Annotated in this window: 86 protein-coding genes, 2 pseudogenes and 1 riboswitch (2 of these 89 running past the window's edge); of the genes and pseudogenes, 47 read left to right on the top strand and 41 right to left on the bottom strand. The window is 61.4% G+C overall.

Annotated features, from left to right (window positions below; all coding sequences use genetic code 11):
- From DOCECA_RS20185 to DOCECA_RS20120, 14 genes are all read right to left on the bottom strand, one after another.
- A protein-coding gene (locus tag DOCECA_RS20185) for an NAD(P)/FAD-dependent oxidoreductase (protein ID WP_434561048.1) crosses the window boundary here: on the bottom strand, positions 1-105 show its beginning. It extends 1,143 nt beyond the left edge of the window; only the first 105 of its 1,248 coding nucleotides appear in the window; its start codon is at positions 103-105; its stop codon lies off the left edge, out of view.
- Complete coding sequence (locus tag DOCECA_RS20180) at positions 92-1,249, bottom strand: sodium:proton antiporter (RefSeq protein ID WP_434608182.1); 1,158 nt, start codon at positions 1,247-1,249, stop codon at positions 92-94. Before DOCECA_RS20180 ends, DOCECA_RS20185 begins: the two co-directional genes overlap by 14 nt.
- A complete protein-coding gene (locus DOCECA_RS20175) occupies positions 1,246-3,585 on the bottom strand; it encodes an MMPL family transporter (protein ID WP_445570982.1) in 2,340 nt (779 codons plus the stop codon). The genes DOCECA_RS20180 and DOCECA_RS20175 overlap by 4 nt, the downstream gene beginning before the upstream one ends.
- Positions 3,569-4,162, bottom strand: a complete 594-nt coding sequence (locus tag DOCECA_RS20170; protein WP_434608177.1) for an outer membrane lipoprotein carrier protein LolA — start codon at positions 4,160-4,162, stop codon at positions 3,569-3,571. The genes DOCECA_RS20175 and DOCECA_RS20170 overlap by 17 nt, the downstream gene beginning before the upstream one ends.
- Complete coding sequence (locus DOCECA_RS20165; RefSeq protein ID WP_030140957.1) at positions 4,159-4,584, bottom strand: acyl-CoA thioesterase; 426 nt, start codon at positions 4,582-4,584, stop codon at positions 4,159-4,161. Before DOCECA_RS20165 ends, DOCECA_RS20170 begins: the two co-directional genes overlap by 4 nt.
- On the bottom strand, positions 4,577-6,121 hold the full coding sequence (locus DOCECA_RS20160; protein ID WP_420767079.1) for an HAL/PAL/TAL family ammonia-lyase: 1,545 nt from the start codon (positions 6,119-6,121) through the stop codon (positions 4,577-4,579). The genes DOCECA_RS20165 and DOCECA_RS20160 overlap by 8 nt, the downstream gene beginning before the upstream one ends.
- Positions 6,102-7,040, bottom strand: coding sequence for an LpxL/LpxP family acyltransferase (locus tag DOCECA_RS20155; RefSeq protein ID WP_434649193.1), 939 nt, complete (start codon positions 7,038-7,040; stop codon positions 6,102-6,104). The genes DOCECA_RS20160 and DOCECA_RS20155 overlap by 20 nt, the downstream gene beginning before the upstream one ends.
- Positions 7,037-7,771: a glycosyltransferase family 2 protein gene (locus DOCECA_RS20150; protein WP_434561038.1), complete on the bottom strand. Its 735-nt coding sequence runs from the start codon at positions 7,769-7,771 to the stop codon at positions 7,037-7,039. Before DOCECA_RS20150 ends, DOCECA_RS20155 begins: the two co-directional genes overlap by 4 nt.
- Before the next feature lie 170 nt (positions 7,772-7,941).
- On the bottom strand, positions 7,942-9,624 hold the full coding sequence (locus DOCECA_RS20145; protein WP_445570981.1) for an AMP-binding protein: 1,683 nt from the start codon (positions 9,622-9,624) through the stop codon (positions 7,942-7,944).
- Complete coding sequence (locus DOCECA_RS20140) at positions 9,621-10,166, bottom strand: hypothetical protein (RefSeq protein WP_445570980.1); 546 nt, start codon at positions 10,164-10,166, stop codon at positions 9,621-9,623. Before DOCECA_RS20140 ends, DOCECA_RS20145 begins: the two co-directional genes overlap by 4 nt.
- The gene (locus DOCECA_RS20135) at positions 10,163-10,417 is read right to left on the bottom strand and encodes an acyl carrier protein (RefSeq protein ID WP_264427453.1); all 255 of its coding nucleotides are present in this window, start codon (positions 10,415-10,417) and stop codon (positions 10,163-10,165) included. The genes DOCECA_RS20140 and DOCECA_RS20135 overlap by 4 nt, the downstream gene beginning before the upstream one ends.
- Before the next feature lie 8 nt (positions 10,418-10,425).
- On the bottom strand, positions 10,426-10,683 hold the full coding sequence (locus DOCECA_RS20130; protein ID WP_420767084.1) for a phosphopantetheine-binding protein: 258 nt from the start codon (positions 10,681-10,683) through the stop codon (positions 10,426-10,428).
- A complete protein-coding gene (locus tag DOCECA_RS20125) occupies positions 10,664-11,473 on the bottom strand; it encodes a lysophospholipid acyltransferase family protein (protein ID WP_420767085.1) in 810 nt (269 codons plus the stop codon). Before DOCECA_RS20125 ends, DOCECA_RS20130 begins: the two co-directional genes overlap by 20 nt.
- Positions 11,449-12,168 carry a beta-ketoacyl synthase chain length factor gene (locus DOCECA_RS20120; protein ID WP_420767086.1) on the bottom strand — a complete coding sequence of 240 codons (720 nt, stop codon included), beginning with the start codon at positions 12,166-12,168 and terminating at the stop codon, positions 11,449-11,451. The genes DOCECA_RS20125 and DOCECA_RS20120 overlap by 25 nt, the downstream gene beginning before the upstream one ends.
- Positions 12,169-12,523: 355 nt before the next feature.
- Between DOCECA_RS20120 and DOCECA_RS20115 the strand changes: the two genes are divergently transcribed.
- Positions 12,524-13,294, top strand: coding sequence for a ParA family protein (locus tag DOCECA_RS20115; RefSeq protein ID WP_434561032.1), 771 nt, complete (start codon positions 12,524-12,526; stop codon positions 13,292-13,294).
- 1 nt (position 13,295) lies between these two features.
- Here the strand turns inward: DOCECA_RS20115 and trxC are convergent, their stop codons facing one another.
- A complete protein-coding gene (trxC, locus tag DOCECA_RS20110) occupies positions 13,296-13,718 on the bottom strand; it encodes a thioredoxin TrxC (RefSeq protein ID WP_420767088.1) in 423 nt (140 codons plus the stop codon).
- Between the two features lie 168 nt (positions 13,719-13,886).
- Entirely contained in the window at positions 13,887-14,513 is a 627-nt protein-coding gene (ycaC, locus tag DOCECA_RS20105; RefSeq protein WP_420767089.1) for an isochorismate family cysteine hydrolase YcaC, read from the bottom strand.
- A 204-nt stretch (positions 14,514-14,717) separates the two neighbouring features.
- Between ycaC and DOCECA_RS20100 the strand changes: the two genes are divergently transcribed.
- Positions 14,718-15,623, top strand: a complete 906-nt coding sequence (locus tag DOCECA_RS20100) for a LysR family transcriptional regulator (RefSeq protein WP_434564158.1) — start codon at positions 14,718-14,720, stop codon at positions 15,621-15,623.
- Positions 15,624-15,715: 92 nt separating this feature from the next.
- Positions 15,716-15,982, top strand: a complete 267-nt coding sequence (locus tag DOCECA_RS20095; RefSeq protein WP_434649189.1) for a hypothetical protein — start codon at positions 15,716-15,718, stop codon at positions 15,980-15,982.
- A gap of 194 nt (positions 15,983-16,176) precedes the next feature.
- Here DOCECA_RS20095 and selO read toward each other — a convergent pair whose 3' ends face one another.
- The 3 genes from selO to DOCECA_RS20080 are packed head-to-tail and all read right to left on the bottom strand — an operon-like array spanning position 16,177 to position 22,817.
- Positions 16,177-17,640 (bottom strand): protein adenylyltransferase SelO, encoded by a 1,464-nt coding sequence (gene selO, locus DOCECA_RS20090; RefSeq protein ID WP_445570979.1) that lies wholly within the window; start codon positions 17,638-17,640, stop codon positions 16,177-16,179.
- A 37-nt stretch (positions 17,641-17,677) separates the two neighbouring features.
- Entirely contained in the window at positions 17,678-21,040 is a 3,363-nt protein-coding gene (gene mscK, locus DOCECA_RS20085; RefSeq protein ID WP_420767092.1) for a mechanosensitive channel MscK, read from the bottom strand.
- Between the two features lie 34 nt (positions 21,041-21,074).
- Positions 21,075-22,817: a potassium/proton antiporter gene (locus DOCECA_RS20080; protein WP_420767093.1), complete on the bottom strand. Its 1,743-nt coding sequence runs from the start codon at positions 22,815-22,817 to the stop codon at positions 21,075-21,077.
- Positions 22,818-23,173: 356 nt separating this feature from the next.
- On the opposite strand from DOCECA_RS20080, the gene DOCECA_RS20075 reads away from it, so the two are divergent.
- From DOCECA_RS20075 to DOCECA_RS20055, 5 genes are all read left to right on the top strand, one after another.
- Positions 23,174-24,838, top strand: a complete 1,665-nt coding sequence (locus tag DOCECA_RS20075; protein ID WP_445570978.1) for a ShlB/FhaC/HecB family hemolysin secretion/activation protein — start codon at positions 23,174-23,176, stop codon at positions 24,836-24,838.
- A 22-nt stretch (positions 24,839-24,860) separates the two neighbouring features.
- Positions 24,861-33,992 (top strand): hemagglutinin repeat-containing protein, encoded by a 9,132-nt coding sequence (locus tag DOCECA_RS20070; protein WP_445570977.1) that lies wholly within the window; start codon positions 24,861-24,863, stop codon positions 33,990-33,992.
- Positions 33,989-34,363 (top strand): hypothetical protein, encoded by a 375-nt coding sequence (locus DOCECA_RS20065; protein ID WP_445570976.1) that lies wholly within the window; start codon positions 33,989-33,991, stop codon positions 34,361-34,363. The genes DOCECA_RS20070 and DOCECA_RS20065 overlap by 4 nt, the downstream gene beginning before the upstream one ends.
- Positions 34,364-34,549: 186 nt before the next feature.
- A complete protein-coding gene (locus DOCECA_RS20060) occupies positions 34,550-34,822 on the top strand; it encodes a hypothetical protein (RefSeq protein WP_445570975.1) in 273 nt (90 codons plus the stop codon).
- The gene (locus DOCECA_RS20055; protein ID WP_445570974.1) at positions 34,822-35,190 is read left to right on the top strand and encodes a hypothetical protein; all 369 of its coding nucleotides are present in this window, start codon (positions 34,822-34,824) and stop codon (positions 35,188-35,190) included. The genes DOCECA_RS20060 and DOCECA_RS20055 overlap by 1 nt, the downstream gene beginning before the upstream one ends.
- A gap of 71 nt (positions 35,191-35,261) precedes the next feature.
- Here DOCECA_RS20055 and DOCECA_RS20050 read toward each other — a convergent pair whose 3' ends face one another.
- Together DOCECA_RS20050 and DOCECA_RS20045 are read right to left on the bottom strand one after the other, a co-directional pair.
- Positions 35,262-35,825, bottom strand: coding sequence for an RNA 2'-phosphotransferase (locus DOCECA_RS20050; RefSeq protein ID WP_445570973.1), 564 nt, complete (start codon positions 35,823-35,825; stop codon positions 35,262-35,264).
- Positions 35,826-35,924: 99 nt separating this feature from the next.
- Positions 35,925-36,269, bottom strand: coding sequence for a helix-turn-helix domain-containing protein (locus DOCECA_RS20045; protein ID WP_445570972.1), 345 nt, complete (start codon positions 36,267-36,269; stop codon positions 35,925-35,927).
- 556 nt (positions 36,270-36,825) lie between these two features.
- On the opposite strand from DOCECA_RS20045, the gene DOCECA_RS20040 reads away from it, so the two are divergent.
- Complete coding sequence (locus DOCECA_RS20040; protein WP_445570971.1) at positions 36,826-37,464, top strand: hypothetical protein; 639 nt, start codon at positions 36,826-36,828, stop codon at positions 37,462-37,464.
- A 155-nt stretch (positions 37,465-37,619) separates the two neighbouring features.
- Here the strand turns inward: DOCECA_RS20040 and DOCECA_RS20035 are convergent, their stop codons facing one another.
- The gene (locus DOCECA_RS20035) at positions 37,620-38,057 is read right to left on the bottom strand and encodes a hypothetical protein (RefSeq protein WP_434649171.1); all 438 of its coding nucleotides are present in this window, start codon (positions 38,055-38,057) and stop codon (positions 37,620-37,622) included.
- Positions 38,058-38,493: 436 nt separating this feature from the next.
- On the opposite strand from DOCECA_RS20035, the gene DOCECA_RS20030 reads away from it, so the two are divergent.
- Positions 38,494-38,829 (top strand): DUF6124 family protein, encoded by a 336-nt coding sequence (locus DOCECA_RS20030; RefSeq protein ID WP_434649169.1) that lies wholly within the window; start codon positions 38,494-38,496, stop codon positions 38,827-38,829.
- 177 nt (positions 38,830-39,006) lie between these two features.
- On the opposite strand, the pseudogene DOCECA_RS20025 reads toward DOCECA_RS20030, so the two are convergent.
- Positions 39,007-39,606: pseudogene (locus DOCECA_RS20025) on the bottom strand (methyl-accepting chemotaxis protein); the annotation flags it as partial.
- Between the two features lie 303 nt (positions 39,607-39,909).
- Positions 39,910-40,566, bottom strand: a pseudogene (locus DOCECA_RS20020) (MCP four helix bundle domain-containing protein); the annotation flags it as partial.
- 324 nt (positions 40,567-40,890) lie between these two features.
- Between DOCECA_RS20020 and DOCECA_RS20015 the strand changes: the two are divergent.
- Together DOCECA_RS20015 and DOCECA_RS20010 are read left to right on the top strand one after the other, a co-directional pair.
- Positions 40,891-41,121: a hypothetical protein gene (locus tag DOCECA_RS20015; RefSeq protein ID WP_420767094.1), complete on the top strand. Its 231-nt coding sequence runs from the start codon at positions 40,891-40,893 to the stop codon at positions 41,119-41,121.
- The gene (locus DOCECA_RS20010) at positions 41,118-41,420 is read left to right on the top strand and encodes a cell division protein ZapA (protein WP_420767095.1); all 303 of its coding nucleotides are present in this window, start codon (positions 41,118-41,120) and stop codon (positions 41,418-41,420) included. Before DOCECA_RS20015 ends, DOCECA_RS20010 begins: the two co-directional genes overlap by 4 nt.
- A gap of 162 nt (positions 41,421-41,582) precedes the next feature.
- Here DOCECA_RS20010 and DOCECA_RS20005 read toward each other — a convergent pair whose 3' ends face one another.
- Positions 41,583-43,385, bottom strand: coding sequence for an acyl-CoA dehydrogenase (locus tag DOCECA_RS20005; RefSeq protein WP_445570970.1), 1,803 nt, complete (start codon positions 43,383-43,385; stop codon positions 41,583-41,585).
- Positions 43,386-43,632: 247 nt separating this feature from the next.
- A complete protein-coding gene (gene putA, locus DOCECA_RS20000; protein ID WP_445570969.1) occupies positions 43,633-47,586 on the bottom strand; it encodes a trifunctional transcriptional regulator/proline dehydrogenase/L-glutamate gamma-semialdehyde dehydrogenase in 3,954 nt (1,317 codons plus the stop codon).
- Between the two features lie 475 nt (positions 47,587-48,061).
- Here putA and putP point away from each other — a divergent pair, with 475 nt between their 5' ends.
- The gene (putP, locus tag DOCECA_RS19995; RefSeq protein ID WP_420766132.1) at positions 48,062-49,546 is read left to right on the top strand and encodes a sodium/proline symporter PutP; all 1,485 of its coding nucleotides are present in this window, start codon (positions 48,062-48,064) and stop codon (positions 49,544-49,546) included.
- A gap of 73 nt (positions 49,547-49,619) precedes the next feature.
- On the opposite strand, the gene DOCECA_RS19990 is transcribed toward putP, so the two are convergent.
- Entirely contained in the window at positions 49,620-50,120 is a 501-nt protein-coding gene (locus DOCECA_RS19990) for a DUF2165 family protein (RefSeq protein WP_434608154.1), read from the bottom strand.
- Positions 50,121-50,382: 262 nt separating this feature from the next.
- On the opposite strand from DOCECA_RS19990, the gene DOCECA_RS19985 reads away from it, so the two are divergent.
- Positions 50,383-52,419 (top strand): type VI secretion system Vgr family protein, encoded by a 2,037-nt coding sequence (locus DOCECA_RS19985; protein ID WP_445570968.1) that lies wholly within the window; start codon positions 50,383-50,385, stop codon positions 52,417-52,419.
- Between the two features lie 126 nt (positions 52,420-52,545).
- Positions 52,546-53,385 carry a 23S rRNA (adenine(2030)-N(6))-methyltransferase RlmJ gene (locus tag DOCECA_RS19980; RefSeq protein ID WP_420766135.1) on the top strand — a complete coding sequence of 280 codons (840 nt, stop codon included), beginning with the start codon at positions 52,546-52,548 and terminating at the stop codon, positions 53,383-53,385.
- 298 nt (positions 53,386-53,683) lie between these two features.
- Here the strand turns inward: DOCECA_RS19980 and msrA are convergent, their stop codons facing one another.
- The 5 genes from msrA to aceE form a co-directional block, all read right to left on the bottom strand.
- A complete protein-coding gene (msrA, locus tag DOCECA_RS19975) occupies positions 53,684-54,331 on the bottom strand; it encodes a peptide-methionine (S)-S-oxide reductase MsrA (RefSeq protein WP_420766136.1) in 648 nt (215 codons plus the stop codon).
- An 84-nt stretch (positions 54,332-54,415) separates the two neighbouring features.
- On the bottom strand, positions 54,416-57,109 hold the full coding sequence (locus DOCECA_RS19970) for an EAL domain-containing protein (RefSeq protein WP_420766137.1): 2,694 nt from the start codon (positions 57,107-57,109) through the stop codon (positions 54,416-54,418).
- Between the two features lie 193 nt (positions 57,110-57,302).
- Positions 57,303-58,694 (bottom strand): alkaline phosphatase D family protein, encoded by a 1,392-nt coding sequence (locus DOCECA_RS19965; protein WP_445570967.1) that lies wholly within the window; start codon positions 58,692-58,694, stop codon positions 57,303-57,305.
- A 294-nt stretch (positions 58,695-58,988) separates the two neighbouring features.
- Complete coding sequence (aceF, locus tag DOCECA_RS19960) at positions 58,989-60,635, bottom strand: dihydrolipoyllysine-residue acetyltransferase (protein ID WP_434649152.1); 1,647 nt, start codon at positions 60,633-60,635, stop codon at positions 58,989-58,991.
- An 11-nt stretch (positions 60,636-60,646) separates the two neighbouring features.
- A complete protein-coding gene (gene aceE / locus DOCECA_RS19955) occupies positions 60,647-63,292 on the bottom strand; it encodes a pyruvate dehydrogenase (acetyl-transferring), homodimeric type (RefSeq protein ID WP_420766140.1) in 2,646 nt (881 codons plus the stop codon).
- A 382-nt stretch (positions 63,293-63,674) separates the two neighbouring features.
- Between aceE and glnE the strand changes: the two genes are divergently transcribed.
- From glnE to DOCECA_RS19880, 15 genes are all read left to right on the top strand, one after another.
- The gene (gene glnE / locus DOCECA_RS19950; RefSeq protein WP_434649148.1) at positions 63,675-66,614 is read left to right on the top strand and encodes a bifunctional [glutamate--ammonia ligase]-adenylyl-L-tyrosine phosphorylase/[glutamate--ammonia-ligase] adenylyltransferase; all 2,940 of its coding nucleotides are present in this window, start codon (positions 63,675-63,677) and stop codon (positions 66,612-66,614) included.
- Positions 66,615-68,044: 1,430 nt separating this feature from the next.
- Entirely contained in the window at positions 68,045-69,079 is a 1,035-nt protein-coding gene (gene waaF / locus DOCECA_RS19945; RefSeq protein WP_434561014.1) for a lipopolysaccharide heptosyltransferase II, read from the top strand.
- Between the two features lies 1 nt (position 69,080).
- Complete coding sequence (waaC, locus tag DOCECA_RS19940) at positions 69,081-70,139, top strand: lipopolysaccharide heptosyltransferase I (RefSeq protein WP_420766143.1); 1,059 nt, start codon at positions 69,081-69,083, stop codon at positions 70,137-70,139.
- Complete coding sequence (locus tag DOCECA_RS19935; RefSeq protein WP_434561010.1) at positions 70,139-71,260, top strand: glycosyltransferase family 4 protein; 1,122 nt, start codon at positions 70,139-70,141, stop codon at positions 71,258-71,260. Before waaC ends, DOCECA_RS19935 begins: the two co-directional genes overlap by 1 nt.
- Positions 71,260-72,066, top strand: a complete 807-nt coding sequence (rfaP, locus tag DOCECA_RS19930) for a lipopolysaccharide core heptose(I) kinase RfaP (protein ID WP_420766145.1) — start codon at positions 71,260-71,262, stop codon at positions 72,064-72,066. Before DOCECA_RS19935 ends, rfaP begins: the two co-directional genes overlap by 1 nt.
- Complete coding sequence (locus tag DOCECA_RS19925) at positions 72,066-72,800, top strand: lipopolysaccharide kinase InaA family protein (RefSeq protein ID WP_434561006.1); 735 nt, start codon at positions 72,066-72,068, stop codon at positions 72,798-72,800. The genes rfaP and DOCECA_RS19925 overlap by 1 nt, the downstream gene beginning before the upstream one ends.
- Positions 72,797-73,549 carry a lipopolysaccharide kinase InaA family protein gene (locus DOCECA_RS19920; RefSeq protein WP_420766147.1) on the top strand — a complete coding sequence of 251 codons (753 nt, stop codon included), beginning with the start codon at positions 72,797-72,799 and terminating at the stop codon, positions 73,547-73,549. The genes DOCECA_RS19925 and DOCECA_RS19920 overlap by 4 nt, the downstream gene beginning before the upstream one ends.
- Positions 73,549-75,009: a lipopolysaccharide kinase InaA family protein gene (locus tag DOCECA_RS19915; RefSeq protein WP_434608137.1), complete on the top strand. Its 1,461-nt coding sequence runs from the start codon at positions 73,549-73,551 to the stop codon at positions 75,007-75,009. Before DOCECA_RS19920 ends, DOCECA_RS19915 begins: the two co-directional genes overlap by 1 nt.
- A 291-nt stretch (positions 75,010-75,300) precedes the next feature.
- Positions 75,301-77,058 carry a carbamoyltransferase family protein gene (locus DOCECA_RS19910; RefSeq protein ID WP_420766149.1) on the top strand — a complete coding sequence of 586 codons (1,758 nt, stop codon included), beginning with the start codon at positions 75,301-75,303 and terminating at the stop codon, positions 77,056-77,058.
- Positions 77,042-78,172, top strand: a complete 1,131-nt coding sequence (locus DOCECA_RS19905) for a glycosyltransferase (RefSeq protein WP_434649143.1) — start codon at positions 77,042-77,044, stop codon at positions 78,170-78,172. Before DOCECA_RS19910 ends, DOCECA_RS19905 begins: the two co-directional genes overlap by 17 nt.
- Positions 78,172-79,068, top strand: a complete 897-nt coding sequence (locus DOCECA_RS19900; RefSeq protein WP_420766151.1) for an antimicrobial resistance protein Mig-14 — start codon at positions 78,172-78,174, stop codon at positions 79,066-79,068. Before DOCECA_RS19905 ends, DOCECA_RS19900 begins: the two co-directional genes overlap by 1 nt.
- Positions 79,069-79,076: 8 nt before the next feature.
- Positions 79,077-80,480, top strand: coding sequence for a PIG-L family deacetylase (locus tag DOCECA_RS19895; RefSeq protein WP_445570966.1), 1,404 nt, complete (start codon positions 79,077-79,079; stop codon positions 80,478-80,480).
- A gap of 63 nt (positions 80,481-80,543) precedes the next feature.
- On the top strand, positions 80,544-81,500 hold the full coding sequence (locus DOCECA_RS19890) for a glycosyltransferase family protein (RefSeq protein ID WP_445570965.1): 957 nt from the start codon (positions 80,544-80,546) through the stop codon (positions 81,498-81,500).
- A 56-nt stretch (positions 81,501-81,556) separates the two neighbouring features.
- Positions 81,557-82,321, top strand: coding sequence for a glycosyltransferase family 2 protein (locus tag DOCECA_RS19885; protein WP_420766154.1), 765 nt, complete (start codon positions 81,557-81,559; stop codon positions 82,319-82,321).
- Between the two features lie 48 nt (positions 82,322-82,369).
- A complete protein-coding gene (locus tag DOCECA_RS19880) occupies positions 82,370-83,473 on the top strand; it encodes a glycosyltransferase (protein ID WP_445570964.1) in 1,104 nt (367 codons plus the stop codon).
- Here the strand turns inward: DOCECA_RS19880 and DOCECA_RS19875 are convergent.
- Positions 83,459-84,064: a toluene tolerance protein gene (locus DOCECA_RS19875; protein WP_434611677.1), complete on the bottom strand. Its 606-nt coding sequence runs from the start codon at positions 84,062-84,064 to the stop codon at positions 83,459-83,461. The two genes, DOCECA_RS19880 and DOCECA_RS19875, sit on opposite strands and share 15 nt — an antisense overlap.
- A gap of 107 nt (positions 84,065-84,171) precedes the next feature.
- Here DOCECA_RS19875 and DOCECA_RS19870 point away from each other — a divergent pair, with 107 nt between their 5' ends.
- The 4 genes from DOCECA_RS19870 (at position 84,172) to hldE (ending at position 89,349) form a co-directional block, all read left to right on the top strand.
- Positions 84,172-85,344 carry an O-antigen ligase family protein gene (locus DOCECA_RS19870; RefSeq protein ID WP_434649136.1) on the top strand — a complete coding sequence of 391 codons (1,173 nt, stop codon included), beginning with the start codon at positions 84,172-84,174 and terminating at the stop codon, positions 85,342-85,344.
- Between the two features lie 15 nt (positions 85,345-85,359).
- Positions 85,360-87,165: a lipid A export permease/ATP-binding protein MsbA gene (gene msbA / locus DOCECA_RS19865; protein WP_445570963.1), complete on the top strand. Its 1,806-nt coding sequence runs from the start codon at positions 85,360-85,362 to the stop codon at positions 87,163-87,165.
- A gap of 51 nt (positions 87,166-87,216) precedes the next feature.
- Positions 87,217-87,843, top strand: a complete 627-nt coding sequence (gene cysC, locus DOCECA_RS19860; RefSeq protein WP_434608124.1) for an adenylyl-sulfate kinase — start codon at positions 87,217-87,219, stop codon at positions 87,841-87,843.
- Positions 87,844-87,927: 84 nt separating this feature from the next.
- The gene (gene hldE / locus DOCECA_RS19855) at positions 87,928-89,349 is read left to right on the top strand and encodes a bifunctional D-glycero-beta-D-manno-heptose-7-phosphate kinase/D-glycero-beta-D-manno-heptose 1-phosphate adenylyltransferase HldE (protein ID WP_420766159.1); all 1,422 of its coding nucleotides are present in this window, start codon (positions 87,928-87,930) and stop codon (positions 89,347-89,349) included.
- 88 nt (positions 89,350-89,437) lie between these two features.
- Here the strand turns inward: hldE and DOCECA_RS19850 are convergent, their stop codons facing one another.
- From DOCECA_RS19850 to DOCECA_RS19835, 4 genes are all read right to left on the bottom strand, one after another.
- A complete protein-coding gene (locus tag DOCECA_RS19850) occupies positions 89,438-90,403 on the bottom strand; it encodes a metal ABC transporter ATPase (RefSeq protein ID WP_420766160.1) in 966 nt (321 codons plus the stop codon).
- A gap of 34 nt (positions 90,404-90,437) precedes the next feature.
- Positions 90,438-91,250 (bottom strand): aldo/keto reductase, encoded by an 813-nt coding sequence (locus DOCECA_RS19845; RefSeq protein ID WP_434675782.1) that lies wholly within the window; start codon positions 91,248-91,250, stop codon positions 90,438-90,440.
- Positions 91,247-92,422: an NAD(P)/FAD-dependent oxidoreductase gene (locus DOCECA_RS19840; protein WP_445570962.1), complete on the bottom strand. Its 1,176-nt coding sequence runs from the start codon at positions 92,420-92,422 to the stop codon at positions 91,247-91,249. The genes DOCECA_RS19845 and DOCECA_RS19840 overlap by 4 nt, the downstream gene beginning before the upstream one ends.
- 109 nt (positions 92,423-92,531) lie before the next feature.
- Entirely contained in the window at positions 92,532-92,864 is a 333-nt protein-coding gene (locus DOCECA_RS19835) for a DMT family transporter (RefSeq protein ID WP_109752132.1), read from the bottom strand.
- 103 nt (positions 92,865-92,967) lie between these two features.
- Here DOCECA_RS19835 and DOCECA_RS19830 point away from each other — a divergent pair, with 103 nt between their 5' ends.
- On the top strand, positions 92,968-93,858 hold the full coding sequence (locus tag DOCECA_RS19830) for a LysR family transcriptional regulator (protein ID WP_420766163.1): 891 nt from the start codon (positions 92,968-92,970) through the stop codon (positions 93,856-93,858).
- A 22-nt stretch (positions 93,859-93,880) separates the two neighbouring features.
- Complete coding sequence (waaA, locus tag DOCECA_RS19825; RefSeq protein WP_445570961.1) at positions 93,881-95,155, top strand: lipid IV(A) 3-deoxy-D-manno-octulosonic acid transferase; 1,275 nt, start codon at positions 93,881-93,883, stop codon at positions 95,153-95,155.
- A 54-nt stretch (positions 95,156-95,209) separates the two neighbouring features.
- Here waaA and DOCECA_RS19820 read toward each other — a convergent pair whose 3' ends face one another.
- A complete protein-coding gene (locus tag DOCECA_RS19820; protein ID WP_434564157.1) occupies positions 95,210-96,649 on the bottom strand; it encodes a TolC family outer membrane protein in 1,440 nt (479 codons plus the stop codon).
- A 157-nt stretch (positions 96,650-96,806) separates the two neighbouring features.
- Positions 96,807-96,912: riboswitch (TPP riboswitch) on the top strand.
- Between the two features lie 175 nt (positions 96,913-97,087).
- On the opposite strand from DOCECA_RS19820, the gene thiC reads away from it, so the two are divergent.
- Together thiC and cytX are read left to right on the top strand one after the other, a co-directional pair.
- Positions 97,088-98,977 (top strand): phosphomethylpyrimidine synthase ThiC, encoded by a 1,890-nt coding sequence (gene thiC, locus DOCECA_RS19815; protein WP_420766165.1) that lies wholly within the window; start codon positions 97,088-97,090, stop codon positions 98,975-98,977.
- 172 nt (positions 98,978-99,149) lie between these two features.
- Positions 99,150-100,442 carry a putative hydroxymethylpyrimidine transporter CytX gene (gene cytX / locus DOCECA_RS19810; protein ID WP_434560986.1) on the top strand — a complete coding sequence of 431 codons (1,293 nt, stop codon included), beginning with the start codon at positions 99,150-99,152 and terminating at the stop codon, positions 100,440-100,442.
- On the opposite strand, the gene DOCECA_RS19805 is transcribed toward cytX, so the two are convergent.
- Positions 100,411-101,157, bottom strand: a complete 747-nt coding sequence (locus DOCECA_RS19805; RefSeq protein ID WP_420766167.1) for a DUF3298 domain-containing protein — start codon at positions 101,155-101,157, stop codon at positions 100,411-100,413. The two genes, cytX and DOCECA_RS19805, sit on opposite strands and share 32 nt — an antisense overlap.
- A 214-nt stretch (positions 101,158-101,371) precedes the next feature.
- Here DOCECA_RS19805 and DOCECA_RS19800 point away from each other — a divergent pair, with 214 nt between their 5' ends.
- From DOCECA_RS19800 to DOCECA_RS19765, 8 genes are all read left to right on the top strand, one after another.
- Positions 101,372-101,989 carry an NUDIX domain-containing protein gene (locus DOCECA_RS19800; RefSeq protein ID WP_420766168.1) on the top strand — a complete coding sequence of 206 codons (618 nt, stop codon included), beginning with the start codon at positions 101,372-101,374 and terminating at the stop codon, positions 101,987-101,989.
- Positions 101,980-102,432, top strand: a complete 453-nt coding sequence (locus tag DOCECA_RS19795) for a DUF1249 domain-containing protein (RefSeq protein WP_003186471.1) — start codon at positions 101,980-101,982, stop codon at positions 102,430-102,432. The genes DOCECA_RS19800 and DOCECA_RS19795 overlap by 10 nt, the downstream gene beginning before the upstream one ends.
- A 99-nt stretch (positions 102,433-102,531) precedes the next feature.
- A complete protein-coding gene (gene cpdA / locus DOCECA_RS19790; RefSeq protein ID WP_420766169.1) occupies positions 102,532-103,347 on the top strand; it encodes a 3',5'-cyclic-AMP phosphodiesterase in 816 nt (271 codons plus the stop codon).
- Positions 103,348-104,688: 1,341 nt separating this feature from the next.
- Positions 104,689-105,297 carry a YqiA/YcfP family alpha/beta fold hydrolase gene (locus DOCECA_RS19785; RefSeq protein WP_420766170.1) on the top strand — a complete coding sequence of 203 codons (609 nt, stop codon included), beginning with the start codon at positions 104,689-104,691 and terminating at the stop codon, positions 105,295-105,297.
- Positions 105,298-105,339: 42 nt separating this feature from the next.
- Positions 105,340-107,244 (top strand): DNA topoisomerase IV subunit B, encoded by a 1,905-nt coding sequence (parE, locus tag DOCECA_RS19780; protein ID WP_434608106.1) that lies wholly within the window; start codon positions 105,340-105,342, stop codon positions 107,242-107,244.
- Positions 107,244-108,230, top strand: a complete 987-nt coding sequence (locus tag DOCECA_RS19775; protein WP_445570960.1) for an esterase-like activity of phytase family protein — start codon at positions 107,244-107,246, stop codon at positions 108,228-108,230. Before parE ends, DOCECA_RS19775 begins: the two co-directional genes overlap by 1 nt.
- A 99-nt stretch (positions 108,231-108,329) precedes the next feature.
- Positions 108,330-110,594, top strand: coding sequence for a DNA topoisomerase IV subunit A (parC, locus tag DOCECA_RS19770; RefSeq protein WP_420766173.1), 2,265 nt, complete (start codon positions 108,330-108,332; stop codon positions 110,592-110,594).
- A 179-nt stretch (positions 110,595-110,773) separates the two neighbouring features.
- Positions 110,774-111,478, top strand: coding sequence for a PqiC family protein (locus DOCECA_RS19765; protein WP_420766174.1), 705 nt, complete (start codon positions 110,774-110,776; stop codon positions 111,476-111,478).
- A gap of 236 nt (positions 111,479-111,714) precedes the next feature.
- Here DOCECA_RS19765 and DOCECA_RS19760 read toward each other — a convergent pair whose 3' ends face one another.
- On the bottom strand, positions 111,715-113,229 hold the full coding sequence (locus DOCECA_RS19760; protein ID WP_434560980.1) for an AhpA/YtjB family protein: 1,515 nt from the start codon (positions 113,227-113,229) through the stop codon (positions 111,715-111,717).
- Between the two features lie 133 nt (positions 113,230-113,362).
- On the opposite strand from DOCECA_RS19760, the gene serB reads away from it, so the two are divergent.
- A complete protein-coding gene (serB, locus tag DOCECA_RS19755; RefSeq protein WP_420766176.1) occupies positions 113,363-114,577 on the top strand; it encodes a phosphoserine phosphatase SerB in 1,215 nt (404 codons plus the stop codon).
- A gap of 170 nt (positions 114,578-114,747) precedes the next feature.
- Here the strand turns inward: serB and DOCECA_RS19750 are convergent, their stop codons facing one another.
- Positions 114,748-115,343 carry the end of a molecular chaperone gene (locus DOCECA_RS19750; RefSeq protein ID WP_434560978.1) on the bottom strand. 1,165 nt of this gene lie beyond the right edge of the window, so 596 of the gene's 1,761 nt are visible here — the last part of the coding sequence; its start codon lies off the right edge, out of view — the gene reads right to left on this strand; the stop codon is at positions 114,748-114,750.

Below are 115,343 nucleotides of genomic sequence, written 5' to 3'. Positions count from 1 at the left end.
CAGCACATCATGCCCCTTGCGCTTGAGCAGCGCGGCGGCGATGGCGCCGGAAGGGCCTGCGCCAATGATGACGACCTGTCGACGTTCCATTTCAACTGTTGACACTGGGGCTCCTGGCCGGGACGGCGTGCGAAGGAATACGGTGAAAACCGGCCAGGGCCGGCAGCAAAGTCGCGATCAAACCCATCAGCATCAGCGCGAAGTACAGCGCGTGGCTGATGAGTTGTTGTTGCAGCAGCAGATTGAGGAAGACGATTTCACTCAAGCCGCGAATATTCAGCAAGATACTTTCCCGCACGCGGCTGGCGCCGGCGAAGGACGCCCCGGCCCAGCCGAGCCCAAGCCAGTTGCCCAGCAGTTTGCTGGCAATGGGCAACAGCAGCAACGCCCCCAGCTGGGCCCAGCCGAGGCTGTCCATCGCGCTGTGCACGTTGATCTGCACGATACCGAACGTCAGGATCAACGGGATGGCCAGGTAGGTCTGCAACCTGTTCATCCACTCGGCGCCGAGGGGCAATACCAGCGGCACCTTGAGCGCGGCCATGCACAGCAGGTAGCCGATGCCGACGATGAGCGCATTGAGTCGGTAATGTTCGGCCACCACCAGCAGGGCGAAGAACAGGCCGCTGTGCAGCAACGGTTGGCGCAGGCCCGCCAATCGCAGCAGCATCGGCAGGCAGGCACCGGCCAGCGGCAGCAACAGGTTGCCCAGGTGCAGGCTGCCCTGGGCCAGGGCGAACAGGCTCCAGCAGATCAGGTCGATCAGGATGGCCGTCTGTACCAATCGGCGAGTGGCGGCGGGCGGGTAGGCGATATGGCGCAGGTACAGGTACAGCACCGGTATCGCCGTGATCGCGAACAGCAGCCCCACCGCCAGCGAGCTGATCCAGGGCTGGGGTGGCAGCAGCCAGAACGCGGTCGCCAAGCCACAGGCAAACGGTACGCCAAAGCTTGGCAGGGCAATCTTCACGCTCTGGCGGTCCAGGCGCAGGTCGATCACATCGCTGAGGATATGCCCCAGCAACAGGGCGAAGGCGAGGCTGTAGAGATTCTTCAACCACACGGGCTCGACCAGTTGCGCACCGCTGAGGTGCCAGCCCGGCTCGATCCAGCCATACATCAACAAGGGCAGGCCGAACGTCGCCAGCAGCAATTGGCTGACGATGGGGATCAGCCCGAAGCGTCGCCCGGCCAGCGTCGCCACGGCGAACAGCGCCAGGGCCATGACCCAGAACAGCGCCGTCATCATTGGACCGGCTCCGCAGCGCTGGACCCATGGGGTTGACGCCCGGCCCACGGTGCAAGCAGGAAGCTGAACGCCAATCCGAGGCTTACCGCCAGGCCGAAATTACTCACCGCCGGTGTGCTGGAAAGCGCCAGCAGGCCGAACGACAGCCAGGTGGTGATCGCCGCCAGCAGCGTACCCAGCAGGCTCACGGCGGCTCCGCCAATCTGCTCACGCATCAGGATCGCGTAGTCGACGCCGATGGCGGTCACCAGCAACAGGCCGAACAGGCTGAACAGCGTCAGCGGCTGTCCCAGCCAGCCGAGGCTCGCCAGGCTGCACAGCGCTGCCAGGAGCGGCAGGGCGACAACGCGCAACGCGCCGCCAGCCCCGAACGGCCAGATCAGCACCAGGACGATCAGCACGCAGGAGGCCAGTTTCAATTCGGCGGCGCTGACCTGCGTGGCGGCAAAGACGCGATTGAGGTCACCCAGGCGATCGACCAGTTGCACGCCGGGCAAGTCAACCGCCTGCACCCGCAGCAACGCGGCATCGTTCAAGCCTTGCAGGCTGACCACCGCCGCCACGCCCTGCGCTGTCGGGCCGAGCCAGAGGGTGCGATAGGGTTCTGCGAGCGGGCCGGTCAGCGCGGCGTCGATGTCGGTTACTGGCAGGGCCTGCAATTGCTGCAACTGCGCTTGCAACGCGGCAACCGGCACGCCGACGTCCAGCAATGGCTGCCAGAACGCCGGCAACCGGGCCAGGGCCTCACGGATTTTTTGTTGCTCGGCGGGCGGGCTGACCAGTTGATTGAGGGACAGGTAGCCCTGGAGTTTTTCCAGGCCGATCAACTGGTCCAGCCGCTCGTTGAGGGCGGTCTGGCGCTCCAGCAGTTGCGCTTGGTCGTCGGCACGGATCAGGAAAAACTGGCTGGTGGGCTGGAAACCGGTGATGCGAGCCACATCGCGGGCTTCGTCGGTCAGGTGCTGGGGCGTGCCGATCCACTGGCGGATGTCGTTCTTGCTGCTCAGTTGCCATAGGCCACCGCCACAGAAGGCCAACAGCAACGCCAACAGGACGGGCGTGCGCACCCGGGCCAGCAGCGCTTCTCGGCACTGGAGCATGGCTTCGCACACCCGCAGCGGCCACTGTGCGGGGCGCAAGTCCGCCCGCTTGAGCAACGCCGGCAACAGGCAGACCGCCGTCAGGTAGGCGCCGACCAGGCCTGCGGCGGAGAAGATGGCGATCTGGGTCAGGGCCGGGAAAGGTGTCCAGGCCAGTGCGAGGTAGCCGATGCAGGTAGTCGCCAGGCTCAGGCTCAGGCCCGGCAGGGTCAAGCGCAGCGCCGGCCAGCTGCGCCACGGCTTGAGGCTCCAGCTCTTGGACAAATAATGCAGTGGGTAATCCACGGCGACGCCGATCAAGCTCGAACCCAAGACCAGGGTCATGACGTGCATGCGACCGAACACCGCCACGCAGGCCACCGCGCCGAACAACATGCCCACCAGCACCGGCACGAACGCCAGCCACACGGCAAAGCGGCGGAAGGCCAGCAACAGCAGCAACAGGATGCCCACCGTTGCGCCGCCGCCGACCCAAGTGATTTCCCGCGAGGCCTGTCGCTGTCCGCTGGCGGCGTAAAGCAGGCCGCTGGCCGCCAAGAGATTGCCCTGGGCCTGGCTCGCGTGCTCGCGGCTGCGTTGCAGCAGATCGGCCACCTGCAGGGGCAGGTTCATGTCGAAGGCATTGCCCTGGGTGCGCGCCCGCAACATGACCCAATGCTGGTCGTCGGCTTCGGCAACCAGCGCACCGCTGCCGACGTCCAGCTCGATGGCGCCGCGCTGGGGCTGGCTGTTCTGGATGCGCCCGGTCAGGCCTAGCCAGTCGTCCTGGCTCGGCACCAGGCTGAAGCCACTGAACGGGTCGAACAGGGCTTGCACCCGTTGCTGGATAAAGGCCTCGGGCTGGTCGATCAACTGTTGCCGATCAGTTGCCGACAGCATGGCCAGCCGGCCGTCGAGCAATTGCCTGCGCAGCGCAGGCAGGTCGGCTTCAAGCGTCCACTGGACCTTGTCGAACAGGCCGCTGGCCTGCCATTGCTCGCCCAGGCTGCGGGCCAGGGCGATGGCTTGCTGGCGGTCGGCGTGGCCGACGAGCACCAACACTTCGCGGTTCAGTGGTTCCTGCATGCGTTGTTCAGCGATCAGCTCCAGCGCATCCGGCGATGTGCCCGGCACCAGTTCCATCAGGTTCGCCGACAACGGCGCACCGTTGCGCCATTGCCAACCGGCGAGCGCCAGCACTGCCAGCAGCAGGATCAAGAACAGCCACGGCAGCCTCCGTTCACTCGGAAAAGTCATGTTGCTCCGCTTCGCTCAAGGGTTGCGTGCTGGTGCTCTCGCGCATAAGCAGGACGGTACTGTCGCCTTGGGCTTCCAGCAGTTCAATGCGCTGGACCAATTGGCCGCCGTCGATGTTGATCTGGTGGAAGACCTGCTTGAGCAGCGCCGAGCGTGGGGTCAGGGTGAGTCTCCATTGTTGCGGCTCCCCCGACAGGTTCAGTTCAAAGTCACGCTGCAAGCCACTGCTGTCGCCCTGCAACACCGCCAGGAACAACCGGTTCTGCTGGGCGCCGGCGCTTTTGTTCGGCAGTATCTGCCAGGTGCTGCCGTCCCGCCGGGCTATGCCTTTGGCGGTGATGCGATAGTCCTGTTGCAGCGGCGTTTGCAGCAGCCACAGCAGGCCCTGGTTTTTCGCCAGCACGAAGCGGCCCTTGCTGACGAGGGGCTGGGGCAGGGCGCGCAGGTGTTTTTCCTGGATGAACTGGCCGTGGATCACGTCCGGGCGCGCCAGTTGATCGCTCAATTGCTGCAGGTCGAACGCCTGGGCCAGCGGCGACAGGCTGCACAGCAGCAGCCAGGTGAGCAGGCGCTTCATGACAGTTTCCTCTCGACCGCTTCGACAAACACCCGAGGCGAGGCCAGCAGCATCTCGCGAGTGGCCATGTCCACGGCCACTTGCACGGAACTGGCGCGGGTGAAGCGTTCGCCGGTTGCGGCGTCACTGATCAGGTAGTTGATCTTCAGCCGGTTTTCCCACTCCACCAGACTGGCGCGCACGGTCAGGGTCTGGCCGAACACGGCACCGCGTACGTAGCGCAACTGCAGGTCGATCACCGGCCACGCATGCCCCGATTCGAGCATGTCGTTGTAGTTGTGGCCGATCAGGTCGAGCAGGGCACAGCGGGCCACTTCCAGGTATTTGACGTAGTGGCCGTGCCAGACCACGTTCATCGAGTCGACGTCAAAAAACGGCACCACGATCTGGGTGTCGACGTGCAGAACGCCTTGGCTACGCATGCAGCCTCCAGTGTTGTTCGGCAATGCGTTGCAGGCACAGGCGCAGTTCGCCTTCCAGGGCGCGGTCTTCAATGACCGGCGGGAAATCCTCGGTCAGTTGCTCGTGCATCGTGGCCAGGGCCGGTGGCAGCGGTCGTGCGTCTTCGGCGCGGCTGCGCAGCCAGACGCCCTGGTTGGCGGCCAACAAGGTGGCGGCGGCGACCTGTTCGGTCAGCTCCAGCACGCGGATCGCGTCTCGGGCAGCGATGGTGCCCATGCTCACCTTGTCTTGGTTGTGGCACTCGGTAGAGCGCGAGAACACGCTGGCCGGCATCGTGTTTTTCAGGGCTTCGGCGGTCCAGGCGCTGGTGCCGATCTGCACGGCCTTGAAGCCGTGGTTGAGCATCGCCCGCTCGGCGCTGGCGCCGGACAGGTTGCTAGGCAGGCCATGGTTGTATCGCTCGTCCACCAGCAGGGCGAGCTGGCGATCCAGCAGATCGGCGACGTTGGCCACCAGATTCTTCAGGCTGTCCATGGCGAAGGCGATGTGCCCACCGTAGAAGTGCCCGCCGTGGAGCACGCGCTCGGCTTCGGCGTCGATGATCGGATTGTCGTTGGCGCTGTTGAGTTCGGTTTCGATGAACCCGCGCAGCCAGCCCAGGCTGTCGGCCAATACCCCGAGCACATGCGGGGCGCAGCGCAGGGAGTAGCGATCTTGCAGACGATGCAACGGCGCGGTCGGGGCGTCGATGGCCAGGTCCTTGCGCAGCCACGCGGCGACCTGCATCTGCCCCGGGTGCGGCTTGGCGGCGAACAGGCGTTCGTCGAAGTGTTCCGGATTGCCTTGCAGGGCGACCACGTTCAGCGCGGTGATGCGGGTCGCCAGTTGCAGCAGGTAGTCGGCGCGGGCAAAGGCCAGGCAGGCCAGGCCGGTCATCACGGCGGTGCCGTTCATCAGCGCCAAGGCTTCCTTTGGCCGCAGCACCAGCGGCGTCCAGCCCAGCTCGCGGTGCACGTCGGCGGCCAGGCGGCGTTCGCCACGGAACATGACTTCCCGTTCACCGGACAACGTAGCGGCGACGTAGGACAGCGGAGTCAAATCGCCACTGGCGCCCACCGAACCTTCTTCCGGAATCAGCGGCAGGATGTCGTGCTTGAGGAAGGCCTGGAGCCGTTCCAGCAGTTCCACCCGCACCCCCGACACACCGTGGCACAGCGACTGCAAACGGGCCGCGAGCACGGCGCGAGTGGCTTGGGCATCGAGCAGTTTGCCCAGGCCGCAGCCGTGGAAGGTGTAGAGGTGACGGGGCAGGGCCTCGACGTGGTGCAACGGCACGGCCACCACGCAAGAGTCGCCGTAGCCGGTGGTCACGCCATAGATGACGCCTTCCTTGTCCAGCAGGGAATCGAGGAACTGCGCACCCTTGGCAATGCGCTGGCGGAACGTCGGATCATCCTGCAATTGCGTCGGCGCCTGACGGTTGGCCAGGGCCAGCACATCTTCAATGCGCAGGGGGCGTTCGCCGAAGGTTACCGGCTCAAGAGTGGGCATCGTCATCGGTCTTCCAGAAAGGGTAAAAGTTGAACCACTGTTGTGGCCCCTGGAGGCAATATTGCGCCAGGCGTTCGGCGTACAAGCCGGCCCAATGGGCAATCACGTGGTCGCGTTCGTTGCGCTTCCACACCACGGCATCGGCGAACGGTTCGAGGGTGACGCGATAGTGTCCTTCGTGCTTGAGACACATCAGCAGGTTGACCGGGCATTTCAGCAGGCCGGCCAACAGCCAGGGGCCTTGCGGGAATGCCGCCGGATAACCCATGAAGTCCACCGTCACGCTGCGCCCGCCATGCAGCGGTACGCGATCGCCAGCGATCGCCAGCCACTCGCCGCGCTCCAGGCGTTCGCTCAGTTGCAGCATGATCACCGGGTTTAGCTCGCTGACTTGGATCAGCCGCAAGTGCGTGGCGCCGGCTTCGCCCAGCAAGCGATTGAATTGCTCGGCGTGCTTGGTATGCACCAGCACGTTCATGGTGACCTTTTCACCCAGTTCGGCCAGGGCTCGGCACATTTCCAGGTTGCCCAGGTGTGCGCCGACCAACATCTGCCCTCGCGTGTCGCGCAAATGGTTGCGCAGCAGCGCCGGGTCGACGATTTCGATCTGCTCGATGCTTAGCTTGCCGTTCCAGACGTCGAGCTTGTCCAGCAGGGAGTCGGCGAAGGCCATGAATTGCCCAAAGACTCGACGGTGGGTCGGGCGCAACTCGGGGCGGCCGCTCCAGTCGGCGAGGCGCTGCTGATACTGCCAGGCCGCCTGCCGGGCGCTGCGACCAAAAACGAAGAAGTACAGGACGATGCCGTACAGCACCGGTGTCAGCAGCCGACGGCCCAACACCTTGGCGGCAAACGCGGTGAGTTTCATCAGCCAGAAGCTACCGCGCTCCTGGCGATCCGCCCAGTGCTGCTGGTTTGTGCTCATGGGCGCCACCGTTGCCAGAGAATCACCGGCAAGCGCACCAGCATGCCGAAGAACAGCCGGGTGTGCATGCGAGAAATCAGCACATTGTCGTGGAACAGGCGAAAGTGCGAGACCCCGTCCAGAGGGTAATGGACCCGCGTGCGCAGCCAGCGCATCGGCTGGTTGCGCCAGGACAGGCGCACAAGGATGTCCGAGTCGAAATCCATGCGCTTGCCGATATTTGCCGAGTCGATCAGTGCCAGGGTCGGTGCCAGGGGATAGACCCGGAAACCGCACATCGAATCGCGGATCTGCAGGGACAGGCTGTTGATCCAGACCATCACGTGGGTCAGGTAGCGTGCGTAAAGGCGGCCTTTCGGCACGCTGGCGTCGTACAGGGGGTAACCGCAGATCAGCGCGTCGGGATGAGCGCTGGATTGTTCGATGAAGGTGCGTACGTCGCCCAGGTCGTGCTGCCCGTCGGCGTCCACCTGCAAGGCGTGACTGAAACCCAGGCGCGCGGCCTCCCGCAGCCCGGTCATCACCGCGCCGCCCTTGCCCTGATTGACGGCCAGCCGCACCAGGTGAACCCGTTCGTTTTCAGCCAATTGTTCGAGCACCGCCGCGCAAGCCGCGCTACTGGCATCGTCCACCAGCACGCAGGGCAAGCCGTTGCCGAGCAATGCCTGGACCACCGTTGCGATGGCGGTTTCGTGGTTGTAGACCGGGATGACGGCGCAGGGGTTATGCATATTCTGCTCCTTCCACGGTTTCACTGTGCACAACCTTCCTGTGGCGAGGGGATTTATCCCCGCTGGGTTGCGCAGCGACCCCAAATTCTGTGCAACGACACAGACTGATGGTGAGCGCTTCGCACTCGAGCGGGGATAAATCCCCTCGCCACAGAAGCACAGCGGTGCGGTTAGTCATCGGCCACCCCCAACACAATCCGCCCACTGGAGCACGCCGCTGTGTCATTGCGAAAGGCAAAGTACAACTTACCGCGCTCACGATCGAAGCGCAGGTGCAGCTGGATTTCATCACCGGGTCGCACCAGTTGCTGGAATTTCAGCACCTCCATGCCGACGAACCGGGGCGGCAAGTCCAGCAGTCGACGGCCCAGGTTCAAGGCCCAATCGACTTGCACCACCCCCGGAAGGACCGGCGCGGTGGGAAAATGGCCGCTGAAGTATGCAAGGTCGGGGGGCACCGCCAGGCGCAGGCTCCATTCGCCGTCGGTTTCAATTTGCTCAAGCACCTCAGGGGCTTTTGGACGCGGCGCCATCAACACGGCTTCGACTTCGGCCTGGGGCAGCTTGCCCTGTGCGTTTAACGGCAGTTGCCGCAGCCAGCGCCAGCGCCGGGGCAGCGCCAAGGTTTCACAGTGCCCGCTCAAGTGCTGGCGCAGGGCTTGGGTCACGGCCCGCCGGCCCAGATTGCGCAGGGCCAGCAAGCCGGCTTCGCTGAGCGCCAGCAGGGCACCGAGGGAGGCTCGGTTCTCCTGCACGACGCCCAGCCGTGCATCGCTGACCCATTCGTGGGCCGTCAACGCCTGTTCCAGCATGGGCAGCGAGATGCGCTTTTCTTCGAGCTTGACGATGCGGTCCAAGCGGCCGAGCAATTGGAAGCGCCCATCCGCCGCGATCCGCGCCGCGTCAGCGGTGTGTTCCACATGACCGGCCGGCAAATAAGGCGAGGCAATCAGCAAGGCGCCGTCACTGTCCTGGCTCAGCTCGACACCGGCGAACGGTTGCCACAAGTCGCCGCCCTGGCGCCAGGCAATGCCGCCGGTTTCCGAGCTGCCGAAAACTTCCGTCGGCCATTGTCCCAGGCGTTGTTCGAGACTCTGGGCCGCGTCGGCAGGCAAGGCGCCCCCAGAGGAAAACACCCGGCGCACGCTGCCCAAGGCTGGCCAGTCGAGGTTATCGCCCATGCGCTTGAGCAGCGCCGGGCTCGCGACCCAGGCAAACGCCGGATGCTCGCGACTGGCGCGCTGCATATCCTCCGGGAAGGCCAGTTGCCGACGAACGAAGGTGCGCCCGGCGCACAGCGGCCACAGCACCCGGAACAGCAAGCCGTAGATATGCTGGGCGGCGACGCTGCCGATCATGCAGGCGTCCGGGCCAAGGTCGGCACCCCACAACTGCTCCAGCGCCTGGACTTCATTGCTCAGCTGGCGCAGGGTTTTTTCGATGCGTTTGGGCTCGCCACTGGAACCGGAGGTGCACAGGGCCAGCCAGCATTGATCAAGATCCAGCTCAGCGGCGTCCAGCGGAGCCTGTCGCAGGTCATTGGGTTGGGTGTCGCCGGGCAGGTCGGTCAGCCACAAGTCGACATCGGCCGACCAGCGCTGGCGGGTCTGCGGTTGCAGGTCAGCGGGCAGCAGCACGCGCGCGCCGGCGCGCCAGGCGCCGAGCAGGGCAACCGCCAGGTCCGCTGCATCATCCAGATGCACGGCCAGGCGCCGGATGCCCCGGGCTTGCAATCCGGCGGCCAGGCTGAGCGCGTCTGTGCGCAGTTGCGCGTGGTCCAGTCCCGGCCCGACCGCTACCGCGCGGCCTGGCTGGGCCTCGAGCAGTATCTGCTCAAGCGTTATCCAATTCATGGGCGGCCTCTTACCCGTTGTCGTATGAGCCATTCAATGGCAAACAGCAGCCCCATCAATCCGTAGGAAATCAGGCCGGTGTACAACATCCACCAGCTCAGCGGCGCCCAAAGGGTCAGGGCGGCGGCGAGCAAACCGTTACACAGGAAAAACACACTCCAGGCCACCGTGACCTGGCGGGTATAAACCACCGCCTTGGCCGGCAACCGTGGTTCGCGCAGGCGGGCCAGACGCTCGATGATCGGCGGGCCGTACTTCAGGCTCAGCATGAACAGCGCGAGCATGAACGCGCTGATCAACACCGGATACCAGCGCAGCAAGAGCGGGCTGTCGAATACCGCGAGCAACACGCAAAAAAAGATCGCCGTGACCGCCATCCAGCGTTTGCCGGGCCCGGCCTTGCCGAGGAACGCCCGGGCCAGCCACAGGCAGCCCAATAGAAGCCCGAACTGCCAGGGGGCGAAGTGCTCCATGCCGAAATACACCGCAAAAGGGTATAGCAGGCCCGCCAGCAGCAGGCCGAGGCCAATCAGCCGGCTCATGCGGCCGGCTGGACCAGTCGATAGACCGCCTCGACTACATCGTTGACGGTGCGCACCGATTTGAATTCTTCAGCGGCGATTTTCTTGCCGGTCTGGCGCTTGATGTGGTCGATCAGGTCGACTGCATCGATGCTGTCGATTTCCAGATCCTGATACAGGTTCGACTCCAGCGTTACACGCTCAGGGTCCAGCTCGAAGAGCTCGACCAGGGCATTGCGCAGGGTGTTGAAAATATCGTCACGAGTTTGCATGGTCGGTCTCAGGCGCTTTTTGCAGTGACGAAGGCCGCAAGGCTTGCCACGTTGCTGAAATGGTTACGGGTGTCCTTGGCATCGGCGTCGATCTTGATGCCATATTTTTTCTGAATCGCCAGGCCAAGCTCCAAGGCATCCACCGAGTCCAGGCCAAGGCCGTCGCCGAACAGGATCTGATCGTCGCCGATGTCGTCGATACCGATGTCCTCCAGGCCGAGGGCCTCGATGATCAGTTGTTTGATGTCACGGTGCAGATCGCTCATCTTCGGCGAGCTCCTTGATGAAATAGTGATGCAAATAATCGTTAAGCCGGCGTGAAGCCTGTGGCGCGGGGCCCAGCGCGGCGAAAGCCTGTGGGTCTATATCGGCACCGACGCGAAAACTGAAGTGCACGCGGCGCAGGGGGATGCGGTACCAGGGCTCGGCCTTGGTCAAGGTCGTGGGGCTGACCTTGATCGTCACCGGTGTGAGGATTTTCGCACCCCGCAGGGCAATGGCGGCGGCGCCTCGATGAAAGGCCGGCGCTTGGCCCGGCTGGGTGCGCGTGCCTTCGGGGAAAACAATCAGGCATTGGCCATCCTGCAGGGCGTTGCTGGCGGCATCGAGCATGTCCATGCTGCCGTCGTTGCTGATGTATTGGGTCGAGCGCAGTGGGCCACGGGTGAAAGGGTTGTCCCACAGGCTTTGCTTGACCACGCAGTTGGCGTCGCGCACCAGCCCGATCAGGAACACCACGTCGATCAGCGACGGGTGGTTGGCGATGATCATCTGCCCCGGGCGGCCGAGTTTCTCCGCGCCATCGATCTGATAGGTGAGCACACCGGTGCGGGCCATGAATCGAATGAAGAACCAGAACAGGCGCCCGACTGTTCTACGGGCTCGCTGCCGATGGGTCTGCGAGTCGCCGGGCAGCGCGTTGAGCAACGGAAACACCAGCAACCGCAGGCACAGCCCACCCAGCCCGAAGAGAGCGAAGCTTGCGGCGGTTGCGAACAAGCGCCAGTAGTAGGCGTCGCGATGTTTACCGGTCACCGGTTGCGTTGCCAGGTCCATAGACGATTCTTCCAGGCATGTTGGCAGGTGAGTTGGTTGCCCAGCAGCGTACGCAACAGATCCAGAGCATGGGGCCAGTCGCTGACCGGCAGCGGGGCCGGCGGATTGGCTAATTGCAGTTGCCAGTCGTCGCCACGGGTCAGCAACAGCCCCACTGCGTAGGGAAACGGTACGTCGTCGACCCAAGGCGCGTAGACGCTGGGCGGTTGCTCTTCGGTGATGACCAGCAACACCGCTGGCGTGCCCTCGTCGAGCAAGGCGGCGGCCTCCAGCATGCCGTGTTCAAGGCCATCGCCCGTCGCGGCCAGGGCCGTCATCTCGCTGGTTTCGCCGCGCATGATCGACCACAAGCCAATCACCGCGTTGTGCACCGACAGGCTGAACTGGGTAGGAGACAGCGGTTGATCCCCGGCCAGGTCCTTGAGAATCTCAAAAGTGCGCGGGGTTTCGCCATGGCGGGAAATAAAGACCAACGGTAGGTCCGGTCGCCCCTCGGCCAGCGGCCAGGCGACACTGAAGGCCATGCGGGCCAGGCGGCTGAGGCGTCGGCGTTGCATGGCGGGCAGGAACGACACGTCAGGGGCCGCATCGCTGACGGGCGGCACGACCGGTTGTCGGCTCCATGCCTGCCAATCGTCCACGCTTTCGAGCCCAGGGGCCCACGCGCGCCATTGGGCGATATTGAAATTGATCACAGACTCATCCCACCCCTGCGGGCTTTTATTGTCACGGTTCAGTGGTTTGACCCGCGTCCAACCCTGCATGGCCTTGCGACCCAAGTGGCGCGCATTATCCCGGTGCGGTTGGCTTGTAGCAAATACTGGTTACATTTCGTCCAGGCAAAATCATCAAGGAACCAGACCCAACACGGGACCGCCATTGTGACGGTTAAAAAGTGATTGTCTGTCAGGCGCTTCCTTCATATACAGGCGAATTGACGCTCGGTTGTCTGAAAAAGCCACCGACGCCGTAATCCGATCATGGGGAAGGTAGCGAAGCGGTGTGTTGCGCTACTACACTCGGGAATCTTTGATACACGGAGGTTTTGTCATGCGGCGTGTGGTGTTCAATCAGAAAGGTGGCGTAGGCAAGTCCAGCATCGCCTGTAATCTGGCGGCGGTCAGCGCCAGCGAGGGGTATCGCACGCTATTGGTCGACCTGGATGCCCAGGCCAACTCCACTCAATACCTGACCGGCTTGACCGGCGATGACATTCCCGTGGGCATCGCGGATTTCTTCAAGCAGACCCTGTCGTCGGGGCCTTTCTCGAAAAAGAACAGGGTCGATATCTACGAAACGCCCTTCGACAACCTGCACGTCATCACGGCCACCGCAGAACTGACCGATCTGCAGCCCAAGCTCGAGGCAAAACACAAGATCAACAAGCTACGCAAGCTGCTCGAAGAGCTGGACGAGGATTACGACCGGATCTATCTGGATACTCCGCCGGCCCTCAACTTCTACGCGGTTTCAGCGTTGATCGCGGCAGATCGGGTATTGATTCCTTTCGACTGTGACAGTTTCTCCCGCCAGGCACTGTATGGCCTGCTGTCGGAAATCGCCGAGCTCAAGGACGATCACAATGAAGAACTGGAAATCGAAGGCATTGTCGTCAACCAGTTCCAGGCCCGCGCCAGCCTGCCCCAGCAGATACTCGACGAATTGATCGCCGAAGGCTTGCCGGTGCTGCCCGTTTACCTGAGCAGCTCCGTGCGCATGCGTGAGTCTCACCAGGCGAGCCTGCCACTGATCCACCTGGACCCACGGCATAAACTGACCCAGCAGTTCGTGGAGTTGCATGGGTTGCTGGAAAACGCCTGATTCAAATCCCCTGGCCGCGCAGCCAGCTCATCAACTGCGGCAAGGGGAACGCGCCGCTTTGGCGTGCTACTTCTCGGCCGTCCTTGAACAGGATCAGGCTGGGTATCGAGCGAATCCCCAACTGCGCCGACAATTGTTGATTGGCTTCGCTATCGAGCTTGGCCAACCGGCACTTGCCGGCCAGCTGCGCGGCGGCCTGTTCGAACACTGGCGCGAAGGATTTGCACGGGCCGCACCAATCCGCCCAGACATCTATCAATAACGGCAGGTCGCCCTTGATCTGGCTGGCGTAGTCGCCTTGCTTGAGTTCGAAGGGTTTGCTCGATAACACCTGGGCCTTGCAGCGCCCGCACTTGGGCTGGTCGCCCAGGCGTTCGGCGGGTATGCGGTTGAGCCCGTTGCAATGGGGGCACGGGATGAGCATCGGGTCGTCTCCTGGAATTTGGTTACTCAGGTTGGACACTATATAGAAACCAACACAAAAACCTGTGGGAGTGAGCCTGCTCGCGATGACGGTGTGCAGTCAGGAATCCTGGACTGGCAGACCGCTATCCCGAGCAGGCTCGCTCCCGCAGGGTATCGGTGTTGCTGATTATTTGGCCTGGGTCAGCGTGTTGTAGCTGGTCATCAGGTTGCGGTAATCCGGGATGTGGTTGGAGAACAAGGTTGCCAGGCCTTCCACGTCGTTGCGCCAGTCGCGGTGCAGTTCACAGGCCAGGCCGAACCAGGTCATCAATTGCGCACCCGAGGAGGACATGCGGTCCCAGGCCGATTGGCGGGTCAGTTCGTTGAACGTGCCGGAGGCATCGGTGACCACGAACACATCGAAACCTTCGGCCAGGGCGGACAGTGCTGGGAAAGCTACGCAAACTTCAGTCACTACGCCGGCGATGATCAGTTGCTTCTTGCCGGTGGCCTTGATTGCCTTGACGAAGTCTTCGTTGTCCCAGGCGTTGATCTGGCCTGGGCGGGCAATGTACGGCGCGTCCGGGAACAGGGCCTTGAGCTCGGGTACCAGCGGGCCGTTGGGGCCGGTTTCGAAGCTGGTGGTGAGGATGGTCGGCAGCTCGAAGTACTTGGCCAGGTCCGCCAGGGCCAGCACGTTGTTCTTGAAACGGTCCGGGTCGATGTCGCGTACCAGCGACAGCAGGCCAGCCTGGTGGTCCACCAGCAGAACGGCGGCGTTATCTTTGTCGAGACGGTTGTAGGAAGTGGTCATGGCGTAGCCCTCATTAAGTTTTGGTTGCCGAAGGTTCGGCGTGGTTAAGGTTTTTAATGTCGGTACAGCGTTTATTCGGGATTCATCTGGCCGAAGCGCCGGCTTCAAATCCGTGTTGCGTTTCGATGTGTGTAGGTTAAAACTGGCACCTTTGACGCGCTAGACTGCAAAAATCAGCCTTAGCGTTCTATTTGGAGAACGATCATCGAAGACCTCAACACGCTGTACTACTTCACCCAGGTGGTTGAGCACCGTGGATTCGCCGCAGCGGGCCGGGCGCTGGACATACCCAAGTCAAAGCTCAGCCGGCGTATCGCCCAGTTGGAAGAGCGGCTAGGGGTGCGCTTGCTCCATCGCACCAGCCGGCATTGCACCTTGACCGAGATCGGCCAGGCCTATTACCAGCGCTGCCTGGCGATGCGTGTCGAGGCCGAGAGCGCCGCCGAGGTGATCGAGCGCAACCGCTCCGAGCCCCAGGGCCTGGTGCGCATCAGTTGCCCGACGGCGCTGCTCAACAGCTGGGTCGGGCCGATGCTGACCCGCTACATGCTCAAATATCCGCGGGTGGAGTTGTTCATCGAGAGCACCAACCGCCGAGTCGACCTGATCCACGAGGGGTTCGATATAGCGCTGCGGGTGCGCTTTCCGCCGCTGGAAAACACCGACATGGTCATGAAGGTACTGAGCAACAGCACCCAATGCCTGGTGGGCAGCCCTGCATTTGTAGAGCGATTGTCTTCGCCGGCTTCACCGGCGGACCTTAACGGCCTGCCCAGCGTGCATTGGGGCGGTGCGCAACGGGAGTATCAGTGGGAGTTGTTCGGGCCGGATGGCACCCGAGCGTTGATCCGACATGAGCCGCGCATGGTCACCGATGACCTGCTGGCCCTGCGGCACGCGGTGCTGGCTGGCATTGGTGTCGCTCACCTGCCGACCGTGGTGGTGCGCGAAGACATCGCCGCCGGGCGTCTGGTGGAGTTGGTCCCCGGCTGGACGCCGAAATGCGGGATTGTTCATGCAATCTTTGCGTCGCGGCGTGGGTTGCTACCGTCGGTGCGCACGTTGATCGATTTCCTGGCCGAGGAATTCAGCCACAGTGATATGGCTTAGTGCATTGGCCTCGGGTTGCCATTCATCAGGTGCGCCGCACTGACGGCGCGCCGCGCCCTCAAAACCATACCTGATCACAACCAGGAGGTCCCATGAGCATCCCTCAAGACCCAACCACCCCCAAGACACTGGACAACCCCAACGATGATGGCTTCGTCCTGGGCACCGCTGGCCGCGACGAAGACCCCAACGCCGCCCCGGCCTATGCCGTTGACAGTCGTCACGATCGGGACGAATTGACCCCGGAAGACGCGCATGGAATGCCCGGCTATCCGGAGGAAAAACCGGCAGCGCCGGCTGGGGAAGAGCCAGAATCAGGCATCGAGACGCCCGAACAGGGGAACGATAAGGCGGGATGAGCAGGCTGCGTTGACCTTCGCCCAGTCAATCTTTCACCCGTGGCGAGGGAGCTTGCTCCCGCTCGGCGGCGCAGCCGTCGTAAAACCGGTTGACGCGGTCAGTCTGAAAAAGCGCGTCAGTCCATTCTGGGGCCGCTTCGCAGCCCAGCGGGAGCAAGCTCCCTCGCCACAGGGTTATGTGTTTGGCGGGAGGGTTACGACGAGCAACTGATCTCCAGATGCTTGCCCCATTCCGGCGGCCGCTCGGCGTAGCTGCCCATCCACGATTGTTCTTCAAAAGGATTGCTCAGCACGCTGTGCAGGCGGCGGACTTCTTCGTAATCGCCTGACTCGGCGGCGTCGATGGCTTTCTGGGCCAGGTAGTTGCGCAGCACGTAGAGCGGATTGACGGCGTGCATGCGAACGCGGCGCTGGTCCTGGTCGACCGGGCCCTCGCGGTTGACGCGGGCGACGTACAGCTCGGCCCAGGCATCGAAACCCTTGAGATCGACGAAGTCGTCGCGCAAGGCGGCGACGGCTTGTTCCGGAGCCTGGTCGCCCAGCCGGCGGAAGAACAGGCTGTAGTCGACGCCGCTGTTCTGCATCAGTTGCAGCAGGCGCTCCACCAGTTTCTGGTCCTCTTCTTCGGCGACGGTCAGGCCGAGGCGGCGGCGCATCAGGTCCAGGTAGTGGGCCTGGTACAGGGGAAGGTACAAGCCAAGGGTCTCGCGCAGGGCATCGACGCTGATAAAAGGCGTCAGGGCTTGGGCGAGGGCGCTGAGGTTCCACTGGCCGATGGGCACCTGGTTGCTGAACGAGTAACGGCCCTGGTCATCGGAATGGTTGCAGATGAAGTTGGCGTCGAAGTCATCAAGGAAGGCGAACGGCCCGAAATCGAAGGTGATGCCCAGGATCGACATGTTGTCGGTGTTCATCACGCCATGGCAGAAACCATAGGCCTGCCATTTCGCAATCAGTTCGGCGTTGCGCTCGACGATCTCGCGGTACATCGCCAGGTAGGGCTCGGGCTGCTCCCGGCATTGCGGAAAATGCAGGTTCAGCACGTGCTCGGCCAAGGCGGCATGCAGCTCCGGCTTCTTGGTGTAGTAGAAATATTCGAAGTGTCCGAAGCGCACATGGCTGGGGGCCAGGCGCAGCACCATGGCGGCGCGCTCCTGCTTTTCGCGCCACACCGGGGTGTCGGAGCCGATCACGCACAACGCGCGGGTGGTGGGGATGCCCAAGGCGTGCAGGGCCTCGGAGGCGAGGAATTCGCGAATCGAAGAGCGCAGCACCGCGCGCCCGTCGCCCATCCGGGAGAACGGCGTCTGGCCGGCGCCCTTGAGGTGCAGGTCCCAGTGCTCGCCGGCCTCGTTGTACACCTCGCCCAGCAGCAACCCGCGGCCGTCGCCCAGTTGCGGGTTGTAGTGACCGAATTGATGCCCTGAGTACACCATCGCCCGGGGCTCGGTTTCGGCCCACAGCTTGTGGCCGCCAAAGATCTCGGCGAACAGCGATGTCTCGGCTTCTGCCGGCTCCAGGTCCAGCAGCGCCATGGCCGCCGGGCTGGCAACCACCAGCCGCGGGTTGTCGATGGGCTCGGGCAGCACATGGGCCGAGAAACCGTCGCCCAGGCGGGCGAAGCGGTTATCGAAGGTCAGCGTTTCCAGCGTTTTCATGGCCGTCTCCGACGGGCCGCCCGCAGGCAACCCGCTGTCAGTCGAGGGTGCCTTGCGGAGGCTCGGGCATCGGCTTGATGCTGGCGACCGTTGAAGGCACGGGCGTGATGGTCTTTTTGTCAGGCTCGGCAGGCACGAGCTTGTATTCCTGGCCTTGCAGGTTCTTCAAGTAGATTTCCATCTGCCGGAAGGAGATGTTGATGTGCTCCTTCTTGAATTCCCTGTTGATGAATCGGTTGATCTCGTCCAGCACCGGGTTTCGATCACCGAGGTCGCGCACGTGCATGCGCAGCTCATGGTCCAGGGTGCTTTCACCGAAGTTCAGGAAGTACACGATCGGCTCCGGTTCCTTCAGCACGCGGGGGTTATCGCGAGCGGCCTTGAGCAGCAACTCGCGCACTCGGTCCAGGTCCGAGCCGTAGTCCACGCCCAATTTCAGGGTCACCCGGGTGACGGTGTCGGTCAACGACCAGTTGATCAACTGCCCGGTGATGAACGTCTTGTTCGGGACGATGATGTCCTTGCGGTCGAAATCGGTGATGGTGGTCGCGCGAATGCGGATCTTGCTCACGGTGCCCGACAGGTTACCGATGGTGATGGTGTCGCCGATGCGCACCGGGCGCTCGAACAGGATCATGATGCCGGAGATGAAGTTGGCGAAGATCTCTTGCATGCCGAAGCCCAAGCCTACCGACAGCGCCGCCACCAGCCATTGCAGCTTGTCCCAGCTCACACCCAGGGTGGACAGCGTCGTGACGAAGCCGACGCCGGCGATCACGTAGGACAGCAAGGTCGTGGTGGCATACGCGCTGCCCTGGGCCAGGTTCAGCTTCGACAGCACGAACACTTCCAACAGGCCCGGCAGGTTGCGGGCCAACGCGAAGGTGATACCGATGATGATCAGTGCCCCGAGCATGTCGCCGATGCTGATGGGCACCATGCTCATGTTGGCGCCGGTGCCGCTGGTGTATTCGTAGAGGGTGATGTTGTCCAGGTAGGAGAACACACTGATCAGGTCCGACCAGACCCAGTACAGCGCGGCCATGAAACCGCCCAGCAGGGCCAGGCGGATCAGGCGCAGGGACTGTTCGTTGACCTTTTCGATGTCCAGGGTCGGTTCCTCGACCACCGCTTCGCCGTCGCCGACCTCCTTGGCCGCCTGGCGCTTGGCCAGGGCACGCTGGTAGGCCAGGCGCCGCGCCGCGACCGAGAGGCCACGCACGAAGGTGGCCTCGATCACCAGCCAGAACATCAGTAGGTACAGCGTGTTGATCAAGCGGTCGCTGAGTTTCAGCGCGGTGTAGTAGTAGCCGAAGCAGACGGCGACGAAAAGCGCGATCGGCAATGCGGTGAACAGCACGCCGACGGCCTTGCGGAACAGCGATGTGTTCTTGTGCGTCGGACTGCTGAGCAACAGCCGGCTGAGTAGCCAGGCCATCGAGGCGTAGCAGGTCAGCACCACCGGCATGCCGAGTACGTCATCGGCCAGGGCTGACGGCTGCAACTCCGCCACGGCCACCACGGCCACCAAGGCCAATACCACCAGCCCGAGCCGACGGATCCAGCCCTGGAGAAATTCGACCTGGGGTTTTTCCCAGCGGAAATGCAGCTCGGCAACGCCGCCTGGCGAGAGGATTCGATAGGCGGTGTAAAACACCAGCCAGGCCTGCCCGATCTGTAGCAAGGCCGCGCCGAGGTTGGTGTTCTGGCCGCGGGCGTCGATCTGCAAGGCGTAGCCGCACAAGGCAAGCGCCAGCGCCACCGGCATGGCCAAAAGGATGTTGATCAGGATCGCCTGGGGTGTGTGCCACTGGCTGTCGCGCTTGAAGTGGCCGACATCCTGGTGAACCTTGTTCAGGCGCGCATAGAGATTCTTGCGGCGCCACAGCAGCGCGCCGATCAACAGCGCCAGGGGCAGGAACAGCAGCGGCCGCTGGGTCAGGCCGTCAGCCAGTTCGCTGAGGCTCGAGGCCCAGGGCAGCGAATCGACTTGTTTTTCCAGGCGGGCCGGCACGCCACGCATCCACTCGAAATCCAGCGGTTTGTTGCTGGGAATCCAGAACATCTGTTCTTCAAGGGTGGCCCGCAGATTCTGTGCGGTGCTGAGCAGTTGTTTCTGGTTGAGCTGCAGCGTGATGGACTCGTTGAGCACCGCGCTCAATTCACGGTTCAGGCGGTCCAGCAGGTCGACCCGGGTCAGGGCCAGTTCAAGCAGGGTCTTGCGCAGCTGTGGGGTGACCTGCTCGGAGGGCTGGGACGCCAGCAGGTTGTCGACGTAGGCTGCGGGATTGTTCAGCAATTCACGTTGCTGGCTGACTTCGAACTGATACAGGCGGATGTCGGCGATCTGGTCGGCCAGGTTCTGGTCCAGCTTCAGGCGCGGCAAGGTCTGGCGCTGCTTGTAAAGAATCTTGGAGAGCAGCAGGCTGCCCTTGAGCACGCTGATCTGCTCGTCCAGGGCGGCATCGGTCTGGGTGACGCTGTCCAGCAGTTGCTTGGTCTGCAGGTTCTGCTGGGTGACCTCGTTGAGGCGGTCGGTGCTCTTGAGCAGATAATCGGAAAGCTTGAGGTTGGCCGTGCTTTCGGTCGCCAGCAGGCTGCTGCCGCCGGCTTTCTGCGCTTCGATGGATTGCTGCGTCACCGTTTCCTGGGACTGGGCCAGGCGTTTCTGGTTGATCAGGTTCTGCAGGTCCTGGATTTCCCGCTCCATGCGGTCGATCTTTTCCGAAAGCAGATCGTGCTGGCTATTGCCCAGGTCTTGCAGTTGGCTGTTGCCGGCCAGCTCCTGGCGGCGCAGTGGAATCAGCGCGTTGAGGGCCGCCAGTTCCGCATTGAGCTGGTCGCGCTGCTCGGCGCTCAGCGCCTTGCCCGCATCCCGTCCGGCCTTGAGGATGGCGTTGATCTGCTGGATTCGGGTCTGGCTGGCGGAGATTTCCGCCTGGGCGCGCTCGGGGCGGGTCTGGGCGGTGATGACCAGGCTGTTGGCGTCGGCCAGGGCCTTTTGTAGATCGCTCTGCTGGGTAGAGCGTTCCGTCAGCATTTGCTCTAGCTGGGGAATCGGCAGGTTGGCGTAGCGTTGCGCCACCGGCACCACATTGGTGCCCTTGAGCCGCGCCAGTTCGCGCTGGTTCTCGATGTTCTGTTTGGGCGCGTTGGCCAGTTGCTGCTTGAGGGCGAGCAGTTTCTGTTCGTAGTCGGCCTTGTTGGTCAACTGGGTCAGGGTGTTTTGCAACACGGCCTGCAAGGCTTTCTGGTCGGCTTCCGGGAGCTTGCGGTCGGCGATCTTGTCCAGGCTGGCCTGGACCGAGGTGCTGGTCGGCGGCTCAGCGGCCTGGACCGTGCAGATGGAAAGACCCAGGCCGAGCAGGGCGATGGCGAATAAGGAGCGCAGGGTAGGCATAGAGACCGGTCAAGCAAATGAGAGTGGGAGCAGTTTAGAGGAACAAGCCGGGACCCGGGCGACTTCCTTCGGGGAATCTGACGCCCACTTTGCCAATCTTGTTCCCGTCCATGGCCGCGACGGTCCACAGGGTGTTGTTCCAATCCACCTGGTCGCCAACCACGGGTGCACCGCCGACTTTCTGGGCAATGAAACGGCCCAGGGTCATGTCCGGATCGATGCCGTCCAGCTTCAACCCATACAGCGTGGCAACCGCGGCCAGCTGGGCGTCTCCTTCGAGTACGAAGTCGCCGAAGAAGCGCAAATCCAGGCCCCGTTGCGGTGCCTGGCTGAACAGTTTTCCAAGGGCTGGCAAATCATGTTCATGGCCGATCACGCAGAGCAAATCGTCCACTTCCAGCACCGTACTACCCGACGGATGGAGCAATTGCTGCCCCCGAAACAGGGCCGCGATGCGCGTTCCGTCGGGCATTTTCAAGTCCCGTAGAGGCGAACCGATGCACCACTTTTCCGCACCGAGGCGGTAGATAAACAGTTCCCACTCGCTCGTCACATGTACTTCCAGCGCCGCCCGGGAAATGGGCAGCGGTTCTGGCGGGACGGTCACGTGCAGCAGCTTGGCGACCCAGGGCAGGCTGGTGCCTTGTACCAGCAGTGACACCAGCACGATAAAGAACGCGAGGTTGAAATAGAGCTGCGCGTGAGGCAGGCCGGCCATCAGCGGGAACACCGCTAGGATGATCGGTACGGCGCCCCGCAGGCCGACCCAGGAAATGAAAGCCTTTTCGCGACCATGAAACGCCTTGAACGGCAACAGCCCGACCATGACCGACAGCGGGCGCGCGATCAGGATCATCCACAACGCCAGGCCCATGGCGGGTAAGGCGATGGGCAACAGGTCATGGGGCGTGACCAATAGCCCCAGCACGAGGAACATGCCGATCTGGGCGAGCCAGGCCATGCCGTCGAGCATGTGCAGGATGCCGTGGCGGCTGCGCACCGGGCGATTACCCAGCACGAGGCCGCACAAGTACACCGCCAGGAAGCCGCTGCCGTGCAGGGCGTTGGTCAGGGCGAACACCGCGAGGCCGCCGCTGATGACCAGGATCGGGTAGAGGCCGTTGGCCAGGTTGATGCGGTTGACCAGCTGCAGCATCAACCATCCGCCGCCCAGGCCGATCACCGCGCCGATGCCGAACTCGCGCACCAGATGCCCGAGCAGGCTCCAGTGCAGCCCGGTCTCACCGCTGGCAAGCATGCCGATCAGGGTCACGGTGAGGAACACCGCCATGGGGTCGTTGCTGCCGGACTCGATTTCCAGGGTGGCGCTGACCCGCTCGTTCAGGCCTTTGCCACCGAGCAACGAGAACACCGCAGCGGCGTCGGTAGAGCCAACAATCGCGCCGATCAGCAAGCCTTGGATCAGGTTCAGGTTGAACAACCACGCGGCGGCCATGCCGGTCAGCCCGGTGGTGATCAACACGCCCACAGTGGCCAGCGACAACGCCGGCCACAGTGCCACGCGAAAGCTCGAGACCCGCGTGCGCAACCCACCGTCCAGCAGGATCACCGCCAACGCGAGGTTGCCCACCAGATACGCCGTGGCGTAGTTATCGAAAAGAATACCGGCGCCGTCGACGCCGGCAAGCATGCCCACGGCGAGGATGATCACCAGGATCGGGATGCCCAGGCGCGACGAAAGAGAACTCACCAGAATGCTCGCACCCACCAGCAACGCGCCGATCAAGAACAGGCTGTTGATGGTCGTCGCGGTCAAAGGCAGTACTCCGGGAATCAAGGGACAGGCACAAACTGACCATGCAGTCTGCGTGCCAGCGATTCTAACCTGTTGAAATGTGATGCTGTCAAAAAAGGTTGGGGCATCTTCCTTTTAGCCTTTTACGTGCCAGCCCGTTTCGCAGGAGATTGTGTTTTAGACGCGTTATTTCGTTACTGGATATGGGAAATGTCTAATGACAAACGAACAGCCCCAACGGGCCAAGTCAATGTTGACTCCAGCGGGGCGGCTACTTAGTATCCGCCCGCTATTTTTGGACGCTACTTCTTGCTCGAGGGATCGAACATGTCTCCACCCGCCCATTGGGCGAGGTTGTGCCTGGCTTTGCTGTTGCTGTGCCTTTTTCTCCGCTTTCCCCTGTTTATGCCGCGCCAACCCCCGGCGACACGGACCTGATCCGCGAGCGTCAGAATCGCTTGCTCGAAGAGCAGCGTCGACGCCTCGAAGAACTCAAGGACCTGCCAGGCAAGGAAGCAAAGCCGGTCCAGCCGACAAAACCTGCCGACACCCGTTGTTTTCCCATCAAGACCATCGAGCTCAAGGGCGCCGACGCCTTGTCCGAGCGCGAGCGCCAACGCTTGCTTGCCCCCTACATCAATCAATGCCTGGGTGTGCCGCAGCTTAACGAGTTGCTCAAGACCATTACCGATGCGTACCTGGAAAAGGGCCTGGTCACGAGCCGTGCCTATTTGCCCCAACAGGACTTGTCCAGCGGTCACCTGCAAGTGCTGGTGGTCGAGGGGCGACTTGAGGGCCTGAAGGGCGCCGAGGACAGCGGGCTCTCCGAGCGGGAGCTGGCGATGAGCTTTCCCGGCAAGCCGGGCGATCTGCTCAATCTGCGGGACATCGAGCAAATGGTCGACCAACTGAACCGTTTGCCATCCAACCGTGTGGAGATGGAGTTGGCGCCAGGGCAGAACATCGGCGGCAGTGAAGTGCTGGTCAAGAACACCGCGCAGAAACCCTGGCGCGCCGGCCTGTCACGGCATAACGACGGGCAGAAGAGCACGGGCGAGCAGCAGTGGGGAGCCTCCCTGGACTGGGACAGTCCCTTGGGCCTGGCCGATCAGCTGGCCTTGCGCGGTGGCCACGATGCCATCAGCGATCGTCAGAAGACTTCGCGCAACGCCATGCTCTATTACAACCTGCCCTTTGGCTGGTGGAACCTGAGCTACACCTACAGCGAAAGCGAGTACCGCGCGCTGGGCCAGGCCAAGGGCTTCAACTTCAAGCAAAGCGGCGACAGCCAGAACCATCAGGTGCGCCTGGAGCGGGTGGTGCACCGTGACGCGGTGAGCAAGACCTCCCTGAACACGGGCCTCTCATACCTGCGCACCAACAACTTCATCGAAGACAGCAAGCTCGATGTGAGCAGCAATCGCATCAGCGAGGCGCAGTTCGGCATCAACCATGGACGACGGATCGGCAATGCCTTCGTCAACCTCGACCTGGGCATGCAAAACGGCATCGGTGCCCTCGATGCGCAAGGCGACCACGACCCTGGGCCTGGCGCGCCGGATGCACGCTATCGCAAATACACCGCCACCCTCAGCTACCTGCAAGCCTTCCAGATGTGGGGCGAATCCTTCAGCGTCAGCAGCCTGATGACTGGCCAGCGCAGCGAAGACGCGTTGTTCAGCCCGCAGCGCATGAGCCTCGGCGGGTTGTCTTCGATTCGCGGCTACAAGGACCAGACGCTGGCCGGCGACAGCGGCGGCTACTGGCGCAATGACCTGCGCTGGAGCCGTCCGGTGACGCTGCAATGGCTGCGTCCGGTATTCGCCGAATACGGCACCAGCCTCGGTTACGACCAGGGCGTCATTCGCGGGGATCGCTACAACGGCGATCAGCACGGACGTATGTCGAGCAATTCCCTGGAGTTGTTCGCCCGCGGTGAGAACCTCAGCGCCAGCATCACTTTCGCCCATTCCCTGGAACGTCCAGATGCCCTGACCGAGCGCGAAGCGCCGATCTACTTCCGCCTCGACGTATCCATTTAATTCGCTGCAACGAGACCCGATCATGGACGACCGCCAATACGCCTTCCTGGCCCGCCAGCCTTCTGCTGCCCTGAAAACCCGTGATGCGTTCTGGGGCATGCCCAAGCGCGGCCTGGCGTTCCTGTTGGCCAACGTTATGTTCTGGCAACCGCTGTGGGCCCAGGCCGACGGCATCGTCGTCAGCGCGCCGGGCACCAGTCTCGGCAAGGCGGGCAACGGCGTGCCCATCGTCAACATCGCCAAGCCCAACGGCAGCGGCCTGTCCCACAACAAATTCATCGACTACAACGTCGGCAGCAATGGCGTGATCCTCAACAACGCCACCAACCCCGCCCAACCCACGCAACTGGGCGGGATCATCCTCGGCAACCCGAACCTCAAGGGCACGGCGGCCAAAGTCATTCTCAACGAGGTCAACGGCGGCAACCCCAGCCAGTTGCGCGGCTACACCGAAGTGGCGGGACAGTCGGCCCACGTCATCGTCGCGAACCCGTATGGCATCACCTGTAACGGCTGCGGCTTCATCAATACGCCAAAAGCGACCCTGACCACGGGCAAGCCGATCATCGAAAACGGCCAGTTGAGCCGCTATCAAGTGGATCAGGGCAGCGTCGCCATTGAAGGCGCGGGCCTGAACGCGAACAACGTCGACCGTTTCGAAATCATCACCCGCAGCGCCAAGATCAACGCCGAGATCCAGGCGAAGAGTCTGACCATCGTTGCCGGGCGCAACGACGTCAACGCCGACACGTTGAGCGCCACCGCCCGCGCCGATGACGGCAGCGCCAAGCCGGAATTGGCCATCGACTCCTCGGCGCTGGGCGGCATGTACGCCGGCGCGATCAAACTGGTGGGCACCGAGGCCGGTGTCGGGGTGAAGCTGGACGGCAAGATGGTTGCCAGTGGCGGGGATATCCAGCTTGATGCGAATGGGCATTTGAGCCTGGCCGAGACGGCGGCTGCCGGAGCGGTCGATATCCAGGCCAAAAGCCTCGAAGCCCGGGAGCAGGTGTACGCCGGTACCCGGCTCGAAGTTAGAACCCAGGGTGACCTGACCAGCCGGAAAAACCTGGTGGCGCGCGACAGCATTCACCTGGACAGCGGCGGGACGCTGACCAACAACGGCATTGTCGAGGCCGGGGTCAACGCCGATAACAGCCGCAATACCGTGGGCGATGTCACGCTCAAGGCTAAACAACTGAGCAATGGCGGCAGCACCGTCATTGCCAGTCGTGACCTGGCTGTCACCACCAGCGCCGCGCTGAACAACCAGGGCGGTACGCTCAGTGGGCAGGGCAAGACCACGGTCGTCGCCGACGTTGTGGATAACCGCAACAAAGGCCGAATCCTCGGCAACACCGAGCTGCACCTGACGGCCAATCGGGCGCTGAACAGCCAGGGTGGACTGATCAATAGCCAAGGCATTCTGACCGCAAACCTGGGCCGGCTGGAAAACAGCGCCGGCGAGTTGTCCAGCCTGAACAGCGCGACCCTGGTCCTCGGCAGCCTGGACAACCTGACCGGCCTGGTCATGGCCGGCAACAACCTCGACATCACCAACACGGGGGCGATCAACAACCAGGGCGGCGAGCTTTCCAGCCAAGGTGTCATGAGCGTGCGCACCGGCAGCTTGGACAACCGCAACAAGGGCACCGTCGCCGCCAATGGCAACCTGTTGATCCGAGCGGCAAGCAAGGTCGACAACGCCAACGCGGGCCTGATCGCCAGCCGTGCCGCCGGTGTCGAACTCCATGCCGGCAACCTGGATAACGCCAAGGGCGCGCTGCAAGGCAACGGCCTGACGATCGTGGACGTCACGGGCGATATCGATAACCAGGGCGGCAGCATCATCGCCCAGGAAGCCAACCTGAGTATCTTCGCGACGAATCTGGACAACCGTGGCGGCGTGCTCGCCAGCGTCAAGGCCACGCTGGAGGCACGAGCGACCGGCGTACTTAGGAACGGTTATGACCTGAATCGCCAAGGCGGCACGATTCAGGCCCAAGGGCTCAATCTCCAAGCCGTGGCCGGATTGTTCAACGATGGCGGACGCATCGCCGCGCAAGCGGGCGATGTCGTGATCAACAATGCCGGTGCGGATATCGATAACCGTAACGGCGGTATTTACGCCACCGGCAAGGTCCAGGTCATCGGTCGAGATCTGGACAACAGCAACGGCGGGCAAGTCAGCGCCAGTCTCATCGACTTTGACCTTTCGGGGGCACTGAACAACAACGCAGGCATCATCGAAAGCCAGGACAGCCTGGACATCCTCGCCGCCAGCCTGAGCAACCAGCAAGGCCAACTGCGTACCCTGGGCAAGAACAGCACCACCACGTTCAACGTTGCAGGCCTGTTCGACAACATCGACGGCACCCTGGAAACCGCCAGCCAGGACGTGGGCCTGAAAACCGGCAGCATTCAGAACGTGGGTGGCAAGCTGTTGCACACGGGCCTGGGTTTGTTCGGTATCAGCCAGGCCAACCTGGGGCAGGCCGGTGGCCGCCTGGTGACCTACGGCAACTTGAACGTGAAGGCGGACCGCTGGACCAACACCACAGCGATCCAGGCCGGGCACCTGGTGATCGACGTCGACCAGTTGACCCAGACCGCTACGGGCCAGTTGCTCAGCACTGATGGAATGGTGGGGCGTGGCAACAATTGGCGCGTTGACGGCCTGATCGGCAGCGACGGGGCGATCGACCTGCAACTGACCGGCGCCTATGCAGGCAACGGTCGCTTGAGCAGTCTCGGTACCCTGGGCCTCAAGGCGGCACTGATCAATCTGGAGCAAAACGGCAGTATCGCTGGCGGTGGCAACACAACCGTCGTGGTCGATGGCATCCTCAACAGCTACGGTCGGCTGACCTCGGCGGCGGACCTGAGCGTCACGGCCGCCACGCTCAACAACTACGGCACGCTGGGCAGTGCCGGTGCGCTTGGCGTATCGACCGGCGACCTGCTCAACGAACACGGATTGATCTTCAGCGGCGGCAACACCAGCCTGCGCGTCAATAGCCTGACCAACCGCTATGCCGATATCTATAGCCTGGGTGATCTGAGCATCGATCGCGACGGCCTCGGCACCCGTGCCAGCCGCATTCTCAACAGCTCTGGCACGCTGCAGAGCGACGGCAACATGCGCCTGGCGGCCAGCACCATCGACAATGTCCGCGAGGTCTTGGCCATCAATGACGCAGGCATCTACACCGCCTCGATCAGGGAAGTGGCCTGCATCCCAGGTGATTGCGACGGCCCCAAGCAAAACCACGTCTGGCAGATCATCCAGCGCGACAAGTTCGAAGTCACCGCGGCCAGCGCCGCCTCCAGCATCACCACCGGCGGCAACCTGAATATCCAGGGCGACACTCTGACCAACCGGAGCAGCAGCATCGGCGTCGGCGGCGCATTGACCGCCAATCTCGTCAGCCTGGACAACATCGGCATCGAGACTGGCGAGATCGAAACCTCGCGCACCTTCAGGTCCCAACGCACGCGCCGCCCGGGTAGCTGGCGCGCAGACGCCAATGACTTCACCAACAAATACTGGTTGCAGAGCCCAGGCTACAACGCCAATGACCTGAGCGGTCTTGAAGCGGCGATGAGCCATTTTATAGGCAGAACCGAACGTGAGCTGACGCAGTTCCGTACTCATACAACCACCACCGACAGCCAAACCTATGCCGCGATTATCCAGGCCGGTGGCGCCATCGACATTCCTACCCAAGGCGACCTCAACAGCGGCGTCGTGCGTGGCGGCTACAACTACGTCGGCGCCGGCCCGCGTACCGACACCGAGGCCGACAACGCCTTCTCGACCCGCATCAGCGTCAATCGGCAACTCCCGCCGAGCCTGACCCAGCAACAGGTCGATCCACTGGCCCTGCCGGGCTTCGACTTGCCCACCGGGCAAAACGGCCTGTTCCGCATGAGCGGCGACGGCTCGACCACGCCAACCCAAGGTGCGGGGCTGACGCAAGTGCGTGGCCTGCCGGACCGCTCGTGCCAGGCCAACCCGCAAAAATACCTGATCGAGACCAACCCGGCGCTGACCGACATGCGCCGCTTCATGAGCTCGGATTACCTGCTGTCGAATCTGGGCTACGACCCGGACACCGCCGCCAAGCGTCTGGGCGATGGTTTCTACGAGCAACGCCTGATCCAGCAAGCCGTGATCGCCCGAACCGGCCAGCGCTTCCTCGACGGCCAGACCTCCGACGACGGCATGTTCAAGTACCTGATGAACAACGCCATCGCCAGCAAGGACAGTCTGAACCTGTCCCTGGGCGTCAGCCTGACCGCCGAACAGGTTGCGGCCCTGACCCATGACATCGTCTGGATGGAAACTCGGACGGTGAATAACGAGCAGGTGCTGGTGCCGGTGCTGTATCTGGCCCAGGCGAACCATCGTCTGGCGCCGAATGGTGCGCTGATTCAGGGCTCAGACGTCAGCCTGATTGCGGGTAAGAACCTGAACAATGCGGGCACCTTGCGAGCGTCCAGCAACCTGAGGGCGACGGCGGGCGACAGCTTGGTCAACAGTGGGTTGATGGAAGCGGGTGGTCGGCTGGATGCGTTGGCGAGTAAGGATCTTACTAACCGGGCTGGCGGGGTTATCGCCGGGCGTGACGTGAGTGTTGTTGCCGTTGCCGGTGATTTGACCAATGAACGCACCATCACCCGGCATGCCAGCAGCACGGGCTACAAGACCGAGCAACGTGACTTTGCCGACAGCGGGGCGCGGATCGAGGCGAGTCATGACCTGAGCGCGGGCGCTGGGCGGGATATCGCCAATGTTGGTGGTGTGCTCAAGAGTGGTAACGACACCACATTGCGCGCAGCCCGAAATATGAACATCACCTCTGCCGAGCAGGTGGAAAGCAATACGATGGGGAGCAGGCACCGGGACCAAACCATCACCCAAAATGGTTCCAGCGTTACCTCAGGCCGGGAATTGCAGGTGACGGCCGGGCAGGATCTGCGCGTCGTCGCCAGCAACGTCATCGCCCAAAGCGCCCTGGCGCTGGGTGCAGGGCGTGATATCGCCATCGCGTCTGCCGCGAACGAAAGCCATCGTTCGTCCCAGAGCAAGAAAGTCAAAAGCAGCGGCGATCTGGTTCGCCAGCAGTCGTCAATCATCCAGTCGGGTGGTGATCTCCGCGCCCAGGCGGGGCAAGACCTGAGCCTGGTTGCCAGCCAACTGAAAGCGACCGGGAATGTTGGACTCGACGCTACGCGGGACATCAGCCTGTTGTCCGCAAAGGACGAAGCCGCAGAGTTCTATTCGAAGAAAAGCAAAGGCTCGTTTGGCCGCAAAAAAAGCGAACAAAGGGAAAGCTACCACAGCACCAACGTTGAGTCAGTGGTGGAGGCGGGGCAAGACCTGACGGTCAACACCAGCCAAGCGGCCAGTGGCGGTGTCACGTTGGATGGCGGTCGCAACGTTACGGTGATCGGCAGCCAGTTGAACGCCGGCAATGACCTCATAATGGGGGCCACCGGTGATGTTGCAGTGCTCTCGGGGATCGAAGAACACGGGTCCTACAGCAAGAAAACCAAATCGGGTTTCCTCGGCTTGTCCAAGAGCGGCAAAAGCGAGCTGAAAACCACGGCCTCCCAAGTGGCCAGCAAGCTGGAAGCAGGCAACGATGTGGTGCTGGTCGCCGGCAACGACTTGCGTTTGCGCGCCAGCGAAACCACTGCCGGTAATGACGTAGAACTGCGTGCGGGCCTGGTCAAGGACAGCGCCGATATCAACCTCGTCGCGGCCAATGACGCCGCTTACAGCCACAGCGAGCAGTACAAGAAGAAAACCGGACTCTCGGTCTCGGGGGGCTTCCTGTCGTTCGCCTCGGCCAAGGAGTCGGGCCGGATCGCGCAACGCAGTACCAGCGTCGGCAGCCAAGTGACGGCTGATCGTGATGCGACCTTGCAGGCTGAGCGCGATATCAATCTTGTGGGCAGCGGGATCGAGGCTGGGCGTAATGTCAGCCTGAATGCCGGGCGTGATGTGAATGTCCTGGCGGCGCAGAACAGCCGTTCCGAGCGGGATTGGGAGAAGAAAAAGCAGGCTGGGATCGGTGTTTCTTCGGATGCTAATGGCATCAGTTTTTTTGCGGGTTCCGATAGCGTCAAGGAAAAGAATCGCCTGGAGCAGCAAACCGCTGCCGCAAGCCAAATCAGCGCAGGGCAAGACCTTGCCGTCAACGCTCAGCGCGATATCAACCAGACCGGTTCCGATCTGCGTGCCACCCGTGACATCGGCTTCACGGCAGGACGCAATATCAACATTGATGCGGCGCGTGAAACCCTACTGACCGAGCAGGAACGTGAAGCCAGCCGTAGTGGGCTCGGCATTTCGTTCAATCATAACTACGGCAACACCAAGAATGCGGTCAGCGGCGCAGGGAAAGGCGAGAACGGCGTCAGCAAGGCGTCCAGCACCCTTAAAGGTGTTGATGCCGTTGCCCAATTCGTCAACGGACCGACCGTCGACGTCAAGTTCGGCAACAGCACGCAAACCAGTAACCAGCAGGTCATTGAGCAGACCAATCGCGCGTCGACGTTCGATGCGGGCAACGACCTGAATCTCGACGCCGGTAACGACGTCACGGTCAAAGGTGGTCAGCTAAAGGCCGGGCGGGATATCAATGTCAAAGGTCGCGACGTCACGCTGGATGTGGCGAAAGGAAGTGTCAGCCAGGAAAGCACTTATCGCCAAAGCTGGAGCGGGATTCATGGTGGCACCAGTGGTGGCTTCAAGCTAGGCGTCGGTGGCAGCTACGGCGTTGCCACCGAGGACGGGGTCTACGGCAGTTCGACTGGCACCCAGGTGGACGCTGGCAGGGATTTCAACGTGGACGCCCGCCGCGACATCAACTTGGTAGGCACTCAAGTCAAGGCTGGGCGAGATATTGCGCTCGATGCAGGTAATGAGCTGAACATCCGGTCGGCGCAAAACGCCAGCGACAGTGAGAGCAATCGACACAACGGTGGTGGCGAGGCGGGCCTGACGTTCGGTTCCCAAGGCGTAGGTGTCTACGTCAGCGTGAACATCGGCAAGGGCAATCTCGATCGCGAAGGTAACCGCCAGCAAGAAGCCTACCTCTACGCGGGCAACCGCCTGGGCTTCACCAGTGGCAAAGACACCAACATCAGTGGTGCCACCCTGCGCGGCGACGAGGTCGTTGGCCGTGTCGGCGGTGATCTGAACATCTCCTCGGCGCCTGACACCGGCGAAGTCAAAGGCAAAGAGTTCGACCTCAGCGTCACAGCGACCTTTGGTCCAGGGGCCGGCGTCAGCGGCTCTGTGGGGTATGGACAGACAACCGGTGAGACAAATTGGGTCGAGCAGCAGACCAGCATCACCGGCAAAAACAAGGTCGACATCCGCACCGAGGATCACACCCAGCTGGACGGTGCTTTGATCGCTGCCGATAACGGCAACCTCAAACTGGATACCGGGACCCTGGGCTTCAGCGACATCGCCGGCAAGGACAAGGAACACGGTTATTACCTGAACGTCGGTGGCAGCTATTACCAGAGCGGCGGCGGCGCCCAGGACAGCAGTCAGGTCGGTAAAGGCGAGAAGGATAAGAACGGCTGGAGCATCAGCGGTTGGGAGTATGAGAAGGATCGTCAGCAGACCGTCCGCGCCACCGTTGGGGCTGGCGAAGTTGTGGTGCGCAATGATTCTAAAACCGGGGTTGATTCGACAGTTGGGCTCAATCGGGATGTGAGCAAGGCCTACGAAATTACCAGGGATGATGAGTCTCGGACCGACTTGTACGTCACCAAATCCTCGGTGGACGCGGTGATGGATACCTCTGGGACGGTGCAGGCTTGGAAGAACAGCATCAAAAGCTATCCCGATAGCAGCGTGAAAGCCTATGAGGATGCTCTCAAGCTGGTCAATGGGCCGGTGGAGGCCACCAAGCAGATCTGGACCAACATCCAGGCTCAGCGGGTTTCAATTGATGAGGTGCCTGCTTCCGCTAGGGCTGCGTTGGGGGATGAGGTTGCGCTGAATGTTGCGAAGAACCTGGTTCGCAATGATAAGGACGCAGGTGCTATCAAGGATCTGAAGCCTGAGGATGTAGCCGCTATCCAAAGCTTCGCGAAGAGATTTGCAGACTTCGCCAAGCTGCAAGAAAGCTGCGATGCCAAGGGGGGGTGTGCATCAAATGATTCGCAGAAAAAGCCTCTCACTCGGGCTTGGTACACGGATACCGATGGCACCCTAAAGTGGAGGATGGTCGAAGACGTACGGGTGGATACGCCGGGTAGAAAGCTGCTGCAAGAAACCGCGCGATTGCAGACGTACTTGGACGGTCTCCCAGTAGCGCAAGCGCAGCTCTTGGGTCTGGGGATCCAGGCAGTTATGGGACCCGCCAAAATGGCGGTCGGTCTCGCCGGGAACGTGGTGGTCGACAAGCTGTTTGGCGACAAAATCGCTGCGGCAAAAGATTCAATATCGAAATCGATTGCAAGCGAACTCAGTGACAAAGATAAGGCTGATCTGGAGATTAGCGATAATCTCTTCAAGATTCGCCACGAGCAGGGCCGGGATAAACAGTCTGGAGATGTGTACGTTCGTGGCGCAACGACGCTGCTGAATATCGCCTTGGGGACTGTCGGGAATGCTGCGGGATCTGCGGCGGGTAAGGTCGTCGGGATTGTAGGTAAGGGGCCTTCAGATGGTATAACGAAGGGGGCTGATGGGCCGGGGCTTGGTCGGGGAGATCCTGATTGGGATAAGAAATTTGGGGAGAATCCGCCGAAGGGGTGGCTGGAAACAGGGGGTGCAAAAGCGACTGTAAATGTGAGGTCGGCTAGTTTTGCTGATGAAGCAAAGCTGATTGGTCACTTTGAAAAACACGGTGCTGAATTTGGGGTAAAGTCGTCTATCGAATATTTGCAGGTGGGCAAGGGCATTATGCAAGGCGGGGATAAGGTTCAGTATCTGTACAAGGGCGAAATGCGAACTGGCTACGTGCAGTTCATGGGTAATTCGTCCAGTGGAGATGCGAAGTATGGATTTGTAGGAACTAATTCTGATGGTGCCATCACTACAATCCATGTGGAAAGTGGTAAGAGTTTTTGGAAGATGTTGAATGGTGACCCTAAAGATAAAACTATAAGGCCTGTACCATGATTTATTCAGTGCTTGTTGATGGCATCAATCCTGAAATAGAAGAGGAAGTCTCGATTGTTGTATGTGGTCAGCGGCTTACCTGCTTTGCAAGCTATCTTCCCTATCAGCTTGAGATAGGGCGAGTGTATCGGGCAGAATTGTTGCCCATGGTTTTTGGTGAGTATATTGTTCAAGAGAATTCTCATGTCACACCCTCAGTCCTTAGGGAAGGTCCAGGCTATTCATACAGAATTATCGGCGAGTTGAGGGGTGGTTGTTTGTGCTGTAGTGGGTTGACCTTCTGTGATGAGATTTTTCTGGCGGATTTTGGTTTTCTTGAGGGGAAGCTGATTTCATGGCGGGTCGATAGGTTAGACATTTCGTTTGTCTGAGTTTCCTTTGGGGCAAAAGGAACAGTAGATATAGGCAAGGGAGTTACAGGCCGTACTCAGTTAGACCCTACAGAAATTTCTTTCTCCCAAGCGACTGTTGCGTATCAAAAGAAAAACTCCACTCTAAATTACGATGGCCTTGTTCGGTCTATGAAAAAGAATGGATGGCAAGGAGAGCCTGTCAGGATGCCTGATGGCGCACCAACAAGTGTTGATAACAATCGCATACTTGCCGCGCGCGAGGCGGGGATTAAAGTTGAAGCGAATGTCAGGAATTATAATGACCCAATATCAGACGATCAGGCTCGTAGATTTATACTGAATGGTCAGGTTCCTAAGACTTGGGGAGAGGCTGTGGAGTTTCGGGTGAGGAAACAAGGCCAGATGCCTGGGGTGGATAAAAGCTGGGCAGAGAAGTTTCCGAGTGGATCTATTTATGATCCTGAGGTTAGGATGTGATGAAGATGCAGGAGAGGTTTTGTACTTATTCTGTCGATCAATTGCCTGCTGGCTTTAAATATCCCAGTAGATATTTGGACTTTGCCAAATCTATTGGTCTGCCTAAAGATTTTTCCTGGTGGTTTGACGATGCGAGCACGGAAGGCGGTCAGTTGTCGTGGAAATTGCGGGGGAGTTATGGTGAGTGGGTGGGTTTAGAAGGAAGAAATCTAATACCCTTTGCTCAGCTAAATGATGATGCTGCTTTTTTTGATGGTGATGATTTAAGTGGCGATCCCAAGGTTGTCGTTATTGATCTAGGTAACAAAGAGCGAGTTTATGAGCTGCCGAGCTTTGAGGCTTGGCTCCACGATGTTCTCCAGGGCTGATTTTGAAAAGGCGTGTATTTTTGTTTAGGAATGGTCTGAAATAGCCGGATATTTTCCGACTATTTGAGCCGTCAGTCAGCTTGCAGACCATATTCGTACAAGAATTTTTCTGGCACATGACTAGTTAACCAAACCCCATTCTCAGCCTGAAAGAACTTGAAGCCCTGTTGGTGCATCCGCAGGGCCTCAATCTTTAGTACTACAGGCTTTCCATAGCGCTGCCCGACAGCAATAGCCGTTGGTATGTCTTGCGACAGGTGTACATGGTGGCGAGCGCCTGCGATCAACCCTTGCTGCCGGATCGACTCCAGGAAACGTGTGGCGGTGCCGTGGTAGAGAAACTCTGGTGGCTCTTTCTCTACGTGCTGAAGGCTCATGTTGGCAGTTGAGTGGCCCTGTACGGCGCGAATGCGCAGGCCATCAACCGAGAGACTGAAGCGCTTTTTATCGCTGCTGCTGACGACTGCTTGAATAAGGGCAATATCCAATGTCCGCCCGTCTTTAGCCGCGCCTGCGATCAATGCATCAATATCTGCCCAGCCTTCGTTATTTAGGTGCAAGCCGATAGCTTGTGGCTCATGCCTGAGAATATAACTAAGAAACTTGCTGGTTTCGTTGAGTTGCTTGGTATCCATGTTTTCCATAGTTCCTGATTTATATCTTTCGGAAATTTACCAACTGCTCACCACCTTGCCATAGTCTGTAGCCCGTTTTTTCTCAGTCGCTGCTTTCCCTTAGTCGCCAGCCGCTTTGCCAGGATCGGCCTGCGGTACAAAGAAACGCCAGGTCTGGTGTTTAAGGATCATGGCGTCGAGCAGGGACAGTATCAAACGACGCTCTTCCTCGTCCATCTGCGCCACGGCCTCGAACTTCAGCTTCAGTTCGTCTTGGGGTTTGCGCTCGCCTTGCTCGAACACCAGCCAGTCTGTGACCACGTTAAACGCGGTGGCCACCTCCTTCAGAATCTCCAGCGACGCTTGGGCCTCGCCCGATTCGTAGCGTTTGACCTGGGTGATGTGAATACCCACGGTCTCGGCCATTTGCTGCTGGGTCAGGCCGTGTTGTTTGCGTAGCTGCAAGAAGCGCTCAGTGAAGCCCATCCAGAACAAGCCCTGGTGGCGGTCGATGCCTGGTATTTTCTGAGAAAGGGGACATGGGAAAGGGGATTTATTTAAAGGAAAGGTGTGTCCCGTCCTGAATAAGGTTTACACCTTCTGATCTGCTTTTCAGGTGGACGTAATGGAATCAGTAAAAAGGCGCAGTCAGTGAGACTACACGCTGACCTTCAAATTATCGGTGGTGAAAGCCATCGCTCTGTTGGTTAAATAAATCTGTCCCTTTTCTGGTCCCTTTTCTGCAAAAAATAGAAATCGACGTCAAGCGATTGCAGCAGGATATAGATTCTGGTGTATTGCCAGACACAAAGTTTTTGAGCAATCGTGAGGTCGTTGCTGAGCTTCAGGCTAGGGTAAATGCCGCGCGGAATAAATACACAAGCAACCCCAGCACAAAAAATGAGACTTCATTGAGCAGGGCGGAGTCAGACCTAGTGAACGTAATGCGTGATGGTAAGTGCCTGATCAAGGGTTGTGTACCGGCCGGCTATATTAAATTCATTCAGAAATAGGGTTCATTGTGGATCGGAAAACCTATGACCTACTCCACGGCATACCGGATCATGCTGATTATGCCGCCGAGGCGGGTGAGTTGGATGCCAAAGATATACCGCAGGAAAGAATGACCGCGGTGTTGGATTTGCTCTGCAATTCAGATGACGATGTTGTGCGCTTCGAAGCTGCAAAGTTGTTGACTAGCTGGGGGATTTTCGAGGGTCTGGTTGCATTAAGCGAAAGCATGGAAAAGCCGGAGCTTATCAAAAACACGTATCCTCACAGGTTGCATGGATACGATGACACTTATCGCCAGATCCTCATGGCTGTAACCATGTACTTCGCAAATATGGTCGACAGGGGACAAAGGGAAGCCGCTAGGGCTCAAGTTTTTTTACCACTGTCTACTATCATCGAGTTGGCAGGAACGGAACCCTTTGAGATATCTGACGCTTTTGCCTTTTTAAGGCGTGAGCGGTATCTGGAGTACATCCCGCTTGTTAAACAACACCTCAACTCGATAATAGATCGCCCCGAAATACATCAATGGAAAATCTACGATGCTATGGAGTTTCTGATGGGGGTTGAGCCAGAATTCGTTATGTCTCTGCTGCAACTGAGAAACAAGAGCATCGAAGATTTTATGCCGCGGCAACGTAGCTGATTTAAGCGAGGCGTCGATGGCAGCAGAGCGGTGCAGCTTGTTTGATAAGCGAAGGGGGGCGTGACATACCTATAGCGACGCGAGGACTGCTTTGCAGCCCAGCGGGAGCAAGCTCCCTCGCCACGGGAGCCGGTTGACTGGTCAGCTGGTGGAGGTTACAGCGGGCACCACGGGTCTCCCCCGTTTGCGCTTTCCAGGATTTTTGAAAAGTTTCGCGCAAATCCCCAGCCTGAGGCCACGGCGGTCATGGTGGTTGCGCAGGCGGGGTTCTTTTGCGAGACGATCACGTTCATATAGAACTGGCTTCCGTAGATCGTTGGCGCCCACAGCACCATGTCGCTTCTTTCGGCGTTCCGGTCGACTTTCAATTGAATGGTGTTGACGAGTCTTGCGCCGGTGTTGAGCTCGGTCACTTGGGGATGGAAGCAGTGGTTCAGGTAGCGTTGCACGCGTTCTTCCACCAGCGCCCGCTCTTGCGTCAGGCAATATTCGGGGCTGGTTGTGCCGGTGTTCAACAGCACATCCTTGGTATATGGATGCAGCGAGCAGCCGCTCAGTAATAGAAAAACGATTCCTGTAAATCCCTTGTACAAATTCAAGCTCCTTTGAGATACGGCGGGTTGCCAAAGCGGATTGCCGCAAGGCGGCGGGCGGGACTATACGCAATTTTTTTCGGTGTGGAAGGGCTGGATGGGGCTCGTTGTAGGAATCGACTGAAAGATATTCCCCATTGACTTGCAGGACATTTCCTAGAAAATTCCAGCCTCTTGCGCCTGCCGGTTTCGGTGCCTAGTCTGTGCTCACCGCTGCCAATCAGCGGTCGGGTTTAGCAGCTCGGAGTCACGTTAGGCGCATGGCAACTGCCATTCAGTGCGGGCATTTTTATGCTCGAATTCTTATGGCGGCTGTGCGCAGGGCATCCTCGGGTGCGCCGGTTTCCTAACGTACCGGTCTGCTAACCTGCGCGCGGCTGCCACCTATTCGTTTAGCAGCGAACGTGGCGGCTCTCACTTACGTTAGGAGCATTCCATGGACAAACTCATCCCAGACCCACCAATCCCGCCTCTAGACCATGCTGCCGACGCCCACGCCGAGCGTCTCATCGATTCCTTTCTGAATCCCAAATCCGCCCAGCCTGAGGAGAAACCCTCCTCGGACCCGCTATTCACCGTCGTGGAGGGCGTCGATGCCGAAAGCCTGTTGGCCAACCTCAGCGAAACCCTGGCCTCGGCCAGCGCGATGGCGGGCGATCTGGCGTTCGACCTGGACGGCTCGCGACGACACGTTGCATTGGGGCTGCAACAGTTGATCGAACTAGGGGAGCTGTTGGCGAACCGGGCGTTGGATGTCGTCGATCCCAGGTAGAGGCCTTGGGTTTGATCGAGAACACTGTGGCGAGGGAGCTTGCTCCCGCTCGGCTGCGAAGCAGTCGTCGCTTTCGAGGATGGGGCCGCTACGCGGCCCAGCGGGAGCAAGCTCCCTCGCCACAAAAGCTGGATTGTTGATCACCCATGGTCGGTGGGGAATCAACCGATGCGCGGGTTAAAGGCTGAACCGCCCAACCATGCTGTTCAAATCCACCGCCAGGCGCGACAGTTCGGCGCTGGCGGCACTGGTCTGATTCGCACCGGTGGCCGTCTGCACCGACAGGTCGCGGATGTTCACCAGGTTGCGGTCCACTTCGCGGGCCACCTGGGCCTGTTCTTCGGCGGCGCTGGCGATGACCAGGTTGCGTTCGTTGATCTCGACGATGGCGGTGTTGATGGTGTCGAGGGACATGCCGGCGCCGCGGGCGATGTTCAGTGTCGATTCGGCGCGTTCGGTGCTGTTGCGCATCGAGTCCACTGCCTGTTCGGTGCCGCTCTGGATGCTGCCGATCATGCGTTCGATCTCGCTGGTCGACTGCTGGGTGCGGTGGGCCAAGGCGCGGACTTCGTCGGCGACCACGGCGAAACCACGACCGGCTTCACCGGCACGGGCAGCTTCGATGGCGGCGTTCAGGGCCAGCAGGTTGGTCTGGTCGGCCAGACCGCGGATCACGTCGAGCACCTTGCCGATGTCTCGCGACTCATCGGCCAGGTTGCCGATCAGCGTGGCGGTGCTCTGGACGTCGGCGCTCATGCGCTCGATGGCACCGACGGTTTCCTGCACCAGGTCGCGACCGTCGCCAGCGGACGTGGTGGCGTGTTTCGACGCTTCCGACGTGCTGACCGCGTTGCGGGCAACTTCTTCCACGGCGCTGGTCATCTCGTTGACCGCGGTGGCGGCTTGTTCGATTTCGTTGTTCTGCTGGGTCAGCCCACGGGCGCTTTCGTCGGTGACGCTGTTGAGCTCTTCGGCGGCGGAGGCCAATTGCGTGGCCGAGCCGGAGATCCGTTGCAGGGTGTCGCGCAGTTTTTCCTGCATGGTCGACATCGCCCGCAGCAGTCGGCCAGCCTCGTCGCTGCCGTCAACGGTGATCGGCCGGGTCAGGTTGCCCTTGGCGATTTCTTCGGCGGCATCCAACGCGTTGGCGATCGGCTTGGTGATGCTGTTGGTCAGCAGCCAGGCGAACAGCAGGGTCAGGCCGGTGGCGATGGCCAGAAGGGTGACGACCCAGATGAAGGCTGTGGAATATTGCTGTGCCGCGTTTTTGTTGAATGCTTCCGCTTGCTGGTTGTTGATGTCCGACAGGCGAGCGAGCGCTGCGTTGATAGCGTCGGAGTTGCTCGTCAACTCAGCGTTGAGCAGCGCTTGCAGTTCGTTGAGCTGATTGTTGCGCGACAGGGTTTTCATCCGCTCTTCGAGCTGACGGTACTGATTGAGCAGCTGCGTGAGTTGCTCATACGCGGCCCGTTCTTCAGGCGCACTGATGAGTTTCTCATAAGTCATCTGGGCGGCGCGGACCTGCTGGTTGCGTTGCTCGAACAGGTCCAGCGTTTTTTGCTGGGTATCCGCTTCGCGGTTGATCAGCAGGCGATAGGACAACACGCGCAGGCGCAGGGTGAGCTGGGTGACGTCATTCAGTGCTTTGATACTGGGCACGCTGTTCTGAGCGATGTTTTCGCCGGACACGCGAATCTTGCTCATCTGGCTCAAGGCAAACACGCCGAGGGCCAGCATCAGGGCGCCGATCAGGGCAAACCCCAGGAACGCCCGCGGCGCGATGTTCATATTACGTAGGGACATGGAAGTTACCGTGAAGAAGCGCGTCCGTGCGGGGCTGTGACTGGTTTCAATGACTTATCGGTCTTGCGACTGAAGTCTTGAGGGCGCTGCGTGCTTTTGTCGCACTCCACCGGCAACGGCGCGACGAAGGGTCGGAACCAGATTCCTTGTTCGCAGTCTCTACAGCTCGCCAGTGGTGCGCCGCTGTTCTCTGAGTCGTGGCGTTGACGATGACTTTTCTTTATCGTACGCGCCCCTTGAAAAACCCTGGAAATCAATATGTTGGAAACATCCCTCAGCCAGCTGGAGCAATTGGTCAACGACCTGGTGCAACAGAACCGTCACCTCGCCGGCCTGAATGAAACCCTGGGCGCCGAACTGGCGAAGGCCAAGGATGAAAACGAAAGTCTGCAATTGAGCCTGATGGAGCAGGAAGAACTCCACGGCACCACCACCGCCCGGATCCAGGCGCTGATCGAGCGCGCCAGCACCGCAACGGCCAGCGCATGAGTCAACGTGTCGATGGGGTGACAGTCGTCTCGATTCTCGGGGAGGACTATTCGATCAAGGCGCCGGCCGGGCAGGAGCAAGCGTTGCTGGACGCTGCTTCGATGCTCAAGGCGGCCCTGGCCGATACCAAGCGTAAATACCCGACCTTGATCGGTGATCGCCTGCTGGTATTGGCGGCCATGAATTTGTGTTCGCAACAGATCGAAATGCAGAAGCAGCATCGGGCGGAACTCGACCGTTACCAGGAGCAGGTCAGCGCCACGGTCGAAGTGATCTCCAAGACGATTCAGCAGGCCTGAGGCCACGGTCCGGCTTATAAGCGGCGTTGCCCGCACTTAAGTCATCGCGAGCAGGCTCGCTCCCACATGGGGGCTAAGTGAACACGAAACTGCGTTCACCGCCGATCATTGTGGGAGAGAGGCTGCTCGCGATTGGATGTCAGCCGCGCTACAGGCGCTGGCTCAGAACCATTCATCCCGCATTCCCAGGCAGGTGTCATCCCGCGCTTCGAGCAGCGTCAGCTCATGCTGGCAACCCGGCACTTCCCAGGTCAGGAAGTAGCGCGCCGCTTGCAGCTTGCCTTGATAGAAGTCGACGTCCGTCGCGTTCCCCTTGGCCAAGCCCTCCTCGGCACGAATCGCCTGTTCCAGCCAGCGCCAGCCGATCACCATGTGCCCAAACACTTTTAGGTACAGCGCCGAATTGGCCAGGCTATCGTTGACCTTGCCTTGGGCCAGGTCGGTCAGCAGGCCGAGGGTGACTGTTTGCAGGCGTGCCACCAAGGCTTCCAACGGCTGACGCAAGGGTGTCAGCGATTCGTACGCTTGGGCGCGCTCAGTGGTATCGGCCACCAGGCGGATCAATTGCTTGAGCCCGGCACCGCCGTTCTGCGCCAGTTTGCGTCCCAGCAAGTCCAGGGACTGGATACCGTGGGTGCCCTCATGGATGGGATTCAGGCGGTTGTCGCGGTAATACTGCTCAACTGGGTATTCGCGGGTGTAACCATGGCCGCCGAGAATCTGGATGGCCAGCTCGTTGGCCTTCAGGCAGAACTCCGAGGGCCACGACTTGACGATGGGCGTGAGCAAGTCCAGCAACTCATGGGCGCGCCGACGCTCGGCTTCGCTTTCCAGCGTGGTGGTGTCGTCGAACAGGCGCGCCGCGTACAGGCCCAGGTCGAACGAACCTTCCACGTAGGCCTTTTGGGTCAGCAGCATGCGGCGCACGTCGGCGTGCTGGATGATCGCCACGGGGGCGGTGCTCGGGTCCTTGCTGTCAGGCACGCGGCCCTGCGGGCGTTCGCGGGAATATTCAAGGGAATACAGGTAGCCGGCGTAACCCAGCATCACCGCCCCCATGCCGACGCCGATGCGAGCCTCGTTCATCATCTGGAACATATAACTCAGGCCGTGGTGCGGTTTTCCTACGAGATAACCCACGCATTCGCCGTTGTCGCCGAAGTTCAGCGCCGTGGACGTGGTGCCGCGCCAGCCCATCTTGTGAAACAGACCGGCCAGCAGCACGTCGTTACGCTGGCCGAGGCTGCCATCATCGTTGACCAGGAACTTCGGCACGATAAACAGCGAAATACCCTTCACGCCCGGCGGCGCATCCGGCAGTTTTGCCAAGACCATGTGCACGATGTTTTCCGACAGCGGATGGTCGCCGCCGGAAATGAAAATCTTGTTGCCCTTGAGCCGATAGGTACCGTCGGACGCCGCCTCCGCGCGTGTACGAATATCCGACAACGATGAACCCGCATGGGGCTCGGTCAGGGCCATGGTGCCGAAGAAGCGACCATCGATCATCGGTTGCAGAAAGCGCTGTTTCTGATCGTCGCTGCCGAAGCTTTCGATCAGGTTCGCCGCGCCCATGGTCAGGAAGGGGTAGGACGTCGAAGCGGCGTTGGCCGACTGAAAGTGCGCAAAGCAAGCCTGGGACAGCAACGTCGGCAGTTGCATGCCGCCGGCCTCGAAACTGCGTGCGGCGTTGAGAAAACCAGCCTCCAGGAACGCATCCACCGCCGGCTTCACTTCCGGGATCAGGATCGCCTCGCCGTTTTCATAGCGTGGTTCGTTTTCGTCGTTCTTGCGGTTGTGCGGCGCGAAATGCTTTTCGGCAATGTTGCGTGCCGTGCCGATGGCCGCCTCGAAGGTCTCGCGATTGTGCTCGGCAAACCGTTCGCGCTGGGTCAGGCCTTCGGCATCAAGGACTTCATACAGCTCGAAAGCCAGATTGCGGGAACTGAGCAGCGTCTCGGACATGGCGGCCTACCTTTTCTTGGGATGGGCCGAGTCTAGGTCTGGGAATGGAGGCTGAACAGGATGATTGATTTGGGTGATGGAGCAGAAGGGGCGACGCTAATCAAAAAATGTGGGAACGAGCCTGCTCGCGATAGCGGTGGGTCAGTCAGAAATGATTTCAACTGGCCCACCGCTATCGCGAGCAAGCTCGCTCCCACAGGGATTTCGACGACCAGGCACCTATTGCAGATGCCTGGTATATGGCGGTTTAGCCGATGGTCATCAGGCTGGCGTTACCACCGGCCGCGGCGGTGTTGACGCTCAGTGCCCGTTCGATGACCAGGCGCTCCAGCGCGATGTTGGTTTCGCCTTGGGACAAGCCATGCACGCCGACGATGGCACCGGCTCGCTTGGCCACTTGCTGGCAGACACCGCGCAGTTGATCCGAATCGCCGTGATGCAGGACGGCGTCGAACAGCACGTCGTCCTTGGTCCAGTCGGCAACGCGCTGGATGCGTGCCTGGATTTCCTTCGGCAAGCGTGCGAACACGGCCTTGCTGGTGTCGGACTCCGGCCACACGGCCGAGCCGCCGACGGCCAGTACGGCTGCCAGTTGTGTAAGCAAGTCGCCTTCCACATCCGCCAGGCACAGCACGTGCTCGCGGGGCAGGATGGCGTAGCTGTTACGTTCGCCTGTCGGGCCGGTGAGCTGGCGGGTGATGCCGCTTTGCGACTGGGCGGCGAACTGCACGCACAGGGCGCTCAGTTCGGCAAGCTTCTGGCTGTCGGCCCAGGTTTGCAGGGCGGTCAGCGGCTTGCTCATGGCGTCTCGCAGGCGCAGGTCTGGCGCGGCCAGGGCGTCGCCACGTACGAAGGATTGCTGGATCGCATCGGTAGGACGGGTCGACAGCAGGCGGTACAAGTACAGCGGGCCGCCGGCCTTCGGACCGGTGCCCGACAAGCCTTCGCCGCCGAACGGCTGCACACCGACCACCGCACCGACGATGTTGCGGTTCACGTAGACGTTGCCGGCATGAACGTTGTCGATCACCTTGGCGATGGTCTCGTCGATTCGGGTGTGCACGCCCAGCGTCAGGCCGTAGCCGGAGGCGTTGATCTGGTTGATCAACTGGTCCAGCTCCTTGCGCTTATAGCGAACCACGTGCAGCACGGGGCCGAAGATCTCCCGTTGTAGCTCATCGAAGCTTTCCAGCTCGATCAGCGTCGGCATCACGAAGGTGCCGCGCTTGCATTCGTCGCTGTCGGCAATCGCCATCTGGTACACAGTGCGACCTTTATCGCGCATGGCCTGGATGTGCTTCTCGATACCAGCCTTGGCTTCGGCGTCGATCACCGGGCCGATATCCACCGACAGACGCTCCGGGTTGCCGAGGCGCGATTCGGCCATGGCGCCCTTGAGCATTTCGATGACGCGGTCGGCGGAATCTTCCTGCAGGCACAGCACGCGCAGGGCCGAGCAACGCTGGCCGGCGCTGTCGAAGGCCGAAGACACCACATCGATGACCACTTGTTCGGTCAGCGCCGAGGAGTCGACGATCATAGCGTTCTGGCCGCCGGTCTCGGCGATCAGCGGGATCGGACGGCCCTGGTTGTCCAGGCGCCCGGCGATGTTGCGCTGCAACAGGCGGGCGACTTCAGTAGAGCCGGTGAACATCACGCCTTTGACGCGATCGTCACCCACCAGGCGGGCACCAACGGTTTCACCGCGACCGGGCAGCAATTGCAGGACGCCTTCCGGAATACCGGCTTCGAGCAACAGGCGTACAGCCTGGGCCGCTACCAGCGGAGTCTGCTCGGCGGGCTTGGCCAGTACCGGGTTGCCGGCGGCCAATGCGGCGGCGACCTGGCCGCTGAAGATTGCCAGCGGGAAGTTCCACGGGCTGATGCAGACCACTGGACCCAGTGGGCGGTGGGCATCGTTGGTGAAATCGTTGCGGGCCTGCACCGCGTAGTAACGCAGGAAGTCCACGGCTTCGCGTACTTCGGCGATGGCGTTGGCGAAGGTCTTGCCGGCTTCACGGGCCAGCAGGCCCATCAGCGGCTGGATCTCGGCTTCCATCAGGTCGGCGGCGCGCTCGAGGATGGCGGCGCGTTCGGCCGGTGGCGTCGCCTGCCAGATTGGCGCGGCGTTGAGGGCGCATTGGATGGCGTTGTCGACGTCTTCGACGGTGGCTTCCTGGACGTGACCGACCACATCGCGATGATCGGCCGGGTTCAGCACCGGCGCCGGCGCTTCTTCGCTGGCGGCGCAACCGAGCATCGGCGCGGCTTTCCAGTTGTTGTGAGCAGTAGCCAGCAGGGCGCAGGACAACGAGGCCAGGCGATGTTCGTTGGCCAGGTCGATGCCGCTGGAGTTGGCGCGTTCGCTGCCGTACAGGTCGCGTGGCAGCGGGATGCGTGGATGCGGCAGGCCAAAACCGCCTTCCAGGGTAGCCATCTGCTCAATGCTTGCCACCGGATCGGCCACCAATTCCTGAATGGAAATGGACTGGTCGGCGATGCGGTTGACGAACGAGGTGTTGGCGCCGTTTTCCAGCAAGCGACGCACCAGGTAGGCCAACAGCGTTTCGTGGGTGCCAACCGGAGCGTACACACGGCACGGACGGTTCAGCTTGCCTTCGGAAACTCTACCTACAACTTGCTCGTACAACGGTTCACCCATGCCGTGCAGGCACTGGAACTCGTACTGGCCTGGGTAATAGTTCTGACCGGCGATGTGGTAGATGGCCGACAGGGTGTGGGCGTTGTGCGTGGCAAATTGCGGGTAGATGACTTCTGGCACCGACAGCAATTTGCGTGCGCAAGCAATGTAGGAAACGTCGGTGTAAACCTTGCGGGTGTACACCGGATAGCCCTCCAGGCCTTCGACCTGGGCGCGCTTGATCTCGCTGTCCCAGTACGCGCCTTTTACCAGGCGGATCATCAGGCGGTGACGGCTGCGACGGGCGAGGTCGATCACATAGTCGATTACGTATGGGCAACGCTTCTGGTACGCCTGGATCACAAAGCCGATGCCGTTCCAGCCGGTCAATTGCGGCTCGAAGCACAGGCGCTCGAGCAGGTCCAGGGACAGTTCGAGGCGGTCGGCCTCTTCGGCGTCGATGTTGAGGCCGATGTCGTATTGCTTGGCCAGCAGAGTCAGCGACAGCAGGCGCGGGTACAGCTCGTCCATCACCCGCTCGTACTGGGCGCGGCTGTAGCGCGGGTGCAGGGCCGAGAGCTTGATGGAGATGCCCGGGCCTTCATAAATCCCACGGCCATGAGACGCTTTGCCGATGGAATGGATAGCCTGTTCGTACGAGGCCAGGTACTTCTGGGCGTCATGCTCGGTGAGTGCGGCTTCACCCAGCATGTCGTAGGAATAGCGGAAACCCTTGGATTCGAACTTGCTGGCGTTGGCCAGGGCTTCGGCAATGGTTTCGCCGGTAACGAACTGCTCGCCCATCAGGCGCATGGCCATGTCGACGCCCTTGCGGATCATCGGCTCGCCGCTCTTGCCGATGATGCGGCTCAGGGACGAGGTCAGGCCCGCTTCGTTATGGGTGGCGACCAGTTTGCCGGTCAGCAGCAGGCCCCAGGTAGCGGCGTTGACGAACAGCGACGGGCTGTTGCCCAGGTGCGGATGCCAGTTGCCGGTGCTGATCTTGTCGCGGATCAGCGCGTCGCGAGTGCCCTTGTCCGGGATACGCAGCAGCGCTTCGGCGAGGCACATCAGTGCCACGCCTTCCTGGGACGACAGGGAAAATTCCTGCAGCAAGCCCTGAACAATACCGGCACGACCGCCGGCACTCTTCTGGTTACGCAGCTTTTCAGCAATGGAAGCCGCCAGCTTGTTGGTGGCTTCGGCCATTTCGGCCGGCAGGCGCGCTTGCTCGATCAGCATCGGCACCACTTCCGGCTCTGGGCGACGGTAAGCGGCGGTGATGGAGGCGCGCAGGACCGATTGCGGCAGGATGCTCTCGGCGAATTCCAGGAAGCATTGATGAGCGTGGTCCGCTTGGACTTCGCCGGCATCGTCATTGTCGGCGCGGCTTGAACCGTTCAGCTCGGTCAGGGTTGCACCACCCTCGAGTTTCTCCAGGTAATTGAAAATTGCCTGCTTGATCAGCCAGTGCGGCGTGCGATCAATCGAAGTCGCGGCCGCCTTGAGACGTTCGCGGGTCGGGTCGTCGAGTTTGACCCCAAGGGTGGTGGTAGCCATATTTTTATCCTCATGTTTGCCACGTACCGCGTGGCATCAGCTGGCGGCAAGATTAGCTGCGAGCCGGGGGAGGTGCAACCGGGTGCAACCGGTTTTTTGTCGAAATTATGAGCAGTTCATCCGGATGGTCTGTAGTCCCTTTCATGAGAGCACCTGTTTGGTGCGAAAAATCTTGCAAAAGCTTCCTTCGATGCACCAATAGCGGGCAATAATTGCCATCCGTACGATTATTCCGACTGGGTGCAACTTATTTGAACGAAACTGGTTGCACCTTATTTGGATTGTTGAATAGCATTCGCGGCCAAGGTGCAACCGGTTCTGGGTACAAAAACCGGGTCGAGCTGCATCGGCTGATGGCTTTCCTGGGGAAACATCAGTCATAAATTCGCGGGTCCACAAAACGTCCGCACAACGTTCGCGTTGTCGACGCTTTCAACTGCCACCGCACCATAAAAACAAAGCCAGGGCGTAACTCATGAGTGTTAGCAATCCCACCCTGATCACCTTCGTGATCTATATCGCAGCCATGGTCCTGATCGGCCTGATGGCTTATCGCTCCACCAACAACCTTTCCGACTACATCCTGGGCGGTCGCAGCCTGGGCAGTGTCGTGACGGCGCTTTCTGCCGGCGCTTCCGACATGAGCGGCTGGTTGTTGATGGGTTTGCCCGGTGCAATCTACATGTCCGGCCTGTCGGAGAGCTGGATCGCCATCGGCCTGATCATCGGTGCCTATCTGAACTGGCTGTTCGTGGCCGGTCGCCTGCGGGTCCAGACCGAGCACAATGGCGATGCGTTGACGCTGCCGGATTATTTCTCCAGCCGTTTTGAAGACACCAGTGGCTTGCTGCGGATCATCTCTGCGGTGGTGATCCTCGTGTTCTTCACTATCTATTGCGCTTCCGGCATCGTGGCCGGTGCACGCTTGTTCGAAAGCACCTTTGGCATGTCCTACGAGACCGCGCTGTGGGCTGGTGCTGCCGCGACCATCGCCTACACCTTCATCGGTGGTTTCCTGGCGGTCAGCTGGACCGATACCGTACAAGCCACGCTGATGATCTTCGCGCTGATCCTGACGCCGATCATCGTGCTGCTGGCCACGGGCGGCGTGGATACCACCTTCCTGGCGATCGAAGCGAAAGACGCGACTTCGTTCGACATGCTGAAAAACACCACCTTCATCGGGATCATCTCGCTGATGGGCTGGGGCCTGGGCTACTTCGGCCAGCCGCACATCCTGGCGCGCTTCATGGCGGCGGATTCGGTCAAGTCGATCGCCAAGGCGCGTCGCATCTCCATGGCCTGGATGATCCTGTGCCTGGGTGGCACCGTTGCCGTTGGCTTCTTCGGTATCGCGTACTTCTCGGCTAACCCAGAGGTGGCCGGTCCAGTGACCGAAAACCCTGAGCGTGTATTCATCGAGCTGGCGAAAATCCTGTTCAACCCATGGGTTGCCGGTGTACTGCTGTCGGCCATCCTCGCGGCAGTCATGAGCACTCTGAGCTGCCAGTTGCTGGTGTGCTCCAGCGCCCTGACCGAAGACTTCTACAAGACTTTCCTGCGCAAGAGCGCTTCCCAGGTAGAGCTGGTCTGGGTCGGCCGTGCCATGGTGCTGCTGGTGGCCCTGATCGCCATCGCCCTGGCCGCGAATCCGGAAAACCGCGTTCTGGGCCTGGTGAGCTACGCCTGGGCCGGTTTCGGTGCCGCCTTCGGTCCGGTGGTCCTGATCTCCGTGGTCTGGAAGAACATGACTCGCAACGGCGCCTTGGCCGGTATCCTGGTCGGTGCGATCACCGTGGTGGTCTGGAAGCATTTCGAGCTGCTGGGTCTGTACGAAATCATTCCGGGCTTCATTTTCGCCAGCCTGGCCATCTACTTCGTCAGCAAGATGGGCACGCCCACCACCGGCATGCTGCAGCGCTTCGAAGCGGCTGAGAAAGATTTCCGCTTGAACCAGTAAGGCTTTGGCGAGCCTGCAATGGCTCGCTCAAAACAGTAAAAAACGGCCCGCCTCCATTGGAGCGGGCCGTTTTTTATGGCTGAGGGTCCAAGTTGTCGGGCTGGTTGAGAAAAATCAGTACGCCCAGCAGCGCCATGTAGAACCTGAACGCGGCATCCTGGCCATTCCAGATCTCGGATTGCCACATCAGGAACCACTCGCCGCCAACGACCATGAAGCCGAAAAACCAGACGAAGAATCCGACCGTCAGCCCAACGATGGGCCATTTTTTTGCCCGATTGAAAGCCAGGCCATCCGCCCTGCGTGCCCGCCAGAGTGTCAGCCCGCCATAGGCCAGCAGCACGGTGGTGATTGCTTCGCCGAGGATGATCAGCCCATAAGCCCCGTGCCACATCCAGGGCTTGTCAATGGCCCGATATCGGGCGGCGTTGTTGGGAAAGGTGGTGTCCATGCTCAGCACATGCTGGACGAAATTGAAGTTGGAGCTGTAGTCCGTGACGTTGTTGAACACGGTCAGGAAGGCGAAGGCGGCAAGCGCCAGGATCATGGCGATTTTTGTATAGCGGAGGGTCATGGTTGCGTCCTTGGCTTTTACGACCAAACGACGTTATCACGCCTTTGCGCGATAGAAGGCCGGTCGCTGTGTAAGAAGCAGCTGATTACTTCGTACGAAGGCTTTCAGGATCGCGGTGTATGGATTGTCCATCGGAAAATGCAGCGTGCCTTGCAGCTTTTTGACTCTTGGGTGTAGGGGAAATCTGTTTTTCCTGACAATGGATCAACACTGCCAGTGGCTCGTGCAGAATGGCCCGTCTCATTCAGCAGAGGCACATCGGATGTTCGCGCCTGCCAATTCACCACGTTTCACGCTGGCGTTCGACAGCGGGCCAAATGACCTCAAGGTGCTTGAGTTCAAGGGCAAGGAAGCCATCAGCCAACCCTATTGCTTTGATCTGGAGCTGGTCAGCGATCGGCCCGACCTGGTGCTGGAGGACCTTCTGCATCGCCAGGCTTACCTGGGTTTCGATCACCGCGGCGGTGGGATACATGGCCAGGTCTACAGCGTGGCCCAAGGCGACTCGGGCAAGCGCCTGACCCGTTACCAGATCACCCTCGTGCCACGCCTGGCGTACTTGCGCCACCGCATCAACCGGCGAATTTTCCAGCATCTGAGTGTGCCCGCCATCGTTGGCCTCGTCCTGAAGGATCACGGCATCCTGGCCGATGCATTCCAGTTCAGTCTGGGTGGGCAATACCCCGAGCGTGAATATTGCGTGCAGTACGGTGAAAGCGATCTGGACTTCATCGAGCGGCTATGTGCCGAGGTCGGCATCCATTACCACTTCCAGCACAGCCCTGACGGGCATCTGCTGGTGTTTGGCGACGACCAGACGATGTTCAAGCGTTTACCCGAGTCGACACTATACCTGCCGGGCAGCGGGATGGCTGGCGCTGCGCCGGCCATCAAGCGCCTGGCGGTACGGCACCAGGCGCGAACCACTGCGGTGACGCTACGCGACTATGACTTCCGCAAGCCTGGCCTGCTGCTGCAAGCCGGTCTCGGTGGGCAAGCGCCAGCTTCGCTTGAGGATTATCAATATCCCGGCCAATTCATCGACCGTGCCGATGGCAGCCACCTGGCCCGACGTTCCCTCGAGCGACACGGCGCGGACCACCTTTTGGCGGAGGGCAGCAGTGACGACAGCGCTTTCGCCAGCGGACATTTCATGCGCATCGAGGAGCATCCCCGCCCGCAATGGAATGATCTCTGGCTGTTGACGCAGGTCGATCACCGTGGCCGGCAGCCGCAAGTGCTGGAAGAGAACGCTTCGGTCGGCCCGGGTGAATTCCAGGGCTACGGCAATACCTTCCTGGCGACGCCCTGGGACGTTTTTTTCCGTCCGCCTTTGCAGCACAAGAAGCCGTCGATCAGTGGCTACCAGTCAGCGGTAGTGACCGGACCGGTGGGCAGCGAGATCCATTGCGATGAGTTCGGGCGGGTCAAGGTGCAACTGGTCTGGGATCGCGACGGTGCAGGTGATGAGCATTCCAGCTGCTGGCTGCGCGTGGCCACCGGCTGGGCGCACGATCGTTACGGCAGTGTGATGATTCCTCGGGTCGGAATGGAGGTGCTGGTCGGGTTCATGGACGGCGACGTCGATAAACCGCTGGTGGTCGGTTGCCTGCCGAACGGCGCCAACCCGCTGCCGCTCGACCTGCCGGCCGACAAGACCCGCAGTATCCTGCGCAGCCAGAGCAGCCCCGGTGGTGGCGGCTACAACGAATTGCGCATCGAAGACCGCAAGGGCGCCGAGGAGATCTACCTTCGAGCCCAGCGCAACTGGACCCAGCATGTGCTGCATGACCAGCGCGTGCAGGTCGATCATGAGCGCAGCATCTTCGTTGCCGGCTTGTCCCGGCACGAACTCAAGGACGGCGAGCAGCGCATCACCCGGGGGCGACGGCAGGTTGAAGTTCGCCAGGACGATCACCTGATGGTGACGGGCGACCGGCATATCCGCGTCGCCAACCAGGCCTTGAGCGCTGCTGGGCGGTTTCATGTCAGCGCCGGCCAACAGATCGTGCTGGAGGGCGGCGCCACTGCGACCATCCAGGCCGGCGGGCACTGGATCAACATCGGACCGGGCGGAATCTTCAGCAGCGTACCCATCCAGGTCGGCGGCGCGCCGATGGTGGCGATGGGCGCCGAACCCGTTGCAGCGGGCGCTCCGGATAAACTTGCCGCCGCGCTGGCGCCACCGCTGTCATTGGCGCAAATACTCAGTTTGAAAAGTCCTGCGCCGTTCTGTGAGGAGTGCGAACGCTGCAATGGGGGTTCCTGTGCCGTGCCGTTGGCTGCGCTTGGGAGATAAGTTCAGAGATGCGCAGTGCAGCGTGAGCAAGCTCCCTCGCTACGGGGCGCTGTTCGTCCACTCGGCCGCCAACCCTGACGTTGGGCGCGCTTCGAGGTAAACTCGTCGCCCTTCGCAGGAGCCGCCATGAATTATCGCCACGCCTTCCACGCCGGCAATCACGCCGATGTGTTCAAACACCTGACCTTGACCCGCCTCATCGCCTTGATGTCGCGCAAGGAGCAGCCCTTCGCCTACCTTGATACCCACGCAGGCATCGGGCTTTACGACTTGCAGGGCGACCAGGCCAGCCGTACCGGTGAATACCTGGAAGGCATCGCACGGTTGTGGGACCAGGACGACCTGCCGCCCCTGACCGCCGATTATATGAAGGTGCTGCGCGAGATGAACCCGGACGGCCAGTTGCGCTATTACCCGGGCTCGCCGGAGTTGGCACGGCGACTGACCCGACCGCAGGACCGAGTATTGCTCAACGAGAAGCATCCGGAGGACGGCGTGCTGCTCAAGGACAACATGAAGGGCGACCGTCGCGTGGCGGTCCACTTGGGCGAAGGCTGGCATGTTCCTCGTGCGTTGTTGCCGGTGGCAGAGAAGCGCGCTCTGATGTTGATCGATCCGCCGTTCGAACAGCTGGATGAGATGCAGCGTTGCGCCGCGTCGCTCAAGGAAGCCGTCAGTCGGATGCGCCAGACCGTGGCGGCGATCTGGTACCCGGTAAAGGACCAGCGCATGTTGCGTCGTTTCTACCAGGACTTGGCCGGCACGGGCGCGCCTAAATTGTTGCGGGTAGAGTTGCTGGTGCACCCGCTGGCCACGCCCAACAGCCTGAACGGCTCGGGCCTGGCCATTGCCAATCCGCCGTGGGGGCTTGAGGAGGAACTGCGCGAGCTGCTGCCGTGGTTGTCCAGGAAACTTGGGCAGACCCAGGGTGGGTGGCAGATGGATTGGTTGATTGCTGAAAGCTGATCGCTGAGCCGATGCATTCAGGTCGTCAGGCAGGACGCCTTCGCGAGCAAGCCCGCTCCCACATGGGGTGTCGAGGTGTACGCGACATCTGTGTCCGCCCCGGGCCCCTGTGGGAGCGAGCTTGCTCGCGATGGCGGCGGCACATCCAACATCACCGCCCCAGATCCACCGCTATCGCGAGCAAGCTCGCTCCCACATGGGGATCTGAGGCGTACGCAAGAGTTATGTACGCCACCGGACCTGTGGGAGCGAGCTGGCTCCGGGCGGCGATCCGACGAAGCTTTCCAGAGCTGGAAACCTAGATCGGGCAGGTCACGCCCGTGCCGCCAATCCCGCAATAGCCTTCAGGGTTCTTCGCCAGGTATTGCTGGTGATACGCCTCGGCAAAGTAAAACGTCGGCGCTTCGTCGATTTCGGTGGTGATTTCTCCCAGCCCGGCCTTGCCCAGCTCAGCCTGGAACACTTCCTTGCTCTTCTTCGCCGCTTCCAGTTGCTCGGGCGTGGTGCAGTAGATCACTGAGCGGTACTGGGTGCCGATGTCGTTGCCCTGGCGCATGCCCTGGGTCGGGTTGTGCAATTCCCAGAACATCTTCAGCAAGTCGTCATAGCTGACTTTCTCCGGCTCGTAGACCACCAGCACGACTTCGCTGTGGCCGGTCAGGCCCGAGCAGACTTCTTCATACGTCGGGTTAGGCGTAAAGCCGCCCGCATAACCCACCGCCGTGCTGACGACGCCTTCACGTTGCCAGAACCTGCGCTCCGCGCCCCAGAAGCAGCCGAGGCCGAAGATGGCGAAGTCCACATTGGTGACGAATGGGCCCAACAGCGGCGCGTCGAGGACAAAGTGTTTTTCCGGCACGGCCATTGGGGTTTCACGGCCAGGGAGAGCTTGATCGGGAGTAGGAAGCACGTTTTTGTTCACCAGGATTTCCGAGCGCAAGACCATCATCAGTCCTCTCAGTCAGATTGAGTTGAGCGAAATAGACCGTCAGTGTGCCTCACAAAAGCCGCTGCAAGCTATAAGCGGCTGTCAGACCAGCGGACCGCGCGGGTAGCGCTTGAGCTTCTCGACGAGCTCTGCGCCGGGGATCGGCCGGTCGAAGAGGTAGCCTTGGCCGACGTCACAGCGGTGGCGCCGCAGGAAGGCGAGCTGCTGGGCGGTCTCGATGCCTTCGGCCACGACCTTGAGCTTCAGATTGTGGGCCATGGCAATCACCGCGGAGGTGATCTCCATGTCGTCCTGGTTGTCCGGGATTTCATGGATAAAGCTGCGATCGATCTTGATGATGTCGATCGGGAATTTCTTCAGGTAGCTCAGGGATGAATAACCGGTGCCAAAGTCATCCATCGCCAGGGTCAGGCCCAGGCGCTTGAGCTGGTCGAGTTGCAGGTGGGTGTCTTCGGTGGCTTCGAGCAGCAGGCCTTCGGTCAGTTCAAGTTCCAGCAGCCGCGCGGGCAATTGTTCTTCCTTGAGGATGCTGGCGATCGAGGCCACCAGGTCCGGGTCGGAAAACTGCTTGGGCGACAGGTTGATCGCCACTTGCAGATTGCCCAGGCCAGCCGCGGTCAGCTGTTTGCTCATGCGGCAGGCCTGGCGGGCGATCCATTTGCCGATGGGGATGATCAGGCCGGTTTCCTCGGCCACGCTGATGAACTGGTCAGGACGGATCATGCCTTTTTCCGGATGATTCCAGCGCAGCAGCGCTTCCATGCCCAGCAAGCGACCGCTGCGCAGACACAGCTTGGGCTGGTAGAACACGTCCAGTTCGTTCTGGGTCAAGGCGCGTCGAAGGTTGTTTTCCACGAACAGCTTGTAGCTGGCCTCGGCGTTCAGCGCCTCGGTGAACACCTGGACCTGGTGCTTGCCGTTGGCCTTGGCCTTGTGCAGAGCGAGGCCGGCGTTGCGCATGAGGGTCTGTGGGTCGCGGCCATGCAAAGGCGCGCAGGCCAGGCCCACGGAGCCGGTCACGCTGATCAACTGGTTATCGACGAACATCGGCTTGTCGAGCGTCATCAGCAGCTGGCTGGCGATCTGTTGGCCGGCCTCAAGGTCGGTGTCGTCCAGCAGCACCGCAAATTCGTTACTGGCGAAGCGCGCCAGGCTGCCGCTGGAGCTCAGGCTATTGCGCAGGCGCCGGGCCAGGCTGATCAGCAGTTTGTCGCCGGTCTGATGGCCGAGGCTGTCGTTGATGCGCTTGAAGTTGTCGATGTCCACCAGCAGCAGGCTGATGGGCGAATTGCTGTCGCGGGCGAAGCGTTCATCCAGGTTGCGGATAAAAGCCGGACGGTTGCCCAGGTTGGTCAGGTTGTCGGTGTACGCCAGGCGTTCGATGCGCTGCTGGGCCAGTTTGGTCTGGGTGATGTCTTCGTAGATGCCGATGTAGTGGGTCAGCTCGCGGTTGTCGCCATAGACCTTGGAGATCGACAACTGGCCCCAGTAGGGTTCGAGGTTCTTGCGTCGGCTCTTGAATTCGCCCTGCCAGCTGTTGCTCTGGGCCAGGGCCGATGGCGCATCGAACAGCAGTTCGCTGAGGTTCTCCAGGGCCGGCAGTTCCGAGAGGCGCTGGCCGTGGACTTCTTCGGTGGTGTACTGGGTGATGGCGGTGAAGCTTGGGTTGACGTACTCCACCACACCGTCGCAATTGACCAGCAGGAACGCGTTGGCGCTCTGTTCCACGGCGCGCTGGAACAGGTGCAGGGCGCTGGTGGCGGTGCGGCGGTTGTGGTTGTTGATGACCTGGGCGAATTGGTCGGCCAGTTCGCCGGCGAAGGCGATTTCGTCCGACTGCCAGGCGCGGGTCGCGCCTACTTGCTCCAGGCAGAGCACCCCGACGACTTGCCCGTCGATACGGATGCTGGCGTCGAGGATGGCATTGACGTCCCGGGCCCGGAGGTTCTCGGCCAATTCCCGCGTGCGAGGGTCGCGCATCGCGTTATGGGCATCGATGGCGCGGCAGGTCTGCAACGCTTCCATGTAGTCTGGAAATTCGCTGGCGTTGATCACCTTTGGCAGGAAATGTTCCTGGGAGGCGCGATTATAGGCGGAGATCGGTACCAGCTTGCCGTCCTCCAGATTCCAGATGCTCGCGCAATCGATCTGGTAGATGTCACACGCGCTGCGCGTAATCAGCTCGGCGGCTTCTTGCAGGGATTTGTTGGCGCTGTAGCGCTGGCGAGTCAACAACAGGATCAGGTCTTGCTGGGCGCGGACCCGGTCCAGGTGCTGGAGTTGCTCCTGCTGCGCGCGTTGATTCAATTCCAGGGCGATCTGGAGCCTGGAGTTCTGGGTTTCCAGGTCCACGGCCGGCATGGATGGCCCGTCCTGCAGCAGGTCGTCCACCACCATCAGATAGCCGCGCAGCAGATGGCGATTGTGCTGCCTGTAGGCTTCACCGGTCTCCAGCAGGTTCATCGGCCCTTTGGCGGTGTGCAGTGTGTAGCGGATCAGATAGTGGGACGCCTGGGCCAACTGCTGTTGGATCGCGTCATGCAACTGATAGCGCGCTTCAGGCTCCATCAGGCTGGCGAAGGGAGAGCTGACCAGCGAGCAAAGCTCAACGGCCGGCAGGCCGAAGTAGCGTTCGCAGTTTGGATCGAGGAACAGCAACGCCCAGCTTGCTTCATTCAGCCGTTCGAAACGCAGCATACCGAGCCGCGAGGGCACCGGTAACTGCGTCACTACCTCGGCCGCCATACGACTGGCGGCATCGGGTTGGCTTTTCATGGGGAGACTCGCTTCGAAAATGCTGATCGCGCCGGGCTGACGCCCTCGTTATTACGGATTGCCGCAAGGTTGCATCATTGCGGCACTGGCTGACAAGAGACATGAAGGCCAAGTGCTATAAACCTTTTATCGGCCGACGAGGGGATTTCTCCAGTTGTCGGCCGATCAGAGGTGTTCCCTGGGCTACGCAAGCTCAGCGCAACGGTATGTCGACGACCTCCAAGGGATCTCCGTCACGGTCATGAAACGTCACTTGAACGCTCTGGGCCGTGACTTTCAGCTGGGCAAAGTTGTCCTGGCTGATCACCTTGCCGGTCAGCTCGTATTGATACTCACCGCTTGGAGCCCGAGCCATGGGTTTGCCGGGAATAAAAGTCGAGGCATTGGCGTAAGGCAACAGCCTGCTGTTGCAAAATGGCGACGAGACGACTGTGTGGATTTGGAAGTCAGGATCCTGGCTGTGGGTCAGCATGCTCGTCAGGGAACCGTGCACGTCACCAGAGACGAAGATCACATTCTTGATCCGATGGCTGCGGATGGTTTCAAGCAAGCGTAGCCGTTGCTCTGGAAACGCTTGCCAGGCATCCCCTGCGTTGAATTTGCGGTCGGGGTAGAACATGACACCGGTGACGACGAATTTGACCCGGTAGGGGCTGTCGATCAGCCATGTCAGCAGCGAATGTTCCTGTTCTTCATCCAGGATGCGCCGGTTGTTTGCCGACAGGTTGCGTCGAGTCCGGCTGTCGGTAACGAACCATCCTGTATTGCCATGGGCAAATGTATACCAGTAGCGAGTGAGTGGCCTTAACGTGCCGTCATCCAGAAGTTCATGGGCCGGGCTGTGACTAGCTTGATAAAGCTCGTATGTATCAAGAGCGTTTGTATAGAGAGTTTCGTCTTGGTGATTCTTCTTGGCGGGCCAGTTGTCCTTTATTTCATGATCGTCGAGCATCATGTAAGTCGGCACGCTGGACATCAGTTTTTTAATATGGGGTTGGGAAAAGGCAGTTCGATACTTGAATAACATGTCCTTGAGGTTGCGGTCCGGCGCAATGAAATTCAGGTCGTCGAGATACACTTGGTCGCCGGTCATCACTACTGCGCTGATGGGTGGGTTGGCTCGCTCCACGATTCGGTTGATACCCGCGAATGTGCGATCCCCCCGTTCCGGTGTCGCCGGGACACCCGCGGTAATGCGCAGGTATCGACACGAGCCGACGATATAGCTGCGTGGGGCGTCGGTCTCGGTGGAGGGCGTGCGCAACTGGTAAATCTCCTTGGGCCACTGCAGCGGCAGCTCCAGTATGGTCTCTGGAGTGTGCGCCGGGCTCAATGTGCTTTTCCAGCCGGCCTGGTATTCATAGAAGGTGTCGGGCTCAAGGCCCTTCAATACGATGACACCGGCTAAGTCGCGATAAGAAACCAGTCGGATGAACTGTCCCCTGGACCAGGCCGTATCGCCTTTTCGGCGGTAGCGGATACCGGCGAATAAAGGATTGTCGGTGTTCCCATCGCCTCGTAGAAAGATGCGAGCGTGGTGGGTCGTCGTGTGGCCAATAATAGGGCCAACCGTTGGCTTTAACATGTTCGAATCCATTCGAAGTTTATATTTTCGTCAGCGCCAAAGTTGTTGGGCGCGCTGGATTCATGCTAAAGCCGCAAGCAGGTTAAATATCGGTAGGGCAGGGGGCGGTAGTTGTGGGCAACGACTACCAGAGCAAGTAGTCTTTTATGCGCAAGGGGGTAGGAAAAACCGTTGGTGAAATACGGTTTTAGCCCGAGCAAAAAAAGCCCCGCCAAACGGGCGGGGTTGAGGTACGAGCGTGGCGCTCGGAAAACAGCAGTCAAACGGCCCTCCGCAAGGGAGGGCCGTTCGGTATTACAGCAGGATGGTGCGGATGTCGCCCAGCAGGTCACTCAAGCGCTTGGTGAAGCGCGCTGCGGCGGCGCCGTTGATCACGCGGTGATCGTAGGACAGCGACAGTGGCAGCATCAGCTTCGGCTGGAAGGCTTTACCGTCCCAGACTGGCTGGATGGTGGCCTTGGAAACACCCAGGATCGCCACCTCCGGCGCGTTGACGATCGGCGTGAAGCCGGTGCCGCCAATGTGGCCGAGGCTGGAGATGGTGAAGCAGGCGCCCTGCATGTCGTCGGCGGTGAGCTTCTTGTTCCGGGCTTTTTCGGCCAGGGCAGCGGCTTCGCCAGCCAGTTGCAGCAGGCTCTTCTGGTCGACGTTGCGGATGACCGGTACCAGCAGGCCTTCCGGGGTGTCGACGGCAAAGCCGATGTGCACGTATTTCTTGCGGATCACAGCCTTGCCGCTTGGGGCCAGGGAGCTGTTGAAGTCCGGCAGTTCCTTGAGCAGGTGCGCGCAGGCCTTGAGCAGCAGCGGCAAGACCGTCAGTTTCACGCCGGCCTTTTCCGCCACGGCTTTCTGCGCAACGCGGAAAGCTTCCAGCTCGGTGATGTCAGCCTGGTCGAACTGAGTCACGTGCGGGATGTTCAGCCAGCTGCGGTGCAGGCTCGACGCGCCGATCTGCATCAGGCGAGTCATGGCCACTTCTTCGGTTTCGCCGAAGCGACTGAAGTCCACCGCCGGGATCGGCGGGATGCCCGCGCCGCCGGTGGCGCCTTCGGCCGGTGCGTTCTTGGCCTTCTGCATCATGGCCTTGACGTAGGCTTGCACGTCTTCCTTGAGCACACGACCGTGAGGGCCGCTCGGGCCTACGGCGGACAGCTCGACACCGAATTCACGGGCCAGCTGACGCACCGCAGGGCCAGCGTGCACCTTGGCACCGCTAGGCGCAGGCGCCGCGGCGACAGGGGTAGGAGCCGCTTCGGCCTTGGCGGCGGGGGCGGCGGCTGGCGCTGGCGCTGGGGCGGCTTCAGCCTTGGCAGCAGGCGCAGCAGCCGGGGCTGGCGCGGCAGGCGCCGAGGCACCGGCCACTTTCAGCTTCAGGATCAGGTCACCGGTGCCGACTTCGTCTTCCAGCTTGATCTCGACGCTTTCTACCACACCGGCGGCCGGCGATGGGATTTCCATGCTGGCCTTGTCGGATTCCAGGGTGATCAGCGACTGGTCGGCTTCGACGGTGTCGCCGGCCTTGACCAGTACTTCGATGATCTTGGCCTTGCCCGACGAACCGATGTCCGGGACATGGATGTCCTGAACAGTGGCGGCGGCAGGCGCGGCGGCCGGAGCTGGAGCCGCTTCGGGAGCGGGCGCAGCGGCAGGCTTTTCAGCCGCCGCCGGGGCAGCAGCAGGGGCGGCCGCTTCAGGTGCCGCGGCGGCGCCCTCGACTTCCAGCTCCAGCAACTCGTCGCCTTCCTTCAGGCGATCGCCCAGCTTCACTTTCAGGCTCTTGATGACACCGGCCTTCGGCGCAGGCACTTCCATGCTGGCCTTGTCCGATTCAAGCGTCAGGATGCTCTGGTCGGCTTCGATGCGGTCGCCGACCTTCACAAACAGTTCAATTACTTCACCTTCACCGCTGCCGATGTCAGGTACGCGAATGAGTTCGCTCACGAAAATTCTCCTCAGCAGTCCAGTGGGTTGCGTTTTTCCGGATCGATGCCGAACTTGGCGATGGCTTCGGCCACCACTTTAGGTTCGATATCGCCGCGGTCAGCCAGGGCTTCCAAGGCTGCCAACACAACGAACTTACGGTCGACTTCGAAGAAGTGACGCAGCTTCTTACGGCTGTCGCTACGGCCGAAACCGTCGGTGCCCAGCACTTTGAATTCCTTGGAAGGAACCCACTGGCGGATCTGTTCGGCGAACAGCTTCATGTAGTCGGTAGAGGCGATGACCGGACCTTTGCGGCCGTTCAGGCACTCTTCGACGTAGCTCAGCTTTGGCTTCTGGCCAGGGTGCAGGCGGTTGCTGCGCTCCACGGCCAGGCCGTCGCGACGCAGTTCGTTGAAGCTGGTGACGCTCCAGACGTCGGCGCCGACGTTGAACTCTTCACGCAGGATCTTCGCCGCTTCACGCACTTCGCGCAGGATGGTGCCGGAGCCCATCAGCTGGACGTGGTGCGCCGCTTCGCGGGTGTCTTCTTCGAGCAGGTACATGCCCTTGACGATGCCCGCCTCTACGCCCGCCGGCATGGCTGGCTGCTGGTAGGACTCGTTCATCACGGTGATGTAGTAGAAGACGTCCTGTTGCTCTTCGGTCATCTTCTTCATGCCGTCCTGGATGATCACCGCCAGCTCGTAGCCGTAGGTCGGATCATAGGTGCGGCAGTTCGGGATGGTCCCGGCCAGCATGTGGCTGTGGCCGTCTTCGTGCTGCAGGCCTTCACCGTTGAGGGTGGTCCGGCCGGCGGTGCCGCCGATCAGGAAGCCACGGGTACGGCTGTCGCCAGCGGCCCAGGCCAGGTCGCCGATACGCTGGAAGCCGAACATCGAGTAGAAGATGTAGAACGGCAGCATCGGCTGGTTGTGGCTGGAGTACGAAGTACCGGCGGCAATGAAGGAGCTCATGGCGCCCGCTTCGTTGATGCCTTCCTCGAGGATCTGGCCCTTCTTGTCTTCTTTGTAGAACATCACCTGGTCTTTATCGACTGGCTCGTAGAGCTGGCCGACGGACGAGTAGATGCCCAACTGGCGGAACATGCCTTCCATACCGAAGGTACGGGCCTCGTCCGGGATGATCGGGACGATGCGCGAGCCGATTTCCTTGTCCTTGACCAGTTGCGCCAGGATCCGCACGAAAGCCATGGTGGTGGAGATTTCGCGGTCGCCCGAGCCGTCCAGGATGGCCTTGAGGGTATCGAGTGGCGGCGTCGGGATGCTGAAGCTCTTGGCGCGACGCTGCGGCACGAAACCACCCAGGGCGGCGCGGCGCTCGGCCAGGTAACGGGCTTCGGCGCTGCCTTCTTCCGGCTTGAAGAACGGCAGGTTTTCCAGTTCGCTGTCCTTGACCGGGATGTCGAAGCGGTCACGGAACAGCTTCAGGCTCTCGACGTCGACCTTCTTGGTGTTGTGCGCGGTGTTCTTCGCTTCGCCGGCACCGGTGCCATAACCCTTGATGGTCTTGGCCAGGATGACGGTCGGTTGCTCTTTGTGATTGACCGCCTGGTGGTACGCCGCGTAGACCTTGTACGGGTCGTGGCCGCCACGGTTGAGCTTCCAGATCTCGTCGTCGGACAGGTCGGCAACCATCGCCTTGAGTTCAGGCGAGTTGAAGAAGTGCTCGCGGACGAACGCGCCGTCCTTGGCCTTGTAGTTCTGGTACTCGCCGTCGATGACTTCGTCCATGCGGCGTTGCAGGATGCCGTCGACGTCCTTGGCCAGCAGTGGGTCCCAGAAGCGGCCCCAGATGACTTTGTTGACGTTCCACTGGGCACCACGGAACACGCCTTCGAGTTCCTGGATGATCTTGGCGTTGCCGCGAACCGGGCCGTCGAGGCGCTGCAGGTTGCAGTTGATGACGAAGATCAGGTTGTCCAGCTTCTCGCGGCCGGCCAGGGAGATCGCACCCAGGGATTCCGGCTCGTCGCACTCACCGTCACCCATGAAGCACCAGACTTTCTGCTTGCCTGGCTGGATGAAGCCACGGGCTTCGAGATACTTCATGAAGCGCGCCTGGTAGATCGCCTGGATCGGGCCCAGGCCCATGGAAACGGTCGGGAACTGCCAGAAATCAGGCATCAGCCAAGGGTGCGGGTACGAGGACAGGCCGTTGCCGTCCACTTCCTGGCGGAAGTTGTTCATCTGGTCTTCGGTGATGCGGCCTTCCATGAACGCACGGGCGTAGACGCCTGGTGATGCGTGACCCTGGAAGTAGATCAGGTCGCCGCCATGTTCGTCGGTCGGGGCCTGGAAGAAGTAGTTGAAGCCGATGTCATACAGCGTCGCACTGGAGGCGAAGCTGGAGATGTGACCGCCCAGGTCAGAATCTTTCAGGTTGGTACGCATGACCATGGCCAACGCGTTCCAGCGCACCAGCGAGCGAATGCGGCGTTCCATGAACAGGTCGCCAGGCATGCGTGCTTCGTGGGTGACAGGGATCGTGTTGCGGTATGGCGTGGTGATGGCGTAGGGCAGTTGCGAACCGCTGCGGGTTGCGAGTTCACCCATACGGGTCATCAGATAATGAGCACGGTCTTCGCCTTCTTTGTCGAGAACCGATTCCAGGGCGTCCAGCCATTCCTGGGTTTCGACGGGATCGAGGTCTTGCATGGCTTGCTCCAGGGCGGAAAGGCTACCAGAATCGGTTGCCTGAGTTTGCGACTGGCCTTGTGGGCAGACGATATAAATTCTTGGATTGCCGAAGGTTGTCTCGGCGGCGTGTAGTTTTACTACAAATCGTTGGCCGTTTCAGCCTTTCGAATGTATAGACGAGTAGTAAAACTACACATGAGCGGCTTATGGCCCCTCGTTTCGTTGTGAGAATAATCGTTACTGTTGGTCATTAGCCAACTCGAACAGGTAAAAACTTGATGCCGGCTGCCAATAAAACCAGAAAATCAGCTATTTATCATCTTTGTTCGACAGTCGATCAGGTAGTGGCATTCGAAAAAACACTACATCCAGCCTTTCCCGCGCCGATCAAGGATAGACCATGAGCCTGCCCTCGCTTGCCGAAATACCGGCGATTCTCCAGTCATTGGTCAGTCGGGCCGAGCAGTCGTTCCGCGCGGCGGTCGCCACTCTGGACGACGACCATGGGCTCTCTGCCTGGACGCCGCAGCGCTGGGCCGAGTTCAATCGCGTCGTCGCGGCCAGCGACTTTGTCATCGAGCAAAGTGTACGAGACCCGTCGATGCTCTTGGAGCTGGTGCGCAGCGGCGAGTTGGACCGCAGCCTGGCCCCCGGTGAAATGTGCGCGCAGATCGGCGCCGCCGTCCAGGCCGCCGAAACCGAAGATGAGTTGGGTCGCGTGCTGCGTCGCCAGCGCACCCGCCAGCAGGTGCGCATCATTTGGCGTGACCTGACCCGCCAGGCGGACCTGGTCCAGACCTGTCGCGATCTCTCGGACATGGCCGACACCTGCATCGACCAGGCCTATCGATGGTTGTACCAACGCCTGAGTCAGCAATTGGGCATACCCACCGGCCGGCGCAGTGGCGAGCCGCAGCAGATGGTCATCCTAGGCATGGGCAAGCTAGGCGCCGTCGAGCTGAACCTGTCGTCGGACATCGACCTTATCTTCGCCTATCCCGAAGGCGGCGAAACCGTCGGCGCGAAGCGGCCGCTGGATAACCAGGAATTTTTCATCCGCCTTGGCCAGCGCCTGATCAAGGCCCTCGATCCGATGACCGTCGATGGCTTTGTGTTTCGTGTCGACATGCGTCTGCGTCCCTATGGCTCGGCCGGCGCGCTGGTGCTGAGCTTCAATGCCCTGGAGCAGTATTACCAGGATCAGGGGCGCGACTGGGAACGCTACGCGATGATCAAGGCGCGGGTGGTGGCGGGCGACCAGGTGGCCGGCGCGCAACTGCTCGACATGCTGCGCCCGTTCGTCTATCGCCGTTACCTGGATTTTTCCGCCATCGAAGCGTTGCGCACCATGAAGCAGTTGATCCAGCAGGAGGTGCGGCGCAAGGGCATGGCCGACAACATCAAGCTGGGTTCGGGCGGCATCCGCGAGGTGGAGTTCATCGCCCAGGCGTTCCAGTTGATCCATGGCGGTCGCGACCTGAGCTTGCAGCAACGACCGTTGTTGAAGGTGCTTGGCACATTGGAGGGCCAGGGCTACCTGCCGTCCAAGGTGATCGACGAGTTGCGCCAGGGTTATGAGTTCCTGCGTTACACCGAACATGCGATCCAGGCCATTGCCGACCGCCAGACGCAGATGCTGCCGGACACTGCGCAGGATCAGGCGCGCATTGCGTTCATGCTGGGCTTCGCCGACTGGTCGGCGTTCCACGAACAGCTGATGCATTGGCGTGGGCGCGTGGCATGGCATTTCGGCCAGGTCATCGCCGATCCGGACGAAGAAGAGGGCAGCGAAGGCGAAGTCGCGGTGGGTGGAGAATGGCTGCCGCTGTGGGAAGACAGCCAGGATGAGGAAGCGGCGTGTCGCCAGTTGGAGGCGGGCGGTTTCACCGATGCGTCCAAGGCGCTGAGGGCCTTGGCTGCCTTGCGCGCCAGCCCGCAATTGCGCGCGATGCAACGTTTGGGGCGCGAGCGCCTGGATGCGTTCATTCCCCGCCTGTTGGCTCAGGCGGTGGAGCACGCCAATCCAGACCTGGTGCTGGAACGGGTATTGCCATTGGTTGAAGCCGTGGCCCGCCGTTCGGCTTATCTGGTGCTGCTGACCGAGAACCCTGGCGCGTTGCGGCGTTTGCTGACGTTGTGTGCGGCGAGCCCATGGATTGCCGAGCAGATCACCCGTTTTCCGCTGTTGCTCGATGAGTTGCTCAACGAAGGCCGTTTGTTCAAGCCGCCGTTGGCGCCTGAGCTGGCGGCGGAATTGCGCGAGCGGCTGACGCGCATCCCCGAGGACGATCTCGAACAACAGATGGAAGCCTTGCGGCATTTCAAGCTGGCCCACCGACTGCGCGTCGCTGCCTCGGAAATCGCCGGCAGCCTGCCGTTGATGAAAGTCAGCGACTACCTGACGTGGCTGGCCGAAGCGATCCTCGAGCAGGTGCTGGCCCTGGCCTGGCGCCAGACAGTCGCCAAGCATGGCGTACCGTTGCGCACCGATGGGAGCCCGTGCGATCCGGGGTTCATCATTGTCGGTTATGGGAAAGTCGGTGGCCTGGAATTGGGGCATGGTTCCGACCTGGACCTGGTGTTCATCCACGATGGCGACCCGCAGGCTGAAACCGACGGCCCGAAACCCATCGACGGCGCTCAATTCTTCACCCGGCTTGGCCAGCGGATCATTCACTTGTTGACGGCCCAGACGAACTCCGGGCAGTTGTATGAAGTGGACATGCGTCTGCGGCCGTCCGGAGCGTCGGGCTTGCTGGTCAGTTCCCTGGGGGCGTTTGCCCGCTATCAGGAAAACGAAGCCTGGACCTGGGAGCATCAGGCGTTGGTGCGTGCGCGAGTGCTGGTGGGCAGCCAGGACGTCGGCCAGGCGTTCGAAAAAGTCCGCGCCCAGGTGTTGGGACGCACCCGTGATTTGCCGACGCTGCGCCAGGAAGTCAGCGAGATGCGCGCCAAGATGCGCGACAACCTTGGCAGCAAGGCCACCGCCGCCGGGACCGCGCCGAATGCCTTCGAAGCCACGGCGCCCTTTGACCTCAAGCAGGACGCCGGAGGTATCGTCGATATTGAATTTATGGTGCAATACGCGGCCCTGGCCTGGTCCGAGGCGTACCCTTCACTGGTGCGCTACACCGATAACATCCGCATCCTGGACGGATTGCAGGAGGTCGGATTGATGCCTGCCGAGGATGCCACGCTGTTGCGCGAAGCCTACAAGGCCTACCGCTCCGCCGCCCACCGCCAGGCCTTGCAGAAAGACACTGGGGTGATTGCAGGCGACCAGTTCGTGGATGAGCGTCGACAGGTGATGCGGATCTGGCGAGAGCTGGGGCTGAGTTAAAGGATCGAATGTAGGAACGAGCCTGCTCGCGATAGCGGTAGGTCAGGCGACATCGACGTTGGATGTGCTGGCCCCATCGCGAGCAAGCTCGCTCCCACAGTTGATTGGCGGTGCCGCACGGTATTGGATACTTGTGCACAACCCCTGTGGGAGCGAGCTTGCTCGCGATAGCGGTAGGTCAGGCGACATCGACGTTGGATGTGCTGGCCCCATCGCGAGCAAGCTCGCTCCCACAGTTGATTGGCGGTGCCGCACGGTATTGGATACTTGTGCGCAACCCCTGTGGGAGCGAGCTTGCTCGCGATAGCGGTGGGTCAGGCGACATCGATGTTGGATGTGCTGACCCCATCGCGAGCGGGCTCGCTCCCACAGTTGATTGGCGGTGTCGCACGGTATTGGATACTTGTGCGCAACCCCTGTGGGAGCGAGCTTGCTCGCGATAGCGGTGGGTCAGGCGACATCGATGTTGGATGTGCTGGCCCCATCGCGAGCGGGCTCGCTCCCACAGTTGATTGGCGGTGCTGCACGATATTGGATACTTGTGCGCAACCCCTGTGGGAGCGAGCTTGCTCGCGATAGCGGTGTGTCAGGCGACATCGACGTTGGATGTGGTGGCCCCATCGCGAGCAAGCTCGCTCCCACAGTTGATTGGCGGTGCTGCACGGTATTGGATACTTGTGCGCAACCCCTGTGGGAGCGAGCCTGCTCGCGATAGCGGTAGGTCAGGCGACATCGACGTTGGATGTGCTGGCCCCATCGCGAGCAAGCTCGCTCCCACAGTTGATTGGCGGTGCCGCACGGTGTTGGATATTTATGCGGAGCCCTTGTGGGAGCGAGCCTGCTCGCGATAGCGGTAGGTCAGGCGACATCGATGTTGGATGTGGTGGCCCCATCGCGAGCAAGCTCGCTCCCACAGTTGATTGGCGGTGCTGCACGGTATTGGATACTTGTGCGCAACCCCTGTGGGAGCGAGCCTGCTCGCGATAGCGGTGGGTCAGGCGACATCGACGTTGGATGTGCTGGCCCCATCGCGAGCAAGCTCGCTCCCACAGTTGATTGGCGGTGCCGCACGGTATTGGATACTTGTGCGCAACCCCTGTGGGAGCGAGCCTGCTCGCGATAGCGGTGGGTCAGGCGACATCGATGTTAGATGTGGTGGCCCCATCGCGAGCAAGCTCGCTCCCACAGTTGATTGGCGGTGCTGCACGATAATGGATACTTGTGCGCAACCCCTGTGGGAGCGAGCTTGCTCGCGATAGCGGTAGGTCAGGCGACATCGATGTTGGATGTGCTGGCCCCATCGCGAGCGGGCTCGCTCCCACAGTTGATTGGCGGTGTGTTGTAGATTAAGGCCACAGGCAACGACCTAAGCCACAGTGATTCTCGAGGCGGGGAGGCGTAGGCCTCCCCGTATCGTTTTTGGAAAGCACATGAATATTCTGATCGTTGGGCCCAGTTGGGTCGGTGACATGGTGATGGCCCAGACACTGTTCCAGTGTCTGAAGCTGCGTCATCCGCAGTGCGAAATCGACGTTCTGGCCCCTGAATGGAGCCGTCCGATCCTTGAGCGCATGCCCGAGGTGCGCAAGGCCTTGAGCTTTCCGCTCGGCCATGGCGTGCTGGAGCTGGCGACTCGCCGGCGCATCGGCAAATCACTGGTCGGCCACTACGACCAGGCGATCCTGTTGCCCAATTCGCTGAAATCGGCGCTGGTGCCGTTCTTTGCCGGCATTCCCAAGCGCACAGGCTGGCGCGGCGAGTTTCGCTATGGCTTGCTCAATGACGTGCGCACGCTGGACAAAGATCGTTATCCATTGATGATCGAGCGCTTCATGGCCCTGGCCTACGAGCCGGGGGCCGAATTGCCCAAGCCGTATCCGCGGCCGAGCCTGCAAATCGACCCGGTAACGCGCGAAACGGCCCTGGCCAAGTTCGGTCTGACCCTGGATCGCCCGGTATTGGCCCTGTGCCCGGGCGCCGAGTTCGGTGAGTCCAAGCGCTGGCCGGCGGAGCATTACGCCCAGGTTGCCGAGGCGAAGATCCGTGAAGGCTGGCAAGTCTGGCTGTTCGGTTCGAAAAACGATCACTCGGTGGGCGAAGACATCCGTTCGCGGCTGATTCCGGGCCTGCGGGAAGAGTCGGTCAACCTCAGCGGCGACACGTCCCTGGCTGAGGCGATTGACCTGTTATCCTGCGCCGATTCGGTGGTGTCCAATGACTCCGGCTTGATGCACGTCGCGGCCGCGCTGAACCGTCCGTTGGTGGCGGTCTACGGCTCGACTTCGCCGGGTTTTACTCCGCCGTTGGCCGATCAGGTCGAAGTCGTGCGCCTGGGCATCGAGTGCAGTCCATGCTTCGACCGTACCTGCCGCTTCGGCCATTACAACTGCCTGCGCCAGCTGATGCCGCCGGCGGTGAACGAGGCCCTGGAGCGTTTGCAGGGTACTCCCGTGGAGGTCCGGTAACTTGCGGGTATTGTTGATCAAGACCTCTTCGCTGGGGGATGTGGTCCACACGTTGCCAGCGCTGACCGATGCGACGCGGGCAATTCCTGGCATCACATTCGACTGGGTGGTGGAAGAGGGTTTCGCCGAAATCCCTACCTGGCATCCGGCCGTGGGCAAGGTCATCCCGGTGGCGATCCGGCGCTGGCGCAAGAACCTCTGGCAAACCCTCAAAAGCGGTGAATGGCGACGCTTCAAACAGAGCATTCGCGCCGAAAAATATGATTTGGTGATCGATGCCCAAGGCCTGCTTAAAAGTGCCTGGCTGACCCGCTACGTCAAGGCACCGGTGGCTGGGCTGGATAAGGATTCGGCGCGTGAACCGCTCGCGGCGCGCTTCTATTCGCGTCGCCTGGCGGTCGCTCGTGGTCAGCATGCGGTGGAGCGTGTACGTCAACTGTTCGCCTTGGCGCTGGGCTATGACTTGCCGCAAACCCAGGGCAGCTATGGCCTGGACATCGACCGACTGGTTGAATTGCCGCGCCCATACCCCTACGTGGTTTTCCTGCATGGCACGACGTGGGAATCCAAACATTGGCCTGAGCTCTACTGGCGTCAGCTCACCGAGCGCATGGGGCAATTCGGCGTGGTGGTGAAACTGCCGTGGGGCAACCCGGCCGAGAAGGCTCGGGCCGAGCGCATCGCCAACGGGCTGCGCAATGCCTTGGTGCTGCCGAAATTGAACCTGGGCGGCATGGGCAAGGTGCTCGCCGGTGCCCAGGCCTGCGTGGCCGTGGATACGGGCCTCGGGCATCTGGCCGCCGCTCTGGATGTGCCGACCATCTCGCTGCTCGGCCCGACCAACCCGGTGCTGACCGGCGCCTATGGCAAGGGCCAGATTCATCTCGCCAGCGATTTTCCTTGCGCCCCGTGCATGCAGAAACAATGCACTTACCCACCGACCGCCGAAGATGCCCGGCGGTTCGACCTGAAACGCGAGCAGCCCCTGTGCTTCACGCGTCTGAATCCCGAGCGTGTTGCCAGCCACCTGAGCACGTTATTGGCTGAGGAGCCGCGCTGATGCAATTGGCTTTTGTCCTTTACAAATATTTCCCCTTCGGCGGCCTGCAGCGTGACTTCATGCGCATCGCCTTGGAGTGTCAGCGACGCGGTCACCAGATACGCGTCTACACGCTGATTTGGGAAGGTGACGTCCCGCCCGGCTTCGAAGTGCTGGTGGCGCCGGTCAAGGCGCTGTTCAATCACCGCCGCAACGAGAAACTCAGCGCGTGGATGGAGGCCGACCTGGCCAAGCGCCCGGTGGACCGGTTGATCGGCTTCAACAAAATGCCCGGCCTGGACGTGTACTACGCCGCCGACGGCTGCTTCGAAGACAAGGCGCAGAACCTGCGCAATTCGCTGTACCGACGCTGGGGGCGTTACCGGCATTTTGCCGAGTACGAGCGGGCCGTGTTCGCCAAGGACGCCAAGACTGAAGTCCTGATGATTTCCGAAGTCCAGCAGCCGCTGTTCATCAAGCACTACGACACGCCGCTGGAGCGCTTTCACCTGCTGCCGCCGGGCATTGCCCACGACCGTCGTCGGCCCGCCGATGCCGATGAGATCCGGGCGGCGTTCCGAGCCGAATTCGAGCTGGCCGACGACGATTTGTTGTTGGTGCAGATCGGCTCCGGGTTCAAGACCAAGGGCGTCGACCGCAGCCTCAAGGCCCTGGCCGCGCTGCCCACGCAATTGAAAAAACGCACTCGGCTGTTTGTAATCGGCCAGGACGACCCCAAGGTATTCCAGATGCAGAGCGCTGCGCTGGGTCTGGGCGATAATGTGCGGTTCCTCAAGGGTCGCAGCGATATCCCGCGTTTCCTGCTCGGTGCCGACCTGTTAATCCACCCGGCCTACAACGAAAACACCGGCACGGTACTGCTCGAAGCGCTGGTGGCCGGGTTGCCGGTGCTGGTCAGCGCGGTGTGCGGGTACGCTCACTACATCGCCGAGGCCGACAGCGGCCTGGTGCTGGATGAGCCGTTCGAACAGGCGCAGTTGACCGAATATCTGAGCCGGATGCTTAGTGATCCGCAAGCGAGGGCGGCCTGGAGCCGCAATGGTCTGGCCTTCGCCGAGACGGCCGACCTCTACAGCATGCCGCAGCACGCGGCCGATGTGATATTGGCGGAGCACGCTTAATGAAATTGATGCTGGCCGAACCGTTCAAGAGCCTTTGGGCCGGGCGCGATGCGTTCGTCGAAGTCGAAGCGCTCCAGGGCGAGGTCTACCGTGAGCTCGAAGCCCGGCGCACCCTGCGCACGGAGGTAGAGGGTCGCGGTTTTTTCGTGAAAATCCATCGTGGCATCGGCTGGGGCGAGATTTTCAAGAACCTGCTCACCGCCAAGCTGCCGGTGCTGGGCGCGGGCCAGGAATGGAAGGCCATCCAACGGCTGCAGGAAGTCGGCGTGCCAACCATGACCGCCGTTGCCTATGGAGAGAAGGGCAACAATCCGGCGGACCAGCATTCCTTTATTGTTACCGAGGAGCTGGCGCCTACCATAAGCCTTGAAGACTTCAGCCTCGACTGGGTCAAGCAGCCTCCGCAGCCCCGGCTAAAGCGAGCACTGATCGCCGAAGTGGCGCGCATGACCGGCATGATGCACCGCGCTGGGGTCAACCATCGCGACTGCTACATCTGCCACTTCCTGCTGCACACCGACAAACCGGTGACGCCCGAGGATTTCAAACTCTCGGTGATCGACCTGCACCGCGCCCAGACCCGTCCGGCTATCACCACGCGCTGGCGTAACAAAGACTTGGCGGCGCTGTATTTCTCCGCGCTGGACATTGGCTTGACCCGGCGCGACAAGCTGCGTTTTCTCAAGGGCTATTTCCAGCAGCCGCTGCGCCAGATCCTGGCGCAAGAGGCTGCGTTGCTGGCCTGGCTCGAAGGCAAGGCCAAGAAACTGTATGAGCGCAAACAGCGGTACGGGGATGCGCTCTGATGTCGGGTTGGAATTTGGAACCCGCCTACGCTGAGCTGGCACAGGATTTCGGCAGCCTCGACGCGGTGTTCGCCCTCCAGGGCGAGCGCCTGACCCGCGATCCACTGTCAGAGGTGATCCGCGTACAACGCAACGGCGTGAATTATTACGTCAAGCGCTATACCGGCGCCGGCAAGGGCTTGCGTCGTTATCTGGGCAAGCCACGGGTCAAGTCGGAATGGCAGAACCTCAAGCGTTTCGCCAAGTGGGGTATTCCCACAGCGGAAATTGTCGCCTGGGGGCTGGAACGACGGGGTGCGGCCTATGATCGCGGCGCGATGATCACCCGCGAATTGCCGCGCACCGAAGACCTTTCAGCCCTGGCCGAGCGGCACGATTCGCGGCTCGACGATCGCGCCTGGGTCGATGGCGTGAGCCGGCAGCTCGCCGGTTATACCCGGACCATGCACGATCACCGTTTCACCCATAACGACTTGAAATGGCGCAACCTGCTGATCGACGACCGGGCGCGTCTGTTCCTGATCGACTGCCCGAACGGTGACTTCTGGCGCGGCTTCTGGCTCAAGTACCGGATCACCAAAGACCTGGCATGCCTGGACAAAGTCGCCAAATATCATTTGTCGGCCACCCAGCGCCTGCGTTTTTACCTGCAATATCGCCAGCGCGACCGGCTCGATGCGTGCGACAAGAAACGTATTCGCCACGTGGTGAGATTTTTCGAGGGGCGTGAATGACCGATTTCCTGGCCGCCGAAGACCGGGCCTTGCTGGAGCGCCATGGCCTGGACAGCTTCGAAGCCCTCTGGTTGCGCAAGCTGGACGCAGTGGACGAGCCCAATACGGCGGGCGATGGCTGGAGCAGTGTGTTCCGGCTGGAGCTCGAGGGGCAGGGTTATTACCTCAAGCGCCAAAGCAATTACCTGACCCGGACGCTATCGCACCCTTTTGGCGAACCCAGTTTTTCCCGGGAGTTTCGCAACATCAGCCGGTATCGCCAGTTGGGTATCCCAGCGTTGCAGGCGGTCTTCTACGGGCGACGGAAAGTGGACGGCGAGGTGCGGGCGATTCTGTTGACCCGCGCCTTGGACGGCTGGGATGACCTGGATTCGCTCCTGGAGCGCTGGCCGTCCCTGACGACCGTGCAACGCACCACCATCGTTCAGGCCTGTGGTCACCTGGCGCGGCGACTGCACGACATGCATCAGGTGCATGGCTGTTTCTATCCCAAGCATATTTTTCTGCAGGCCACTGCCGGCGGTCACCAGGCACAGTTGATCGACCTGGAAAAGACCCGTCCGCTGCTGTTCGGGCAGCGTGACCGGGTCAAGGACCTGGAGCCGTTGCTGCGCCGGGCCCGGGCCTGGAGTGAAGAGGATGTGCGTCAGCTGCTGTCTACCTATCTGGACCAACCGCTTGACGGTGCGCTGGTCGATCGATGGTTGGCCCGCCTGAGCGCTCGACGCACTCATAAGGAGACCCGCTGATGCATTTGTCGGAATTGAAAGGCGCTGGCCGCAGCCCGAGCCTGCCCCTGAGCCTGGAGCTGGCGGATGCCGCTGGCCCGGCGCAATTGCAACTGTTGTCACTGTTGCGGGTGCTGCCTGGGCAGCGTTACGTCGGCGCCGGTATCTGGCGCGGCCGGCCGGTGCTGGCCAAGTTACTGGTGGGCAGCAAGGCGCCGCGGCATTTCCAACGAGAGCTGCAAGGTGTTCGCCTTCTCGCGGAACAGGGGCTGACGACCCCATTGCTGCTGGCCGATGGCTTGAAAGAAGGCGAGGGTGGCTGGCTGCTGTTCGAGCTGCTGGAAGGCGCCGAGAGTCTTGGCGATGCCTGGAAGCAGGTCGAACATCTCCCCATGCTGGCGGACGAACAAACGGCGGTGCTGGCCGAGGCGCTGGGCGCTATTGCGCAGCTGCACGGCAAGGGCCTGTGGCAAGAAGATCTGCACCTGGACAATCTGCTGCGCCATGGCGACAAGCTCTATCTCATCGATGGGGCCGGCATTCGCGCCGAAACCCCCGGCCAGCCATTGTCGCGGCAAAAGGTCTTGGAAAACCTGGGGGTGTTTTTTGCCCAGCTTCCAAAATCCATCGAGCCGTTCAATGAAGAGTTGCTGGTGCATTACCTGTTGAGTAACGCCGAACACGCCCTGCCGATGGAAGCGCTGCAAAAACAGATCGACAAGGTCCACGCCTGGCGGCTGAAAGATTTCCTTGAAAAGGTCGGGCGCGAATGCAGCTTATTCAGCGTGCAGCGCGGGCCGTTCGGCCTGCGGGCTATTCGTCGCGATGAAGAAACGGCCATGGTCCCGGTGCTGGAGCATGCCGATGCGTTGCTTGACCAGGGTCACTTGTACAAGACCGGTGGTGCCGCCAGTGTCGGTAAGGTCGAATCGAACGGTCGCACCCTGGTAATCAAACGCTACAACATCAAGGGCTTCGCCCACTGGCTCAAGCGCTTCTGGCGCCCGAGCCGAGCCTGGCATTCCTGGCGCGAAGGCCATCGGCTGGCCTTCCTCGGCATCGCCACGCCCAAGCCACTGGCGTTGCTGGAAAAGCGTTTCCTGTGGTTGCGTCGTGGCGCCTATCTGGTCACTGAACACCTGTCTGGCCCGGACATCATCGAACGCTTCGCCCCGCATGTGGAAAGCGGCGAAGCTCCTGAGTCCGAGCTGTTGGCGCTGGATCGCTTGTTCGCCGACCTGATCCGCGAGCGCATCAGCCACGGTGACTTCAAAGGACACAACCTGTTCTGGCAAGACGACCGCTGGGCATTGATCGACCTTGATTCCATGTGCCAACACCGGACCCAGGCCAGCTTCGCCCAAGCCTACGCCCGGGATCGCGCACGGTTCATGCGTAATTGGCCTGAGGGAAGTGCGCTGTATCGGGTGATCGATCAGCGGTTGCCGAAGGCAGTCGATAACACGTCGGCTATCGTGTAACCGCTCACCGTGGCGAGGGAGCTTGCTCCCGCTGGGCTGCGCAGCAGCCCCGACGCCATTCAACGCGCAGTACCAGGAAAAAACGATTCGCAGTTCCTGTGACGGCTGCGCCGCCGAGCGGGAGCAAGCTCCCTCGCCACGGACCGTGTAAACCCTACGACTCCGCTAGAGGCTTAAGATCGCTTTTAAGCTATAATCCCGCCCTTTAGCTGCCCCGTACCCTTGATGCGTGGCACATCATTTTTTCGCGGCGCTTGTCGCCCGTATGCAGACATAAGAGGCTAGACCCCTGTGGCATTGACGATTCTTGGCCTGTCCGGCGCCCTTAGCCATGATCCTTCCGCAGCGCTGTACATCGACGGCAAGCTGATCGCGGCGGCCGAGGAAGAGCGCTTCGTACGCGATAAACATGCAAAGAACCGCATGCCCTACGAGTCGGCGAAGTTCTGCCTGGAGCAAGCCGGCATCAAGCCGTCCGACGTTGACGTGGTGGCGATCCCCTTTGCCCCGATCAGCCTGTTCGGCGAAGCGCGCTGGCACTACGCCAAGCGCTACTGGTACGCCCCGGACCGTGCCCTCGATGCGATTCTGATGGGCAATCGTCGCTACAAACGTTATCGCCGCAAGATCGTCTGGTGCCTGGAACAACTGGGTTTCGACCCGAAAAAAATCAAGATCGAGCCGGTCGAGCACCACCTGGCCCATGCCTCCAGTGCCTATCACTGCTCGGGCTTCCAGGAAAAAACCGCCATCCTCGGCATCGACGGCAAGGGCGAATACGCCACGACCTTCTTCGGCTATGGCGAAAACGGCAAGATCCACAAGATCAAGGAATTCTACGACCCGGACTCCCTGGGTGGCCTGTACGGCGCGATCACCGAGTTCCTCGGCTTCGAGATGCTCGATGGCGAATTCAAGGTCATGGGCATGGCGCCCTACGGCGACGCCAGCAAATATGATTTCTCGCGCCTGGCCTCGTTCGAAAACGGCCAATTGGTGATCAATACCGATTACGCCAACGTGATCGGCCTGCGCCGCTATAAAGAGAAAGGCAAGGGTTTCTACTTCTCGCCAAAGCTGATCGAGTGGCTCGGTCCGAAACGCGAAGGCGACATCGCCGACGAGCCGTACATTCACTACGCGGCCAGCATGCAAGCGCTGTTCGAGAAGCTTGCGCTGCAAATGATCGATCACTACCTGGGCGACGTGCTCAAGGAAACCGGCAAGCTGGCGTTCGCCGGCGGCTGCGCATTGAACGTCAAACTGAACCAGAAAATCATCGCCCGCGATGACGTCAAGGAGCTGTTCGTGCAACCGGCTTCCGGCGACGCCGGTACGGCGGTGGGCGCGGCGGCTTATGTGTCCCACGCCCGTGGCGTGCCGGTGGAGAAGATGGAACACGTCTACCTCGGCCCAGCCTATAGCAACGAAGATGTGATCGCCGCCTGCGCCCGTCACCCGAGCAAGCCGGCGTGGCGCAAGATCGACAACACCCCTGAGCGCATCGCCAAGATCATGGTCGACGGCAACCCGGTTGCCTGGTTCCAGGGCCGCATGGAGTTTGGCCCGCGGGCCTTGGGCGGTCGTTCGATCATCGGTTGCCCAAGCGCCAGCGGCGTGGCCGACCGCATCAACGAACAGATCAAGTTCCGCGAACGCTGGAGGCCTTTCTGCCCGTCGATGCTCGACACCGTTGCGCCGCAGATGATCAAGGTCGACCACCCGGCACCGTTCATGACCTTCACGTTCGAAGTGGCTGAGGAATGGAAAACCCGCGTGCCGGAAGTGGTCCATGAAGACGGCACCTCCCGGGCCCAAGTGCTCAAGCGTGAATACAACCCGCGTTACTACGACATGATGAAAGCCCTGGAAGTCCTGACCGGCAATGGCGTGTCGCTGAATACCTCACTCAACCGTCGCGGCGAACCCATGATCTGCTCGCCCACCGACGCGCTGAACATGTTCTATGGTTCCGACCTGCAATACCTGATCATGGAGGACATCCTGGTGGTCAAGGACGGCGTGGACGCTTATGACACGCTCGGCTGAGCGACATGTGCTGCAGTTCTGCCACGGTTATGACGGGCCGTTCCTGGACTGCGCCCGTCAGTACGCCAGTCTGTTCGCCGGAACCGGTTATCGTGTGACCACGGTGTTTCTCACCGGCTCGGCGGACGCCGAGGTTGCCGCTGCCTGTGCCTCGGACGAGGTGTTGTTCATGGAGTACAGCTCCAGTGCCATTCGCGGCCTGAAGCTGGGTGCCATCGGCGATCTGCGCAAGATCGCCGCCTCGCGCAATTTCAGTTTATGCATCGCCCACCGGTTCAAGCCGATCTACATCGCCCTGCTCGGCACCGGGTTGCCGGTGATCGGCGTGCACCATGCCTTTGGCGATTATCAACGGCGTACCCGCCGATTGTTCGCCCAGGTTTTTCGCAAGCGCCTGAGCTTGCTCGGGGTGTCCGACGCCGTGCGCGACGACATGCGTCGCTGCCTGCCAAAATGGCCGGTCGGCAGGATCCAGACCCTCTACAACCGTATCGATCTGGAGGCCTTGCAGGCCAGCCAGGTTTCCCGGGAGCAGGCGCGACAAACCCTTGGGCTGGAAGCGAACGCCTGGATTGTCGGCAACGTCGGACGCCTGCATCCGGACAAGGACCAGGCCACCCTGCTTCGCGGTTTTGGCGCTGCGCTGGCGTACCTGCCAAGCCACAGCCAACTGGCGATTCTGGGCAAGGGGCGCCTGGAACAGGACCTCAAGGCTCTGGCGCGAGAGTTGGGCATTGCCGACCGCGTGCTGTTTCTCGGCCAGGTGCCAGAGGCCCGTCGTTATTTCCGTGCCTTCGACGCGTTTGCGCTGAGCTCCGATCACGAGCCGTTCGGCATGGTGCTGCTCGAAGCCATGGCTGCCGGCGTGCCGTTGCTGGCCACGGCCTGCGGTGGCGCAAAGGAGGTCGTCGAGGGCGTCGGCATCCTGTTCCCGCTCGGTGACGCCGAGCACATGGCCCAAGGGCTGCAACACCTGGCTGCGATGGACGAATTGCAGCGGCGCCAATGCGCCGAGTTGATGCTGGAGCGCTTGCGCGAACGTTTTTCCGATCGCGCCGTACGCGAGGCATTCTGGCGCTTGCCCCAAGTGACTGAACTGGCGCCGAGGAACTGATGCTCAACCGATTCCAAGGCTGGCGAGAGCGCGGCTGGACCACCACGGATGCCTCGAGCTACGCCCAGGCGTGGCAACGTTTTGGCGGCAGTGTGGCGACACACCCCCTGGTCGTGGAGCGCCTGGCCGCCCTGGCTGGGATTCCCGTGCGTTACCTGGCATTCGAGCAGGGCGGCGAGCTGAAGGCGGCAATTCCGACCTGGGGCCGCGATCTGGCGCTGTCGAAGGACGTGCTCAAGCGCAGCGGAAAAAAAGGCCTGTTCGACCTGGGCAATGCCGAGTTGATCCTGCCGGCCGCGCCCGACACCCAGGCACCGTTGCGTCATCGAGGGCGGTATCTGTCGGCGCTCAATGAAGGTCGCTTCAGCGGTTTGAAACTGCAGAAAGAGCAGCTGGCCATGGCTCGCCTGCCGGAAGAACTGTCCAAGAAGTTCCGCTACAACCAGCGCCGTGAATTGCGTCTTCTGGAGGAAGCCGGCGGGCAGGTGCGGCCGGTCGGCGAGTTCTCCAGTACCGAGTTGGCGTCGATCTACTGTGATCTGTTCCAGCGTCGCTGGGGTTTTCCCGCCACCGGTGCCGAGCGCATGGGCGAGGTGGTCGAGCTGCTGCGCGAGCTGCTGATCGGCTCGGTGATTTTTCTCAACGATGCGCCCATCGCCATCCAACTGGTCTATCGCGTCGAAGCGCCTGAATGGATCAGCGTCGAATACATCAATGGCGGCGTCGACCCGCAGACTCGCGAATTCAGCCCGGGCAGCGTCTTGAGCTTCCTCAATACGCAAGGCGCCTGGGAGCACGCCCGGGCCGCGGGCAAGCCGTTGCGGTTTTCCTTTGGCCGGGCGGATCGCGAATACAAGGATCGCTGGTGCAACCCCGTGCCGGTATTCAGCGTATGAACCCGCCGATGAATCGAAAACAACAACTGCTCAAGCGCCATCGTCGCAACAAGCGCGTGGGGCTGTTGTGCGCCCTTGTCGTATTGGGGCTGATAGGCGTTTGGGTGGCCTGGTGGCTGCCGCTGGTGCTGGCGCTGTTGGGCTGGGTAGCCCACGAGGCGTGGTTCGCCGATCATCTGTTCTATTCGCCCAAGGATGACTACCAGTACGATTTCCCCCCCTTCACGCAGCAACCGAAGGTTCACCTCAATGCAGGGCGACTGCGCCTGGATGAAGGTGTGATTCTCGATGACGGCGCGACTCTGGTCCTGGCCTTGCGGATCAAAAGCACCTGGCTGGGGCGTTTCTTCGATCCGAGCGTCGAGTTGTCGGGCGGTGAAGCGGCGGACCGACAAACATTCGAGCGTGGAGTCAACGGCCTGCGCTACCTCAACCTCAGTGAGCAGGGCGCGGTGCTGTCCCGGGGTGAATTGCGCTTGCGCGGACGCTTTTGTCGCTTGTCGGGCGAGCCGATGCTGTGGTCGTTTGCGCCGATGGAGCTACAGCGTCCACGGCTGATGGTTATCGCGCCCCACGCCGACGATGCGGAACTGGCCGCTTACGGACTCTACAGCCAGGCCGAAGAGGCCTGGATCGTCACCCTGACGGCCGGGGAAATCGAAGCACAACATTACCAGCGCATGGGCCTGGGACGTGCCGAAGCTGCGCGGCTCAAGGGGCGATTGCGCGCCTGGGACAGCCTCGCCGTGCCGCGTTGGGCCGGTGTGCCGCAGGAACACTGCGTGCAACTGGGGTATTTCTGCCTGCAACTGGCGGCGATGCAAGCCGCGCCCGGCCAACCCCAGGGCTCCCGCGAGGCGGATCTGAGCGATACCCGGCTGTTTCGCCAACTGAACCCGTTTGCCTTGCCCGGCGATGCAGACGGTGCGCCGACCTGGAACAACCTGCTGGCGGACTTGCGTGAAGTGCTGCTCAAGGCGCGCCCCGAAGTGATTGTGCTGCCTCACCCGACGCTCGATCCGCATCCCGATCATCTTTGTGCCCACCAGGCTGTCTTGCAGGCGCTGGAAGGACTGGAGTGGCAGCCCTCCGTGCTGCTGGGCTACGCCAACCACCTGCACGACAACGATCGTTGGCCCATGGGTGATACCGGCATGGGCGTCGCGTTGCCGCCCCATTTCGACCCGGCCCGGCCGATGCATCCGTTCAGCCTGGGCCTGACCCTGGCCGAGCAACGTGACAAGGCCATGGCGCTGGGCATGATGCATGACCTGCAGCCGCCTGCTCCGTTCAAGCGTCGATTGCGTCGTGGTATCCAGCGTCTGTTGGCCGGGCGCCGGGAGTCGCCCTATGGCGAGAATGAATTCTTTCGCAAGGCTGTACGCCGTCATGAACTGTTCTGGCGGCTTTAAGGGCCCAGGGGGCTACAAGGCCTCCGGTTATCTATCAAGTCGTTCGGTGCCGCAAGGAAGACGATGAAAGTTCTGTTTCTGGTGCAGAAAGAACAACGGGCCATCCTGGATCGGCTCTATGAAGGTGTCGCCGCCCATTGCGAGTGCGACCTGCGCTGGCTCGACAGCCAGGAGCAACGCAACCTGCGAGGCTATTTCCGGAGACACGTGGACGTCTCCCGCTACGACCGGATTGTATTTTTCCTGCGCTTCAAGCAGGAAATCCGCCAGGCGGGGTTCATCCGCACGATCCCCAACCTGGTGATCCTGGAGCATGATGCCTACCAGAACTACATCCCGTGCAAATACACCGGCAAGTTCAGCGCTCATTACCGACGCCTGCCGTGGGTGCGGGTCATCAGCTCCGGGTTCATTGTGACCGAACGCTTGCGTGCCGAAGGGTTCGATGCGGTTTTCGTACCCAAGGGCTATGATCAATCGCTGTTGCAAGACCAGCAGCGCGAGCGGGACATCGAGCTGGCGTTTGTCGGCAGTACCAACAGCGTCGCCTATAGCGGGCGCAAGGCATTGCTGGACGAGCTGGCGCGCGTCGAGCCGCTGGTCGTCACCCGTACCAAGTCCGGCGAAGAGTATTGCGAAACTCTCAATCGGATCCGCTTCTTCGTCAGTGCCGATGTGGGCATGGGCGAGTACATGATCAAGAATTTCGAGGCGATGGCCTGCGGTTGTGTGCTGCTGGCCTATGATCAAGGCGCCGAGGAAGCGCGGGCGCTAGGGTTGCAGGACATGCATAACGTGGTGTTGTATCGGGACATCCCGCAACTTCAGGAAAAACTTTCCCGGCTGCGCGCGGAGCCCGAACTGGCGCAAAGTATCGCCCGCAACGGCCACAGGCTGGCATTGGAGCAGTTCAGCTTCGCGCGTACCGGACAAAAAATCGTGGAAGCGCTGGAACCTCCGCTGCGACCGCGCGAACCGTTGAGTCTGCTAGAGTCCTTGCGCCAGAAACTGGGCATTTAACAAAAACCGCGATGCCATCCAACGACCTGGGTGGCATTTGACTAAATGGTATTTCAGTGCAGTTTTCCGACGATAGTGACATCACCCTGGTGGTCACCAGTTGCGGCCGGCTCGACCTGCTCAAGCGGACGCTCGAGAGTTTCGACCGTTTCAATACTGCGCCTATCCGCGAAGTGTTCATTACCGAAGATGCGGGCGACGATGGGGTGCATGAGGTCCTTCCTGCCCATTGGAAGGCGCACTGCACGGTTTTCATCAATCGGCCGAAGCTGGGGCAGCTGGCGTCGATCGATCTGGCCTACGGACACGTCAAGACAGCGTATATCTTCCACTGCGAGGATGACTGGGAGTTCTACCGCCCGGGGTTCGTGGAGGACTCTCTGACGGTCCTGCAACTGCGGCCCGAGATTCTCCAGGTATGGCTGCGCAATTATGTCTACGACCTGTGTGTCCACAGTCCCTACATTCGCTTGGGTGAGCGTCAGCTGATCGGCGGCGTGCCGTGCTATCCACTGATATCCGACAAGCCTGAATGGCAGAGTTTTTCCCTCAACCCTGGCCTGCGCCGTTTGAAGGAATACCAGTTGTGCGCCCCGTTTGCCGGTTTTGGTGGCGAAAAGGCCCTGTCGCTTCGTTACGCTCAACTGAACTTGACCGCGGTCACCCTTGAAGGGGATGCTGTTTTACACACCGGATTCGGTGTCCATGTCGAAGTCCCTGTCGAACGCCAGCGCAAGGCGCGTCGCAGGCGCCGTGAGCAAATCAAGCTCTTTCTGATCCTTTTGCTCGGAGTCTGTGTTGGCTGGCTTATCAATTATTGAGTTTCTCGAAGCACGAGTTCGGGTCCGCGATCAAAGGTTTGCTGCTCGATGAGCATTATTAATGTTATGTGGGCAGGCGGTTCGCCATTCGCTTCGGTGCATAAGGTCCATCGCCAGATACTTTCACAAATCGACCCGGCGATGCCTGTCAGGACATGGCTCTTGCAGGGCTCGGAATCTGCGTGCCTGGAGGGGGTGGGTCCGGCGCGTGAATGGAACCTGACCTCGGCGAAACTCAAGGGGCGGCACTTCTGGCGCCTGTTCAGGCCCTGGATGCACAGCCGTTTTCGCCAGGCGCTGCTCGACAGCGCTGCCCAAGTGGTCCTGCTCGACGGCCTCGGTGTGGCTCGTACCCTGTTGCCAGTATTGAAGGACATGCCGCACATCCATGTGGTGGTGATATTCCACGGTGCGACACGGCTCAATGCCGTGGGCCGGGATCTGCTGCGCGGCTTTGCGCCCTCGCGCCTGGCCCTGGCTGCGGTGTCGCAGACATTGGCGGCATCGCTGCAGGAAGCGCTGGGGTTGCCGGTCACTGCGTTGCGCAGTGCATTCGATCCGGCTGGATTCCAGACCTGCCTCCTGCCACGTGAAGAGGCTCGTGCCCGGATGCACTTGCCTTTGGCGGGCCCCCGCATATTCGGCGCCGTGGGGCGGCTGGTGGACAAGAAGGGCTTCGCCAGTTTGCTCGATGCCTTTGCCCTGGCGGCTGTCGCGCAGCGTGACTGGCGCTTGGTGATCGTCGGCGAAGGGCCTGCACGGGAAGCACTGCAGGCGCGCATCGACCAGCCGGACCTGGTCGACAAGGTATTGCTAGCGGGGCATCTGGAAGACGTGGCGAAGCTCTATAGAGCGTTCGACTGGGTGCTGGTCCCCTCCTTTGAAGAGGGCCTTGGCCTGATTCTCCAGGAGGCGATCCTGGCCGGCGTTCCGGTGCTGGCCAGTGACCTGGCGGTGTTCCGCGAACAGCTGGCCGATGCCGGTTGGTATGCGCCTGCCGGCGATGAGAGTGCCTGGGGCGAGGCGATCACGCGGGCTTCAGAGGCTTCGGCCGAAGCCGTCGCGGCGGCGCAATACCAGGCATTGGCGCCTGACGAGGCATGGGCGGGTTTCTGCCGGACCGCCCGGGAATTGATCTCAGGCAGGCAGTAGGGCGTTTTCCAGCGCTTGCATCGGAAAGCTCCCGTTCAGGTTTTCCCGCGCAATATAACGAGCGAAATGCTGCAAGTTGCGGCGCGCCAGATAGCGCGGCAATGGCGAGCGCAGGAAGCGCATGTCGGCGACATCGATCAGCCCCAGGGTGTTTTCCGGAGTGACGACGATATTGCCCAAGTGCAACGAACGAAAATAGACACCACGGGCATGGAGGCTGCGGATCAGTTCGATCAGGTCCGGGAGGCGCTGTTGCCAGCTGAAGCTCTCCTGATTCGACAATTGGCGCAGGGTTTTTCCCGGAAGCGGCCGATACAGTACGGCGGTCATGCCGGGCTTTTGCAGTTTGTAGTAGGCAAGCACTTCGAGAGTCGGTACGCCGAGTTCTTGCAAGCGGGCCGCGTTTTTGATGAATCGCGTCGAATAGGGCCTGAACAGGGCCGACGAAAATAGCCGCTTGCGGCGAAACAGTTTGAGGATGTTTCCATCCTGCAACAGATAGACTTTTGGGCCGTAGCTGTCGGCCTCCAGAATGCTGGCGCCTTCAATCAATTGATTCAAAGCGGCTTGGGGAAGCCGTGAGGATTGCATCGTAGGGAAACCTTGTTGAAAGAACCGGTGCCGTGGCGGGCCATGATGCCCAAAAGTTTTTGTTTTAACCATGCCGGTTTGGCTGGTACATCGATTAGGAGCTTTGGATGCAAGCAACACGTTGGGCGCAGGTATGGATGGCCTTTGGCTTGTCATGGTTTTTGCTGGCGATCGCACTGGCACCCGCCAACAAGGTTTATCAACAAGGAATGATCGCATTCGTCTGGTTGCCCGCGATCCTGTTCGCCTGGCCCGCGCGGCACAGGCTGGTGGAGTTATGGCGCGCCCAGCGCTTGGTCTACACGGCGTTGCTGGCATTGATGGCGTGGGCATTGATCACCCTGTTCTGGGCCGAGTCGCCGGAGCCCGTGCGCGAAGCCAAGCGGTTGTTGTACATCCTGATATTCCTGATGTTCTTCCCGATTTTCGCTGACGGTCGACCTGAGCGGGTGATCCGTATCATGCAGTGGGGCGGTGTTGGGCTAGCCCTGACGGCCTTGATGGCAATGATTCATTTCTATGGGATCGAGAACCAGCGCTGGGTGGCGCGTCTCGAGGGGCTGGGCGAGTTGTCCCATCCGATCCTGGGTGGCTACGTGATTGGCCTCGCGGCGATCTGGATGCTGCATTGGGTGCCGCGTCGTATCGGGCTGCAAGCTGTTTGTGCCGTGGCCTTGGCTCTGCTGGGCTTGTTCGTGGTCATGAGCCAGAGTCGCGGCGCGGCCCTGGCCTTGTTGCTCAGCGTACTGGCCATGCCGCTTTACTGCCGGGACTCGCGTACTCGTTTGATTGCCGCCGCGGCGCTGGTGCTGGCGATGGTGACTTTCTGGTTGCTGGAACCCTTGGTGATGGCCCGCGGAGCTTCCTATCGTCCGGAAATTTTTGCGTCCAGCCTGCAGATTATTTCCGAGCATCCCTGGGGTGGTCTGGGATTGGCAGGCGACTACCGGGTTCCTGTCGGTGGCCGTTTGTTCGACCACTCGCATAACCTGTTCACCCACGTTGCCATTCAGTTGGGCCTGCCCGGAATGTTGATATGGTGTGTGGTCTGGTTCGCCGTGCTGCGCGAGGCCTGGCGTGCCCGTGACACCCTGCTGGGCCGAGGCGTGCTGGGCATGTGGGTGTTTTCGTTCCTGGCGATGCAGTTCGACGCGGCGAGCCTGACGGGCACCCCGCGCGCCGAGTGGTTCATCACTTGGCTGCCGGTCGGCATGGCCAGCCTTTTGACCTGGGCGCGGGCCAATCCCGATGGCTGTGATAAAATCCCGCGCTCTTCCTAACCAGTGAGCTCGACGATGAGTGACGCACCGCCTAAAGCGGAACAGGATTCCAGCCTGAAAATCTATTTCCGGCTGCTGGGATACGTCAAACCCTACTTGGGCATTTTCCTGCTGAGTATCGTGGGCTTCGTGATATTTGCGTCCACCCAGCCCATGCTGGCCGGGATACTCAAATATTTTGTCGACGGGTTAGGCAATCCCGATGCGGTACTGTTTCCCAGCGTGCCGTATCTCAAGGATTTGAAACTGCTGATGGCCGTGCCGCTGCTGATCATCCTGATCGCTGCCTGGCAGGGCCTGGGGTCGTTCCTGGGCAACTATTACCTGGCCAAGGTCTCGCTGGGGCTGGTGCATGATCTGCGGGTCGAGTTGTTCAACAAGCTGCTGGTCCTGCCCAACCGCTATTTCGACACCCACAATTCCGGTCATCTGATTTCCCGGATCACCTTCAACGTGACCATGGTCACCGGTGCTGCCACGGACGCCATCAAGGTGGTGATTCGCGAAGGCCTCACCGTGGTGTTCCTCTTCGCTTACCTTGTGTGGATGAACTGGAAACTGACCTTGGTGATGCTGGCGATCCTGCCATTGATTGCAGTGATGGTCAGCAGCACCAGCAAGAAATTCCGCAAGCAAAGCAAAAAGATCCAGGTGGCCATGGGCGACGTGACCCACGTCGCCTCCGAGACCATCCAGGGTTATCGGGTGGTGCGCAGCTTCGGTGGCGAGGCCTATGAAGAACAGCGTTTTGCCAGCGCCAGCCAAGGCAATACCGACAAACAACTGCGCATGACCCGCACCGGCGCGGTCTACACGCCGATGCTGCAATTGGTGATTTACACTGCCATGGCCGCGCTGATGTTCCTGGTACTGTTCCTGCGCGGTGACGCGACAGCGGGCGATCTGGTGGCCTACATCACCGCGGCGGGCCTGCTGCCCAAGCCGATTCGCCAACTCTCGGAAGTCAGCTCCACGATCCAGAAGGGCGTGGCGGGCGCCGAAAGCATCTTCGAGCAACTGGACGTCGAGCCCGAAGTGGATAAAGGCACGGTCGAGCAGGAGCGCGTGAGCGGCCGTCTCGATGTGCGCAACCTGAGCTTTACCTACCCTGGCGCCGATCGGGAAGTGCTCAAGGACATCAGCTTCACCGCTGACCCTGGGCAGATGATCGCCCTGGTAGGGCGGTCGGGCAGCGGCAAGTCGACCCTGGCCAGCCTGATCCCGCGTTTCTATCACCACGAAGTCGGTCAGATCCTGCTCGATGACGTGGAAATCGAAGATTATCGACTGCGCAACCTGCGCCGGCATGTGGCCCAGGTGACCCAGCACGTCACGTTGTTCAACGATACGGTGGCCAACAATATCGCCTACGGCGACCTGGCCGGCGCGCCGCGGGCCGACATCGAAAAAGCCGCCCAGGACGCCTACGCGATGGACTTCATCGCGCAGCTTCCCCACGGCCTGGACACCGAGGTCGGCGAAAATGGCGTGCTGTTGTCCGGTGGCCAGCGCCAACGGCTGGCGATTGCCCGGGCATTGTTGAAAAACGCGCCGCTGTTGATCCTCGATGAGGCCACCTCGGCACTGGACACCGAGTCCGAGCGGCATATCCAGGCCGCGCTGGACCAAGTCATGAAAGGCCGTACGACCCTGGTCATTGCGCATCGGCTGTCGACCATCGAAAAGGCCGACATGATCCTGGTCATGGACCAGGGGCGCATCGTCGAACGCGGCACCCATGGCGAACTGCTCGCGCAAAATGGCTATTACGCGCGTCTTCATGCCATGGGCTTGGATGTTCCCACCCAGGACATCGCCTGAATACGAGGCCAAGGCTATGCTCTTGTGCATGACGACGATGGAATGCTCGACATGGATGAGACAACAAGGGCATCAAAGCAACAATCGCAGGCTCAGCCGGGCGCGCTGACACTTTCGCCCTCGGACCGGGCGGCCATCAAGATCCAGCGGCCTCGCTGTTTCTGGTTGACCGGGCTGTCGGGGGCTGGAAAGTCGACCTTGGCCAATGCCCTGGAAGTTCGCCTTCACCAGCAAGGCCTGCATACCGCTTTGCTGGACGGCGACAACCTGCGCAGGGGGCTTTGCAGTGACCTTGGGATGGATGCCGGCTCCCGAAAGGAAAACGTGCGGCGAATAGCCGAAGTGGCGCGCTTGATGGTCGAAGCAGGGCTGATTGTCATCGTCGCGGCGATTTCGCCGTTTCGGGCCGATCGAGACGCGGCACGACGGCTCTTTTCCCATAATGACTTCATCGAAGTCTACGTCAGTACGCCGTTCGACGTGTGTGCCGAGCGCGACCCCAAGGGGCTGTACCGCGAAGCCCTCGCCGGGCGGATCAAGCATTTCACCGGTCTCGATAGTCCTTACGAGGCGCCGCTGGCGGCCGAATGCGAAATCGATACCAGCGAGATGGAGCTGGCCCAGGCCTGCGCGCAGATGATGGCATTGCTGTGTGAAAACAATGAAAGCGCGGCTTGATACTTCCGGTCACCGCCATGGACGAGCCTCCCCCAACCCTGTGCTAATATCGCGCCCCTGTTCATTTTGTATGTGGGATGTTCCATGAAGTTGTCCATGCCGCGATTCGATCAAGCCCCTGTATTGGTGGTCGGCGATGTCATGCTCGACCGCTATTGGCATGGCGGTACATCACGGATTTCCCCCGAGGCGCCGGTACCGGTGGTCAGGGTCGAGCACATCGAGGACCGTCCCGGCGGTGCCGCCAACGTTGCCCTGAACATCGCCGCCCTCGGCGCCCCGGCTTCCCTGGTCGGCGTGACCGGTGACGATGAAGCGGCAGAGAGCCTGGCCAACAGCCTGGAAGGCGCTGGCGTGCGGGCGATCTTCCAGCGCATCGCGCACCAGCCGACCATCGTCAAGCTGCGGGTCATCAGTCGTCACCAGCAACTGCTGCGCATCGACTTCGAAGAACCGTTCGCCACCGACCCGCTGTCCCTGGGCGCCGAGGTCGACAACCTGCTCGACGGTATCAAGGTCCTGGTGTTGTCGGACTACGGCAAGGGCGCGTTGAAGAACCATCAAGTGCTGATCCAGGCTGCCCGTGCCCGCGGCATTCCCGTGCTGGCCGACCCCAAGGGCAAGGATTTTTCCATCTACCGTGGCGCGAGCCTGATTACCCCTAACCTCAGCGAGTTCGAAGCCATCGTCGGTGGTTGCGCCGATGAGCACGAACTGGTGAGCAAGGGCGCACAGCTGATGCACGACCTGGATCTGGGGGCGTTGCTGGTTACCCGCGGCGAGCACGGCATGACCCTGCTGCGTCCCGATCATCCGGCCCTGCACCTTCCGGCCCGTGCCCGCGAAGTATTTGACGTGACGGGCGCCGGTGACACGGTGATCTCCACCCTGGCCGCGGCGATTGCCGCCGGCGAGGAACTGCCCCACGCGGTTGCCCTGGCGAACCTGGCGGCGGGCATTGTCGTCGGCAAGCTGGGTACGGCGGCGATCAGCGCCCCGGAACTGCGGCGCGCGATCCAGCGCGAAGAGGGATCGGAGCGCGGTGTGCTGGGGCTGGAGCAACTATTGCTGGCTGTCGATGACGCGCGCGCCCATAAAGAGAAAATCGTTTTCACCAACGGTTGTTTCGACATCCTCCATGCTGGCCATGTGACCTACCTCGAGCAGGCCCGGGCCCAGGGTGATCGCTTGATCGTCGCGGTCAATGACGATGCTTCCGTGAGCCGCTTGAAAGGGCCGGGCCGGCCGATCAACAGCGTCGACCGCCGCATGGCGGTCCTGGCCGGCCTTGGCGCGGTGGATTGGGTGATCAGCTTCAGCGAAGGCACGCCGGAAAACCTGTTGCGCCAGGTCAAGCCGGATGTGCTGGTCAAGGGCGGCGACTACGGTATCGACCAGGTCGTGGGTGCCGACATCGTTTCCGCCTATGGGGGCACGGTGAAGGTGCTGGGGCTGGTGGAAAACAGCTCGACGACGGCGATTGTGGAAAAGATCCGCAATAACTGATTTATCTGACAAAGCGCAGCACTTGTGGATGCGAGCACGCTCGCTCCCACAAGGGTTCGTTGTCCGGTCAGAAAAATCGGCGTCAGGCCTAACGAGCCACCTTGCTCGGGACGATTTTCTTGAGCAGTTGCCGCGCCTTGCCCTTGAGCCGGGTCAGCCCGGACTCCTTGCCCGGTGGCGTCAGCCCTTGCTGGCGTAACCAGTCCTTCCAGCGAATCCGCTCGTCACGCACCAGCCAACCGTCCTGCCGGGCGAAGCTCTCCGCCAGGTATAAGCCGCGGGTGCTGGCCGCAAGCAGCTGATCTTTCTTCAATGTATACAGTTCGGGCAGCGGTTGTCCGTCCTGCAGCGGCATCAGGTAAAGATCGGGTCGCTTGCGGTCCAGGCGCGCCACCAATTGGTCGCCCTCCAGACGCTCATCGACATGAAACAGGCTCAGTGACTTGGCTTCCTTAGGCACGTCCAGGCGCAAGTCATAAATCAATTGCAGGGAGGCCGTCGGCAGATGCACGTAGGCCCGTGGTCGTTCGATCAGTTGCAGATTGGCGCAGCGCACCGGTCGGGCCGAGCCGGACAGCGGAGCCAGGCGAAACGGCAAGGCTTCGCGATAATGCAGTGCGCTCGAATAAGGCGCCGGGAGCCAAGTGTCGTTGAAGCGTCCGCCGAGCCAACCTTCCGGTGTTTCCAAAAGGCATTCTTCGGCTATTTCGTTGATGGCGGTAAGCAGCGGCAGGTTCAGCTCATGGGCCGGGACATAGCCGGAGATCAGCTTGAGCACCACGTCGCCGCGATCCTGGCGACGCTGACGCACCAATACCCAATACTCGCGGTTCTGCCAGTGCAGGGTCAGGCGCACCGAGACGCCCAGGTTCGCAAGCTCCACGGAGAAACGCTCGGCATCGTCCACAGCCACGGGACGCCGCCGCTGCAAGGTCTGGGCAAAATTGAGCGGCATTCCCACGCTCTGGTAAGTCAGGCCTTCGGGAGTCGCTTCGACGGAAAGGGGCAGAGTCTTGAAGTTACTTGGATTTTTTCTGATGAGCGTACGCGGCATGTCGGCTCCTTCCTTAATGCCGCGTAGGGCGGCGTCAGTTTCTGCGTAGAACCTTGGCTACGGTCGCAGCGTTGTGGGCGAGGTGCAGCGGATTGATGGTGCCGACAATAGCACTGGCAACCCCGGGATGCTCAAACAACAGTTCAAAGCTGGCGCGAACCGGGTCCTCACCGGGGCTCAGGCAGGCATGACCGCTGGCCAGGGCTTTTTTCACCAGGATCGCCTTGCCGTGCTCCGCCGCGTACTCAATGACCGCCTTTTCGCTTCGTTCGTTCAGATTGTAGGTGACCATCGCGCAATCACCTTGCTCCAGAGCTTTCAAGCCACCGTCGACGGTCTTGCCAGAGAATCCGAAGCCGCCGATCTTGCCCTCGCGCTTGAGCGCCGCCAGGGTCGGGTACACCTCGCTGTCGTCGAGGATCGCCAGGTCATTGCCGTCCGAATGCACCAGTACCAGGTCGATGTAGTCCGTTTCCAGGCGCTGGAGGCTGCGCTCCACCGAGAGCCGCGTATGAGCAGCGCTGAAGTCATGACGGGACTGGCCATCGCTGAATTCCTCGCCGACTTTGCTGACGATCACCCAGTCGTGACGCTGGCCGCGCAACAGCGGCCCGAGGCGTTCCTCGCTGCGGCCATAGGCAGGCGCGGTGTCGATCAGGTTGATGCCCAGGTCGCGCGCCAGCTTGAGCAGCATGCGCGCTTCGGTGTCATCCGGAATCTGGAAACCGCTGGGGTACTTGACGCCCTGGTCGCGGCCCAGCTTGACCGTGCCCAGGCCCAGGGGCGAAACCAACGGGCCGTTTTTGCCCAGCGGGCGACGCAGATCGTGGAGTGTCGGCTGGCTCATGGCAGCAGTTGCTCCCAGGCGGGAACGCCCATGGGCGGCTTGGGCAGGTCCGGCAGCGGGGTGGTATGGCTGGGCTGGATACCATCGCGTTGCAGCGCGGCAATCACCCGGTCGGAGAAGTCCGGGGCCAAGGCGAGCTTGGTCGGCCAGCCCACCAGCAGGCGACCCTGCTCGGCGACAAAGGCGTTATCCGGGCGGGTCAGGCCCGATTGCAGCGGCTCGGCGCGGGCGACCCGCAACGTGGCCCATTGTGCGGTGCTCAGGTCGATCCACGGCAGCAACTGGCCGAGCTCTTTCTGGGCGACGGCGATCTGCGCAGCGGGCTCGCGGGCGACGGCATCCCCCTCGGCAAGATCGCCTCCCAGGTACCAGACCCATTGGCCATCGGCGGCCGGATGGGTGGTCACAGTCACCCGGGGCTTCGGCCCGCCACCCAGGCAATGGGCGTAAAGCGGCTTGAGGCTGGGGCCCTTCGCCAGGACCATGTGCAACGGCCGGGTCTGCATGGCCGGCTGGTCGAGGCCCAGGGCGCGGAGCAGGTCGGCGGTGCCGCCGCCGGCACTGAGGACGATGCGCTGGGCGCGGATTTCGCGACCGTCGACCTTCAGCCCGACAAGTTGGCCTTCCTCGTGCAACGGTTCGACCTGCTGCCCGGCCAGCAGGCTGTCGCCGGCCAGGTCTGCCAGGCGCGCGATCAGGCTGGGAACATCCACCACCAACTCGGCCAGGCGGTAGACCTTGCCTTTGAAACGCTTGTCTTGCAGGGCTGGCGGCAGTTGCTCGCCCTTGACCTGGTCGACGCGCCCGCGCACGGCCTTGCTGGCGAAAAAGCTCGTAAGGTTGCCGGCCAGGGTGCCTGGGGACCAGAGGTAATGGGCGTCGGACAACATGCGTACCCCCGACAGGTCCAGCTCACCGTCGCCCTTGAGGGCCTCGCGCCAACGGCGCGGCATGTCGGCAATGGCTTCCGAGGCGCCAGTCAGGGCTCCGTGCAACGCATACTTGGCGCCGCCATGGATGATGCCCTGGGATTTGACGCTCTGCCCGCCGCCAAGGCTGGCGCTTTCCACCAGCACGGTTGAAAACCCCTGGCGGCGCAAGCGCGCATTCAGCCAGAGGCCGGCGACTCCGGCGCCGACAATGAGGATGTCGGTGGAAATAACGGATGGCATGCAGCGACCTCGGAGGAAATTAAGCGGCAAGTTTCAAGCTTCGAGCTGCAAGTTACAAGCGAGAGGGTATCGCTTGTGCTTGCAGCTTGAGGCTTGGAGCTGCGCTGCTTCAATGTCCTGCAGTCTTGGAAAACAACTGGATCACCACCACCCCCAACACAATCAACGCCATCCCCAGCATCGCCGGCACGTCCAGTTTCTGCCCATAGATAAACAGCGCCGCGACGCTGACCATCACGATCCCCAAGCCGGCCCAGACCGCGTAGGCCACCCCCACTGGAACGGTGCGCACCACCAGCGTCAGCATCCAGAACGCAGTGCCATAGCCGGCGATGACCAACAACAAGGGCAGGGGCGTGCTCAAGCCCTTGATCGCTTTCATCGATACGGTGGCGATCACTTCGGCGCAGATGGCGATGGCGAGGTAGTAATAGGCGTTCATGAGCGATTCCTCTCGGGTCGTTGCGTCGTTCGATGGGCCCATTCTAGGGAATGGCCAAATGGGGTAAAGTCATTACCTATCTGCGATAGAGATAGGTTGAGCGATGAATGTTCAATGGAACCTGGAGCAATTGCGACTGTTCGTCGGTGTCGCCGAGAAGCGGTCGTTTTCCGCGGTGGCCCGGGATCAGCGCAAGGCTCAGTCGGCTGTCAGCAGTGCGATTGCACTGCTGGAAGAGGACCTGGGGGTGAGCCTGTTCGAGCGCAGCAGTGGTCGCCAGCCCAAACTCACCGATGCGGGCGTGGCGCTGCTTGAGGAGGCCCGGGAAGTGTTACGCCAATGCGAACGCCTCAACGGCCGGGCCTTGGCCCTGATGCGCGGGCAGGAGGCATCGCTACGCCTGGCCCAGGACGAGGCCATGCCCTATCAGCCCGTTATCGACAGCCTGGCGGCGCTGGCCGAACGGTTTCCCACCCTAGAAGTGCAACTGGCCAGCGCCGCCCAGGGCGATGTGGCGCGCAAGCTGGTGGAGCGTCGCGCCGATCTCGGGTTGCTGTTCTATCACGATCAGATTCCCGAGGCGCTGGAGCGCCGGGTATTGGGTAGCGTCGAGATGGTCACGGTGTGCGGCCGGGGGCATCCCTTGGCGAGCCATGATTACGTGACCTGCCTGGAGATGGCCCGGCACCGGCAATTGCTGATGGCGACCCAATCCAGCGTCTATCCCGGCAGCGAGCAGGCCAGCCCGCAAGTCTGGCGGGCCGACAGCTTCTACGTGCTGGCCGAGTGGTTGAGAAGTGGGCTGGGCTGGGCCTGGCTGCCGCGGCACGTCGTGCAGTACCCGGCGTACCTGGGGGACATGGTCGAGCTCAACAGTGAATGGACCCCGCCGGCCCTGGTGGTGGAGCTGGTCTGGCGCCGCGACGAACCCCTGGGCCCGGCGGCCCGTTGGCTGGCGGAACGTTTTGCCGTGCAGTTGCAGGCGCTCGGCTGAAAAACCGATAAACTCCGCCGCCATGAACAGAACTCTCTATAGCGCATTGTTTTATCTGGGGCTGCCACTGGTGGCGATTCGGCTGTGGCTGCGGGCTCGCAAGGCACCGGCGTATGCGCGGCGTATCGGCGAGCGTTTCTCGTGGGGCTTGCCGACGATGGCGCCGGGCGGCATCTGGGTCCACGCGGTGTCAGTGGGCGAGAGCATTGCCGCTGCGCCGATGATTCGCGCGTTGTTGCAACGCTACCCACAACTGCCGATCACGGTGACGTGCATGACGCCCACCGGTTCGGAGCGGATCAAGGCGTTGTTCGCCGATGAGCCGCGCATCCAGCATTGCTACCTGCCTTATGACCTGCCGTGCGCGGCCAAGCGTTTTCTCGACCAGGTCCGGCCGAAACTGGCGGTGATCATGGAAACCGAACTGTGGCCCAACCACATCCATCAATGCGCCCTGCGCGGTATCCCCGTGGCGTTGGCCAACGCGCGGCTGTCGGAGCGTTCGGCGCGCGGTTATGCCCGTTTTCCCAAGCTGACCCGGCCGATGCTTGCTGAGATGGGCCTGTTTGCCGTGCAGACCGAAGCCGAGGCAGAGCGCTTTCGTCAACTCGGTGCCAGGGCGGAAACCGTTGAAGTGACCGGCTCCATCAAGTTCGACCTGACCATCGACCCGCAACTGCTGGAAAGCGCCAGTGCCTTGCGCCGTCAATGGCAAGCGGTGGAGCGCCCGGTGTGGATCGCCGCCAGTACCCATGAGGGTGAGGACGAAGTGGTGCTGGCCGCCCATCGTCGGTTGCTCGACAGCTACCCGGATGCGTTGCTGATTTTGGTGCCGCGTCATCCGGAACGGTTCGATGCGGTGGCGCAACTGTGCGAGCGTGAGGGCTTCGCCACGGTCCGGCGCTCCAGTGCCCGACCGGTCGACGCACAAACTTCGGTGCTGCTGGGCGACACGATGGGTGAACTGCTGTTTCTCTATGCGCTAGCCGACAGTGCGTTTGTCGGCGGCAGTCTGGTACCCAACGGCGGGCACAACCTGCTGGAGCCGGCGGCGCTGGCAAAACCGGTGCTCAGCGGGCCGCACCTGTTCAACTTCCTTGAAATTGCCGCCCAACTGCGCGCGGCCGGAGCCTTGGCGGAAGTGGAAGATGCCCACGGCCTGGCCCTGGCCGTGCAGCGTCTGTTCGAACTGCCCCGGGATGCCCAGCGCATGGCCGAGTCGGGGTTGGCGGTGATGCGTCGCAACCAGGGCGCGTTGCAGCGGTTGTTGGATGGGTTGGGGCGCTTGCTCGACTGAGCTCTGTGGCGAGGGAGCTTGCTCCCTCGCCACAGGGGATTTGTCGCAGCTGTGCTACTGCGCCGGCCGCGAGCGCAACTGTTGTGCCGCCGCTTGTGCCAGGTCTGGCGGCAGGAAGTCCTTGTCCGGGTTGTAGTCGGGCTTGAGGTAGCGGGACAGGGCTTGCAGGTCTTCCGGGCTCAAGGTCCCGGCGGCTTGCTTGAGGCGCAGGTTGTCCAGGATGTAGTCATAGCGGGCGTTGTTGTAGTCGCGCACCGAGGTGTACAGCTGGCGCTGGGCGTCGAGTACATCGACGATGTTGCGAGTGCCCACCTGGTAGCCGATCTCCGTGGCGTCCACCGCGCTCTGGTTCGAGATGATCGACTGGCGCCGGGCCTGGACCTGCTCCACATCGGTGTTCACCGCGCGATGCAGGTTGCGGGTGTTTTCCACCACCTGCCGGCGCAGGCCTTCGCGCTGCTGCTCGGTCTGGGTGAGTTGCGAGTAGGACTCGCGAACCTGGGAGCTGGTCAGCCCGCCGCTGTAGATCGGAATGCTCAATTGCAGGCCAATGGTGCGTTGCTCGGCGTCGCCACCGTAGCGCTGGCCGGTGGGGCTTGGGTTGGTGAAGCCGAGGCCGTCGTTGTCACCTTTGCGGTACTGGGCGATTGCATCGAGGGTCGGCGCGTGGCCGGCCTTGCGCTGGCGAACGGTGTCTTCGGCGGCATCGACGGCATAGTTGCTGGCCAGCAGGTTGAGGTTCTGCCTGGCGGCGGTGTCGACCCAGGCCTTGGCGTCGTTGGGCGCCGGCGGCAGGATCGGCAGGGTATGAACGACGCCCTGGATCGAATTGTACTGGCGGTTGGTCAGGGTGATCAGCGCTTCGAAGGCATCTTCGACCTGACGCTGGGCGATGATCCGATTGGCCCGGGCGGTGTCGTAGCTGGCCTGGGATTGCAGCACGTCGGTCTTGTCCGACAGGCCCACGTCGAAACGTTCGTTGGACTGGTCGAGCTGACGCTTGAACGCGGCTTCCTCGGCCTTGGTCGAGGCCAGGTTGTCCTGGCTGCGCAGCACGTTGAAATAGGCTTCAGCGCTTTGCAGGATCAGGTTCTGCTCGGTGGCGGACAGCTGCAGCGATGCTTGTTCATTGACCGATTTGGCCGCTTGCAGCTGGAACCAGCGGTCGGCGCGGAAGATCGGCTGCGACAAGGTGGCCTGGTAAACCGTTGAGCTGCGGTTGGCGGTCATCGCCGGTTGGTCGAGCTCGGTACGGGTGTTGTTCAGGTCGGCGCCGGCCGACAGGTTGGGCAGCAGCCCGGCGCGTGCCTGGGGCACCACTTCCTTCTGAGCACCATACTGGGCACGAGCGGCGGCCAGGTCGGCGTTGTTGTCCACCGCTTCCTGGTACACGCTGACCAGATCGGTCTTGGTGGATAAAGGCGCTTCGGCGGCCCAGGCCATTCCATTGGACGCACAAGACACGGCCAGGGCCAGTGAGAGTTTGCGCAGCATGAGGCGATCCCTTACGTTCAAATTGAATGCGCATAACAGGCGCGCGGCGTAGCGAGTGTAGTTGTGCGTACGCACGGCAACAATCCTGTATTTGCGCCATTCATCACGGCTTTTGCCCAGGCGATGGCGTTCTGCGCCGGTTGTGTCTAGACTGGCCGGGTTCTTGTCGGGGTGCCTTGCTATGAGGCTGAGATCGAATAATTTCGGATCCCGTTGAACCTGATCAGGTTAGCGCCTGCGTAGGGAACAAGATTTCTCGTCACCCGGCGAGTCCTCTTGTGCTTCGTCCGGGATGTTGTTCGACAATCGATTTCCGATGTTCGAACAGGCTCGAGCAGCAAGCACAGCGTCCGCACTGTCGTGCAGGGGCGCGTCCATTCGTTACAGGTTCGCTCCGACAAAAATCCACTGCCTGGATGTGTGTCTGGAGAGCCCGTGATGACGACAAAATCAAAAAACGCGACCAACCTCAGTGAATCGGCCCAGGTCGATCAGCAATCGGTTCAGCCCTTTACCCGCTCGCAAAAAATCTACGTCCAGGGCAGCCGCCCGGATATCCGCGTGCCCATGCGCGAAATCAGCCTCGACGTGACCCCCACCGACTTCGGCGGCGAAATCAACGCGCCGGTAGTGGTCTACGACACCTCGGGCCCCTACACCGACCCGAATGTGGTTATCGACGTGCGCAAAGGCCTGGCCGACGTGCGTTCGCCTTGGATCGAAGCCCGTGGCGACACCGAGCGCCTGGCGGGCCTGAGTTCCAACTTCGGCCAGGAGCGCCTGGCCGACCCCGAGCTGACCCAACTGCGCTTCGCCCACGTGAACAACCCGCGTCGCGCCAAGCCGGGCGCCAACGTCAGCCAGATGCACTATGCGCGCAAAGGCATCATCACCGCCGAGATGGAATACGTCGCCATCCGCGAGAACATGAAGCTGGAAGTGGCCCGCGCCGCCGGCCTGCTTGACCAGCAACACGCCGGCCACAGCTTCGGCGCCAGCGTGCCGAAAGTCATTACCCCGGAGTTCGTGCGGGACGAAATCGCCCGTGGTCGCGCGATCATCCCAGCCAACATCAACCACACTGAACTGGAACCGATGATCATCGGCCGTAACTTCCTGGTGAAGATCAACGGCAACATCGGCAACAGTGCCCTGGGTTCGTCCATCGAAGAAGAAGTGGCGAAGCTGACCTGGGGCATCCGCTGGGGTTCGGACACGGTCATGGACCTGTCCACCGGCAAGCACATCCATGAAACCCGCGAATGGATCATCCGCAATTCGCCCGTGCCCATCGGCACCGTGCCGATCTACCAGGCCCTGGAAAAGGTCGGCGGCGTGGCCGAAGACCTGACCTGGGAACTGTTCCGCGACACGCTGATCGAGCAGGCCGAACAGGGCGTCGACTACTTCACCATCCACGCGGGCGTGTTGCTGCGCTATGTGCCGATGACCGCCAAGCGCGTCACCGGTATCGTCAGCCGTGGCGGTTCGATCATGGCCAAGTGGTGCCTGGCGCACCACAAGGAAAACTTCCTCTACACCCATTTCGAAGACATCTGTGAAATCATGAAGGCCTACGACGTCAGCTTCTCGCTGGGCGATGGCCTGCGTCCGGGCTCGATTGCCGACGCCAACGATGAAGCGCAGTTCGGCGAGCTGGAAACCCTTGGCGAGCTGACCAAGATCGCCTGGAAGCACGACGTCCAGTGCATGATCGAAGGCCCCGGCCATGTGCCGATGCAGTTGATCAAAGAGAACATGGACAAGCAGCTCGAGTGCTGCGACGAGGCGCCGTTCTACACCCTCGGCCCGCTGACCACCGACATCGCGCCGGGCTACGACCACATCACGTCCGGTATCGGTGCGGCGATGATCGGCTGGTTCGGTTGCGCCATGCTTTGCTACGTCACGCCGAAGGAGCACCTCGGCTTGCCGAACAAGGATGACGTGAAGACCGGGATCATCACGTACAAGATCGCCGCCCACGCCGCCGACCTTGCCAAGGGCCACCCGGGCGCGCAGATCCGCGACAACGCCTTGAGCAAGGCGCGTTTCGAGTTCCGCTGGGAAGACCAGTTCAACCTCGGCCTGGACCCGGACACCGCCCGTTCGTACCACGATGAAACCCTGCCGAAGGACTCGGCCAAGGTGGCGCATTTCTGCTCGATGTGCGGGCCGAAATTCTGCTCGATGAAAATCACCCAGGAAGTGCGTGAGTACGCGGCGAACCAGCGCATTGAAGCGGTGGACGTCGAAGTCGCCCAGGGGATGGCCGAGCAGGCGGAGCGGTTCAAGCAGGAAGGTAGTCAGCTTTACAAGAAAGTGTGATTTGAGCTGGGGGCGGTGGTGACTTTACTGCCGCCTTCGCGAGCAGGCTCGCTCCCACAGTGGAACTCGGTCGTTCACAAAACTTGTGTTCACCGCAGGTCCATTGTGGGAGCGAGCCTGCTCGCGAAAGCCATCACCAGAACAACAAAATATCCCTCTGAGATAACAACCCTTGAACATCCAACCCAGCACCTACTCCCCAGACGCCGCCGTGCCTTTGGACAAACGCGTCTTCGGCGCTCGCGATCTGTTTTCTTTGTGGTTCTCTCTCGGCATCGGCCTGATGGTCTTGCAGGTCGGCGCCCTGCTCGCGCCGGGCCTGGGCCTGAGCGGTTCGTTGCTGGCGATTTTCCTCGGCACGCTGGTGGGCGTCCTGCTGCTGGCGGCGGTCGGGGTGATCGGCAGCGACACTGGCCTGTCGGCCATGGCCGCGCTCAAGCTCAGCCTTGGCGGCAAGGGCGCGAGCGTGCCGGCGGTATTGAACCTGCTGCAGCTGATCGGTTGGGGGTCGTTCGAAATCATCGTCATGCGCGACGCCGCCAGCCTGCTCGGTGCCCGGGCCTTCAGCGAAGGCAGCCTGGGCTCCAACCCACTGCTGTGGACGCTGTTCTTCGGCGCCCTGGCGACCCTGCTTGCCGTCAGCGGGCCGCTGACCTTTGTGCGTAAGGTGCTGCGTAAATGGGGCATCTGGCTGCTGTTGGCCGCGTGCATCTGGCTGACTTGGAACCTGTTCGCCAAGGCTGACCTGGCGGCACTCTGGGCCCAGGCGGGCGACGGCTCGATGCCGCTGGCGGTGGGGTTCGATATCGCCATCGCGATGCCGTTGTCGTGGTTGCCGCTGATCGCCGATTACTCGCGTTTCGGCAAGCGCGCCAAGAATGTCTTCGGCGGTACGGCCGTGGGCTTCTTCATCGGTAACTTCTGGCTGATGAGCCTGGGCGTCGCCTACACTCTGGCATTCGCGCCGAGCGGCGAAGTCAACGCATTGCTGCTGGCCCTGGCCGGCGCCGGACTGGGCATCCCACTGCTGCTGATTCTGTTGGACGAGTCGGAAAACGCCTTCGCCGACATCCACTCAGCGGCGGTGTCCAGCGGCATGCTGTCAGGGTTGAAAGTCGAGCACCTGGCCTTGGCGATTGGCGTCATCTGCACCTTGATCGCCTGCTTCGCGCCGTTGGCGCAGTATCAGAACTTCCTGTTGCTGATCGGCTCGGTGTTCGCGCCGCTGTTCGGCGTGGTGCTGGTGGACCACTTCATCCTGCGCAAGCGCAGCAGCCAAGTGGTGTCAGCCGCGTTGCGCTGGCCGGCCCTGTTGGCCTGGTTGGGTGGGGTGAGCACTTATCACCTGCTGGCCAACTTCTACCCGGACATCGGTGCAACCCTGCCATCGTTGATCCTGGCAGGGTTGCTGCAACTGTTGCTGGGCCGGGCCTTCAGCTACGGCCGGGAAACAGCTCGGGCTTGAGGATGCCGTTGAGGCGTGGGTAGGCGATCTTCAATTCGATGTGGCCCAGGGCGTACGGCGCGATGGTGCTCACTTCGTACTTGAGGATCACCCCGCCGTAGGTCAGCGCGATGTGTGGGGTTTTCTGAAAGGACCACTGTTTCAGGAACTCGGGTTCCTGATCCAGCTTGGTACTGATCAGCCAGCTGTTGTGAGCCACTTGCGCGGCTTTCCAAAAGGCTTCCTCCTGGCCCGGCAGCAGCATGTCCGACAGCGTCAGCACTTTGTGCTGCTGGCGCGAATAGTTGATGAAACCGCGACCCGGCGTGCCATGGGCGCCGCCAGTGTCCAGATAGCTGGACAATTCGATAATCACCAAGCCGTCATGCTGCTCGCGTACCTTGGCCTGCAAATAGCTGCTGTTGCGCGGTGCGGCGCTGCGCAGGAACTGCTCGCGATAGGCGGCCAGCGTCGGAGCCGCAGGGGCGTCCGGGCTGGTGCGGGTCATTTGCAACAGGCGTTTTTCGATGATGCCGTCCAGGGCCGGCTCGGCGGGAAAGCGCAGGGTGTCGATGTTCACCAGCGGGCAGTCGGCACTGGCGCAACCGGGCTGCAATTGCTCCGACGCATCGCGAGTCGTCTCCAGGGGCGCTCGGTAATTGGGTTGGAAGAGGCTTTGGCAAGCACCCAGGGTCAGGGCGATGGCGGCCAGGGAAGCGATTCTAAAAAGCGACATGGGCGTCCTTCGTGGAACAGGGAAAGGCAAAAAGTTACCCGCTTCGACTGTCGGCAGGGCAATCAGTTCGCCACTAAGCTCATTAGAGTAATTTTAAAGGCAGCCGTCTATCCCGATGACCGGAAAGGGGCTGCATCAAACGGTACGGGCGCGTTAGGATGGCGCGAAGCCGAGGTTGGAACCTCGTACTGGACCACCGCACACGAGGATTGTCATGACTGATTTCGCCAACGCCACACCGAGCGCCGTGGAGATCGTCAAGCGCGAAAATTGCTTCAAGGGTTTCTACAAACTTGATCGCGTGCACCTGCGCCACGAATTGTTCGCCGGTGGCATGAGCCGCGAAATCAGCCGCGAGCTGTTCGTTCGCCATGACGCGGTGTGCGTGCTGCCCTACGACCCACAGCGCGATGAGGTGGTGCTTATCGAACAGTTCCGCGTCGGTGCCATGGGCAAGACTGCCAATCCCTGGCTGGTGGAACTGGTGGCCGGCCTGATCGACAAGGACGAGCAGCCGGAAGAAGTTGCTCATCGTGAGGCGCAGGAGGAAGCTGGGCTTGTCTTCGCCGCGCTCTGGCCGATGACTCAATATTTTCCATCGCCGGGCGGCAGTGACGAGTACGTGCATCTTTTTTTGGGGCGTTGCGACAGCTCGGGGGCGGGCGGCCTGCATGGCCTGCTGGAAGAGGCTGAAGATATCCGCGTGAAGGCCTGGGCTTTTGAAGATGCCCTTCAAGCGGTGCGCGACGGGCGAATTTGCAACGCGGCCAGCATCATTGCCTTGCAATGGCTGGCCTTGAACCGTGATGAAGTGAGGGGGCTATGGTCCTGAACAAGTTGCGCGATCGTTATCGCGTCGATCTGGTGGGGTTGCAGGCCGCCTGCGAGGCCAACTACGCCCGCCTGATGCGCTTGTTGCCGGACATGCGCAACGATCCGGCACCGCGCCGCATCGCCGTAACCCACGGCGACCAGATGCTGGGTGTATTGGCCTTGGAAGTGCTGCAAACCTGTCCTTACACCACCACTTTGCAGGTGCGCCAGGAACACAGCTTGCCCTGGCTGCCGGTGCCGCAGTTGGAAGTGCAGGTCTATCACGATGCGCGCATGGCCGAAGTCGTCAGCGCCGAACATGCACGACGCTTTCGCGGCATCTATCCTTATCCCAATGCGTCGATGCACCAGCCAGATGAAAAAGCCCAGTTGAACCTGTTCCTGGGGGAATGGCTGAGTCATTGCCTGGCGCTGGGCCACGAGTTCGAAGTCGTACGGTAGTTGTGAACCGGTTCCGGTTCGCGGGTTTCCCCTTTCGATCATCCCCCAGCATAATTGCCGCTTCATGCAACGGCGTGATTGCGCCTGGGAGAGAGCGATTTGCCGAGCGTATCCAGCTTGACCACGGCCGATGCGGTGCTGTTGGTCCAACTGTCTGACAGCCATTTGTTCGCCGATGCCGATGCATCGTTGCTGGGCATGAACACCCGTGACAGCTTGCGGTCGGTCATCGATTTGGTGCTCAAGCAACAGCCGGCCATCGACCTGATGCTCGCCACCGGCGATCTGTCCCAGGACGGCACGTTGCAATCCTACGAGTCGTTTCGACAACTGACAGCGCGTATCGATGCGCCGACGCGGTGGATTCCCGGCAACCATGATGAGCCGCAGGTGATGCTTGAGGCGGCGGTCAAGAGTACGTTGCTCGATCCGGTGGTGGACATCGGAAACTGGCGGGTAACGATGCTCGATTCCGCCGTGCCAGGTTCGGTGCCGGGTTTCTTGGCCGAGGAGCAATTGATTCTGTTGGCCAATGCCTTGAGCGAAGCGCCGGAGCGGCATCATCTGGTGTGTCTGCACCACCATCCGGTGTCGATTGGGTGCGCGTGGATGGAACCGATCGGGTTGCGTAATCCCGAGGCTTTGTTTGCGGTACTGGATCGCTTTCCCCAGGTGCGAGCGGTGCTGTGGGGGCATGTGCATCAGGAGATTGACGAGGTGCGCGAGGGGGTTCGTTTGTTGGCTTCGCCTTCGACCTGTATTCAATTCGAACCGGGCAGCGAGGATTTTGCGGTGGGCTCGCAGGCGCCGGGGTATCGGTGGTTGCGGCTATTGCCGGATGGGCGGTTGGAGACGGGGGTAGAGCGGGTGGTTGGGTTTGCTTTCACTCCGGACTATGGCTCCAACGGATATTGAGGACGAGGCGGCCTGACAGCCTGCCCATTTCTCACTGCTGTACTCCGATCCAATTGTGGGAGCGAGCCTGCTCGCGATGGCGGCTTGACGGAGTACATATCCGTTTTCTGCGGTAACGGCGACTTAGGGTTCCGCCCTTACGGCGGCTCACTTTTTTTCAAACGCCAAAAAAAGTAAGCAAAAAAGGCTTGGCCCCACCACTCGGTGCCTCGCCAAGGCTCGGCATGCCCTCACTCCGGCATTGCTCCGTGGGCCCGCCGCGAAGGACCATCCATGGTCCAGCGCGGCTATCCCGGCATCCATGCCGGGATGCCCACTCCACAATGCCTGCGTTCGGCCATCATGGTTAGCGGGGCCCCTAGATCAAAAGCCAAGCCGAGGCGGCCTTAGGGCCGACCTGGCTCTCGGTGGGACCGCGTTTCCCCTGTGGGAGCGAGCCTGCTCGCGAAGACGGCGGCACATACAACATGGATGCAAGCTGACCCACCGCCATCGCGAGCAAGCTCGGCTCCCACAGCAATCGGCGGTGGACGCTGATCTTATAAACGACCCGAAACCTGTGTGGGAGCGAGCTTGCTCGCGATGGCGGCCTGACAGTCGGCCTTGTTGACCGGGTACATATCCATTTCTGCGGTAATAGCGGCTTATGGTTCCGCCCTTACGGCGGCTCACTTTTTTTCAAACGCCAAAAAAAGTAAGCAAAAAAGGCTTGGCCCCACCACTCGGTGCCTCGCCAAGGCTCGGCATGCCCTCACTCCGGCATTGCTCCGTGGGCCCGCCGCGAAGGACCATCCATGGTCCAGCGCGGCTATCCCGGCATCCATGCCGGGATGCCCACTCCACAATGCCTGCGTTCGGCCATCGTGGTTAATGGGGCCCCTAGATCAAAAGCCAAGCCGAGGCGGCCTTAGGGCCGACCTGGCTCTCGGTGGGACCGCGTTCCCCCTGTGGGAGCGAGCCTGCTCGCGAAGACGGCGGCACATACAACATGGATGCAAGCTGACCCACCGCCATCGCGAGCAAGCTCGGCTCCCACTGCAATCGGCGGTGGACACTGATCTTATAAACGACCAAAAACCTTCGTCGAGCCGAGACTATGAGGATTCAAGGCTGACAAAGCCCCCGTGGCGAGGGAGCTTGCTCCCGCTGGCCTGCGGAGCAGGCCCCAGACCAGGCACAGCGTTCTGTCAGCCAGATGGGGCATTACCAGTTTGGGGCTACTGCGTAGCCCAGCGGGAGCAAGCTCCCTCGCCACTAAGGCGAAGTGTTATCGAAATCACCCCAAACCCCCACAAACTCCCTGTAAACTCCGGCCTTTGCCCAGCACCCAGGGAGTCGGCAATGTCGGGTTCGATCCTTTATATCCATGGCTTCAACAGCGCCCCGGCGTCGACCAAAGCCTGTCAATTGGTCGACGTGATGGCTCGCCTTGGCCTCAGCGACCAATTGCGGGTGCCTGCCTTGCATCACCACCCTCGCCAAGCGATGGAGCAGATGGAGCAGGCGATTGCAGAACTGGGCCGGCCGCTGCTGGTCGGCAGCTCGCTCGGCGGCTACTATGCGACTCACTTGGCCGAGCGCCACGGGCTCAAGGCCCTGTTGGTCAATCCTGCCGTGAGCCCGCATCGGATGTTCGACGGGTACCTGGGAACGCAGAAGAATTTGTACACCGACGAAACCTGGGAGTTGACCCACGACCACGTCACGGCCCTGGCCGAGCTGGAAGTGCCGGCGCCCCGGGATCCGCAGCGCTTTCAGGTATGGTTGCAAACCGGTGACGAAACGCTGGATTATCGCCACGCCCAGCAATATTACCGGGCCTGTGCCTTGCGCATCCAGGCCGGCGGTGACCACAGTTTTCAGGGGTTTGCCCGACAGTTGCCGGCGTTGTTGAGTTTTGCCGGCATTGGCGCCGATTTGTATCAGGCGATCGACTTCACGTCGCTGTGAGCCATCGCCCCCTTTTTCATTGAACACTGACGACGAGACCCCATGGCCACTCCCAGCGCTAGCTCTTATAACGCAGACGCCATCGAAGTCCTCTCGGGCCTCGACCCGGTGCGCAAGCGCCCCGGCATGTACACCGACACCAGTCGGCCGAACCACCTCGCCCAGGAAGTCATCGACAACAGCGTCGACGAAGCCTTGGCTGGGCATGCGAAGTCGGTGCAGGTCATCCTGCACGCCGATCACTCGCTGGAAGTCAGCGATGACGGCCGCGGCATGCCGGTGGACATTCACCCTGAAGAGGGCGTGTCGGGCGTCGAGCTGATCCTCACCAAGCTCCACGCCGGCGGCAAGTTTTCCAACAAGAACTACCAGTTCTCCGGCGGCCTGCACGGGGTGGGTATTTCCGTGGTCAACGCCTTGTCGACCCAGGTGCGGGTGCGGGTCAAGCGTGATGGCAACGAATACCAGATGACCTTCGCCGATGGCTATAAGGCCACCGAGCTGGAAGTGGTCGGCAGTGTCGGTAAGCGCAACACCGGGACCAGCGTGTATTTCGCCCCGGACCCGAAGTATTTCGATTCGCCGAAGTTCTCCGTCACCCGCCTCAAGCACGTGCTCAAGGCCAAGGCTGTCTTGTGCCCGGGGCTGTTGGTCAGTTTCGAAGACAAGGCCACCGGCGAGAAGGTCGAATGGCATTACGAGGACGGCCTGCGTTCCTACCTGGTGGACGCGGTCAACGGTTTCGAATGCCTGCCCACCGAGCCGTTCTGCGGCAGCCTGGCCGGTAACAAGGAAGCCGTGGATTGGGCGTTGTTGTGGCTGCCCGAAGGTGGCGAAAGCGTTCAGGAAAGTTACGTCAACCTGATTCCGACGGCCCAGGGCGGCACGCACGTCAACGGCTTGCGCCAAGGCTTGCTCGACGCGATGCGCGAGTTCTGCGAGTTCCGTAACCTGCTGCCCCGTGGCGTGAAGCTGGCGCCAGAAGACGTCTGGGAGCGCATCGCCTTCGTCCTGTCGATGAAGATGCAGGAGCCGCAATTCTCCGGCCAGACCAAGGAACGCCTGTCGTCCCGTGAGGCGGCGGCCTTTGTTTCCGGCGTGGTCAAGGACGCGTTCAGCCTCTGGCTCAACGCCAACCCGGAAACCGGCCTGGCCCTGGCGGAGCTGGCGATCAACAACGCCGGCCGTCGTCTCAAGGCCAGCAAGAAAGTCGAGCGCAAGCGCATCACCCAAGGACCGGCGTTGCCGGGCAAGCTCGCCGATTGCGCCGGGCAGGATCCGATGCGCTCCGAGTTGTTCCTGGTGGAAGGTGACTCCGCCGGTGGTTCGGCCAAGCAGGCGCGGGACAAGGAGTTCCAGGCGATCCTGCCGCTGCGGGGCAAGATCCTCAACACCTGGGAAGTGGACGGCAGCGAAGTGCTGGCCAGCCAGGAAGTGCATAACATCGCGGTGGCCATTGGCGTCGACCCCGGCGCCGAGGACATGAGCCAGCTGCGCTACGGCAAGATCTGCATCCTTGCCGACGCCGACTCTGACGGCCTGCACATCGCCACGTTGCTCTGCGCCTTGTTCGTCCAGCATTTCCGCCCGCTGGTGGATGCCGGCCACGTCTATGTGGCGATGCCGCCGCTGTACCGCATCGACTTGGGCAAGGAAATCTACTACGCCCTGGACGAAGCGGAGCGCGACGGCATTCTCGACCGCCTGGTCGCCGAGAAGAAACGCGGCAAGCCGCAGGTCACCCGATTCAAAGGCCTGGGCGAGATGAACCCGCCGCAGCTGCGTGAAACCACCATGGACCCGAACACCCGTCGCCTGGTGCAGTTGACCCTGGACGACTTCGCGGCAACGTCGGAAATCATGGACATGCTGCTGGCGAAAAAACGTGCAGGCGACCGCAAGACCTGGCTCGAATCCAAGGGTGACCTGGCTGAGGTCCTGGCCTGATGCGCAAGGGTTTCGCCCTGGCGCTGTTGCTGTGGGCGGGGGGGGTAGTGGCCGAGCCGGCGCCGGAGCTCACGTTGTTGTCCGAGCATGTCGTCGAAGGCATGCGCGGCGGCAATTTGTCTGGGCTGGCCTTGTGTGGCAACGAAATGTGGACTGTGTCCGATCGCGACGATGACCGGATCTATCGCCTCCAGCCGGTCGATGCGCCAGTCTGGGCGGCCGAAGTGGTTGAGATCGAAGTGCCGATGGTGCCGGACAGCGGTTTGCCGTGGGGCTTGAGGTCCCGCACATGGGCGGCGTCGTTCCTGCGCGGTGGCGAATTGGATTTCGAAGGCATCAGTTGCGACAGCGCAGGCAATCGCTATGTGGTCAGTGAGTCCCATGCCGCCGTCCTGCAAATCCCGCCGACGGGCGCTGCATCGTGGTTGAAAATCCCCCCGACGATGATTCGTCAAGCCCGGGGCAGTGGCATGTTGTTGCATTTCAATTCGCTGTTCGAAGGCCTTGCGGTCAACCCGGCCGGGGATCACATCTGGCTGGCGGCCGAGCGTGAACGGCGCGGCCTGCTGTTGATCAAGCGCCAGCAAACGGTCTGGGACTGCGACGGCAATTGTGTGTTGCTTAGCGAAGCGGGGCAGCAGATGCAGCCGCCTCAATTCCCCAAGGCCAAGGCGGTTTCACGGGATTTTGCCGATCTGTCATTGTTCAACGGCAAGCTGTTTACCCTGGAGCGCAACGCCTTCCAGATTTGCAGGCGGGATGCGCGGACGGCCGAGGTCGAGCGCTGCTGGTCGTTCGCAGCCGAGGCCTTGCAGGACGCTCGTCGTTTTTCCCAGCCCTACGGACTGGCCGAAGCGCTGGTGGTGGACGCCACCGGCGCGTGGATTGGCCTGGACAACAACGATGGAGCCCGTGCCGATGGCGAGCGGCGGCCGGTGATCTGGCGCTTCGCCGCGCCGGACAGCGGCTGGGGCGCCTCGCCATGACCCGGCAATCGCCGGGCACCAGCGCCCTCCAAGCATTTGAATTTATCCTGCGCGACGGCAATGCGCCGTTGCGCCAGACAACGAACTGATGAGGCCCGCATGAGCGATATTCTTGCAGACAGCTTGGACGGCGTAGAACGCCGGTCGCTGGCTGACTTCACCGAAAACGCCTACCTCAATTACTCCATGTACGTGATCATGGACCGCGCCTTGCCGCACATCGGCGATGGCCTGAAACCGGTTCAACGGCGGATCGTCTACGCCATGAGCGAATTGGGGCTGGATGCTGACTCCAAGCACAAGAAATCGGCCCGTACCGTCGGTGACGTGCTCGGTAAGTTCCACCCTCACGGCGACTCGGCCTGCTACGAAGCGATGGTGCTGATGGCCCAGCCGTTCAGCTATCGCTACACGCTGGTGGACGGGCAGGGCAACTGGGGTGCGCCGGATGATCCCAAGTCCTTCGCGGCCATGCGCTACACCGAGGCGCGGTTGTCGCGCTATTCCGAGGTGCTGCTCAGCGAACTGGGCCAGGGCACCGCGGACTGGGGCCCTAACTTCGACGGCACCCTCGACGAACCCCTGGTGTTACCGGCGCGTTTACCGAATATCCTCCTCAACGGCACCACCGGTATCGCCGTCGGCATGGCCACCGACGTGCCCCCGCATAACCTGCGGGAAGTGGCCACTGCGTGCGTGCGTTTGCTGGACGAGCCGAAGGCCACGGTGGAGCAGCTCTGCGAGCATATCCAGGGGCCGGATTATCCGACCGAAGCGGAAATCATCACGCCCCGCGCCGATCTGCTGAAAATCTATGAAACCGGTCGTGGTTCGGTGCGCATGCGGGCCGTTTATCACATCGAAGACGGCGACATCATCGTCACGGCGCTGCCCCATCAGGTCTCCGGGGCCAAGGTGTTGGAGCAGATTGCCGCGATGATGCAGGCAAAACCGTCGAAAGCGCCCCAGGTGGCCGACCTGCGTGACGAATCCGACCACGAGAACCCATGCCGCATCGTGATCATCCCGGTCAACAGCCGGGTCGACCACGAAGCACTGATGCAGCACCTGTTCGCCAGCACGGACCTGGAGTCCAGCTACCGGGTCAACATCAACATCATCGGCCTGGACGGCAAGCCGCAGCTCAAGAACCTGCGGGCGTTGCTGGTGGAGTGGCTCGAATTCCGGGTCAAGACCGTGCGCCGGCGCCTGCAATTCCGCCTGGACAAGGTCGAGCGCCGCCTCCACCTGTTGGACGGTTTGCTGATTGCCTACCTCAACCTGGACGAAGTGATCCACATCATCCGGACCGAGGAGCACCCCAAGGCCAAGCTGATCGAGCGTTTTGCGCTGAGCGAAATCCAGGCCGACTACATCCTCGACACTCGCCTGCGCCAGTTGGCGCGCCTGGAAGAAATGAAGCTGCGTGCCGAGCAGGACGAACTGCTCAAGGAACAAGCCAAGCTGCAAGCCTTGCTGGGCAGCGAAGCCAAGCTCAAGAAGCTGGTGCGCACCGAGCTGCTGAAGGACGCCGAAACCTACGGCGACGACCGTCGCTCGCCGATCGTCGAGCGCGCCGAAGCCAAGGCGTTGAGCGAGCACGACCTGCTGCCGAACGAGAAGGTTACCGTCGTGCTCTCTGAAAAAGGCTGGGTGCGCTCGGCCAAGGGGCATGATATTGACGCCGCCGGGCTTTCCTACAAGGCCGGGGATGGCTTCAAGGCCTTGGCGCCGGGGCGTTCGAACCAGTTTGCGGTGTTCATCGACTCCACCGGGCGTAGTTATTCGGTCCCGGCCCACACCTTGCCATCGGCCCGTGGACAGGGCGAACCGCTGACCGGTCGTCTGACGCCACCACCGGGTGCAACTTTTGAATGTGTGCTGATGCCTGATGATGACGGGCTGTACGTTATCGCGTCGGACGCCGGGTACGGGTTCGTCGTCAAGGGTGAGGATCTGCAAGCCAAGAACAAGGCGGGCAAGGCGCTGTTGAGCCTGCCGAACAACGCCAAAGTCATCGCACCTCGCCCAGTCATCGACCGCGAGAGCAATTGGCTGGCGTCGGTGACGACAGAGGGCCGGTTGCTGGTGTTCAAGATCAGCGATCTGCCACAGCTCGGTAAAGGCAAGGGCAACAAGATTATCGGTATTTCCGGCGAACGGGTGGCGAGTCGCGAGGAATATGTCACGGATATTGCAGTGATACCGGAGGGTGCCACGCTTGTGCTGCAGGCTGGAAAGCGTACGCTTTCATTGAAAGCGGACGATCTTGAGCATTACAAAGGTGAACGTGGTCGGCGGGGCAACAAGCTTCCGAGAGGTTTTCAGCGGGTGGATGCACTGCTCGTCGAAAACCTCAATTGAGCGTGCTAGAGGGCTCGGTCCGCGATTAAAAGCCGCGGATCGGTGCTTTGGCGCTGGAGTCGGGACGCATATTCACGGATGATAGGCCCTTTCAAGCGCCGGCGTGGCCGAGCGTTCTTCAATAATGACCGAGTATTTTTCACTGTGGTAAGCCTTGTGGCCGCCACCTGGACGAGACAATGACTGCTCTGCGCCTTCCTATTTTGTGGCTCGCCGGCCTGCTTGGCCTGGCGGGCTGCAGCATGAACCAGCCGGTGTCGCTGTACCAACTGGACAGCGGTACCCCGGCCCAGCCTGCACAAAGCACAGGCATGGCCGTACTGCTTGGCCCGGTTCTGATCGCTGACTACCTGCAGCGTGAAACCTTGTTGCAACGTCAACCGGACGGCAGCCTGCAAGCCGCCACCGATGGTCGTTGGGCCGGCAGCCTGTCTTCGGACATCGATCAATTATTGCTGCGTCAGGTGGCCGGACACCTGGACAGCCAGCGCGTGGTACTGGCCCCCGCTACCCAGGGGTTCACTCCGGACGTACAGGTCTTGTTGTCGATTACCCGTCTGGACTCAGGCAAATCCCAACCTGCGGTACTGGATGCCCAGTGGCGGCTGATCGATCGTCGCGGCACGGTTCGCGAAAACCGTATCGTGCACCTGCAGGAGCAGCATGCAGGCACCACCGCGGCGCAGGTCCAGGCTCAAGGCGTGCTTTTGCAGCGCCTGGCCGAGCAACTGTCCGTGTCGCTCAAGCCTCTGGCCAACCAACCCCCTATCGCGGAAGTCCCGCGCAAGGCGGCGCCCGCTCCGGCCAAGCCGGTGGAAAAGGAAAAGGACAAGATTCCCATGGCTCTGCCGATTCGTACGGACATGGAAGTGTTCCGGTTCTGACGATTTGATGACTGCCAGACAAAGCCCGCGTTGATGCGGGCTTTGTTGTTTCTGCCGGTTGGAATATCTGGTGTCTGTGCTGGCCTCATCGCGAGCAAGCTCGCTCCCACAGGGGACCTACGGTCGTATGAAGATCCCTGTGGGAGCGAGCTTGCTCGCGATAGGGCCAGCGAAGGCAACAAAAAACCCGCAGACGATTACTCATCTGCGGGTTTTATTATTTCAGGGCCGAGACCTCAAGCCTGACGCTCATGCATGCGCGCCAGTTGCCGCTCCAGCATCGATGGATATGGCTCCATCAATCGTTCCACACAGCAAGCGCCTTCCGGGCTGGCGATGGGGCGAATGCGGGTGCGTTGGCGGATCAGGGCGTCATCGTTGATCTTGCGCTCCACCAGCAACAAGTTGCGGCTGTGCTGGGAGAGGGCCAATGCGTCCTGGGCGGTTTCGGTGAGCAGCAGGTCGATCTGGCTCAGGCCGAACAGGCCGTCGCCCAAGGTCAAGCCCAACTGCAATTGCAGGGTGATGCCGCTGTCGGCGACTTCGATTTGCAATTGATGACCCAGCGCGCGCAGCAGTTCACCGCAGCAAATGGCGTTGGTCAGGTAGTCGTCGCCGCTGTCTTCGGCATGGAAGAGCATCAGCGTACTGCCGTCATTGAGGGTATGCAGTTCGCCTTGATAAAGCGATGCGGCTTGGTCAAGGCAGTCGCGATAGCGTTCGAGCAGCTCCTTCAGGCGCGCCTGGGGCAGGCGGCGCAGCTGATCCTGGGCACCCAGTTGAACGGCCAGCACGGCGCTGTGCTGGGGCACGTTCGAGGCGGGGCGGGCAGCCGGTTGAGGAGCGCCGGTCACCGCGTCGTCGCGCAAATCGGCAAAGGCGTCGTCGTCTTCCTCGTCTTCGACCGTGCGCACCACATGGCGCGGCGCAGGGCGGGAGGCGGGCATCGGTGCGCTTTCGTCAAAGCCCGGGTCACGCAGGTTGCGCACCTCGAAGCCCGGCTCGGCATCGTCCTCGTCGACGTAGTCGATGTCTTCAGGCTCCGGCACCGGCTCAGGTTCCGGCGCGAAGCTGGCGTGTAGTTGCCGAGCCAGGTCGCCGATCTCATCCTGGCGCTGGGTCGCCGGCGTGTGTTCATCGATGTCCCGCAGCCAGACGCGCAATTGCAACAACGGCGTGGAGATGTGCCGTCCCAGGCGCAGGCTCAAGGCCAGGGCAAGCGCCAGCAGGATCGCGCTGAGAATGCCCATGCTTTGCAGGCTGATGGTCATCGGTTGCTGGAACTGGTCCATGTCCAGGCTGATGCGCAGTTGCCCGGCCGTCACATCCTGGAAAGTGATCTTGCTCTGGTACATGCCGCCGGTCTCGCCCAGCAGGCCAGGTTTAGGGCGCTGGCCGGCCTCCGCGAGGATGCGGTTGTCCACGCTGTAGATGGCGGCGTGGGCGACCAGTTTGTTCTTGGTCAGGTTGTTGAGCAGCACGTTGAGGCTGAGGATGTCGTTGGACACCAGCAACTCGGTGGCGGAGGTGGCGGTCTGGGTGGTCAGGCTTTCACCCAGGGCGTCCGCCTGCTCATGCATGGCCTGCTTGAATTGCAGGCCCATCACGCAGGCATAGATGACCAGGGCCAGGGCGACCAGGATCACGTTATGGCTGGCGATGCGCAATGCAATCGGCACGCGGCGATGGCGCAATGCACGGAAGATCAGCAGGAAGAAGTTGTCGGTTTTGACTGGCGTGGGCCGGTTCACTGAGCTCGGCTCTTTGTCCGTGAAATTGACGCGCAGTATAGCGACAGGCCCATGGCCGGCAAAGCACTGGCGGTGCCCGATGGTCACTGAATGTGGGTAGAATGCGGTTTTTTTCCACCTGCGGGGGTGCGCCTTGCGCGAAATCGTCCTGATAAACATCACTGGCAGCGACCGTCCGGGTCTGACTGCGGCCATTACCGGCGTTCTGGCCCAGGGTGGTGTGACCATTCTCGACATCGGTCAGGCGGTGATCCATGACACGCTGTCGTTCGGCATCCTGGTTGAAATTCCGGACGCCGAACAAAGCAAGTCGGTGCTCAAGGACATCCTGTTCACGGCCTACAAGCTTGACCAGCAGGTGCGTTTCACCCCGGTATCCGAAGCCGATTACCAGCATTGGGTAGCCGGCCAGGGCAAGAAGCGCCACATCGTGACGCTGTTGACCCGCAAGGTGACCGCCGAGCAGTTGCAACGGGTCAGTTCGATCACCGCCCAATACGGGCTGAACATCGACCATATCGACCGACTCTCCGGGCGTATGCCGCTCGATACTCCGGCTGACCAGGGCAAGGGCTGCATCGAGTTTTCCGTGCGCGGCGAACCGGCCGACCCCCAGGCGCTGCGGGCCGAATTCCTCAGCGTGGCCCAGGAGCTGAACGTCGACATCGCGTTCCAGGAAGATTCGCTGTTCCGCCGCAACCGTCGCCTGGCGGTGTTCGACATGGATTCGACGTTGATCGAAGCCGAAGTCATCGACGAATTGGCAAAAGCGGCTGGCGTGGGCGACAAGGTCTCGGCGATCACCGAGCGGGCCATGGCCGGCGAGCTGGATTTTCGTGCCAGTTTCAAAGAACGCCTGGCGCTGCTCAAGGGCCTGGACGTCAGCGTGCTCGATTCCATCGGCGCCTCACTGCGGCTGACGGAGGGCGCCGAAACCCTGTTCGCCGAACTCAAGCGCCTGGGCTACAAAACCGCCATCCTGTCCGGCGGCTTCACCTATTTCGCCAAGCAGTTGCAGGCCAAGCTCGGCATCGACTACGTGTTCGCCAATGAACTGGAAGTGGTGGACGGCAAGGTCACCGGCGTGGCCGTCGAGCCGATCGTCGATGCCCAGCGCAAGGCGGACCTGCTGCGCGAATTGGCCGAAAAAGAAGGCCTTCGCCTGGAGCAGACCATTGCCGTGGGCGACGGAGCCAACGACCTGCCGATGCTGGCCATCGCCGGCCTGGGCGTGGCGTTCCGGGCCAAGCCGCTGGTCAAGCAATCGGCCCGGCAGGCGATTTCGACCTTGGGGTTGGATGGGGTGTTGTACCTGTTGGGCTTCCGGGATCGCGACGGGCAGGTTTGAGCAATTCGCCGATCGTTGGATTTCGCATACCCGTGGCGAGGGAGCTTGCTCCCGCTGGCCTGCGCAGCAGGCCCAATACGGCCCACCTGAAACGCCTGGGTGTCAGGTTTCGGGGCCGCTTCGCGGCCCAGCGGGAGCAAGCTCCCTCGCCACGCAATAGTTGTTGTTCCTTAGAGCGACTTCCACAACGAATCGAAATCCCCCTCTTGCGTGCCGTCACCCCCGTTCGCCGCTGATTCGTCCTGGCGATAAGCGAACTGGTTGAAACTGTGGGTGCTGGTCACTCGTCGATCGAGCCCGGCGCGCCGTTCCTCGCCATTGGTGTTGATCAACACCTGCTGGCCTTCCTGGAAAGGCAGGCGCGGGGCGATTACGGTGGGGGGCAAGTCGATGGCGCTGATCTCCGGAAGCAGCAGCCCGCGCAGATAGTGCCCTTGCTCGTTTTGCTCTCGAAGCAATTGCAGGCCGCACGGCTGGGCATGGGGCGCGACCAGTTCGATCCCCATCTGCATGGCGCCATTGCGCACCTGGCGAATCCAGCGCACCACGGCGATGCTCCAGCTCTGGTCGTTGGCGTCCCGGATACCCACCATTTCCCCAGCCTGTAGTTGTTCCGGCACCTCCTTCGGCCAGCCAAGGCAGTAACCTCCCGGGCTGTGGTTGATGATCGGCAAGTCGTAGGTGGGGAAATGGTGCTGGTTGTCGGAGCTTGCGGCGTCATCATCGGCCGGATTGACCGGGTATTCGATTTCTTCGTAGGGCAAAA

The sequence above is a fragment of the Pseudomonas sp. E102 genome, from assembly GCF_052660185.1.
Note: the sequence above shows the minus strand (reverse complement) of the source record. Positions and strands in the feature narration are given on the sequence as shown.

Excerpts from the sequence above, each read along its gene's own strand:
- DOCECA_RS20180 (WP_434608182.1), bottom strand. The coding sequence starts at position 1,249 with ATGATGACGGCGCTGTTCTGGGTCATGGCCCTGGCGCTGTTCGCCGTG.
- DOCECA_RS20175 (WP_445570982.1), bottom strand. The coding sequence starts at position 3,585 with ATGACTTTTCCGAGTGAACGGAGGCTGCCGTGGCTGTTCTTGATCCTG.
- DOCECA_RS20170 (WP_434608177.1), bottom strand. The coding sequence starts at position 4,162 with ATGAAGCGCCTGCTCACCTGGCTGCTGCTGTGCAGCCTGTCGCCGCTG.
- DOCECA_RS20165 (WP_030140957.1), bottom strand. The coding sequence starts at position 4,584 with ATGCGTAGCCAAGGCGTTCTGCACGTCGACACCCAGATCGTGGTGCCG.
- DOCECA_RS20160 (WP_420767079.1), bottom strand. The coding sequence starts at position 6,121 with ATGACGATGCCCACTCTTGAGCCGGTAACCTTCGGCGAACGCCCCCTG.
- DOCECA_RS20155 (WP_434649193.1), bottom strand. The coding sequence starts at position 7,040 with ATGAGCACAAACCAGCAGCACTGGGCGGATCGCCAGGAGCGCGGTAGC.
- DOCECA_RS20150 (WP_434561038.1), bottom strand. The coding sequence starts at position 7,771 with ATGCATAACCCCTGCGCCGTCATCCCGGTCTACAACCACGAAACCGCC.
- DOCECA_RS20145 (WP_445570981.1), bottom strand. The coding sequence starts at position 9,624 with ATGAATTGGATAACGCTTGAGCAGATACTGCTCGAGGCCCAGCCAGGC.
- DOCECA_RS20140 (WP_445570980.1), bottom strand. The coding sequence starts at position 10,166 with ATGAGCCGGCTGATTGGCCTCGGCCTGCTGCTGGCGGGCCTGCTATAC.
- DOCECA_RS20135 (WP_264427453.1), bottom strand. The coding sequence starts at position 10,417 with ATGCAAACTCGTGACGATATTTTCAACACCCTGCGCAATGCCCTGGTC.
- DOCECA_RS20130 (WP_420767084.1), bottom strand. The coding sequence starts at position 10,683 with ATGAGCGATCTGCACCGTGACATCAAACAACTGATCATCGAGGCCCTC.
- DOCECA_RS20125 (WP_420767085.1), bottom strand. The coding sequence starts at position 11,473 with ATGGACCTGGCAACGCAACCGGTGACCGGTAAACATCGCGACGCCTAC.
- DOCECA_RS20115 (WP_434561032.1), top strand. The coding sequence starts at position 12,524 with ATGCGGCGTGTGGTGTTCAATCAGAAAGGTGGCGTAGGCAAGTCCAGC.
- trxC (WP_420767088.1), bottom strand. The coding sequence starts at position 13,718 with ATGCTCATCCCGTGCCCCCATTGCAACGGGCTCAACCGCATACCCGCC.
- ycaC (WP_420767089.1), bottom strand. The coding sequence starts at position 14,513 with ATGACCACTTCCTACAACCGTCTCGACAAAGATAACGCCGCCGTTCTG.
- DOCECA_RS20095 (WP_434649189.1), top strand. The coding sequence starts at position 15,716 with ATGAGCATCCCTCAAGACCCAACCACCCCCAAGACACTGGACAACCCC.
- selO (WP_445570979.1), bottom strand. The coding sequence starts at position 17,640 with ATGAAAACGCTGGAAACGCTGACCTTCGATAACCGCTTCGCCCGCCTG.
- mscK (WP_420767092.1), bottom strand. The coding sequence starts at position 21,040 with ATGCCTACCCTGCGCTCCTTATTCGCCATCGCCCTGCTCGGCCTGGGT.
- DOCECA_RS20070 (WP_445570977.1), top strand. The coding sequence starts at position 24,861 with ATGGACGACCGCCAATACGCCTTCCTGGCCCGCCAGCCTTCTGCTGCC.
- DOCECA_RS20065 (WP_445570976.1), top strand. The coding sequence starts at position 33,989 with ATGATTTATTCAGTGCTTGTTGATGGCATCAATCCTGAAATAGAAGAG.
- DOCECA_RS20060 (WP_445570975.1), top strand. The coding sequence starts at position 34,550 with ATGCCTGATGGCGCACCAACAAGTGTTGATAACAATCGCATACTTGCC.
- DOCECA_RS20055 (WP_445570974.1), top strand. The coding sequence starts at position 34,822 with ATGAAGATGCAGGAGAGGTTTTGTACTTATTCTGTCGATCAATTGCCT.
- DOCECA_RS20050 (WP_445570973.1), bottom strand. The coding sequence starts at position 35,825 with ATGGATACCAAGCAACTCAACGAAACCAGCAAGTTTCTTAGTTATATT.
- DOCECA_RS20030 (WP_434649169.1), top strand. The coding sequence starts at position 38,494 with ATGGACAAACTCATCCCAGACCCACCAATCCCGCCTCTAGACCATGCT.
- DOCECA_RS20015 (WP_420767094.1), top strand. The coding sequence starts at position 40,891 with ATGTTGGAAACATCCCTCAGCCAGCTGGAGCAATTGGTCAACGACCTG.
- DOCECA_RS20010 (WP_420767095.1), top strand. The coding sequence starts at position 41,118 with ATGAGTCAACGTGTCGATGGGGTGACAGTCGTCTCGATTCTCGGGGAG.
- DOCECA_RS20005 (WP_445570970.1), bottom strand. The coding sequence starts at position 43,385 with ATGTCCGAGACGCTGCTCAGTTCCCGCAATCTGGCTTTCGAGCTGTAT.
- putA (WP_445570969.1), bottom strand. The coding sequence starts at position 47,586 with ATGGCTACCACCACCCTTGGGGTCAAACTCGACGACCCGACCCGCGAA.
- putP (WP_420766132.1), top strand. The coding sequence starts at position 48,062 with ATGAGTGTTAGCAATCCCACCCTGATCACCTTCGTGATCTATATCGCA.
- DOCECA_RS19990 (WP_434608154.1), bottom strand. The coding sequence starts at position 50,120 with ATGACCCTCCGCTATACAAAAATCGCCATGATCCTGGCGCTTGCCGCC.
- DOCECA_RS19985 (WP_445570968.1), top strand. The coding sequence starts at position 50,383 with ATGTTCGCGCCTGCCAATTCACCACGTTTCACGCTGGCGTTCGACAGC.
- DOCECA_RS19980 (WP_420766135.1), top strand. The coding sequence starts at position 52,546 with ATGAATTATCGCCACGCCTTCCACGCCGGCAATCACGCCGATGTGTTC.
- msrA (WP_420766136.1), bottom strand. The coding sequence starts at position 54,331 with ATGGTCTTGCGCTCGGAAATCCTGGTGAACAAAAACGTGCTTCCTACT.
- DOCECA_RS19970 (WP_420766137.1), bottom strand. The coding sequence starts at position 57,109 with ATGAAAAGCCAACCCGATGCCGCCAGTCGTATGGCGGCCGAGGTAGTG.
- DOCECA_RS19965 (WP_445570967.1), bottom strand. The coding sequence starts at position 58,694 with ATGTTAAAGCCAACGGTTGGCCCTATTATTGGCCACACGACGACCCAC.
- aceE (WP_420766140.1), bottom strand. The coding sequence starts at position 63,292 with ATGCAAGACCTCGATCCCGTCGAAACCCAGGAATGGCTGGACGCCCTG.
- glnE (WP_434649148.1), top strand. The coding sequence starts at position 63,675 with ATGAGCCTGCCCTCGCTTGCCGAAATACCGGCGATTCTCCAGTCATTG.
- waaF (WP_434561014.1), top strand. The coding sequence starts at position 68,045 with ATGAATATTCTGATCGTTGGGCCCAGTTGGGTCGGTGACATGGTGATG.
- DOCECA_RS19935 (WP_434561010.1), top strand. The coding sequence starts at position 70,139 with ATGCAATTGGCTTTTGTCCTTTACAAATATTTCCCCTTCGGCGGCCTG.
- rfaP (WP_420766145.1), top strand. The coding sequence starts at position 71,260 with ATGAAATTGATGCTGGCCGAACCGTTCAAGAGCCTTTGGGCCGGGCGC.
- DOCECA_RS19925 (WP_434561006.1), top strand. The coding sequence starts at position 72,066 with ATGTCGGGTTGGAATTTGGAACCCGCCTACGCTGAGCTGGCACAGGAT.
- DOCECA_RS19920 (WP_420766147.1), top strand. The coding sequence starts at position 72,797 with ATGACCGATTTCCTGGCCGCCGAAGACCGGGCCTTGCTGGAGCGCCAT.
- DOCECA_RS19915 (WP_434608137.1), top strand. The coding sequence starts at position 73,549 with ATGCATTTGTCGGAATTGAAAGGCGCTGGCCGCAGCCCGAGCCTGCCC.
- DOCECA_RS19905 (WP_434649143.1), top strand. The coding sequence starts at position 77,042 with ATGACACGCTCGGCTGAGCGACATGTGCTGCAGTTCTGCCACGGTTAT.
- DOCECA_RS19900 (WP_420766151.1), top strand. The coding sequence starts at position 78,172 with ATGCTCAACCGATTCCAAGGCTGGCGAGAGCGCGGCTGGACCACCACG.
- DOCECA_RS19895 (WP_445570966.1), top strand. The coding sequence starts at position 79,077 with ATGAATCGAAAACAACAACTGCTCAAGCGCCATCGTCGCAACAAGCGC.
- DOCECA_RS19890 (WP_445570965.1), top strand. The coding sequence starts at position 80,544 with ATGAAAGTTCTGTTTCTGGTGCAGAAAGAACAACGGGCCATCCTGGAT.
- DOCECA_RS19880 (WP_445570964.1), top strand. The coding sequence starts at position 82,370 with ATGAGCATTATTAATGTTATGTGGGCAGGCGGTTCGCCATTCGCTTCG.
- DOCECA_RS19875 (WP_434611677.1), bottom strand. The coding sequence starts at position 84,064 with ATGCAATCCTCACGGCTTCCCCAAGCCGCTTTGAATCAATTGATTGAA.
- DOCECA_RS19870 (WP_434649136.1), top strand. The coding sequence starts at position 84,172 with ATGCAAGCAACACGTTGGGCGCAGGTATGGATGGCCTTTGGCTTGTCA.
- msbA (WP_445570963.1), top strand. The coding sequence starts at position 85,360 with ATGAGTGACGCACCGCCTAAAGCGGAACAGGATTCCAGCCTGAAAATC.
- cysC (WP_434608124.1), top strand. The coding sequence starts at position 87,217 with ATGGATGAGACAACAAGGGCATCAAAGCAACAATCGCAGGCTCAGCCG.
- hldE (WP_420766159.1), top strand. The coding sequence starts at position 87,928 with ATGAAGTTGTCCATGCCGCGATTCGATCAAGCCCCTGTATTGGTGGTC.
- DOCECA_RS19850 (WP_420766160.1), bottom strand. The coding sequence starts at position 90,403 with ATGCCGCGTACGCTCATCAGAAAAAATCCAAGTAACTTCAAGACTCTG.
- DOCECA_RS19845 (WP_434675782.1), bottom strand. The coding sequence starts at position 91,250 with ATGAGCCAGCCGACACTCCACGATCTGCGTCGCCCGCTGGGCAAAAAC.
- DOCECA_RS19840 (WP_445570962.1), bottom strand. The coding sequence starts at position 92,422 with ATGCCATCCGTTATTTCCACCGACATCCTCATTGTCGGCGCCGGAGTC.
- DOCECA_RS19835 (WP_109752132.1), bottom strand. The coding sequence starts at position 92,864 with ATGAACGCCTATTACTACCTCGCCATCGCCATCTGCGCCGAAGTGATC.
- DOCECA_RS19830 (WP_420766163.1), top strand. The coding sequence starts at position 92,968 with ATGAATGTTCAATGGAACCTGGAGCAATTGCGACTGTTCGTCGGTGTC.
- waaA (WP_445570961.1), top strand. The coding sequence starts at position 93,881 with ATGAACAGAACTCTCTATAGCGCATTGTTTTATCTGGGGCTGCCACTG.
- DOCECA_RS19820 (WP_434564157.1), bottom strand. The coding sequence starts at position 96,649 with ATGCTGCGCAAACTCTCACTGGCCCTGGCCGTGTCTTGTGCGTCCAAT.
- thiC (WP_420766165.1), top strand. The coding sequence starts at position 97,088 with ATGACGACAAAATCAAAAAACGCGACCAACCTCAGTGAATCGGCCCAG.
- DOCECA_RS19805 (WP_420766167.1), bottom strand. The coding sequence starts at position 101,157 with ATGTCGCTTTTTAGAATCGCTTCCCTGGCCGCCATCGCCCTGACCCTG.
- DOCECA_RS19800 (WP_420766168.1), top strand. The coding sequence starts at position 101,372 with ATGACTGATTTCGCCAACGCCACACCGAGCGCCGTGGAGATCGTCAAG.
- DOCECA_RS19795 (WP_003186471.1), top strand. The coding sequence starts at position 101,980 with ATGGTCCTGAACAAGTTGCGCGATCGTTATCGCGTCGATCTGGTGGGG.
- DOCECA_RS19785 (WP_420766170.1), top strand. The coding sequence starts at position 104,689 with ATGTCGGGTTCGATCCTTTATATCCATGGCTTCAACAGCGCCCCGGCG.
- parE (WP_434608106.1), top strand. The coding sequence starts at position 105,340 with ATGGCCACTCCCAGCGCTAGCTCTTATAACGCAGACGCCATCGAAGTC.
- DOCECA_RS19775 (WP_445570960.1), top strand. The coding sequence starts at position 107,244 with ATGCGCAAGGGTTTCGCCCTGGCGCTGTTGCTGTGGGCGGGGGGGGTA.
- parC (WP_420766173.1), top strand. The coding sequence starts at position 108,330 with ATGAGCGATATTCTTGCAGACAGCTTGGACGGCGTAGAACGCCGGTCG.
- DOCECA_RS19765 (WP_420766174.1), top strand. The coding sequence starts at position 110,774 with ATGACTGCTCTGCGCCTTCCTATTTTGTGGCTCGCCGGCCTGCTTGGC.